An 86,271-nucleotide genomic window follows, 5' to 3' on the forward strand; every position below is an offset into this window, starting at 1 on the left:
TCGGCTCCGGCATCGGCCGCGAGGCGCTGCTCAAGGAGCTGGAGGCCTGCGAGGAGACCGGGCCGCGGGACGCCCCTGCCGACGAACGCGGCATGTGGGGCGTCCTACGGTACGTACCCGACCCGGCCGATCCCGGACCCGGGCCTGAATACGCGGATCCGGATTCAGACCCGGATTCGGCCCCGGCCGGGGCGTAACCCGTAACACCAGGTCAGTGCGCGTGCTTCAGCGCGCGTGCCTCAGTGCGCGGGTCCGGCCAGCGCCTCGACCTCCGCCGCGAACGGCGTACCCGAACCGTCCCGGCGCGGGTCCGGATCCGGCAGCGACACCGGCGCGCCGTTCTTCTGCGCCGCCCGTGCCGGGCTCGCGCCCGCCCAGGCCAGCACCAGCATGTCCTCGCCCTTCAGGAACCGCTGGCAGCGCACCCCGCCCGTGGCCCGCCCCTTGCGGGGGTACTGGTCGAACGGCGTGAGCTTCGCCGTACGCACCGAGTCGTCCAGCGTGCCGTGCGAGCCGGTGACCGTGAACACCACGGCGTCCGCGGCCGGATCGACCGCCGTGAACGAGATCACTTCCGCCCCCTCGGTCAGCTTGATCCCGGCCATCCCGCCCGCCGGCCGGCCCTGCGGCCGTACCTGCGAGGCCTGATACCGCAGCAGCTGTGCGTCGGAGGTGATGAAGACCAGGTCCTCCTCGCCCGTGCGCAGCTCCGCGCCGCCCACGATCCGGTCGCCCTCCTTGAGGGAGATGACCTCCAGCTCGTCCTTGTTGGCCGGATAGTCCGGCACCACCCGCTTGACCACGCCCTGGAGCGTGCCCAGCGCCAGCCCCGGGGACGACTCGTCGAGCGTGGTCAGACAGACCAGCGTCTCGTCGTCCTCCAGTGCCAGGAATTCCGAGACCGGTGCCCCGCCCGCGAGATTCGGGGCCGAGGCGGTGTCCGGGAGCTGCGGCAGATCGATCACCGCGATCCGCAGCAGCCGCCCCGTCGAGGTCACCGCGCCGATGTCGCCGCGCGCCGTCGCGGGCACCGCCGAGACGATCACATCGTGCTTGACGCGCTTGCCGTCGCCGCCCTCCAGCGGCTCGCCGTTGGCCGTACGGGCCAGCAGACCGGTCGAGGAGAGCAGCACCCGGCACGGATCGTCCGCCACCTCCAGCGGCACCGCGGCCACCGCCGAACCGGCCGACTCCAGCAGCACCGTGCGCCGCGGGGTGCCGAACTTCTTGGCCACCGCGGCCAGTTCGGAGGAGACCAGCTTGCGCAGCTCGGTGTCCGACTCCAGGATCCCGGTCAGCTCGTCGATCTCCCCGATGAGCCGGTCGCGCTCGCTCTCCAGCTCGATCCGGTCGAAGCGGGTGAGCCGGCGCAGCGGCGTGTCCAGGATGTACTGCGTCTGGACGTCGCTCAGCGAGAAGTGCTCGATCAGCCGCTCCTTGGCCTGCGCCGAATTGTCGCTGGACCGGATCAGCCGGATGACCTCGTCGATGTCGATGAGCGCCACGAGCAGGCCCTCGACGAGATGCAGCCGGTCGCGCCGCTTGGTCCTCCGGAACTCGCTCCTGCGGCGCACCACCGTGAACCGGTGGTCCAGATAGACCTCCAGCAGCTCCTTCAGCCCCAGCGTCAGCGGCTGCCCGTCCACCAGCGCCACATTGTTGATGCCGAAGGACTCCTCCATGGGCGTCAGCTTGTAGAGCTGCTCCAGCACCGCCTCGGGCACGAAGCCGTTCTTGATCTCGATGACCAGACGCAGTCCGTGCGAGCGGTCCGTGAGGTCCTTGACATCCGCGATGCCCAGCAGCTTCTTCGCGGAGACCAGGTCCTTGATCTTCGCGATGACCTTCTCGGGACCGACCGTGAAGGGCAGTTCGGTGACGACCAGGCCCTTGCGGCGCGCGGTGACGTCCTCCACCGTCGCGGTCGCCCGGATCTTGAACGTACCGCGGCCGTTCTCGTACGCGTCCTTGATGCCCGTCAGCCCGACGACCCGGCCGCCGGTCGGCAGATCGGGGCCGGGGACGAACCGCATCAGCGTCTCCAGGTCAGCGCCCGGGTGCTTGATGAGATGGCGTGCGGCCGCCACGACTTCGCCCAGATTGTGCGGCGGCATGTTCGTCGCCATACCGACCGCGATACCGGAGGCGCCATTGACGAGGAGATTGGGATAAGCGGCCGGAAGCGTGGCCGGTTCTCGCTCCTGGCCATCGTAATTCGGCTCGAAATCGACGGTGTCCTCGTCGATCGATTCCGTCATCAATGACGTGGCGTCGGCCATCCGGCACTCGGTGTAGCGCATCGCGGCCGGCGGATCGTCATTGCCGAGCGAGCCGAAGTTGCCATGTCCGTCGACGAGGGGCAGCCTCATCGAGAAGGGCTGTGCCATTCGGACCAGGGCGTCATAGATCGACGCGTCGCCGTGCGGGTGCAGCTTGCCCATCACCTCGCCGACGACGCGGGCGCACTTCACATACCCGCGGTCGGGGCGCAGGCCCATCTCGTTCATCTGGTACACGATGCGGCGGTGCACCGGCTTCATACCGTCCCGGGCGTCGGGCAGGGCCCGGGAGTAGATCACCGAGTACGCGTACTCGAGGAAGGAGCCCTGCATTTCATCGACCACGTCGATGTCGAGGATCTTCTCCTCGAAGTCCTCCGGCGGCGGGGTCTTCGTGCTGCGGCGGGCCATCGCTGCTGCGGCTCCTTCACAGGTCCTTGTACGGCAACTTCTCTAGCTGACGCGGACCATTGTGGACCGAGCCGCCGACAACGCGGACACCGAGCCACCGACAACCCGGACCTCGACCCGTCACGGGCATACGGCAGGGGGGTACGCCGGGAGCGGAGCGGAGGTACGGCGGAGGTGGTGCGCGGGGCGCGTGGCGAGCGTCTGCCACGCCGGAACTTCGCCAGGTGTCAGCACGCTTGCATACAGTGGCAGGACTTCTCCATACCGCGATCGAAGGGACGTACATGCCCATGGGTCACACGGCCACAGCGCAGGCCGGTTCCGGCGGCCTGACAGCGACTGAGCACCGACTGGCCAACGGCCTGCGCGTGGTGCTCTCCGAGGACCACCTGACCCCGGTCGCCGCTGTCTGCCTCTGGTACGACGTCGGGTCACGCCATGAAGTCAAGGGCCGTACGGGCCTCGCCCACCTCTTCGAGCACCTGATGTTCCAGGGCTCGGCCCAGGTGACGGGGAACGGCCACTTCGAGCTGGTGCAGGGGGCCGGCGGTTCGCTGAACGGCACCACCAGCTTCGAGCGCACCAACTATTTCGAGACCATGCCCACCCACCAGCTCGAACTGGCGCTCTGGCTGGAAGCCGACCGGATGGGCTCGCTGCTCGCCGCGCTCGACGAGGAGTCCATGGAGAACCAGCGGGACGTCGTCAAGAACGAGCGCCGCCAGCGGTACGACAATGTGCCGTACGGTACGGCGTTCGAGCGGCTCACCGCGCTCGCCTACCCCGAGGGCCACCCGTACCACCACACCCCGATCGGCTCGATGGCCGACCTGGACGCGGCGACCCTGGAGGACGCCCGCGCGTTCTTCCGTACGAACTACGCGCCGAACAACGCGGTGCTGTCGGTCGTCGGCGACATCGACCCCGAGCAGACGCTCGCCTGGGTCGAGAAGTACTTCGGCTCCATCCCGTCCCACGACGGCAAGCAGCCGCCCCGCGACGGCACCCTGCCCGACATCATCGGCGAGGAGCTGCGCGAGGAGATCCACGAAGAGGTCCCGGCGCGTGCCCTGATGGCCGCCTACCGGCTGCCGCACGACGGCACCCGCGAGTGCGACGCCGCGGATCTGGCGCTCACCGTCCTCGGCGGCGGCGAGTCCTCGCGGCTGCACAACAGGCTGGTGCGCAGGGACCAGAGCGCGGTCGCCGCGGGCTTCGGGCTGCTGCGGCTGGCCGGCGCCCCCTCGCTGGGCTGGCTGGATGTGAAGACCTCCGGCGGGGTCGAGGTCCCGCAGATCGAGGCCGCCGTCGACGAGGAGCTGGCCAGGCTCGCCGCCGAGGGCCCGACGGCCGAGGAGATGGAGCGGGCCCAGGCCCAGCTCGAACGCGAATGGCTGGACCGGCTCGGCACGGTCGCGGGCCGCGCCGACGAACTGTGCAGGTTCGCCGTGCTCTTCGGCGACCCGCAGCTCGCGCTGACCGCCGTCACCCGCGTGCTGGACATCACCGCCGAGGAGGTACGGGCCGTCGCCGCGGCCCGGCTGCGCCCCGACAACAGGGCGGTGCTGGTGTACGAACCGCTGGCCTCCGAGGACACCGCCGACGCGGCGGGGACGGCCGCCGACGAGACCGACGAGCACGAAGGGGCGGACCAGTGAGCGACGCTGCCGTGACCATGGACTTCCACCCGCAGCCGACCGCCGGCGAGGCCCGGCCCTGGGCCTTCCCCGCCCCCGGGCGCGGTGCGCTCGGCAACGGGCTGACGGTGCTGCGCTGCGACCGCCCGGGACAGCAGGTGGTGGCCGTCGAGATCAATCTCGACGCCCCGCTGGAGGCCGAGCCGGAAGGGCTCGACGGGGTCGCCACGATCATGGCGCGGGCGTTCTCCGAGGGCACCGACAAGCACAGCGCCGAGGAGTTCGCCGCCGAGCTGGAGCGCTGCGGCGCCACCCTCGACGCGCACGCCGACCACCCGGGCGTACGGATCTCCCTGGAGGTCCCCGTCTCCCGGCTGCCCAAGGCCCTCGGCCTGCTCGCCGAGGCGCTGCGCGCGCCCGCCTTCGCGGACAGCGAGGTCGAGCGGCTGGTGCGGAACCGGCTGGACGAGATCCCGCACGAGACCGCCAACCCGGGCCGCCGCGCCGCCAAGCAGCTCTCCAAGGAGCTGTTCCCCGCCTCCTCCCGGATGTCCCGGCCGCGCCAGGGCACCGAGGAGACGGTGGCCCGTATCGACGCCTCGGGTGTGCGTGCCTTCTACGAAGCGCATGTACGGCCCGCCACGGCCACCGCGGTGATCGTCGGCGATCTCACCGGGGTCGACCTGGACGAGGTGCTCGCGGACACCCTCGGCACCTGGACCGGTGACACCGCCAGGCCCCGCCCCGTACCGCCCATCACCGCCGACGACACGGGCCGGGTGGTGATCGTGGACCGGCCGGGCGCCGTCCAGACCCAGCTTCTGATCGGCCGGATCGGCGCCGACCGGCACGACCGGGTCTGGCCCGCCCAGGTGCTCGGCACGTACTGCCTGGGCGGCACGCTCACCTCCAGGCTCGACCGGGTGCTGCGCGAGGAGAAGGGCTACACCTACGGAGTGCGGGCCTTCGGGCAGGTGCTGCGCTCCTCGGCCCCCTCGGAGCCGGGTGGTGCGACGGGCGCCGCGATGCTCGCCATCAGCGGCTCCGTGGACACCGCCTCCACGGGCCCCGCGCTGGACGACCTCTGGAAGGTGCTGCGCACCCTCGCGGCGGAGGGCCTCACCGACGCCGAGCGCGATGTGGCCGTGCAGAACCTGGTCGGGGTGGCACCGCTCAAGTACGAGACGGCCGCGTCCGTCGCGGCGACCCTGGCCGACCAGGTCGAGCAGCATCTCCCCGACGACTTCCAGGCCCAGCTCTACGCGCGCCTGGCCGAGACCGGCACGGTGGAGGCGACGGCCGCGGCCGTCAGCGCCTTCCCGGTGGACCGGCTCGTCACCGTGCTCGTCGGGGACGCCGAGCAGATCAAGGAGCCGGTCACGGCGCTCGGTATCGGCGACGTCACGGTCGTCAGCGGCTGACGAAACCGACTCCGCGATAAACCCCGGCGACAACTGTCGCCGGGGTTTCTTATATGTCCGCTTTCGTTGGCAGGTTTGCCCGTCTGCCCCGCCGCGGGCCCGCTCCGTCCTGGCCAAAAGATATCCATTGATTCCTGGCACCCATCGGAAATCCGCGTTGATTGCAATAGAGTCACGGAACAGGCGTCGATCGGCAGCGTTTCGCGCGGATTAAGGCGGAGGTTCGGACATGCGCATTCCCGCGCACTCGGTGTGCACGGCGATCCGCGACGACATTGTCTCCGGTGTATTCGAACGGGGGAGCCGACTCACCGAGGAGCAGCTCGCGCGGCGCTACGGTGTCTCCCGCGTCCCGGTGCGCGAAGCCCTGCGCACCCTGGAGTCGGAGGGCTTTGTGACCACCCGCCGCCATGTCGGCGCGTGTGTGGCCGAGCCCACGGACCAGGAGGCGGCCGATCTGCTGGAGGTACGGCAGCTCCTGGAGCCGCTGGGCGCGGCGCGCGCGGCCCAGCGCCGTACGGAAGCCCATCTCAAGGTGCTCCGCGGCCTGGTCAGACTGGGGCAGGAGCGGGCCAGGCGGGGCCAGGGCGAGGATCTGCGCTCGCTCGGCGCCTGGTTCCACGAGACCCTCGCCCAGGCGTCCGGAAGCCCGGCGCTCACCGCCCCGCTCACCCAGCTCCGGCACAAGATTGCCTGGATGTATGTGGTCGACCAGCCCGCGCACCCGGTGGAGTCCTGGGCCGAGCACGGCGCGATCGTGGACGCGGTGGCGCGCGGCGACGCGGAGCGCGCGCGGTCGCTGACCGCTCTGCACGCGGAGCGTACGGCGGCGGTGCACCGGCTGCGACGGACCGAGCGCGACCGGGAAAAGGTGAGGGTTTCGCAACATGTTGTAAACACCGCGAGTGCCCGCACTTAACAATCCCGCCGTATACAAAGAATTGAAAAAGCGCGGCCTATTCTTCGCTGCCCGCACGAAAACACGGAGCCGCGGTGCGCTGAATTCGCGCATCGCGGCTCCGTCGTGCGTAATTCCGGCCGGGCGCCGGACCGGGACCTCCCGCCTGACCGGATCCCTCCGCCCCGACTGCTCCCGTTCAGACCGTCTCGGGCAGCTCGTCCAGGCCCTCGGCGACCAGCTTCGCCAGCCGGTCCAGAGCGGCCTCCGCGCCGTCCGCGTCGGAGGCCAGCACGATCTCCTCGCCGCCCTGCGCACCCAGCCCGAGCACCGCGAGCATCGACCCGGCGTTGACGGGGGCGCCACCGGCCTTCGCGATCGTCAGGGGGACTCCGGCGGCCGTGGCGGCACGGACGAAGATGGAAGCGGGACGGGCGTGCAGCCCCTCGGCCCAGCCGACATTGACGCGGCGCTCAGCCATGGTGTTGCCCTTCAAGTCTCAAAAGTCTGAAAAACGATGTCCGGCCCAGAATCTCATGTGCCGGGCAATGAACCTTTCCCGGCCCCCGAGGGCCCCCTCGGGTCCGCCGCCCGCCGTAGGCTTTCGGCATGGAGACGCCGCCGGACCATGCGTACCCCGATCACTGGGAAGCGGACGTGGTGCTGCGTGACGGAGCCACCGCCCGTATCAGGCCCATCACCACCGACGACGCCGGGCGGCTGGTCAGCTTCTACGAACAGGTCTCCGACGAGTCGAAGTACTACCGCTTCTTCGCGCCCTACCCGCGCCTCTCCGCGAAGGACGTCCACCGGTTCACCCACCACGACTATGTGGACCGGGTGGGCCTCGCGGTCACGGTGGGCGGGGAGTTCATCGCGACCGTACGGTACGACCGCGTCGACGAGCAGGGGCGGTCCGCGTCCGTGCCTGCCGACGAGGCCGAGGTCGCGTTCCTCGTCCAGGACGCGCACCAGGGCCGCGGAGTCGCCTCCGCCCTGCTCGAACACATCGCTGCGGTCGCCCGCGAGCGCGGCATCCGGCGCTTCACCGCCGAGGTGCTGCCCGCCAACAGCAAGATGATCAAGGTGTTCCGGGACGCCGGGTACACGCAGAAGCGCAGCTTCGAAGACGGTTCCGTACGCCTCACACTCGACCTCGAACCGACCGCGGAGTCCCTGGCGGTCCAGCGCGGGCGGGAACAGCGGGCCGAGGCGCGTTCGGTGCAGCGCCTGCTCGCGCCGGGCTCGGTCGCCGTCGTCGGCACCGGCCGGACACCCGGCGGGGTCGGCAGAACGGTCCTGCGCAATCTGCTCGACGCCGGGTTCACCGGACGTACGTACGCGGTGAACCGGGCCTTCGACGAGGACCGCACCGAGATCGACGGCGTCCCGGCCGTCCGCTCGGTCGCCCTGATCAACGAGCCCGTCGACCTCGCGATCGTCGCCGTACCGGCCGGCCGCGTACCCGAAGCGGTCGCCGACTGCGGCGGGCACGGAGTCCGGGGGCTGGTGGTCCTCTCCGCCGGCTACGCGGAGAGCGGCCCGGACGGCAGGGAACGGCAGCGCACACTGGTGCGGCAGGCCCGTTCGTACGGAATGCGGATCATCGGACCGAACGCCTTTGGGATCATCAACACCGCCGATGCCGTCCGGCTGAACGCCTCGCTCGCCCCCGAGCCGCCCGCCCGCGGGCGTATCGGCCTGTTCACCCAGTCCGGCGCCATCGGCATCGCGCTGCTCTCCGGACTCCACCGGCGCGGCGCGGGCCTCTCGTCGTTCATCTCCGCCGGCAATCGCGCGGACGTCTCGGGCAACGACATCCTCCAGTACTGGTACGAGGACCCGGACACCGATGTCGCCCTGCTCTACCTCGAATCGATCGGCAACCCACGGAAGTTCACCCGGCTCGCCCGGCGTACGGCGGCGGTGAAGCCGGTCGTGGTGGTCAAGGGCGCGCGCCACAGCGGCAGTACGCCCCCGGGCCACGCGGTCCCGGTCACCGCAATCCCGGACGCGACGGTCTCGGCGCTGATGCGGCAGGCCGGGGTGATCCGCGTCGACACGGTCACCGAACTGGTCGACGCGGGCCTGCTGCTCGCCTCGCAGCCCCTCCCCGCCGGGCCGCGCGTCGCGATCCTCGGCAACTCCGAGTCCCTCGGTCTGCTCGCCTACGACGCCTGCCTCACCGAGGGACTGCGCCCGCTGCGGCCCCGCGACCTCACGACCGCCGCGACCCCGGCGGACTTCCGTACGGCGCTCGGCGAGGCCCTGTCCGACCAGGCCTGCGACGCCGTCGTGGTGACCGCGATCCCGCACGTCGGCGAGGCCGACACGGCTCCCACCGGCCCCGGTACCGCACTGGCCACCGCGCTCCGCGAGGCGCTCACCACGGCCCCGCCCAAGCCGGTCGCCGTGGTGCATGTCGAGATCGCGGGCCTGACCGAAGCGCTGGCGACGCCACAGCCCGCCGGACCCGCCGCGCGCATCCCCGCCTACCCCGCCGCCGAGCGGGCCGTACGGGCACTCGCCGAAGCAGTCCGGTACGCCCAGTGGCGGCGCGAGTCCGGCGAGCCCGGCAAGGTGCCCGAGTCCATCGACGACACCATCGACGAGAGCGCCGCCGCCGCACTGATCGCCCGGCTCCTCGCCGAGCACACCGATCCGCGCGGGGTACGGCTCGCTCCTGCCGACGCGCACGCGCTGCTCGCGCTGTACGGCATCCCCGTACGCCCGACCCTCCCCGCGCCCGACCCGGCCGCGGCCGTCACCGCCGCCGCCCGGCTCGGATACCCCGTCGCGCTCAAGACGACCGCGCCGCATCTCCGCCACCGCGCCGACCTCGGGGGCGTACGGCTCGATCTCGCCGACGAGGCCCAACTGCGGCTCGCCTACCGCGAGCTGACCGAAACACTCGGCGGCCCCGACGAACTGCGGCCCGTCGTCCAGGCCATGGTCCCGCGCGGTGTGGACACCGTCGTACGGGCCGCCATCGACGCGGCCGCCGGGGCCGTGCTCTCCTTCGGTCTCGCGGGCCCGCCCTCCGAGCTGCTCGGCGACCTCGCCCACCGGCTCGTACCCGCCACCGACCGCGATGTCGCCGGGCAGATCAGGTCCATCAGAACGGCCCCTCTCCTGTTCGGCTGGCGCGGCTCCGCGCCCGTCGACACCCCCGCCCTGGAGGAGCTGCTCCTCCGGGTGTCCCGGCTGGTCGACGACCACCCCGAGATCGTCTCCGTCACCCTCGAACCGGTCGTCGTCGCCACCCACGGCCTCTCCGTCCTCGACGCGGGCGTACGGCTCGCACCACCGCCCGCCCGCGACGATCTGGGCCCGCGCCGGCTCCCCAGTTACTGACGGGTCACCGGGACGGGCGAGCCCTCCGCGGCGTCCTCGGCAGCCATCCGGCCACCGTAGGATGGAGCCCATGGCGAAGACCGGTACGACGACCCAGGGGCTGCGCACGGCGATCGAGCGCAGCGGCTACTACCCGGCTCTCGTGGCCGAAGCGGTGGAGGCCGCTGTCGGCGGTGAGCAGATCGCGTCGTACGTGGTGCACCAGGAGACCACCTTCGACGCCAACGAGGTGCGCCGGCATGTCACCGTCCTCGTCCTGACCGCCCACCGCTTCATCGTCAGCCACACCGACGAGCAGAACGCCGATACCAGCTCCCCGACCCCGTACGCCACCACCTCCACCGAGTCGGTCAAGCTCGACCGGATCTCGTCCGTCGTGGTCAGCAGGGTCGTCGCCAACCCGGAGTCGTACACCCCCGGCACCCTGCCGCGCGAGGTCGTCCTGACCATCGGCTGGGGCGCCGTCTCCCGGATCGATCTGGAGCCCGCCGCCTGCGGCGACCCCAACTGCGAGGCGGACCACGGCTACACCGGCAGCTCCACCGCCGACGATCTGAGCCTCAGGGTCAGCGAGGCGGGCGACGGCCCCGACACCGTCCGCCAGACGCTCGCCTTCGCCCAGGCACTCTCCGAGGCCACGGCAGCCACCGGGGCCCCCGCCGCCACCCCCGCCCCCTCGGGCTCCGGCCGCTGATGGCCGCCGAGGCACTCTGGCAGGACCCCGTCCCGCTCGCCCCGGACTCCGCTCCGCTGCCCGAGTACGGCGCCGGCTCGCTCGCCGACCTGCTGCCCACACTCGCGGCAGGCCAGGGCGTACCGGATCTGACCGCGGCGATTCCCGAACTGACCCCCGCCGACCGGAATTGTGTCTTTCTGATCGACGGCCTCGGCTGGGAGCAGCTCAGGGCCCACCCGGACGAGGCGCCGTATCTGAACTCCCTGCTCGATACCTCGCGCGGCGGCACCGGCCGCCCCCTCACCACCTGCTTCCCCGCCACCACCGCGACCTCCCTCGCCTCCTTCGGTACGGGACTGGCGCCGGCCGCGCACGGACTGCCCGGCTACACCGTCCGCGACCCCGCGACCGGCGCGCTGATGAACCAGCTCCGCTGGAAGCCCTGGACCGAGCCGAAGGTCTGGCAGCCGTACCCCACGGTCTTCCAGCTCGCCGCCGAAGCCGGGGTCCATACCGCCCAGGTGTCCTCGCCGACCTTCGAGACCACCCCGCTCACCAAGATCGCACTGAGCGGCGGCAGCTTCCACGGCCGCCTGACCGGCGAGGAGCGGATGGACCTCGCCGCCGAGCAGCTCGCCGCGGGCGACCGCTCGCTCGTCTACACGTACTACAGCGAGGTCGACGGCAAGGGCCATCGCTTCGGTGTCGACTCCGACGCCTGGCGCGGCCAGCTCATGTATGTCGACCGGCTCGCACAGCGCCTCGCCGAGCGGCTGCCGCCCCGTACCGCGCTCTATGTGACCGCCGACCACGGCATGATCGACATCCCCTTCGACGAGGAGTCGCGGATCGACTTCGACGAGGACTGGGAGCTGCGCGCCGGGGTCGCCCTGCTCGGCGGCGAGGGCCGGGCCCGCCATGTCTACGCCGTACCGGGCGCCGAGGCCGATGTCCTCGCCGTCTGGCGCGAGGTGCTCGGCGAGCGGTTCTGGGTGGCGAGCCGCGAGGAGGCGATCGCCGGGGGCTGGTTCGGACGGCCCGGCGCGATGGACGAGCGGGTGTACGGGCGGATCGGCGATGTCGTCGCGGCGGCCCACGACGAAGTGGTGATCACCGCCTCCGTCCAGGAGCCGCACGAGTCCGCGATGGTCGGGATGCACGGCTCGATGACCCCCGTCGAACAGCTCGTCCCGCTCCTCGAAGTACGCTCCTAGGCCGTGTCTGACAAATCCCGTCTGGCGCGCGACGCCTGGCACGCACGCTCGCAGCGTTGTCGGGATCATCCAAGTACGTCCAGTACGAGGATGACCCTCCGCCTTGCGATCGCACGCACCAGACGCCGCGCGCCCGCCCTGCGGGCGGACGACGCTATTTGTCAGACACGGCCTAGCCGTGGCCCACAAGCCTCAGTGACCCCGGACGCCCCTGAAGCCCCAGGGCTCACCGAAGCAACGCACGCCGAGAACCGAAAGGCCGTCACTCCCTCATGCCAGAGCTGGTGTTCTTCTCCGGAACGATGGACTGCGGAAAGAGCACCCTCGCTCTTCAGATCGAGCACAACCGCTCGGCGCGCGGACTCCAGGGCATGATCTTCACCCGCGACGACCGCGCGGGCGAGGGCAAGCTGTCCTCCCGGCTCGGTCTGGTCACCGACGCCGTCGAGGCCGCCGAGGGCTTCGACTTCTACGCGTATCTGGTCAACCGGCTCTCCCAGGGCGGCCGTTGCGACTACGTCATCGCCGACGAGGCACAGTTCCTGTCCCCGGAGCAGGTCGACCAGCTCGCCCGGGTGGTGGACGATCTGGAGCTGGACGTCTTCACCTTCGGCATCACCACCGACTTCCGCTCCAAGCTCTTCCCCGGCTCGCAGCGGCTGGTGGAACTGGCCGACCGGATCGAGGTCCTCCAGGTCGAGGCGCTCTGCTGGTGCGGCGCGCGGGCCACGCACAACGCGCGGACCGTCGGCGGCGCCATGGTCGTCGAGGGAGCCCAGGTCGTGGTCGGCGATGTGCACCAGTCCGGCGACGAGATCGGGTACGAGGTGCTGTGCCGGCGCCATCACCGGCGGCGGATGACCGCGGCGACCGCGCGGGCGGCCACGCTCTCCCCGGACGTCCTGCCGGTCGGGAACGGCGAAGTGCCCCTGGACGGCGGGCCGTTGACCGACGGGCACGCGGCACTCCGCTGAGCCCTGAACCCTGGCGGGTCGGCGCTTCATGGCCGGCGCCGGACAGGGCCTGGTGCTTCTCGGCCGGCGCCGCGCGGTCAGAGGTCCGCGAGCTGCCGGTGCCCGGCCGACCGTACGATCGAGAAGACCGCGCCCTCCGGGTCCGCGACCGTCGCCAGCCTGCCGTGCGTGCCCTCGTGCGGCGGCTTGATCACCCGCCCGCCCAGCTCCGTCACCAGCCGCGCGGCGGCGTCGGTGTCGTCCACCTCGAAATACGTCATCCAGTGCGAGCCCAGATCCCGGGCGAGCGCGCGCCCCACCCCGTGCAGGGAGGCCACCGGACGCCCCTCCAGACGCAGGGTCAGGAAGTCAAAGTCGGTCGACTCGACCGACTCCACGTCATAGTTGAAGAGCGCTTCGTAGAACTTTCCGACCGTCGACGTCTCGCGTGTGATCAATTCGTTCCAGACCGGGGTGCCATGGGCCCCGGCCACCGCCGTCCCGATGTGCGCCGCCGCCTGCCAGATCCCGAAGACCGAGCCCGCCGGGTCCGACGCTATGGCCATCCGGCCTGCCTCCGCCGCGTCCAGCGGACCGACACCGACCGTTCCGCCGCAGCTTCTGATCGTGTCGGCCGTCAGATCCGCGTCGTCCGTCGCCAGATAGGTCATCCATGAGATGGGCAACTGCCGGTCGGGCGGCAACTGGCCGATGCCCGCGATCGCCTTGCCGTCCAGCATGCCGCGGACGTACGGCCCGAGCTGCTGCGGTCCCGGCCGGAACTCCCAGCCGAACAACTCCCGGTAGAACTCCTCGGTCGCGGCAAGGCCGTGCACCATCAGACTCACCCAGCAGGGTGTGCCGGGTGTGCGCCGGATCGCTGCCTCGGTCATCGTCACTCTCTCCTCGGACCATCGTGGCCGTGCGGGGACCGGTCGCGGGCCGGTCTCCGGCCGCCGTACGGGAACGGCCGTACGCCCGTGCAGATGCTCGCACCTGTCACCGCGTGCCGCTTCCCGACCGCGCCGACCTTGGCGGGATCTCGATGGGGTGTTTACCGGCCGTTTCTCCGCCGTTTCCGGGCAGGGCCGCCCGTGCGCGAGGATGGCTCCATGACAGCCATCATCACCGCGGCGGAACTCCAGGGCGAGTCGGCCGGACCGCGTCCGCCCGTCCTGCTCGACGTCCGCTGGCAACTCGGCGGACCTCCCGGCCGTCCCGCCTATGAGGCGGGGCATCTGCCGGGCGCCGTCTATGTCGACCTCGATACGGAGCTGGCGGGCCCGCCCGGGGCCGGCGGCCGGCATCCGCTGCCCGAGGTGGCGGACTTCGGCGCGGTGATGCGCCAGGCCGGAGTGTCGCAGGACAGGCCGGTGGTGGTGTACGACGGCGGCCAGGGCTGGGCGGCGGCACGCGCCTGGTGGCTGCTGCGCTGGACGGGCCACTCCGACGTACGGGTACTGGACGGCGGGCTCGCCGCGTGGACCGGGCCGCTCTCCACCGAGGTCCCGCACCCCGCCGAGGGCGACTTCAGCCCGGTACCTGGCTCGCTCCCGCTGCTGGACGCGGACGGCGCGGCCGCCCTGGCGCGCAGCGGGCTGTTGCTGGACGCGCGGGCCGCCGAGCGCTACCGCGGCGATGTCGAACCCGTCGACCGGATCGGCGGCCATATTCCCGGCGCGCTGTCGGCGCCCACGATGGTGAATGTGGCCGAAAATGGCACCTTCCTGCCTGCGGCGGATCTGGCCACTCGATTCACGGCACTCGGTGCCACGGCCGGGACCGAGGTGGGTGTCTACTGCGGGTCCGGTGTCTCGGGGGCCCATGAGGTGCTGGCGCTGGAGATCGCGGGCATTCCGGCGGCGCTGTACGCGGGCTCGTGGTCCGAGTGGTCGGCGGACGAGACCCGTCCGGTCGCCAAGGGCCCCGACCCCCAGTAGCCCGAGCCCGCGGCTCGCCGTACCTGCCGTACATGTCGTACACGCATACGAAGGGGGCCCGTACACGCACACCGTGTACGGGCCCCTTCGTATGCCTCTTCCGTGACTTGCCGTAGCCGTAGCCGTAGCCAGCGCAGCCGTAGCCGCGCTACTCCTGCTTCTTGCGGCGCGTGCCGAACACGATCTCGTCCCAGCTCGGCACCGCGGCCCTGCGGCCCGGACGGACCCCGTCCGCTTCCGCCTGGCGGTCCGTCGTCCCCGTGAGCCGGTCCCGGTGCCCGGACACCGAGCGCGGCATCAGCACATCCGCGTACGCCGAACCGGCCGAGGCCGCGGGCGCCGGCGGCTCCTCGGCCTCCGGCTCCTCCTCCGGATCCGTGGCCGGCGGCTCCGGGGCGGGCCGCTCGGGCACCACCATGTCGCCGCGGAAGCTCGGCACCGCCTCCAGCAGGCTGGTCAGCGAGTCGCGTTCGCTCATCTCGTCCGGCTCCGGCGCCCCGGGCCGCTCCGACTGCCGGTCGAGCGCGCGGTCCATCGGCCGGTCGCGGTCGCGCGGCAGCCGCGCGATCCGCGGTACGAACGGGAAGCTCGGCTCCTGCGCGGTCACCGTGTCGTCGGTGTCGCCGATCAGGGCGCGCGCCTCGTCGTCCACCGCCTGGACGAGCCGCCTGGGCGGGTCGTACGTCCAGCTCGCCGAATGCGGCTCACCCGCGACCCGGTAGACGAGCAGCACCTCCCAGGTGCCGTCGTCACGCCGCCAGGAGTCCCACTGCACGGTGTCCTTCTCGGCGCCACGCAGCGTCAGCCGCTCCTGCACCGCCTCGCCGAGCTGGGGTCCCGTGTTCTCGCCGGGGCGGCGCACGGCCGTCTTCCTGGCCCGCTCGGCCATGAAGGCGCGCTCGGCCAGCACAGGACCCTCGAACCGGCGGACCCGGTCCACGGGGATACCCGCGTGGTGGGCGACCTCCTCGGCGGAGGCGCCGGCCCGTATACGCGCCTGGATGTCACGCGGTCTGAGGTGGCTCTCGACCTCGATCTCGATCTGACCGAGGCGGGCGCGGTCATTGCGCACGGCGGCGCGGAGGCGCTCATCAATCGGAAGCGTGTATTCCGTGCTGTCCGCAGCCTTGAGCACCAGTCGTGTGCCGTCGTTGGAGACGGCCACGACACGCAGTTCGGGCATGGGGACCTCCCGGGTGGTGCCTGCCGACGTCACGTGCGTCGCTGCTTCCGCTAGTCGAGTGTGGCCTGCCCGGGTGCAGCCTGCCACAACCTTGCCGTGCTGCCCGGCGTGTCGGGCAGTGGCCCTGGATCGCCGTTATGGCACGGTTACCTCTTTGCGACGCAGAGTGACAGACCCGGTCACTCTGTGCAGCAGGCGCCCGTGCGGTGCCGCGGCGCCGCCGGATCGAGTGCCACGTTCGGCCCCCTTCCCGTAGGTCCCGGACGCCCATGAGGGAGTCCGGCCCCAGGGCTCGCCACAGTACTCCATTCGGGCCATCCGGGTGGACCGGCACGCCGCCCAAGTTCTCGGCGGGGTGCGGAGTTGAGGGCCGGCAACACCCCTGACCAGGCCCGCTGCTTCACGGAATCCGCTACATCGGAACGATCTGTTTCGCTCAGCCGTCCTTTCCCGGTACGAGGTGGGGCAGATGGGTGAGCGGGGGCGGAAGACCGGGCATCACCCCTCAGCCCGCCCCGGTCGCCAAGATTCAGTCCCCGTCAGCTCCCGTAAGTGCCCGTCAGCTCCTGTCAGTTCCCGAGAATCCGCCGCAGATAGTCATTGCCGAACAGCCGGTCCGGATCCAGCCGGTCCCTGAGCGCCGTGAACTCGCCGAAGCGCGGATACGCCGCCGAGAGATACTCCGCGTCCCTGGTGTGGATCTTGCCCCAGTGCGGCCGGCCGCCGTGCGCGGTCATGATCCGCTCCACCGCGGTGAAGTACGCGTGGTACGGCGTGCCCCGGTACAGATGCACCGCGATGTACGCGCTGTCCCGGCCCGAGGCGGTCGAGAGCGTGATGTCGTCCGCGGGCGCCGTGCGTATCTCCACCGGAAAACTCACCCGCAGCGGTGAGTGCTCGACCATCGCCTTGACCTCGCGCAGCGCCCCTACCGCCGCCTCACGGGGCAGCGCGTACTCCATCTCGACAAAGCGCACCCGGCGCGGGGAGGTGAAGACCTTGTAAGGGATGTCCGTGTAGGTGCGTGCGGAGAGGGCGCGGCTGGAGATCCTTGCGATGGCGGGGATGGTCGCGGGCACGGCACGGCCGACCGAACAGGCCACCTGGAACAGCCCGTTGGAGAGGAACTCGTCATCGATCCAGCCGCCGAACCGGCCGGGCGGGGCCGCCGGACCCGCGCTGCGGTTGTTGCGCTTGGTGGTGCAGTTGCCGGTGTGCGGGAACCAGTAGAACTCGAAGTGCTCATTCTCGGCCACGAGCTGATCGAACTCGGCCGTGACCCGGTCGAAGGCCATGGGCTCCTCACGGGCCGTCAGCAGAAAGACCGGCTCCACCGCGAGGGTCACCGAAGCGATCACGCCCAGCGCGCCCAGCCCGATCCTGGCGGCGGCGAAGATCTCCGGATTCTCCTCCGCGGAGCAGCGCAGCAGCGAGCCGTCCGCGGTGACCAGTTCCAGGGCGCGGATCTGGGCGGCTATGGAGGCCGAGTCACGGCCGGTGCCATGGGTGCCGGTCGAGACGGCGCCCGCGACGGTCTGCTCCATGATGTCGCCCATATTGGTCAGCGACAGCCCCTCCCGCGCCAGTGCCGCGTTGAGCCGCTTCAGCGGGGTGCCGGCCGCCACGGTCACGGTGCCCGCCGCCCGGTCGATGTCCCGGATGCCGGTGAGCAGATCGGGCCGTACGAGCAGCCCGTCGGTGGCGGCGGTGGCGGTGAAGGAGTGGCCCGTACCGACGGCCTTGACCTTCAGCCCGTCCTCGGCGGCCCTTCGTACCGCCTCGGTCAGTTCCTCGACGGAGGCGGGGGAGACCGCGCGGGCCGGGCGGGCGGTGACATTTCCCGCCCAGTTGCGCCACGCGTCCACGGTCGGCCCGTTCGTGTGCGTCCTGGTCATACGCCCCGTGCCCTCCCCGTATCGGTACCGGCTCGCCTGGCCGACGGCACCCCGTACCCACGCCAGTTGGAGGGGGATCATACTCACGGCCGCCCCACTGGACATCCGCCGCCCGCCGGCCACCGCCGCCGTACATGCCGGGCGGGGCGGATGGCAGGATCGAAACATGCCCCAACAGCTTGAGACTTCCCCCTACGACGCGCTGCTCCTGCTGTCCTTCGGCGGTCCCGAGGGCCCGGACGATGTGATTCCGTTCCTGGCGAATGTCACCAGGGGCCGCGGGATCCCCGAGGAGCGGCTCAAGGAAGTGGGTCAGCACTACTTCCTGTTCGGCGGGGTCAGCCCGATCAACGAACAGAACCGCGCGCTGCTGGACGCGCTGCGCAAGGACTTCGCCGAGCACGGCGTCGATCTGCCCGTCTACTGGGGCAACCGCAACTGGGCGCCGTATCTGACGGACACCCTGCGCCGGATGACCCTGGACGGCCGGCGCCGGATCGCCGTCCTCGCGACCAGCGCGTACGCCTCGTACTCGGGCTGCCGCCAGTACCGCGAGAACCTCGCAGAGGCGCTCGCCACGCTGGCCGCCGAGGGGCTCGAACCGCCGCGCGTGGACAAGCTGCGGCACTACTTCAACCACCCCGGTTTTCTGCGCCCCATGATCGACGGCGTGCTGGCCTCGCTCGCCGATCTGCCGGAGCCGGTACGGGCGGGCGCCCACCTCGCCTTCACCACCCACTCCATCCCGGTCGCGTCGGCCGACACCTCAGGGCCGGTCGAGGGCCACGGCGAGGGCGGCGCGTATGTGGCCGAGCACCTCGACACGGCCCGGCTGATCGTCGAGGCGGTACGGGAGGAGACGGGCGTCGAGCACCCCTGGCGGCTGGTCTACCAGTCCCGCAGCGGCGCCCCGCACATCCCCTGGCTGGAGCCGGACATCTGCGACCACCTGGAGACACTGCATGGCGAGGGCGTCCCGGCGGTCGTGATGGCCCCCATCGGCTTTGTCTCGGACCATATGGAAGTCCTGTACGACCTCGACACCGAGGCCACCGCCAAGGCCGCGGAGCTGGGGCTGCCCGTCCGCCGCTCGCCCACGGTGGGCGCCGACCCGCGCTTCGCCGCCGCCGTCCGCGACCTGGTGCTGGAGCGCGCCGCCACCGAGCGGGGTCAGCCGGTGGAGCGCTGCGCGCTGGGCGCGCTCGGCCCGAGCCATGACCTCTGCCCGGCCGGCTGCTGCCCGGCCCGTGCCCCCAGGCCCGCCGCCGCGGGCGCCGACAGCCCGTACGCCTGAAGGAGCCCCGCCGTGACCGACGCCCGACCCGATGCCACCGACCGGCCCGATGAGGCTCTGCTCGCCGAGCTGCTTTCCCTCGCCCTGGAAGCCGCACGCCGCGCGGGCGAGCTGCTGCGCGACGGCCGCCCCGACGATCTGGCCGTCGCCGCCACCAAGTCCAGCCCCATCGACGTCGTCACCGAGATGGACATCGCCGCCGAGAAGCTGATCACCTGCCATCTCTCCGAGCACCGCCCCGACGACGGCTTCCTCGGCGAGGAGGGCGCCAGCTCGGCGGGCAGCAGCGGAATCCGCTGGGTCATCGACCCGCTGGACGGCACCGTCAACTATCTGTACGGACTGCCCACCTGGGCCGTCTCCATCGCCGCCGAACGCGACGGCGAGACCCTTGCCGGAGTCGTCGCCATCCCGATGCGCGGCGAGACCTTCCGCGCCGTGCGCGGCGGCGGCGCCTTCCTCAACGACCGGCCGGTCCACTGCCGCCCCGCGCCCCCGCTGGAGCGCGCTCTCGTCTCGACCGGTTTCAACTACGTCACCGCCGTCCGTGCCCACCAGGCCGGGATCGCCCAGCGGCTGATCCCGCAGTTGCGCGACATCCGGCGCGGCGGCTCCGCGGCCACCGACCTCTGCGATGTGGCGGCGGGCCGGCTGGACGGCTACTACGAGCGCGGGCTGCACCCCTGGGACCTCGCGGCCGGCGATCTCATCGCCCGCGAGGCGGGCGCGCTCACCGGCGGCCGCCCCGGCACCCGCCCCGGTTTCGACCTCACGGTGGCGGCCACCCCGGGTGTCTTCGAGCCCCTCCAGGGCCTGCTGGACGAGTACGGCGCCTGGCACGACTAGTGCGGGCCTCCCGGCGGCGCGGCCGGACGTACGGAAGGGCCCCGGCGCCGTCCCCTCGGCGCCGGGGCCCTTCTCACTAGGTCGTTGTCACGGCTCTGATATTTGAATAGGGCCAAGGCATGCGGTCAGGCGCTCGCCGCGCCGACCTCCACGCCGTGCTCGGCCGCAAGCCGGCGAAGGTCTTCCAGCTCTTCCTGATCGACATCCACGAGGAAGTCGTCGCCCGTCTCCCGGGCTCGGTTGAGATCCGTTTCCGTGGCCTTTATACGCTGCAGAAGCCCGGCGGTGAACGCGTCCATTGCGCCCCCTCGTCGTGGGTCAGTGGCACGGGGGTGTGCCGACGGCGGGTAGATCACGCACCCACTGCCTCTGGATGACAGAAAGGGTGTGGCATGCCACAAACAGGGCGTGATCTCGGGTGTGAAGTCGTCTTCCCCAGGGTCCGTCTTCGAGAAACCTCAACGCGTCAAACAATCCGTTCCATTCCCGGATGTCCCAGGTCACCCGGCATCGTCTTACCGCCGGTTTATGGCCGTAACCGGCAGGATGGGGCCGCACAGCCAGTGCTACAACCTGCCCCGCTCACGGGTGACGGGCCCAGAGGAAGGACAGCGACGTGCGTGTACTCGTCGTCGAGGACGAGCAACTGCTCGCCGATGCGGTGGCCACCGGACTGCGCCGGGAGGCCATGGCCGTCGACGTGGTGTACGACGGCGCCGCCGCCCTGGAACGGGTCGGGGTCAACGACTACGACGTGGTGGTGCTCGACCGGGACCTTCCCCTCGTCCACGGCGACGACGTCTGCCGCAGGATCGTCGAGCTGGGGATGCCCACCCGGGTCCTGATGCTCACCGCCTCGGGCGATGTCAGCGACCGGGTCGAGGGCCTTGAGCTGGGCGCGGACGACTATCTGCCCAAGCCCTTCGCGTTCACCGAGCTGATCGCCAGGGTGCGCGCCCTGGGCCGGCGTACGACCGTACCGCTGCCGCCCGTCCTGGAGCGGTCGGGCATCAAGCTCGACCCCAACCGCCGCGAGGTCGTCCGCGAGGGCCGGGAGATCCAGCTCGCGCCCAAGGAGTTCGCGGTGCTGGAGGTCCTGATGCGCAGCGAGGGCGCGGTCGTCTCGGCCGAGCAGCTCCTGGAGAAGGCCTGGGACGAGAACACCGACCCGTTCACCAATGTCGTACGGGTCACGGTGATGACCCTGCGCCGGAAGCTCGGCGAGCCGCCCGTGATCGTCACGGTGCCCGGCTCCGGGTACCGGATCTGATGCCCGTGGCCGCGACCCCGATGCCGCCCGCGGCACCGCCCAAACCCACCTGGGACCCCAGAAGGCCCGACCAGGCACTGCCCTGGGTGCGCCCCACCATCCGGATACGGCTCACGCTGCTGTACGGCGGGATGTTCCTGATCGCCGGTATCCTGCTGCTCTCGATCATCTATCTGCTGGCCGCGCAGGCCCTGCATGTGGGCAGTGAGCTGCCCTTCAAGATCGTGACCGGCAAGGTGAGCAGCGATGTCTGCAACTTCCCGGACCAGGCACCGCCCGAGCAGTTCAACGCGGCCATGAACAGTTGTGTCAACCACCAGCGCAAGCAGGCGCTCGACGATCTGCTCAGCCGCTCGCTGTTCGCCCTGGTCGGCCTGAGCGTCATCGCCTTCGCCTTCGGTTACGCGATGGCCGGGCGGGTGCTGTCGCCGCTGGGCCGGATCACCCGTACCGCGCGCCGGGTCGTCGGCTCCGACCTGTCGCGCCGGATCGAGCTGGACGGCCCCGACGACGAGCTGAAGGAGCTGGCGGACACCTTCGACGAGATGCTGGACCGGCTGGAGCGGGCCTTCAGCGCGCAGCAGCGGTTCGTCGCGAACGCCTCGCACGAGCTGCGTACACCGCTCGCGATCAACCGCACCCTGCTGGAGGTCCATCTCTCCGATCCGGGGGCGCCCGCGGAACTCCAACAGCTCGGCAGAACGCTGCTGGCCACCAACGAGCGCAGCGAGCAGCTCGTGGAGGGCCTGCTGCTGCTCGCCCGCAGCGACAACCAGATCGTGGAGCGAAAACCGGTCGACCTCGCCGAGGTCGCCACCCGCGGCGTGGACCAGTGCCTCGGCGAGGCGGAGGCGAAGGGCGTCGAGATCCGTACGGAGTGCGCGCCCGCGGTCGTCCAGGGGAACGGGGTGCTGCTGGAGCGGATCGCGCTGAACCTGGTGCAGAACGCCGTGCGGTACAACATCCCCGAGGGCGGCTGGGTGGAGGTCTCCACGGAGGTCCAGCAGGGCCAGGCGGTCCTGGTGGTCTCCAATACGGGCCCGGTGGTCCCGGCGTACGAGATCGACAACCTCTTCGAGCCGTTCCGGCGGCTGCGTACGGAGCGTACGGGCAGCGACAAGGGCGTCGGGCTCGGCCTCTCCATCGCGCGGTCCGTGGCGCGTGCTCACGGCGGCAGGATCTTCGCGGAACCCCGTGAGGGCGGGGGACTGGTGATGCGTGTCACCCTCCCGGTCTGAGATGCTGCGCGCGGTATCCGGGGAGCATCTGCCTTTGTTCGCTTTGCGCGGAATTTCCGGGAGGGATTTCCGGCGAATCCGTGTGTGATCGATCACAGGGGCGAATTCACGCCTATCCACTCTGCGTGATCAGGCCTTCATCGGAAAGCCGGTATCGTCCGGGTTTCCGGGGGCCGGGATCACGGGAAGTACACGGGGTGGCGCCCGTGAGGCACAACAGCAGGACCGTGTACGGTCCCCTTCGCCACCCGAAGCCGATCACTCCTCAGGGGTCCGGTTGGGTGTCGATTGAGTAACAGACCTTGATGTGAGGCAAAATCTCCGCCTCAGGTCGGGCACAAGTCCGGCCTCTCACGCGTTACGTGCGCTGGAGACACCACAGACACCCAGAGGGGGAGAGCGACATGGCAACGGATTACGACACCCCACGCAAGACCGATGACGACGTCGATCAGGACAGCCTTGAGGAACTGAAGGCCCGTCGGAACGACAAGTCGACTTCGGCGGTCGACGTCGACGAGTTCGAGCAGGCCGAAGGGCTCGAACTGCCCGGCGCGGATCTCTCCAACGAGGAGCTGTCCGTCCGGGTGCTGCCCCGGCAGGCCGATGAGTTCACCTGCATGAGCTGCTTCCTGGTGCACCACAGGAGCCAGCTCGCCAGGGAGAAGAACGGTCAGCCGATCTGCCGCGACTGCGACTGAGGTCAGGTCGGCCGTGGCAGGCGACACACCGTTTCGGAAACGACGCTTCCGGCGCGAGAGCGCACCGGAGGTGTATCAGGGCGGCCCGGGCCCGGCAGAAGGCGTTCAGCCCGCTGCCGAGCACTCCGCCCTCCTGCCCCAGCACGGCGCACGTGACGACGAGCGAGGCCTCGCGGCCTCGCTCGAAGCGGCCCAGGAGGACCGCGGCGGCCCCATGACCGGGGGCCGGCGGCTGGACGCCGTCAAACGGGGTGTGCGGAAGGGCGGCGCGGGTGCCAAGGCGGCGCTGGGATTTGTCGCCGACCGGATCATCGAGAACGCCCCCCGGATCCCCGTCCGCGACCTCGCGACCCTGCGCGGCCAGTTCCCCGGCCTCGGCCCCGAGGAACTGGCCGACAAACTGGTCGCCGGCGCGGCGAACAGCAGCGCGACGGTCGGCGCGGGTATCGGCGCGGCCGCGATGCTGCCCGTACCGCCCGCGATGCCCGCCGAGCTGGCGGCCGAGATCACGGCGGTCGCCGCGATCGAGCTGAAGCTCATCGCCGAGCTGCACGAGGTCTACGGACTCCGCCCGCCCGGCACGCTCAAGCAGCGCAGCGCCGCCTATCTGACCTCCTGGACGGAGGAGCGCGGGGTCGATGTCACCAAGCCGTCGACCTTCAACGGCGCGCTGAGCGGGCGCATGAAGCGCGAGCTGCGGCAGCAGATCATGAAGCGCACGGTCCGCAGCCTGCCCAACCTGGTCCCCTTCATGATCGGGGCGGCTGTCGGCGCGATGATGAACCGGCGGGACACCAAGAAGGTCGCCGAGCACGTCCGCAAGGACCTGCGGGCGCGCCAGATCCCCTGGGACGCGCTCCCGGAACTGCCCGCGCTGGAGCAGCCCGGTGAACTGCCCGCGGGGCTGCCGAAGGAGCTGGAGAACTAAGCCTTCGAAGAGGCCAGGGCCTCCGAAGAGGCGGGATCCCCGTGCTCAGCCTGTCCGTACCGCCCTCAGCCCGTCCGTACCGCGTGCAGCGCCGCCGCCAGACCCTGCGGGTTCCTGGTCGAGAGATAGACGTACGGAGTCGGGTCCTCGGGATCCGTGACCTCCACCCGCAGCGCCGTCGGCACATAGCTGCGCAGCAGCATGAACGCCCGGGGATCGGCCTTGTGCAGCCGCCAGGCCCGCGCCTCCTCGGCGTCGAGCACCTCGGCCTCGCCCAGCGCCGAGACCGGGATCCGGGCATCGCCCGCGACCAGCGAGTCCGCCACCACCCTGATCCGCGCCGAGCCGTAGGAACTGACCCCGGCCGCCGCCAGCGCCCCCGCGCCGATCACCCCGCCGAGCAGCGGCAACGGCCCCAGCGGCAGAGTGATCAGGCCCCCCGCCACAGCGATGAGAGCGGCAATGGCCCACCAGGAAGGAGGGGCGGTGAGGCGCTCGTCGTAGCGCGCGGCGGAAGGCTCCATGGGGCCAAGCTTGGCATGGTGCGGAAGCCGGGCGACCGCGCGGGTAAGGTCTGCGCCTGTGAGCAGCGCGCCACCCCCGGGGACGCCTCCCGGACCAGGCCGGGCGCGCCCGCGCCGTCGAGGTGAACCCATGAGCCGTACCCCCGCCGCCCCCCTGGACGTACTGATCCGCCGCCTTGATCCGGAGGTTCCGCTTCCGGGGTATGCGCATCCGGGCGACGCCGGGGCCGATCTGGTCACCACCGAGGCCGCCGAACTGGCCCCCGGGGAGCGGGCCGTACTGCCCACGGGAGTGTCCGTCGCACTGCCCGACGGGTACGCCGCCTTCGTGCACCCGCGCTCCGGGCTGGCGGCCCGCTGCGGCGTCGCCATGGTGAATGCCCCGGGGACGGTGGATGCCGGGTACCGTGGAGAGATCAAAGTGATCGTGGTCAATCTGGACCCGCGCGAGAGCGTGCGGTTCGAGCGGTTCGACCGGATTGCCCAGTTGGTCGTCCAGCAGGTCGAGAAGGTCCGCTTCCACGAGGTGGCGGAGCTTCCCGGGTCGGCGCGGGGCGACGGGGGCTTCGGGTCCACCGGCGGTCATGCCGCCGTGGGCGGCGTACAGGGCGGGAATCGATACGCTTCGGTCGTATCCGACCGGGAAGGACAGTGACGTGTTCGGACGTCGCAAGAAGAGTGGTTCCGCAGCGGACGCGGCGGACGCAGCGGGCGAGGCCGAGCAGTTCACCGACGATGCCGGTGACGCCGGTGCCGACACGGCTGCCGACGGGGTGGCCACGCCCCGCAGGGTGAACCTTCCGCCGGCCCCCAGGCCGGACGGGCCTTGGGACATCTCCGAGGTCTCCAGGCCCGGGGAGGGCCGGGTCGATCTGGGCGGGATCTTCGTCCCCGGGGTCGAGGGCATGGAACTGCGCGTCGAGGTCGCCGGCGACGCGATCGTCGCCGCCACGGTCGTCGTGCGCGACAGCGCCGTACAGCTCCAGGCGTTCGCGGCGCCCAAGAAGGAAGGCATCTGGGGCGAGGTCCGCGAGGAGATCGCCTCCGGCATCACCCGGCAGGGCGGCATCATCGACGAGGTCGAGGGGCCGCTGGGCTGGGAGCTGCGCGCCCAGGTCCCCGTACAGCTTCCGGACGGCACCGGCGGCGTACAGCTCGTGCGCTTCATCGGTGTCGACGGGCCGCGCTGGTTCCTGCGCGGTGTGATCTCCGGGCAGGGCGCGGTGCAGCCCGCGGCCGCGGGGCTGCTGGAGCAGATCTTCCGGGACACCGTGGTCGTGCGGGGCGAGGGGCCGATGGCGCCCAGGGACCCGATCGTCCTCAAGCTGCCGGACGACGCGCAGATGGTGGCCGAGGGCGTTCAGCAGGACGAGCAGGAGGGCTCGCGCTTCTCCGGCGGCATGGGACAGCTTCAGCGCGGTCCCGAGATCACCGAGGTGCGCTGAGCCTCCGTCGGCGCTCCTGCCGTACGCAGAACTGCCGTACGCAGACCGGACCGGCACAGACCGGACTGGCACAGACCTGACCGACAAGGCCGGTGGGCCGTATCCCTGGACGGGGACGCGGCCCACCGGCCTTTCGCTTGCCCAACCGGCCTTTCCTTTGCCCGAAGGCCGTGGCGCCTGCGAGCCATGGTGGATGCCTTGCCGTATGGGGCACATCACAAGGCGCGGCGTCGGCCATATGAAGTCCGTCAAGCCCGTGGCACCGGCCGTATGGGACCCGTCAACGCGAGCCGGACCCGCCGGATCAGCGGGTTTCCTCAGGGAGTCAGATTTTCCCGACTCTTCTAGGAGTGCGCGGTGGCCGATATGGCCTTCGTTGTCACCACGATCGCGGTGTTCGCGCTGGTGGCCCTGATCGCCAGGGGGGTGGCGAAGCTATGACGGCCGAGAATGTGATCGGGCTGTTGGTGGCGGTCGCCCTGCTGGGTTATCTCGTCCTGGCGCTGTTCTTCCCGGAGAGGTTCTGAGTGATGAGCTCCGTCCTCGCCGGTGTGCTCCAGCTGCTCGCGCTCGTCGTCGCGCTGGGTCTCGCGTACCGCCCGCTGGGTGACTACATGGCCCGGGTCTACAGCTCACCGCGGCATCTGCGGGCCGAGAAGTGGATCTACCGGGCCATCGGCGCGAACCCCGCGACCGAGATGCGCTGGCCGGCGTATCTGCGCGGTGTGCTGGCGTTCTCCGCGGTGAGTGTGCTGTTCCTGTATCTGCTCCAGCGGGTGCAGGGGGTTCTTCCCGGATCGCTGGGCTTCTCGTCGATCGATCCGGACCAGGCGTTCAACACCGCCGCGTCGTTTGTGTCGAACACGAACTGGCAGTCGTACTACGGCGAGCAGGCCATGGGCCACGTCGTACAGACCGGCGGCCTGGCCGTGCAGAACTTCGTGTCCGCCGCAGTCGGCATGGCTGTCGCGGTGGCGCTGGTACGGGGCTTCGCCCGCTCGCGTACCGGGGAGCTGGGCAACTTCTGGGCGGATCTGGTGCGCGGCACCGTCCGTATCCTGCTGCCCGTTTCCGTCATCGCCGCGATCGTCCTGGTCGCGTGTGGCGCGATCCAGAACTTCGCGGGGATCCATGAGGTCGGCCAGTTCATGGGCGGCTCGCAGCAGTGGAACGGCGGCGCGGTGGCCTCGCAGGAGGCGATCAAGGAGCTGGGCACCAACGGCGGCGGTTACTTCAACGCCAACTCCGCCCACCCCTTCGAGAACCCCACCCCGCTCTCGAACCTCTTCGAGATCTTCCTGATTCTCGTCATCCCGTTCGCGCTGACGCGGACCTTCGGGACGATGGTCGGCAGTGTGAAGCAGGGGTACGCGATCCTCGCCACGATGGCCACCATCTGGCTGGGCTTCACGGCGCTGATGATGTGGACCGAGTTCGCCCACCACGGCCCGGCCTTCGATATCGCCGGTGGTGCGACGGAGGGCAAGGAGACCCGGTTCGGGGTCGGCGCGTCGTCGATCTTCGCGGTGGCCACCACGCTCACCTCGACCGGTGCGGTCAACTCGTTCCACTCCTCCTTCACCGGCTTCGGCGGCGGTATCACCATGCTGGGGATGCAGCTCGGCGAGATCGCGCCCGGCGGGGTCGGCTCCGGGCTGTACGGGATGCTGATCATGGCGATCATCGCGGTGTTCATCGCCGGTCTGATGGTCGGCCGTACGCCCGAGTATCTGGGCAAGAAGATCGGCAGCCGCGAGATCAAGCTGGCCGCGAGCTACATCCTGGTCACCCCGGCGCTGGTGCTCTGTTTCACCGCCGCCGCGATGGCCCTGCCCACACCGGGCAACTCGATGACCAACTCGGGGCCGCACGGCTTCTCGGAGATCCTGTACGCGTACACCTCGGGCGGCAACAACAACGGTTCGGCCTTCGCCGGGCTGAACGCGGACACGCAGTGGTTCAACACCACGATCGGTCTGGCGATGCTGCTGGGCCGCTTCGTGCCGATGGTGTTCGTGCTGGCGCTGGCCGGTGCGCTGGCCGCGCAGCGGCCCGTACCCGAGACCGCGGGCACGCTCCGTACCCACAAGCCGCTGTTCACCGGGCTGCTGGTCGGCACGATCCTGATCGTCACCGGTCTGACCTACTTCCCGGCGCTGGCGCTGGGGCCGCTGGCCGAGGGGCTGGCGTCATGAGCACTCGTCTGAAGCAAGAGGACACGATGTCCACAGTCACTCCGTCCCGTGCGCCGCACCCGCCGGTATCGCCCGGACACAGCCCGGGCGGGAAGGCGCGGGTGGGCGGGGGCATGTTCGATCCCCGTCTGCTGATCACGTCCTTCCCGCAGGCGGTCAGGAAGCTCGATCCACGGGTGATGGTCAAGTCGCCCGTGATGTTCGTGGTCGAGGTCGGCTCGGTGCTGTCCACGGTCTTCGCCGCGGTCCACCCGGGCGACTGGTTCGGCTGGGCGATCGCCGCCTGGCTGTGGCTGACCACGGTCTTCGCGAATCTCGCGGAGGCGGTGGCCGAGGGCCGGGGCAAGGCGCAGGCGGACACCCTGCGCAGGGCCAGGACCGACACCGTCGCCCGCCGTATCAGCGGCCCGCACGAGGAGCGCATACCCGGCACCGATCTGCGGGTCGGCGATCTGGTCGTCTGCGAGGCCGGGGACATCATTCCCGGCGACGGCGATGTGGTCGAAGGCGTCGCCTCCGTCGACGAGTCGGCCATCACCGGCGAATCGGCACCCGTGATCCGGGAGTCGGGCGGTGACCGCTCGGCCGTGACCGGCGGTACGAAGGTCCTCTCGGACCGGATCGTCATCAGGATCACGACAAAGCCGGGCGAGACCTTCATCGACCGGATGATCAAGCTGGTCGAGGGCGCGGCCCGGCAGAAGACGCCCAACGAGATCGCGCTGAACATCCTGCTCGCTTCGTTGACCATCGTCTTCCTGCTCGCGGTGGTCACGCTCCAGCCGTTCGCGATCTACGCGGGTCAGCGGCAGTCGATGATCGTGCTGATCGCGCTGCTGGTGTGTCTGATACCGACGACGATCGGGGCGCTGCTGTCGGCGATCGGGATCGCGGGCATGGACCGGCTGGTCCAGCGCAATGTGCTCGCCATGTCCGGGCGCGCGGTCGAGGCCGCCGGGGATGTGTCGACGCTGCTGCTCGACAAGACCGGCACGATCACCCTCGGCAACCGCCAGGCCGCCGAATTCCTCCCCGTCCCGGGCGTGACCGAGGCCGAACTGGCCGATGCGGCACAGCTCTCGTCGCTCGCCGACGAGACCCCCGAGGGCCGCTCCATAGTCGTCCTGGCGAAGGAGAGGTACGGGCTGCGGGAGCGCCACCAGGGGCAGTTGGCCGGAGCCGAGTGGGTGGCCTTCACCGCCCAGACCCGGATGTCGGGTGTCGACCTCACCGAGGACGGGACGCGGCGCCAGGTCCGTAAGGGAGCCGCGGGCGCGGTGGCCGCCTGGGTCGCCGAGCGCGGTGGCAGGGTGTCCCAGGACTGCCGGGCCCTGACCGACCGGATCTCGGAGGCCGGCGGTACGCCCCTGGTGGTGGCCGTCGAGGACGAGAGGGGCGCCCGCGCCCTGGGTGTCATCCATCTCAAGGACGTGGTCAAGGAGGGGATGCGGGAGCGGTTCGACGAGCTGCGCCGCATGGGCATCAAGACTGTCATGATCACCGGTGACAACCCCCTGACCGCGAAGGCCATCGCGCAGGAGGCGGGCGTGGACGACTTCCTCGCAGAGGCCACCCCCGAGGACAAGATGGCCCTCATCAAGCGTGAGCAGGCCGGCGGGAAGCTGGTCGCGATGACGGGGGACGGTACGAACGACGCCCCCGCCCTCGCGCAGGCGGATGTCGGCGTGGCCATGAACACCGGTACCTCGGCCGCCAAGGAGGCCGGGAACATGGTGGACCTGGACTCCAACCCCACCAAGCTGATCGAGATCGTCGAGATCGGGAAACAGCTCCTCATCACGAGGGGCGCCCTGACGACGTTCTCCATCGCCAACGATGTGGCGAAGTACTTCGCGATCATCCCCGCCATGTTCGCCGTGGTCTATCCCAGCCTCGGCAGGCTCAACATCATGGACCTCTCCTCGCCCGAGTCCGCGATCCTCTCCGCGGTCGTCTTCAACGCGCTGATCATCGTCGCGCTCGTACCGCTCGCCCTGAAGGGTGTGCGCTACCGGCCCGCCAGCGCCGACAGGATGCTCCGCAGAAACCTCGGGATCTACGGTCTCGGCGGGCTGATCGCCCCGTTCATCGGCATCAAGATCATCGACCTGGTCATCTCCCTCATCCCCGGAATCGGCTGAACGCCATGAACAACTCCGTAGGAAACACCGCACGGCTGCTCGGCGCCGGGCTGCGCGCCCTGCTGGTCCTGACCGTCCTCTGCGGCGTCCTCTACCCGCTCGCCGTCACCGGTGTCGCGCAGGGGCTCTTCCCCGGCAAGGCCAACGGCTCCGAGGTCACCGCGAACGGCAAGGTGGTCGGGTCCTCGCTCATCGGGCAGCGGTACGACCTGCCGCTCAAGGACGGCCAGGACACCCCGGAGCCGGACCTGAAGTGGTTCCAGCCCCGTCCGTCCAACGGTCTCGGCACCAACGGCGTCAACACCCAGTACAAGCTCATACTCTCCGGAGCCACCAACCGCTCCGGCGACAACGAGGATCTGATCAAGTGGGTCAAGGACGCCAAGGCCGCCGTGGTGAAGGACAACTCAACCCCCGGTTACCGGGTCAGGCCCCAGGACGTGCCCCCGGACGCGGTCACCTCCTCCGGCTCGGGACTCGACCCGGACATCTCCCCGGCGTACGCCCGGCTCCAGGTCCACCGGGTTGCCGAGAAGAACAACCTGGACGTCCAGGAGGTGGAGAAGCTCGTCGCCGACCACACCCAGGACCGGACCCTCGGCTTCATGGGCGAGCCCCGCGTCAATGTCCTCCAGCTCAACATCGCGCTCAAGGAGCTGGTCGGCTGACCTTCGTACTCCGGTCCCGGTACGGACATGTCCGTACCGGGACCAAGGTCGTCACCGCGTCGGACGCGGTGGCTCTTCTGGAAGACAATGGGGCCATGGGACGCGGCAAGCTTCGTATCTATCTGGGCGCGGCACCGGGCGTCGGGAAGACGTACGCGATGCTCTCCGAGGCGCACCGCCGGGTGGAGCGGGGCACCGACTGCGTCGTCGCCTTCGTCGAGCACCACGACCGCCCCCGTACGGAGGTCATGCTGCACGGCCTCGAAGAGGTGCCCCGCCGCTCCATCGAGTACCGCGGCACCACCTTCACCGAGATGGATGTCGACGCGGTGCTGGAGCGCCGCCCGGCCGTCGCCCTCGTCGACGAGCTGGCGCACACCAATGTGCCGGGCTCGCGCAACGCCAAGCGCTGGCAGGACGTCGAGGAACTGCTCAAGGCGGGCATCGAGGTCGTCTCCAGCGTCAACATCCAGCACCTGGAATCACTCGGTGACGTCGTCGAATCCATAACGGGTGTACGGCAGCAGGAGACCGTCCCCGACGAGATCGTCCGGCGGGCCGACCAGATCGAGCTGGTCGACATGTCGCCCCAGGCCCTGCGCCGACGGCTGGCGCACGGCAACGTCTACAAACCCGACAAGGTGGACGCCGCGCTCTCTCACTACTTCAGGCCGGGCAACCTCACCGCGCTGCGCGAACTGGCCCTGCTCTGGGTCGCCGACCGGGTCGACGAGTACCTCCAGCAGTACCGGGGCGAGCACAACATCCGCACCACCTGGTCGGCCCGCGAACGCATCGTCGTCGGCCTCACCGGCGGCCCGGAGGGGCGTACGCTCATCCGCCGCGCCGCCAGGATGGCCGCCAAGGGCTCCGGCAGCGAGATCCTCGCCGTCTACATAGCCCGCAGCGACGGCCTCACCGCCGCCTCGCCCAAGGAACTGGCCGTCCAGCGCACCCTGGTCGAGGATCTCGGCGGCACCTTCCACCATGTCATCGGCGACGACGTCCCCTCCGCACTGCTGGAGTTCGCGCGCGGGGTCAACGCCACCCAGATCGTGCTGGGCTCCAGCCGCCGCAAGACCTGGCAGTACATCTTCGGGCCCGGCGTCGGCGCCACCGTCGCCCGGGAGTCAGGACCCGATCTGGACGTGCACATCGTCACGCACGAGGAGGCCGCCAAGGGCCGCGGACTGCCGGTGGCGCGCGGCGCCAGGCTCGGCCGCTCCCGGATCATCTGGGGCTGGCTGGCCGGGGTCGTCGCGCCCGTGCTGCTCTCGCTGCTGCTGTCGAAGGTGGGCAACTCCCCGGGGCTCGCCAACGATGTCCTGCTCTTCCTCTTCCTGACCGTGATGTCGGCGCTGCTGGGCGGGCTGCGGCCGGCGCTCGCCTCCGCCGCGGTGGGCTCGCTGCTGCTCAACTTCTACTTCACGCCGCCCACCCACACCCTGACCATCTCGGACCCCAAGAACCTGGTCGCCATCGTGATCTTCTTCGCGGTGGCCGTGGCGGTGGCGTCCGTGGTCGATCTGGCGGCACGCCGTACCCATCAGGCGGCCCGGCTCAGAGCCGAGTCCGAGATCCTGTCCTTCCTCGCGGGCAGTGTGCTGCGCGGCGAGACCACGCTGGACGCGCTGCTGGAGCGGGTCAGGGAGACCTTCTCCATGGAGTCCGTGGCCCTGCTCGAACGCAAGAGCGATGTCGACCCCTGGACCCGCGCGGGCAGTGTCGGACCGCGGCCCGTCGACCGTCCGGAGGCCGCCGATGTCGACATGCCGGTCGGCGACCACATGGCGCTGGCGCTCTCCGGCCGGGTCCTGCCCGCCGAGGACCGCCGGGTGCTCGCCGCCTTCGCCGCGCAGGCCGCCGTCGTACTGGACAGGCAGCGCCTGGTGGGCGAGGCCGCGCAGGCCCGCGAACTGGCCGAGGGGAACCGTATCCGTACGGCCCTGCTCGCGGCCGTCAGCCACGATCTGCGGACCCCGCTGGCCGGGATCAAGGCATCGGTCTCCTCGCTCCGCTCCGACGATGTCGAATGGTCGGAGGAGGACCGGGCGGAGCTGCTCGAAGGCATCGAGCACGGCGCCGACCGGCTCGACCATCTCGTCGGCAATCTCCTTGACATGTCCCGGTTGCAGACTGGCACCGTCACCCCGCTGATCCGGGAGATCGATCTCGATGAGGTGGTTCCGATGGCGCTCGGCGGCGTACCGGAGGACAGCGTGGAGCTGGACATCCCCGAGTCGCTGCCGATGGTGGCCGTCGACCCGGGCCTGCTGGAGCGCGCGGTCGCCAATATCGTCGAGAACGCCGTCAAGTACAGTCCCGACGCCCGGAAGGTCACCGTCGCAGCCAGCGCGCTGGGGGGCCGGGTCGAGGTACGGGTCGTCGACCGCGGCCCCGGCGTTCCCGAGGACGCCAAGGAACGGATCTTCGAGCCCTTCCAGCGCCACGGTGACGCCCCGCGCGGCGCCGGGGTCGGCCTCGGGCTCGCGGTCGCGCGCGGCTTCGTCGACGCGATGGGCGGCACCCTCACCGCCGAGGACACCCCCGGCGGCGGTCTGACCATGGTCCTCACCCTCACAGCGGCGGCCGGAATCGCCCCGGTACGCCGCCCCGAACCACCGGCCCGGATCAGCTCATGACCGGGACAGCAGAAAGGCGGACCGCTATGACGCGGGTGCTCGTGGTCGACGACGAGCCGCAGATCGTACGCGCCCTGGTGATCAACCTCAGGGCGCGGAAGTACGAGGTGGACGCGGCCTCCGACGGGGCGGGCGCGCTCGAACTCGCCGCCGCGCGCCACCCCGACGTCGTCGTGCTCGACCTCGGGCTGCCGGACATGGACGGGGTCGAGGTCATCAAGGGGCTGCGCGGCTGGACCCGCGTCCCGATTCTGGTGCTCTCCGCCCGCCACACCTCCGACGAGAAGGTCGAGGCGCTGGACGCCGGCGCCGACGACTATGTGACCAAGCCCTTCGGCATGGACGAGCTGCTGGCCCGGCTGCGTGCCGCGGTCCGGCGGGCCGAGCCGGTCGGCGGGGACGGCGACGACCTGACCGCGGTCGTCGAGACCGAGGGCTTCACCGTGGACCTGGCCGCCAAGAAGGTGCACCGCGAGGGCAGGGACGTACGGCTCACCCCGACCGAGTGGCACCTGCTGGAGGTCCTCGTACGCAACACGGGGCGGCTGGTCAGCCAGAAACAGCTCCTCCAGGAGGTCTGGGGGCCCTCGTACGGCACGGAGACCAACTACCTGCGGGTCTACATGGCCCAGCTCCGCCGGAAGCTGGAGACGGACCCCTCGCACCCCAGGCACTTCGTCACCGAGCCGGGCATGGGCTACCGCTTCGAGCGCTGATCCGGATTCCGCGCCCCTGGATCCGGCGGCTCCTCGCCCCGGTACGCTCTAACCATGAGTGCTGAGAAGCCGACCGGCCGCTTCCGCCGGATGCTCGACCGGCTGTCCAGCTCCCAGGAGGATCTGGAGTCCGAGGAGCTGCGGGAGGACGCGCAGGCGTCGGGGTGCACGAAGATCTCCGACTGCAACGACCGCCAGATCGTCCGGGTGACTGGTACGTTGCGGACGGTCACCCTGCGTCCGCGGGCCGGCGTGCCCGCGCTGGAGGCGGAGCTGTTCGACGGCACCGCGCCGCTGGACGTGGTGTGGCTGGGCCGGCGCTCCATCATGGGCATAGAGCCGGGCCGCAGACTGATCGCCTCCGGCCGGATCTCCCTGAGCCACGGCCGGCGGGTGCTGTTCAATCCCAAATACGAACTCCGACCGCTCGGACAGGAGTAGCCGGTGACGTCACCCGACAAGCCCGCCGCCTCGAACGTTTCCAGCGCCTCCGTCTCCGGTGCCTCACCCGAAGGTCCTGACGGCCCGGACAGCCCGGACGGTGACGCGAAAGCCGTCACCGAGGCGGCGCTGTTCGAGGCCTTCGGGGGCCTGCGCGGCATGGTGGAGACCGTACTGCCGGGCCTGCTCTTCGTCACGATCTTCACCATCAACCAGGACCTGCACACCTCGGCGATCGCCGCGCTCGTGGTCTCGCTGCTGCTCGTCGTGGTCCGGCTGATCCGCCGGGACACCGTCAAGCACGCGTTCAGCGGGGTCTTCGGGGTGGCCTTCGGCGTGGTCTTCGCGATGATGACCGGCAACGCGAAGGACTTCTATCTGCCGGGCATGCTCTACACGCTGGGGCTGGCGCTCGCGTACATCATCACGACGCTGGCGGGCGTGCCGCTGATCGGGCTGATCCTGGGCCCGGTCTTCAAGGAGAACCTCTCCTGGCGGAAGCGCAATCCCGGCCGCAAGAAGGCGTACGCCAAGGCGAGTTGGGCGTGGGGGCTGATCCTGCTCGCCAAGTGCGCGATCCTGTTCCCGCTCTACTGGTGGGCCGACACGACACAGCTCGGCTGGGTGCTGATCACGCTGAAGATCCCGCCGTTCCTGCTGGCGGTCTATCTGACCTGGGTGTTCCTGGCGAAGGCGCCGCCGCCGATCGATGTCTTCGCCGAGATGGAGGCGGAGGAGGAGGCGAAGAGGGCCCGCAAGGCAGCGGCCGTGACCACCCCGGACGGCCCGACCAGCCACCGCCGCGAGCGCTGATCGCGAGCGCTGATCCGGCATTGAGCCCCGGCATTCAGGACCGGCAAGGGCCCGGCACCGTTCTCAGGTGCCGGGCCCTTCCTGTACGCGACGTACGCCGGGCGTTGTCTTACGCGCGTACGCACGTGCGCCGGGTGTGGCCGGGGCCTCAGCCCGCCGCGTCCTCCCTGCGGACCGACAGCAGGTCCTCCAACTGCTCCTCACGGGCCTGCGCCGCCACGAACAGCAGCTCGTCGCCCGCCTCCAGCGTCTCCTCCGGATTCGGCGTCAGTACGCGCGTACCGCGGATGATCGTCACCAGCGAGGTGTCCTCGGGCCAGATCACATCGCCCACCAGCGTGCCCGTCACCGCCGACTCCGGCGGCAGCGTCAGCTCGACCAGGTTGGCGTCGCCATGGCTGAAGCGCAGCAGCCGCACCAGATCGCCGACGCTCACCGCCTCCTCCACCAGCGCCGACATCAGCCGTGGTGTGGACACCGCGACATCGACCCCCCAGGCCTCGTTGAACAGCCATTCGTTCTTGGGGTTGTTGACCCGGGCCACCACCCGCGGCACGCCGTACTCCGTCTTGGCGAGCAGCGAGACGACCAGATTGACCTTGTCGTCGCCGGTCGCGGCGATCACGACATTGCAGCGCTGCAGCGCCGCCTCGTCCAGCGAGGTGATCTCACAGGCATCGGCCAGCAGCCACTCGGCCAGCGGCACCCGCTCCACCGAGATCGCCGTCGGTGCCTTGTCGATCAGCAGCACCTCGTGTCCGTTCTCCAGCAGCTCGCCCGCGATGGAACGGCCCACCGCGCCTGCCCCGGCAATCGCGACCCGCATCAGTTCCCGCCTCCGTCCGGGCCCTCGGCGAACGCCGCCTCGACCTTCTCGATGTCGTCCGTACGCATCATCACGTGGACGAGATCGCCCTCCTGAAGCACGGTCTGGGACGTCGGCAGCATGGCCTCGCCGAGCCGGGTGAGGAACGCGACGCGCACCCCGGTCTCCTCCTGAAGCGTGCTGATCTTGTGGCCGATCCAGCTCGGTGCCGTATGCACCTCGGCCAGTTGCACCCCGCCGCTCGGGTCCCGCCACAGCGGCTCCGCACCCGACGGCAGCAGCCGTCGCAGCATCTGGTCGGCGGTCCAGCGGACCGTCGCCACGGTCGGGATGCCGAGGCGCTGATAGACCTCGGCCCGCCGCGGGTCATAGATCCGGGCGGCCACATTCTCTATGCCGAACATCTCACGGGCGACCCGCGCGGCGATGATGTTCGAGTTGTCCCCGCTGCTCACGGCGGCGAAGGCGCCGGCTTCCTCGATCCCGGCCTCGCGCAGGGTGTCCTGGTCGAACCCGACCCCGTTGACGCGGCGGCCGCCGAAACCCGAGCCGAGCCGGCGGAACGCGGTGGGGTCCTGGTCGATGACGGCGACGGTGTGCCCCTGTTGTTCCAGGGTCTGCGCGAGTGCGGCCCCCACCCGGCCGCAGCCCATGATCACGATGTGCACGTGGACTTACCCCGCACTCCTGGTCGCCTTGCTGACCTGCGAAAACACCCTGTTCACTCTTCCTTTTCGACCTGCCGGGCATCCAGCGGGACACCGTATACGACGATCCCCCGAGTCGAGCTTATGCGGCAGGGGTGACAATCCAGTCATCCACGTGGGGGCCCGGCTCGGCAAGAGGCCGGGTCCGGCCCGGTGGCGGAGCGCGGGGGACCCGGCCGGCGCACCGTGGGAGAAGGGCGCGAGAAGAGCGCGCGAAGAAGTGGGGGGAGCGGGAATAAGAAGGGGGGTGCTGCCCTCACGGGCCGCCGTACGAGCGCATAGCATCCTGTCGTGTCCAAACTGACCGACGTGCCCAAACGGATTCTCATCGGGCGGGCGCTCCGTAGCGACAGACTTGGGGAAACGCTCCTCCCCAAGCGCATCGCGCTGCCCGTCTTCGCCTCCGACCCGCTGTCCTCGGTGGCGTACGCGCCGGGAGAGGTCCTCCTCGTCCTGTCCATCGCGGGTGTGTCGGCCTACCACTTCAGCCCGTGGATCGCGGTGGCCGTCGTGGTCCTGATGTTCACGGTCGTGGCCTCGTACCGGCAGAACGTGCACGCGTACCCGAGCGGCGGCGGCGACTACGAGGTGGCGACCACCAACCTCGGCCCCAAGGCCGGGCTCACCGTCGCCAGCGCCCTGCTGGTCGACTATGTGCTGACCGTGGCCGTGTCGATCTCCTCCGGGGTGGAGAACCTCGGCTCCGCGATCCCCTTCGTCGTGGAGAACAAGGTCCTCTGCGCCGTTGCGATAATCGTGCTGCTGACGCTGATGAATCTGCGCGGCGTCCGCGAGTCCGGCAAGCTCTTCGCGATCCCGACGTATGTCTTCGTCGGCGCCGTGTTCATCATGATCGCCTGGGGGGCGGTCCGCGGACTCGCCTTCGGCGACACCATGAGGGCGCCGACGGCCGGCTTCCAGATCAAGCCCGAGGAACAGGGGCTGGCGGGCTTCGCGCTGGTCTTCCTGCTGCTACGGGCCTTCTCCTCCGGCTGTGCCGCACTGACCGGCGTCGAGGCGATCAGCAATGGCGTGCCCGCCTTCCGCAAGCCGAAGAGCAGGAACGCGGCGACGACGCTGGCCCTGATGGGCGGCCTCGCCGTCACCATGTTCTGCGGCATCATCGGCCTGGCCATGGCAACCGATGTGAAGATGGCGGAGTCCCCGGGGACGGATCTGCTGCGCAACGGTGTGCCGGTCGGCTCGGACTATGTGCAGAACCCGGTGATCTCCCAGGTCGCCGCCGCCGTCTTCGGAGACGGCACCTTCTTCTTCGTCCTGCTCGCCGCGGCCACCGCGCTCGTTCTGTTCCTGGCCGCGAACACCGCGTACAACGGCTTTCCGCTCCTCGGCTCGATCCTCGCCCAGGATCGTTATCTGCCACGGCAGTTGCACACCCGCGGCGACCGGCTGGCCTTCTCCAACGGCATCGTGCTGCTGGCCGGGGCCGCCGCCCTGCTGGTGGTGCTGTACGGCGCGGACTCCACGCGGCTGATCCAGCTCTACATCGTCGGTGTCTTCGTCTCGTTCACGCTCAGCCAGACCGGCATGGTCCGGCACTGGAACCGCCATCTCAAGACCGAGCGGAACGCGGCCAAGCGCCGCCACATGATCCGCTCCCGCGCGATCAACACCTTCGGCGCGTTCTTCACGGGTCTGGTGCTGATCGTCGTCCTCGCCACCAAGTTCACGCACGGCGCCTGGGTCGCGCTGCTCGGCATGGTGATCTTCTACGGGACGATGACCGCGATCCGTAAGCACTACGACCGGGTCTCCGACGAGATCGCCGCCGCCGAGGGCCCCTCCGACGACAGTGTCCGGCCGTCCCGGGTGCACTCCATCGTGCTGGTCTCCAAGGTCCACAAGCCCACGCTGCGCGCGCTCGCGTACGCCAAGCTGATGCGCTCGGACACGCTGGAGGCGCTGAGCATCAGCGTCGATCCGGCCGAGACGAAGGCGCTCAAGGACGAGTGGGAGCGGCGCGGTATCAATGTGCCGCTGAAGATCCTCGATTCGCCGTACCGCGAGATCACCCGGCCGGTCATCGAGTATGTACGCGGCCTGCGGACCGAGAATCCGCGCGACGCGATCAGCGTCTACATCCCGGAGTACGTGGTCGGCCGGTGGTACGAGCACCTGCTGCACAACCAGAGCGCGCTGCGGCTCAAGGGGCGGCTGCTCTTCACGCCGGGGGTCATGGTGACCTCGGTGCCGTACCAGCTCGAATCCTCGGAACTGGCGAAGCAGCGGGCGAAGAAGCGGCGCGTGTACGTGGCGCCGGGCGCGGTCCGGCGGGGACCTGTGGACGCGCGGCCGGGGGACGCGGGTGGCGGTGCCGGTACGGGTACGAGGTCGAAGGCGCCCGGTAAGAGCTCGGGGTCCGGCACCGGCTCGGGCAGTGGCTCCGCGTCCGGGACTGGCACGTCCGGGACTGGGAGCGGGACGAAGCGCTGAGCGGTCGGCGCGGCCCTGACACCCACGTAGACTGGTGGGCTGGCGTTCCGACGTGCCTCTTGACGCGCGTACCCGTAAACCTTTGACACCTTGAACCTTTGACACCTTGATCCTTTGGAGCCACCCCGTCATGCACACAGAACCGCAGGCTTCGCTGGTCGGGGAGGAGTACGAGGTCGAGGTCGGCCCCGTCGCACACGGCGGCCACTGCGTCGCCCGTACCGAAGAGGGGCGGGTGCTCTTCGTACGGCACGCCCTGCCCGGCGAGCGGGTCCGTGCCCGGGTGACGGAGGGCGGCCCGGACTCCCGCTATCTCCGCGCCGACGCGGTGGAGATCATCGACGCCTCCAAGGACCGGGTCGAGGCGCCGTGCCCGTACGCCGGTCCCGGCCGCTGCGGCGGCTGCGACTGGCAGCACGCCAAGCCGGGCGCGCAGCGGCGCTTCAAGGGCGAGGTCATCGCCGAGCAGCTCCACCGGCTCGCGGGCCTCACCCCGGAGGAAGCGGGCTGGGACGGTACGGTCGTGCCCGCGCCCGGCGACAAACTGCCGACGGGTGAGGTGCCCGCGTGGCGCTCCCGAGTGCAGTACGCGGTCGACGAGCAGGGGCGCGCCGGGCTCCGACGGCACCGCTCGCACGAGGTGGAGCCGGTCGAGCACTGCCTGATCGCCACTGAGGGCGTCAGCGAACTCGGCGTCGAGCGACGCGAATGGCCGGGGATCGCCACGGTCGAGGCGATCGCCGCGTCGGGCTCCGGCGACCGGCAGGTGATCCTCACCCCGCGCGAGGGCGCCCGGCTGCCGCTGGTCGAACTGGACCGGCCGGTGTCCGTACTGCGGGTCGAGGAGCGCGACGGGGGAGTGCACCGGGTGCACGGCCGCGACTTCGTCCGCGAGCGGGCCGACGGCCGTACGTACCGCGTCGGCATGGGCGGCTTCTGGCAGGTGCACCCGCAGGCCCCGCAGCTCCTCGTCGAGGCCGTGATGCAGGGGCTGATGCCGAGGAAGGGCGAGACCGCGCTCGATCTCTACTGCGGTGTCGGGCTGTTCGCCGGGGCGATCGCGGAACGGGTGGGGGAGACCGGCGCGGTGCTGGGCATCGAGTCCGGCAAGCGCGCGGTGGAAGACGCCCGGCACAACCTCCAGGACTTCCCCCGCGTCCGTATCGAACAGGGCAAGGTCGACCAGGTCCTCCCGCGCACCCGGATCACCGAGGCGGACCTGATCGTCCTCGACCCACCCCGCGCGGGCGCCGGCAAACAGACCGTCACCCACCTCTCCCGCCTAGGCGCCCGCCGCATCGCCTACGTAGCCTGCGACCCAGCGGCCCTGGCCCGAGACCTGTCCTACTTCCACGAATCGGGCTACCGCCCTCGTACTTTGCGCGCTTTCGACCTCTTTCCGATGACGCATCATGTGGAGTGCGTGGCGATTTTGGAGCCGGCGGGGAAGGGCGCCTGACCTGCGGTTTCGTCCGTGCGCATTATGTGCGGTGTGGGCGTTACGGGCGATATCTCGACGCTGAAATGACGCTCGTGACGCTCATTTGACGCTCGTTCTGATGGAGTGTCAGGTGACCTGTCGGGTAGGCCAGGCCCTGTGCGGCCGGTCCTGCCGTCGTATCGGTCGAACACGACGACCGCTGGCACGGGCTGCTTGCGTAGGGCGGCCGGCACGCTTGTCTTGATCGGTGTGGCGAGAGCCCCGTCGGGGCGGTTTGGCATGCGATGGACCATGTCCGTCGGGCAGTGCAATCGAAGGCGGTGATGCTCGGGAACCGAAATCCGTCGGCCGCAGGCCGGTTTACGAGTAAATTCGGGGATCGTGACCTACAAGTTCGGACCCAATGAGCAGTGTCTCAGGCGCTGTCGTGTAATCACCCCCCTGCTCCTGACCGCAGCCGACAAGGTTGTCGAGAACGGTGTGACCGTCGCAGTGCTCGACATGCCAATGATGCCGATGCTCATGGGGTGGTGGCAGTTCACCAATCGCACAGCGAAGGCCGTCGTAAGGCTCCACGACGATGGTTTCAGTGTGGAAGTCGCGCCTCTGATGAGGAACCTAATCGGTCACGCGTACGCGATGAACTGGCTGGTCGACAACGGATGGCCGGCGCTCCGAGCGATCCGCGCGTATTCCGACGTGCACCGCGTCAAGTTGGCGAACAACGTGAATGCGACGTGGAATCTTCCCGACCCCGTGACCGTCGACGCAGCACCAATCGAGTTCAAGGACGAGGCGGACGAGAAGCTCCACAAGCAGTTGCTCGGCGAACTGTCGAACTTCGACAATCTCGCGAAGGCGTACGGGACTCCGGAGATATACCCGGTCTACCGGCACCACTCGGCCCTGTCCCACACGACCGCGTACACGGCCAATCCGTTCGTCGTTGCGAGGGGCGATAACCTGTATTTCGCGACGGAGCCGCAGGATGCGGATCTGATCATCGAGCGACTATGGGTCCCGGTTGCGCTCCTCCAGGCCGCGAACGCGATCAGCCCCTTCATCGAAGGCAACCCGATGAAGAAGACCATTCAGAAGGCCATGAACGATCTCGGTCTTCCTGCGGAGATCCTCAACCTGAAGCGAGGCGCTGCCCCCGTCGCTACAGCGCCACAGTGAGGACAGTGTCCGGACGGCAGGGGGTGCGGATCTCAAGCCGGCGGCGCCAATTACCTCCGCGTACTTCATATGCTCCGGGCCGGGATGCCGACCGCGCATCCGGTTGGCGGTACACCGCATGGCTGTAGAACAGTGACTGCCGACCCCTCCGCGGATGGGTCGGCAGGGCCCGCTGCTGCGGGCGCGGGGCCCTGGCTGTCCCCTTTTGTCAGTGCCGTCGGGCATGATGCGTCGCATGGCGACCCTGTACGACCAGCCGCCGTACCGCCAGGCAAATCTGCTCTGGGACTATGCCCACTTCGGTGCCTGGGGCGTCGCGCAGATGGTGCGTGAGGCTCCGGGCAAGCCGTGTTTGGATCCGGCGGCGAGCTGGGCGAGGATGTCGTGCCAGCGCAAGTACGCCGTGCTGACCAGAGCACGCTGGTGCGGTGGGAGCTTGCAGCGACGGTCACCTTCGCGAGTGACGATGAGCGTGGTGACCCACTCGATCAAGGCGTGCGGCAGGTCGAGTGCGGCAGAATTCGGAACCAACGTGACTTCTGCACGTGTGGGTTGAGATTGCGAACTCTCTCCCAACGGAACGGGAGCCTCGTGCGTTGCAGACATCGAGCCCGTCACTCGAACAGAGTCAGCCTTGCTGGCATTGCCGGGAGCAGGCCCAGCGACCTCAGTATGCGCCCGGTGTCCGACCCGTCGATGATCATGTAGGAGCGGGGGCGCCGGGCGTCGTGGGCGTAGACTTCCATCATGCCAACCACGCTCGGCTTGATCTGATGACAGTGCTGCAGAACGAGTAGCTCCGCAGGCTCGGTGAACAGCCGGTCGATTTGGTCGCCGTTCTTGCCCAGGGCCCTAATATCCATGGCGCGAGGGTAACCGGGTCCCTTGAACAGCCACGCAGCTGACATCTGGTGCCCACGGGCGAACACTCGTGATGTGTAGAGATCGGAGCGCTCTCCACCCCAGTCCTTGGGAACGTACGACTCGCCGATCAGCCTGGCGAAGGCGTGTTTCACCGCGTCCTCCGGCACGCTCAGGACCGCTTCACGCTCAGCCTCTGTTAGGGGAGAAGCGAAGTCGATCCCGCTGAACTGGCCGATATCGCCGGGATACACCCGCGCTCCCGGTGCTGGGCCCCCGGCAGCAAGGTGGCCATCGACGAACGACCTGACTCCGATGAAGACCGGCCTGATCTCAATTTGCGCTGCGCTGAGATTGGTGACCGTTCCGATCAAGTAGGCCCGCCGATTCCCGGCGAGACTGCCGGTCGCGGACGAGCTGGCGGTTCTTGCCGAGTTGAATGTGCCGGTGACGTGCACCGGCTTGCCCGCGTCGAGCACCGACGTGAACCTGACCGGCTTGAAACCTGGGGCGTCGTGGTCTCGGTCCCGCTGGAACACAAATTCCAGCTCAGCGCCGACGATCTGCCCCGTGCGTAGGTCCTGTCCCAGTACGCACCTCGCCAGCTCGCTGACTCCCAGCGAGGAGAGCGCATCGGCCAGTTCTGTGGCGAGCACATAAGGCAACGCTGCCTCGGGATCGCTCCTGCGGGCAGCCCGCGCCTGTGCGGACTCCGTCCGCTGCTCGCCGAGGAGGGACTGGACCTGGTCCTGGTGCAGGAAGTACGGCTCTAGCGAGATGCGCGTCATCGACGACATGATCCTTTTAGCTGGGGCGGACCAGACTCAGTGCCTGGCAACGCTGGGACGGCGTGGCAACGGTCACGGGATGTCTATGAGTAGACGGAGGAACTCGTCCACGTCCTGGGGTCGGTCGGTCGGTTTGCGGCGGGTTGCCTCCGCTACTACGGCGCGCCATGGTCCGAGTGCGGGCAGCAGCGGGAGGTTCTGCTCCGGACGCTCCCCGGTCAGAATGGCTGCGATAAGCCGCCCGATGCTGTAAATGTCGGCAGTGGCCGCCACGTTATGGGGGTTTCCGGACGTCAGCTCCGGTGCCGCGAATCCCTCGGACCCGAAGCCGGTGCCGGTCCGAGTTCGGCGCGGAACGCTAGTCTCCCCTCGTGGCTGGCGCCCCAGCCCCCAGTCCGCTACGACCCACTTGCCGTTGAGGAGCAGGACGTTTGCTGGCTTGATGTCGCGGTGAATCCGGTCGTCGGCGTGCGGGCGGCGCAGTCCTTCACAAACCGCAGTGACGAGCCCACGGAGAGCTCCGGTCTCCCGCCGCAGCCGTTCTGCGTGGCTGGCGGCGCTACCGCTCGCGAGCGGCATGACGAACCACCGCCCGTCCGGGTCAGAGTCAAGCACCGGCATGACGTTCGGGTGCTCTCCGTAGAGGTGCCCGATGGAGATCTCGCGGCCCATGCGGTGTACAGAGTCCTCATCGCCGTAGCGGAGCTGCTTCAGAGCGACGGGGATGCGGGTGTACTTGTGCACGCCTCCGTAGACCGCTCCCTGGCCGCCCTCCGCAAGCGGCTCCTGATCCCTTTCGTAGTCCGATTTCGCTCCACGCTTGAGCCACCGCACAGCGGCCCACGGCGCGACCTCGCCTGCGCCCTTCATAGTCTCGTCAGTGAGAAAGTCTTGGGCGACCTTGATGACGTGGTCACGGAAGGCCCCGTCCCGTTGTGCTCCGAGGATGGCCACCAGTGGCCTGACCTCGGGATAGGGAGCGAGCTCGATGGTAAGACGGCGTGCCTCGTCACCTTGAGCAGCTCGTCGGGCGGCGCGCTGGTTGCTGTGCTCTTGCCGGGCCGCCTGCAGATCAGGATGCGGAGCCCAGCCACGGGGTGGCAGGACCACGCGGGCGTCGCGGAAGTCACATTCGAGGACGATGCACCCGTTGCGCGCAAGCTCGGTGGCTATGCCCTCGGCATGGTCACCGAATGTGGTCACGGCCGATTGCCACCTGCGGGGGCCGTTGGTGGCGAAGGCCCACTGACTGTCGGTCAGGCCGGGCGGGCGGTGCGGTGTCGGAAAGCCTTCCGGCTCCAGAGTGACGCGCGTGACCTTCGGATTCCCCTTGCGGTCGGTGCTGTAGTTGCCGTCGGGCAGAGGGACGGCGTACGTGGTCAAGCCCGGGTAGACGCTGAGGTGGCGCATCGCGAAGCCGCGCGGGCGGGAGCGGTCGGTCATGCCGGCTCACGGTACCCGTTGCCGGTCAGCCAGGCACGGAGCAGTTCGACACGCGGGGTGTGCTCGTCATAGCCGACAATGACGGGCTCCTCGTTGTACGGGCTGGAGTCAGAGCTGCGGCGCAGCTTGACGTACTCGCCGCAGGCGCCTATGGCATAGGATTCCATGTCGTCCTGCAGTGCCCCGATGACGGTGATACCGCTCTCCCTGCCGATCTGCCCGAGCAGGGCGACCGCTTCGCGGCGGTGCTGCTTGCCGAGGTTGCGGCCGAGCTCGTCGAGAACGAGTAGTAGTGGACGACCTGTGCCGCTCGCGGCTGCGGCGGCGCACACGAGCTTGATCGCCCGATCATCGATCTGTGCAGTGTTGGCCCGCCGGTTGTAGGGGATGTGCCGCCGCCCGTCGGCGCGTCGCCACATCGGCGTGACATTCCAATTCCAGTCCTCGGTGGGGTCGGCCGGCGGCGGAGGTTCGTCGTACTGGAGTGAGGCCCCGTACCCGCCGTGGGCCTTATCTAGCCGGTCGAACTCGGCTGCGACGTCGTCCAGCTTCTTCTTGATGGCGGAGGTGAGTGCTCCTCGGTGTGCTCGGCTGGCCTGGACCGCCTCACTGTGGCCGATCCGCGCGGCGTTGAGGCTCTCGTAGCGTTCTTTGCGATGAATGGCGATCTGCTGGCGCTCGTACTGGTCGGTGCCTTCGTGCTGGCGGAGGTAGACATGGAGAGCGTGGTGCAACTGGGCGAAGACGGCCTGTGCCCGTCGGCCGCTGCCGGGTCCGCGCTGGCGGAACTCTCCCAGCAGGCCAGTGATCTCCGTCGGCATGCTGTCAGAGGCGGCGGGAGGGAAGCACTCGGATATCGCAGTATTGATCAGGTGCCTGGCTTCCTCCCACCAGTCGTCGGCCGTCCAGGACTGCTGGTTGTCCGGCAGAGCGAGCAGGTGCTCGCTGGCAGAGTCGAGGGCGCCACCCCATTGGGCAGTCAGTTCCGGAAGGCCGAGCTGCGATCGTTCCTTCTCAAGGTTCTCGCGCTTCGCTCGTTGAGCCTTGTTTGTGCCGTCGAGGGTGGTCTTCTGATGCTGCAGAGACTGGATCTCCTTCTGGCGGACACCCTCCAGGCGAATCACCTCGTTCCGCTCGGCGACTGCAGCGTCGAGCATCGGAGTAAGTTTCGCGCGCTCCTCCCGGATGGTCTGATCCCTCTTCCGCAGGCTGCCAATCAGCACGTCCAGTTGGCTTGCCTCGACTGCGGCCCTCGCGCCCTTCTGCCGACGCTCAGCGGCGGTTACCTGCTGGCTGGCAGCCTTCCACCTTTTCTCAGCCTGCTGGCGGCTTTCGGACTCCTGGCGAACGCGCTCCCGAGCGGCGGCAATGCGGGCGGCACGACCAGTCACGGGGCTGGGAAACCCGCCGATGATCACGATGCCCGCGTCGTCGTGGACCCGGTCAGGGTTGGGGCGGGAAGTGACTCGCGCGTCAAGGGACGCGAGGAAGCCGCTCAGGTCGTACTGCGGGTTGGCATTGCCCGGGAGACCGACGTGCCCCGCACTGGTGGTGAGATTGGCGGCGATCAGGGTCGAACCGGGTATACCCGCCAAACGTACGCTGGCCCTGTCGAGATCTTCGGAGTCCACGACAGCCGCCTCACGGTACGGCCAGAGCGCGGGCTCCCACTTTGGCCTCTGTTGGGCGCTGAGGACAACTGCGTCGAGCAGGCAGATGCCGCTGATTCCCTCGGCTGCGAGGACATCGATCTGCTGCCGGGCCAGGTCCCTGCCGCTTTCCGCGTCATGCAGGCTTGCTTCGGCGTCGGAGAACGCCTTCTCCGCCACTCCGACTGCCTTGACCGCCACTTCCAGGTTAGTGTCCGCGTCGGCGCGTTCCCGATTGGCGGTTGGCTCGTCACGGCCGTCAGCGTCACGGGCCGCTTCCCTGGCCTCGCGCAGGCGACGATCGGTCTCCTCGATCCGGTGTTCCAGCGTTGCAATTTGATTGCCCAGCTCGCGGTCTTCGCCGTCGCGTTTGTTGAAAGTACTCATCGCGGCCTGCTGACGTTGTGTGAACGCCTTGTCATCGGCCAGCTCCGCCACCTGTCTGACCAGCTCTTGCACTGTGCGACTGGCCTTCTCGATCTCGGTATCGATCCCAGCAACCTCGACCTGGATTTCGGCGCTGCGCTGGAGGGCTTCGCACAGCAGGCGTGCCGTGCGCGACCGCCAGCGATCGGCTGCTTCCGTGACACGTCCGCGTGCCTGGTCCCGGGCGTCGATACCACCCTCGACGACCTGGGCGCTTTCCTCCCAGGTGGCAAGGTCGGACTTGACGGCGTTGGACTTCTGGAGAAGGTCGTACTCGTGGTGGCGTGCCTGGCGTTCCGTCTCCAGCTCGCGGTCGATGCCGGTGAGCGCAGCAATCGCCTCGAAGATCCGCCGCTTGGAGATCTCGTTCAGCGGTTGGGCGAGCAGGTTGGGGGCAGCGCTGGCCCGCACCGATGTCGACAAAAACGACACGCATCGCACGTGCTCCCCGTAGAGGGTGCGCGGAAGATCACGGGCCGCTATGTCCTGCCGCCTAGCCCGCGGGAGCAGGTCCTGCCAAACCGAGTCAGCGGCCTGTTCCCGTTCGTCCTCGCTGCCCCCGGCGGGTAGATGCAGCCCGTCCTGCCAGCGCAGCTTCAGTCGGGGCCCCTTTTGGCTGTTGCGGTCGATCCGGATCCACACGGTCAGAGCCCTGGCCTGAAGCTGATCAAGGGTCCCGGCGGCGGGAGCGAACACGCCGATGACGTACCCATGGTCGGCGTTACCCCAACGGTCTTCACCGCCAGCGTCCTCTGAGTTAAACAGCAGGTCGACTGCGGCGGGCGCACCGGAGCCGAATCGCCACTGCTCATCAGCATGCAGCAAGCTGATCTGGGCCAGCAGCGACGACTTCCCCGCCCCATTGGAGTCCTTCGGCCCCTGCCCGGCCACGGCGATGAGAGTGCCAGCGGCAATCGGGATGGGGTGCGTGGACAGCCGGGAGACTCGCACGCTCTGCAGGCCGACAAGGACACGGTCACCGACGATGTCCTCTTCTTGCGGTGTGCTGTCGCTCATGAACCGCTCCTTGGGGAAAATGTCACTTCCTGGGGGCGGCTCAAGCTCCGGCGGACCGTGATCGCTGTTGCGAGCGCGGTATCCGGGCCTACGGCCAGGATTAGGTTCTCTTGCAGGCGCTGGCGCGCCGCGGGAGTGAGCCGACGCAGCGCCGGCCCAGGGACGTACGAGGCGCCGGCGGTCTCGGGATCGGAGCCGCGCACTGCGCGGACCAACCCGGCTGCGCGCAGCCACTGCAAGGCATCGGACAAGCGTCGCTGCCCGTGAACCTGCGAAAGCTTCCGCAGGCGGGTCGGTGTGGTCGGATGGGGCGACTGCCATTCATCCCCGATCAGCTGCCCCTCTGCTCGGGGGATCGCGACCGAGTGGATCAGCACCAATATCAGAGCAGCCCGTTCCAGAGGTGCTAATATCCCCCAGCCCTTCGCCGCGAGTTCCGCGGTTATGTCGTCCCGGTACCCCGACGTCCACAGGTGGGCGCCCGCGTGGACGAGCGTGCGGCCGGTCCTTTGCAGCATCTGGTCAAGCAGGTGACGTAGCGTCGCGTCCCGAAGTGCCGGCAGCGCGGCCTCGCTGGCGGGTTCGCTACCGTATTCCAGTGCGGCCCAGGCCGAGACCAGCGCGTCGCGCTGCTTGTCGCCCAGTGGCTGGAGCAGATCATCGAACAAGCCGCTCATTGGTCCAGCTCACGGTCGGGTCGCGGCAGTGGCAGTGCCCGGCGCAGCTCCCGCAGCGCCGGGAGGTCCTGCTCCGGCCAGGTAGCCACCCGGGGGCCGAGGCAGACCCTCTGAGCCTCGGCATCGATGTCCAGCCACCGGCTGGTATGCAGGCGTCGGAGCGCCCCCGTTCCGAGGCGGTGCAGCACCTCTTCCCCGCGTCCGGGAATGAGCTGGTCCACTACATCCAGCACCTCGCGCGTCGTCGTCGGCTGCCCTGGCCACGGGCTTGTTTGGACATCGGGCCAGCAGCAGCGCAGCGCCGCGGCCAAGACCCGGCTGGTCTCGTTCGGAAACTCCACTGGGAGCACCTGCATCCGCAGCTCGCGCAGCACAGCTGGCGTCACGTCGTCGGGCGGGCGGGGCAGCAGCCAGCAGTGCTCACTATCCCGCTCTACTAGTCGCAGCATGCCTGTAGGGATTCTGGTCGCTGACGGTACGCGCAGCGGACCTTCGGCTCGAGCCCTCGCCCACCACAGCGCCGCCTCGGTACTACTCACGCGGGCCCCCGCTCTCGCTCGAACACGCCAGGGGTAAGCCAGGACGGCACGCTGCCCGCCTGTACCTGGACCGGACCAGACCATGCCAGCCGGTAGCCGAGCTGGTCGTTGTTACTCGCGGCGACTAGGTCGGCGAGCACGCGGCGCGCCGTCACCCAGTCCATGCCCGAAAGCAATTGCTCGACCGCAACAGAGTCCCCGCCGCTCAGTACCTCTTCGGCGACTCCCACCAGTCGCTCGGCCTCAGTGTCTGAGCGTTCCTGGGAGGGCGGCTCATCGCCATCGGGAACCCGGGAACGCGGCGGCGTGGAACGGCTGCCGGTCGGCTGCGGCCTGCTGGCGACGGCCTCCGCCAGGTCGGCGATATCGTGCCACGGGGCAGGCGCGTCGAAGACTTGATCAGCCAGGACCGCCGCGAGCTCATCCACCGTTGCCCGCCGCGCGAAGCGCCTCCACATCTCAGGCGGTAGCAGGTTCAGCGCCCTCGTGGTCCCCGCTGCGGTCATCAGGCGTGCCGACGCGTTTGTCGAAGCATCTTCGTAGGCGGCGATCGCCGATCGCAGCTCCCCACACTTGCGGCTGAGTTCCGGCCAGAACGTCAGCAAGATCTCATGTACCGCAGACGCCTGGTCAATGAGCGACTTCGCGTTCCAGAGCAGCGGAGCGCGCTCCCGCAGCGCCTCCACGGTGCCGCCGACGGTCAGCGCCACGAGCTCGGCGACGAGGAGCCGAAGCGCCGTGGTTACTCCTACGACTACCTCGAGGGCTTCCTCGGCTGTACCCTGCCCGCCCTCCAGCCTGATCTTCTCCATCGTCAGAAGATGGTGCAATTCAGACTGACCCCCGCGGGCCAGCATCCGCTGGACGAACAACATTGACACGTAGCTGGTGAACGAGGCCCGGAACTCGCGCTGGTAAGGCTTATCAAACGCGGGCTGGATCGCGCCGAGCTTCTTCAGGACGCTCAGGCGATTGTCGATCACCTCGTCCGGGAATGCGGCGCATGCCGCCCTGATCTGCTCCGCTGTCAGTCCGTCCTCGCCCGCGCGGGCAAACGCAGCAAACAGCGTGTTCGCCAGTCGGAAGAGGGCCGCGTCATCGATCGCCGCGTCCGCCCGGCGCGCAAGGACGGCGACAATCTGCTCGAACACAGAAGCGACGGCCTGCTCGGCTGCCACTGTATCCAGTCCAAACTGTTCGTCCACCACTGAACCGCTCCTGGTTGTTTCCTGACTCTCTGGGGTTGGCGTTCAGGCTGCGGTTTGCCTGGGTGAGGTGTGACTCTGATGCATTCGACGGGAGGTAGTCGTACATGAGAAGCTGGCCGCACCAGACTGATCCCGTCGCCCCCAGTCCCACCCTCAGCACGTAGGGTAGCTGATCTGATAGGAAGCTCGCGGGTAGATTGCGATCACGGTCATGCCCCAGGAGCGCGGTCAGCGTCGAGGCCGTGATGCTCAATCCAGGCGCGACCCGTTGGTCAGGCGGCGTCAGGGGCTGCGCTCGATACCAGAGTGGAAGTGCGGACTTCTATCAGTGTGGCCACTGGTAGGGTGACGGGCTCGATGCCGCAACGCACGAGGCTACCGTGTCGTTGGCGGAGGTGCCCGAAGTCTCAACCCGCAGGCACAGAAGACGTGTTGGCCAAGATTCTGCCGCGCTCGACCTGCTGCATGCCCTGGTCGAGTGGGTCACCATGCTGATCGTCACTCGTGAGGGTGGCCGTCGCTGCAAGCTCTCACCGCGCCAGCGTGCGCTGATCGGCCCGGAGTGCCTGTGTCGGCACGGGACACGCCTACCTGACAGCTATCGACCGGGCGGGGCCCGGCCGCCGAAGAACTTCTACGCCACCTACGAGCGGCACGATCGCCCCGTCTCGGTGACCTGCGAGGACCAGCTTGCCTTCCGCGCCTGGTGCCGCGCACAGCTGCCGGTGCACCGCACCGGGCAGGTCAACCTGCGGGGACTGCGGTCCTTGCTGCGGGCCGAGTTCCAGTGGGGCATGTATGCCCACGGCCTGCAACCCATCACCGTGTGGCACCTGACGTGGATGCAGTCCCTCGCGGACGAGTGCCAGCGCCACGACGTGGCGTCGCTGGCCGGCCTGGACCCGTCCGTCTTCCGATGCGCCTACCACCAGCGCATGGTCCAGGAGATGCAACAGGCCCTGCGGAAGATCTACTTCACCCCCTCCGACACCCGCAACGCGGGCTACATCGAGACCGAGCACTTCGGGGTGCGCTTCCCCCACCGCTCCAGCTACATCGACCTGACCTGCATCTCCCAGCGGTGGCTGCGCGACTTTTTGTGGGACCACATCACTGACGTGCTGCGCTCGCCCTCGTGCCCGCGCAGCGCCCAGCCGGTGGACTTCGTGCGCCGCGCCGGCGCCGAACTGTCCGCGTTTCTGGAGGCGGAGGCGTCCGGAGGCGGCCACGACCCCACCGAGCTGCGCGGCGAACACGCCCACCGCTTCATCGCGGACCTGCGCAACCGCGAACGCCGCGGCCTCGCCTTCCGCGGCCAGGCCCGCCTGGACGGCAGGAAGTCGAAGGTCACCGAGAGCATGCGCAAGGCTTGGTCGCAGGACGGGCCGAGAGCCCTGGCCTTCGAAAGGCCCGGCATCGCTGCCGCTGCTCAGCGATGAACTGTTCACCGTGCTGGAGCGTGAGCCGGCCAAGGGGCCGGTGGCACGTGGGCGGCCGGACCAGACGTGGACCCTGTCGCGGATCAGGACGCTGTTCGGGCGCCGCTTCCACAAGAGCTACACCGAGCAAGGGGTGGCCGCCCTGATCCGGACCGTCCGCCAGCAGCTAGGCCGCCCGATTGTGCTGGTCTGGGGCAACCTCAACACCTACATCACCGCCGGGATGCGCCGCTACATCGCCGACCACGACTGGCTCACCGTCATCCAATGGCGAGCCCTTCCTTCTCGGCCTGGCAGTCTTGGCTGTTCGTAACCGCGTCAAACGCTGACCGTGGTGAGCCACTCGAAACGTCTGTTCTCGTCTCAGCTCGGTTGACCATGCAATACGCGACTCGAAGGGCACTGTCGCTGCCGCCTGATATCTGCTGCTGTGTCAGAACGAAGAAGGCGCTGGTGAGTTCATCCCATACTGCTGAGGGTGGTGTTCGTCCGTTACCGGGGGGAGTGAAAGAGTATGTCGAGACGCAGGAAGATCACGGTCATGGTGATGGCGGGCGTGTTGACGGTGTCGACTCCGTTCTTCTGGCTGCTGAACAACCCCGATACCGGCCAACTGGTTGCCGCCTCTGTCCAGGGCGCTACTGGTGTCGCCGCTCTGGCGTGGGCACTGATGCAGTCGTCAGCCAACCCGCAGCCGGGGGTGGCGACGGTCGACACCGGCACGGCCAAGGCCACCGGTGGAGGCCGTGCGACTACCGGCGTGCGGCGCCCGCAAGGTACCGGGAGCGGACCCGTCCGAGCCGAGCGAACCGGGGACGCCACCGCAGACGGGCCCGGCAGCAGCGCAAGCACGGGCGTCGACTTTAGCTGACCGGGCCGGGACGGCCACAGTATGCGGGAGGATCTGCATCCGATGGTGAGATGGGCTAAACGCCGCCCCGATCAGGACGGTGACCCGAGCGCTGGTCCCAAGACCATAGGCGCAACTCCTGGGCCGTCGGTGGCCGCAGCGGACACCGGTGATGCCACCGCCCGCGACGGTGCCACGACGGTATCCGGCTACACCGGACCGGACCAAGAGCCCGCCCGCCCGGTACACGTGGGTGATACGGGGGCCGCCATCGCCAGCGGAGGCGGCCTGGCCAACACTGGGTATCAGGCGATCGGCAGCTTCACCCTGGTACAGCAGACGACCCCGCGCACACCCGCCGCCTGGCCCCACCAAGTCGGCGCGATCCCACCCCGCGCCTTTTCCTTCCAACACCGCTCCGAGGTTGACCAGTTGCGGGCAGCAGCTGACAGTGGGGGTACTGCGGTGCTCAGCCAGGTGCTGACCGGGACCGGAGGGGTAGGTAAAACCCAGTTGGCTGCCGACTATGCCCGCACCGCCTGGGACAGCGGCGAGATCGATGTACTGGTGTGGATCAGCGCGAGCAGCCGCATGACGACGGCACCAGTTTCTCCGGCAGGGCCAAGACCCAGGCGTGGCGCTGGAATCTCGACTACGTCGTGGACCCGCACGGCAACGTGATGACGTACTGGTACGAGAAGGAACTCAATTACTACGCCAAGAACGGGGCAACCGGGAACGGTACAGAGTACGCACGCGGCGGCTACCTCAAGCGGATCGACTACGGGCAGCGCACCGACACGATCTTCTCTACCACGCAGCCGGCCGCGGCCCGCGTGCAGTTCGATGTCAAGGAGCGCTGCCTGCCTGTCAGCGGGGGAGAGACTTGCGGTTCGCTGACCACGGCAAACCGCAATGCCTGGCCAGACGTGCCGTTCGACCAGATCTGCAAGAAAGACAGCCCCTGCACCGATCAGCCCACACCGTCATTCTTCTCCCGTAAACGTCTCGCTGCCATCACCACTCAGGTCTACAAGGGCACCGGCACGGGCGCGGATACCGACTACCGCGACGTCAATTCTTGGTCTCTGAAGCAGACCTTCCCGGATCCCGGTGATGGTTCCAACGCGGGTCTCTGGCTCGAATCCATTCAGCACACCGGGAAATCCGGATCGGCCATCAGCCTGCCGCCCGTCACTTTCGAGGGCGTCCAGTTGGACAACCGGGTCGACAAGATCGGCGACGACGTCGCCCCGTTCATCAAATGGCGTGTACGCAAGGTCACTTCCGAGACCGGATCCGTACTGACCGTCAACTACTCCGCTCCGGAGTGCATTGTCGGGACCAACATCCCTGCCGCACTCGACAAGAACACCAAGCGCTGTTACCCGGTCAAGTGGATCCCGCCGTCCAACCCCACCCCCGGCGAGAACCCCAACCCGCGTACCGACTGGTTTCACAAGTACCTCGTCACCCAGGTCAGCGAATCCGACCCGACCGGCGGGGCACCACTGAAACAAACCGACTACACCTACCACGGCGGCGGCGCCTGGGCATACGACGACCAGTCCCCGATCACCCAGGCCAAGTACCGTACCTGGGGCATCTGGCGCGGCTACCAGAAAGTCACCACCACCACGGGCGAAGCTGCGGGGACCCCCACCAGGAGTGTCAGTCTCTTCTACCGTGGCATGGACGGCGACAAGCAGTCCGACGACACCCCCCGTGAGGAGACGGTTACCGACTCCAAGGGCACTGCGGTGACGGACGCGGAGCAGTTCGCCGGACAGGCTCGCGAGGTGATCACCTACAACGGCAGCACGAATGAAGTGGTCTCCGGGACGATCACCACTCCCTGGTCCCGGACCACCGCCACAGCCACACACTCGTACGGCACCGTCAACGCCTACATGACCGGCACGGCGAAAGAGGTCCTGCGGACCCCGATCCCCGCAGGCGGGGAGCTCACGTCGACAACGAGCACCACCTACGACACGGTCAGCGGCCAGCCCCTGACCGTGGAAACCGAGAGCGGAGGCCAGAAGGACTGCACCCGCACCGAGTACGCCGAGAACAACGACGCCTGGATGCTGACCTACGTCAAGCGCGTCGAGAAGGTATCCGTCGCCTGCGCCGCCACCCCGAACCGCACCGGTGACCCCCGGACGACGGACGTCGTGTCCGACACCCGGACCTCCTACGACGGAAAGGCATGGGGCGCGGCCCCAGCCAAGGGCGACGCCACAGCCACCCAGCGTGTCACCGGATACACCGGCTCCACCGCTCAGTTGCAGACCGTGTCGACAGCGGCGTTCGACTCGCTGGGCCGCGTCACCGATGAGTGGGACACCAACGGCACCCGCACGAGCCACTCCGAGTACACCCCCGCCGCAGGAGGGCCGCTCGCCAGGACGAAGGAGACCAACGCACTGGGCCACTCCGTCACTACGGAGATCATCCCCGACTGGGGTGTTAACAAGGCCAGCATCGACCCGAACACCAACCGCACCGAGATGGCCTACGACGCACTCGGCCGGCTCACCGACGTCTGGCTCGCCGATCGAGCCGGATCGCCGACACCGAGCAACAAGTTCGAGTACAAAGTCCAGCGCGACAGCGCGTCCTGGGTCGCCACTAAATCCCTCAACAACGACGGCACCACCTACAACACTTCCTACACCCTCTACGACGCACTGCTCCGCCCCCGCCAGACGCAGGCGCCCGCAGCGGTCGGCGGCGGCCGCGTCATCTCGGAGACCAAGTACGACACCCGAGGACTCGCGGTCGAAACAGCCAGTGACCACATCGACACGACCGCTCCCTCCGGCAACCTGGCCACGCTCCTGACCGCGTCCCCGGCAGGCTCACGGACCACCTACGACGGCGCCGGCCGGCCCACCGCGGAAATCATCCTCGCGCTGGGCAAGGAGTTCTCCCGCACCACCACACGCTACGAAGGCCAAGCCACCATCGTGGAGCCCCCAGCCGGGGCCTCAGCGGTACGGGAAGAGGCGGACGGCCGCGGCCGGCTCGCGGAGAAGCGTGAATACGACGGCAACAAGGCGAGTGGTGACTACACCAGACTGACCTACTCCTACGGCCGCGCCGACCAGTTGACACAGGTCAAGGACAGCGACGGCAACACGTGGAGTGCCGAGTACGACTTTCTCGGCCGTAAGACCCTCACGAGTGATCCCGACTCCGGGTCGTCCACCACCGAGTACAACAACCTTGATCAGGTCTCGTACACCGAGGACGCCCGGGACAACGGGCTCAGTTACACCTACGACCTCATCGGGCGTCAGACCGGAAAGCTCACCGGCCGTATCCCCGTCGTCGGCGGCCAGCCCGCCATCGATGACTCCAAGTACCTGACGCGCTGGTCCTACGACTCCGTCGCCATCGGACAGCCGACCTCGGCCATCCGCTATGACGGAGGTAAGAACGGCAAGGTCTACGCCACCACCAACGCCTCGTACGACAAGCTCTACCGCACCCTGAAAGAGCAGTACACGGTCAGCACCAGCGAAGGAGCCCTAGCCGGCAGCGGTACCTACACCATCACCAACGCCTACAACCTCGACGGCACGCTCCAGAAGCGCACCATCCCCGCGATGGGAGGGCTGGCCCAGGAGGTCCTCACCTACGGCTACAACGCCCAGCGCATGCCAGAAACCCTGCAAGGGCTGACCGGCATCGTACGGAGCACGGCCTACCTGCCCGCCGGAGAACACATCCGCACCACACTCGGTGTCTCATCGACCGCCAAATGGACCGAGATCAACAAGTCGTACGAGGACGGCACCAAGCGGCTGGCCCGCCAGACCGTCCTCTCCGAGACCAACGCATCGAGTGACGCGGACACCCGCTACCGCTACGACCTCGCCGGCAACCCCCTCGAGATCGAGGACCGTGCAACAACACCCAGCGACAGGCAGTGCTTCAGCTACGACGGCCACCGACGCCTGAGCCGCGCTTGGACGGCCACCGCCGACTGCGCCGCCACGCCCAGCGCCAGCAACGTCGGCGGGATCGCGCCCTACTGGCAGTCGTTCACCTACGACAGCGCGGGCAACCGCAAGACCGCGACCAATCACCTCGCGGTTGGCGGAGCGGCCACCACCTCGTACACGTACGACCTGAAGCAGGGCACCACCGCACGCCCCCACTTGCTGTCATCCACTTCCACTACACCACCGAGCGCTTCCTCACCCGCAACCAGCTACACGTACGACGACGCAGGCAACACCACCAGCCGCACAACCGGGACCAAGACACAGACCCTCGACTGGGGGCCCGAGAACGACCTCTCAAAAGTCACTGAGGCCGACAACACGGAAACGACATTCCTCAACGACGCCGGCGGGAACCGTCTGATCCGGCGCGACGCCACCGGCACAACCCTCTACCTCGGCGAAACCGAACTGCGCCTCGACAAAACCACCGGCAAAGTCGAAGCCACCCGCTACTACTCCCACGCGGGCCAGACAGTCGCCATGCGCACACCCAAGGCACTCACCTGGATGAGCGCCGACCACAACGGCACCGGAAACCTTCAGATAGATGCCGCGACGCAAGCAGTAACACGCCGTCACACGCAGCCCTTCGGCGAACAACGCGGACAGAACCCGGCAGCCTGGGCGGGCGAGAAGGGCTTCGTCGGCGGAACCCAGGACCCCACCGGCCTCACACACCTGGGCGCCAGGGACTACGACACCTCCACCGGCCGCTTTATCAGCGTCGACCCCATCGCCGACTTCAAAGACCCACAGCAGATAAACGGCTACGCCTACAGCAGTAACAACCCCGTCACCTTCGCAGACCCCGACGGAAAGTTCTGGCTCTCGCTCGTCAAAATCGTCCGAGCGGTCGTCCGAGCGGTCACCGCAGTGGTCCATGCCGTCAGCCGGTCAAGAGCCAGACCCCCCGTGAACCGGCGCATCGGCATCTCCCCGATAGGGACCTCAGGATGGCTCGGCCCGCCCCTGGGCATCAAGCCATGGAACGCCCCCGTCGACCTCGGATACGCCGCTGAACCGGGAGATCCACAGGCCCAGGGCGGCTTCCTGGACTTCCTCGGCGGCATCGGCCACAACATAGCCGCGGGCGCAGAAGCAGTCACCAGCGTGACGCCCTACTGCTGGATCGAAGATTGCAGCGGAGGAACCAAACAATACGATGACTTCGTCACGAGAAAGGGCCTCAACAGCGACACCAAAGCGTGGGATTCCGGCGACACAGCCGCAGAAATAGCGGGCCTCTTCTCTTCCGTGGGTGCGATTCGCTCTCTGGTGAAAAAGCTACTCAAGGGTGGCAGCGAGAAAGCTTCCAAACGTGGTACGAGGGAGGCCGCGACAAAATGCGCCAAGTGCTTCCTCGCTGGCACTGGCGTGCTGATGGCCGACGGAACCACCAAGGACATCGACGAAATCAAAGTCGGCGAAAAGGTGCAGGCCACAGATCCCGAAACCGGAGAGTCAGGACCTCGTCAGGTAACCCGGCTCATCATCACCGAGGACGACAAGCATTTCAACGCGCTCTCCATCGTCACGGAAGAAAGTACGGAGGAGCTGACGGCCACACACGAACACCCCTTCTGGTCCCCCTCAGAAAATAAATGGGTCGAAGCCGCCAACCTCAGACCGGCGATGACACTGCTGACCGACGACGGCAGCACAGTCATCGTCACCGCGAACCGCCCCTTTACCGAGCACGCAAGGACCTACAACCTCACGGTTGACGACATCCACACGTACTACGTGCTGGCGGGGGAGACGCCAGTACTCGTCCACAACAGCAACTGCACGTTGGATGTTGATTTCGCGTCGAAGTCCGGAGCGAAGCCCGATCCGGCAGATAGCCGTGGCCAGTACTCGATGGCAGGGAGGGCTCTTCAGAAGCATGCGGGGAGGAACGGGAACCCGAATGGATGGCCTATGCCGGCCGGAAAGCAGAACCCCGAGGGGTGGAACTCGGCGGGACAGGATATGCTGGATGACCTCCTCACTCATCCCGGTTCTGTTGAGACGCGCGGGCGCGGGCGAATCGGTGGACAGTGGCAAGACGTTGTTGATGTCCGGCTACCTAACGGCCTGGGGGCCAGATTCACTCCCGACGGTAGCTTCTCGGGTTTCTTGGACTGATTGGAGGCGCTTGAGGTGCGAGTAGTGAAGTTTGGCACGGCAGAGATCGAAGTGACCGATTTTGGTGACGTCACGGTCGGGGAGAGGGTGCTTGAATTCCGCTACCGAGGTGGTGCTCAGGCCCAGAGAGCATTTGCTGCTGTTGTCGTACCTGACGGTGGAGCCTGGGCTCAGGCCAGCCTAAGCATTGATCCTCAGGTGGGCGATGTACCTGCAGCTTTGATGGCGAAGCTCATCGAAATGGCGCGAGTACTGGTCGAAGAAGGCTGACGCCAGCTGCAAGATCTGAAGCCCCGCCAGGTGCGTTCTGGCGGGGCTTCTGGGTGTCCTGACGGCCTTAGACGGTGTCCTATGTGGTGAGTCGGGTGAGTCGTTTGTAGCAGCAGAGGGCCGCGGCAAGGCCGAGGAATGCGAGGTAGTTGCGGGGGTGGCGTTCGTAGCGGTGGTTGAGTCTGCGGTAGCCGGTCAGCCATGACATCGTGCGTTCGATGACCCACCTTCGGCGGCCTAATCGTTCGCTGGATTCGATGCCTTTGCGGGCGATGCGGACTCCGATGCGTTTACCGCGGAGCCATTTCCGCAGGTCAGGCACATCGTATGCTTTGTCCGCGTGCAGCTTGCCGGGCTTGTAGTGCCAGCCGTTTTCGGGGTCGTGTCTCGTTTGGAGGCCGGCGACCATGGGCTTCAGGCCGAGGCTGTCGTGGGTGTTGGCGGCGGAGACGCCGACGACCAGGGGCAGTCCGTTCGCATCCGACAGGACGTGCATCTTCGAACCCGGTTTGCCCCGGTCCACGGGGCTCGGGCCTGTGAGTTCGCCCCTTTTTTGGCCCGGACGTGGGCGGAGTCGAGGACCACGCGGGAGAGGTCGAGCAGACCGCACTCATCGACACGGTCGATGACGGCCTCGTGCAGCCGCCCCCACACCCCGGCCCTGGACCAGATCACGAACCGCCGGTGAGCGGTCGACTTCGAGATCCCGAAGCAGGGCGGCAGAGCCCGCCAGGCACAACCGCTCACCAGCACATAGACGATCGCGGCGAACAGCGTCTCATCAGGCGTGTCCTGTGTCCCGCCGCCCTGCGGCCGCACCTTCGACGGAGGGATCAACGGCTCCGCGATCTCCCACAATCCGTCCGGAACAATCCAACTCCACGTACCCCGCCCCATGTCGAACTCAACGAGCGATCTCCACATAGGACACCGTCTTAGTTGACGGCAACATCAACGGATCAGAGCGGTGCAGGGTGGTGATTCGTTGCCGTCGGACTCAGTAGCTGTTGTCGTTCCGATCTTGAGGGGTGTGCGTCGAACGGGAGTCTCGATCGGGTGGTTGGCGCCGGTTGCGGGCATGAAGGCAGGGCCTCTTGGTAGCTCGGGGTTGCGAAGCCAACCGAGATCCAGGAGACCCTGTTGCCGCAGTTGTACGTGCTCGCGCCGGTGAAGTTCAACTCGGCTGCACCGTCGTGTGATTGTGTCGCTCACCGGTTCGGAAACGCGGCCGATCACTCGAAACGTGTTCGGCGGTATCCCTCGGACATGACGGACTCGGAGTGGGCCGTGGTCCGGCCGCTGCTGCCGGTGCCGGGCTGGCTGCGGGGCAGGGGCGGGCAGCCGGAGGCATACTGCCACCGGGCGATACTCGACGTGATCCGCTACCTCGTCGACAACGGCATCAAGTGGCGGGCGATGCCCGGCGACTTCCCGCCGTGGGACCGGGGCTACGCGTTCTTCCGCCGCTGGCGCGACCACCTGCTGGTCAAGGAGTTCCACGACCGGCTGCGCGCCAGGATCCGCGAGAGAGAGGGGCGCGACACCGGGCCGACGGCCGGCGTGATCGACTCGCCGTCCGTCAAGGCGGACGCCGTCGTCGGCGCGGACAGCCGTGGCTTCGACGGCGGCAAACTGGTCAACGGGCGCAAGCGGCATGTTGTGGTCGACACGCTCGGCCTGCTGCCGGGGGTGATGGTCACCGCCGCGAACACCGGCCGACGTGCAACACTGGCTGGAGCTGGTCTGGGCCGACGGCGGCTACACCGGCAACCTCGTCGCCCACTGCCTCACCGTGCTCGCCCTGGTTCTCGCGATCGTCAAGCGCAGCGACGACATGCGCGGCTTCGTGGTCCTGCCCAAGCGGTGGATCGTCGAGCGTCTCTTCGCCCACCTGATGCGCACCCGCCGCCTGGCACGCGACGACGAGCGCCGCACCACCAGCGCCGAGGCGATGATCTACTGGTCGATGACCCTGCTCATGACCCGCCGCTTCGCCCGGCCACACTCGCAGCGAGCGTGAACCGGCCCGGCTGTCGCTCGGCCAGCCAGCCCTGCGCGACCAGACGTTTCGCCTTCGACCGCAGCGCCTCCACCTTCGCCGGCACCGCGTCCATGCCGAACAGCACGACCAACTCCTGGCAAATCAGGGGACCTTGATGGAGCCGGTCCCGGTCGCCGAGCGCGGTGAGGATGCGCTGATGGTCCACCGACAGCACCGACCAGGCCAGCCCCTCACGCCACACCGGCACCTGCGACCTCGACCTCGCCGCGGTCGGCACTGACGATGTCCCCTCGGCCTGGACTTGGCTTTGCCCGGGCTCGTCCACGGGGGCCAGTACCTCACCGACCCGCGAGCGGGCGATGGCCCATTCCCGCCATTCCCGCTCGGCCACGGCCAACTCGGCCTGGACACGGTCGGCTTCTTCCCTCAGCCCATCCACGCGACGGCGGGCGGCGACCTCGCGCAGTTCCAGCAACCCCACAACCGACGGCATCCACGACCTCCACCGGAGCGACGACACGACACGCCACCACTCCCACCGAACCACCGGATCTACGCCTGACCAGCGAAAAAGCAGTCCTCAAGTCCGAAAAGACAACAGCTTCTCAGCGGTATCCGACGCTCCGGACCCGGGCGGTTGCCCTGGATGAGCGGCGGGTCCACATCATCGGCGGTGCGGGCAGGTAGCTGAGTTGTTCAGGGTTTCGCTACTAGGGCGTGTATCGAAAATGGATCTCGGCCCGTAGGGGCATCGGGTCTGATCGGGTTCGCGTTGCCGCCAACTCCCCTATCGCACAGGTTCATTGGACGTTCCAACCATCAGTCGTCGGATGATCGGCGGACGACATTTCAGCGTCGGGGTGGGTGGGGGTGGACGAGGCCGGTCTGGTAGGCGATGACGACGAGCTGGGCTCGGTCGCGGGCGTGGAGTTTTGCCATGGCGTGGTGGATGTGGGTGCGCACGGTCAGGGGGCTGAGGTGGAGTTGGCCGGCGATTTCGGTGTTGGTGAGCCCTTCGGCGGCCAGTGCCATGGCTTCGCGTTCGCGGGTGGTGAGGGTGGCCAGGCTCGTTCGGGCTGCGGGGTGGGTGCCGGGCTGGGGGGCGGCGAGGAAGCGGGTGATGAGGTTGCGGGTCGCTTGGGGGGAGAGCAGTGCTTCGCCGGCGACGACGGTGCGGATGCCGTGGAGGAGTCCTTCGGCGCCGACGTCCTTGCCTAGGAAGCCGCCGGCTCCGGCGTGCAGGGCGCGGGCGACGTGTTCTTCGGTGTCGAAGGTGGTGAGGATGAGGATGTGGGTGGCGGCGAGGTCGGGGTCGGCGCTGATGGCGCTGGTTGCGTCGAGGCCGTCGGTGCCCGGCATGCGGATGTCCATGACGACGATGTCGGGGCGGTGTCTGCGGGCCTGTGCGACGGCCTCGTCGCCGTCGGCGGCTTCGGCGACGACTTCCATGTCGGGCCGGGAGTTGATGAGGATGCGGAAGGTTTCCCGTAGCAGGGCCTGGTCGTCGGCGAGCAGGACGCGGATGGTCATGGGGTGCTGTCCTCGCGGGAGGGGCTGGGGTACAGGGGAAGTTCGGCGGTCACTTCGAAGCCGCCGGTCGGGCGGGGTCCGGCGTGCAGAGTTCCGCCCAGGGACAGGGCGCGTTCCCGCATCCCGATGAGACCGTAGCCCTCGCCCGGGGCGGGCCCGGTACCCGTCCCGTGGTCGGTGACGCTGATGGTGAGCCGGTCGTGGGTGTAGGTGAGGGTGACGCCGGCGGTGTTGGTGCGGGCGTGTTTGGCGATGTTGGTGAGCGCTTCTTGCACGATGCGGTAGGCGGTGAGGTCCACTCCGGGCGTCAGTGGCCGGGATTCTCCGTGGGTGGTGAGCGTGACGGTGAGCCCGGCGGAGGCGTGGGTGTCGAGGAGTGCGTGGAGCCGTGCGATGCCGGGGGCGGGCTGGAGGGGGTCGTCGAGCGTGTCGCCCTGCTGGCGCAGGAGTCCGACGGTGGCTTTCATCTCGCGCAGGGCGGTGCCGGTGGTCTCGCCGAGGGCGGTGACCAGCTTCTCGGCCTGTTCGGGGTGGCTGCGGATGAGGAGGGCGGCGGTGGTGGCTTGGGCGTTGGCCAGAGCGAGGTGGTGTGCGGAGACGTCGTGGAGTTCGCGGGCGATACGCATACGTTCTTCGGCGACGCGGTGGCGGGCTTCTTCCTCGCGGGTGCGTTCGGCGTGTTCGGCGCGGGCGCGTACCGAGTCGAGGTAGGCGGTGCGGAAGCGGGCGGTCGAGCCGAGGGCGGCCGGCAGGAGAAGGTAGGCGATCGGGCCGATCACCATGAGTGCCAGGGATTCCCCGGCGGGACCACCGATGACGCAGGCTCCGGCGACCAGGACGACGGCCGCGAGCGTAAGATTGCGGGCCGTCGTCCGGTCCGTGCGTGCGGCCAGGGAGTAGAGCGCCGCCATCAGCGGGGCGAGCAGCAGGACCGTCATCACGTAGCCGGTCAGGGCCATGGCGGTCGCGCACAGGACGGCGAGGACGGTGACGGTCCTGGGCCGGGAGCGGTGCCAGAGCAGGGCGATGCAGGAGATGCCGGCCAGGAGGACGCCGAGCCAGCGGTGGGCGGGGGCGGCCAAGTGGTCGACGTCGGCGAAGCTTCCGGGAAAGGCCACGAGGAACAGCACCAGCGCCACCGCGGTGTCGACTCCGCGGGGGTGACGGCTCAGGTAGCGCTGCCAGGTCGTGATCATGGTGCCTTCCACCTGTAAGGGGTTGGTGGTCCGTGCGGGACGGCGGAACGTCGCGGAGGGGGTCGGCCGCCCCGTTTCCGGGTGGCCGGCCCCCTCCAGGTTGTCACTGGTGGACAGGCAGTTCCGGCTGCTCGGCCTCGTGCCGTGCGGGTGTGGCGTCCTCATCGCGGTTCAGGGCGTGGCCCTCGACGTCGACGCGGGGCACGATGCGCTCCAGCCAGCGGGGCATCGTCCAGGCGTGCTTGCCCAGCAGGGCCAGGACGGCGGGCACGATCGTCATCCGCACGACGAGCGCGTCGAACAGCACGGCGCTCGCGAGTCCGAACCCGATCATTTTGATCATGGGTTCGCTGACGCCGATGAAGCCGGAGAACACCGAGATCATGATGACGGCCGCAGCGGCGACCACCCGGGCGCTGTGCCGGAAGCCGGAGACGATGGCCTGGCCGGGACGTTCGCCCTTGAGGTGAGCTTCGCGGATCCGGGTGACGAGAAAGACCTCGTAGTCCATGGCGAGGCCGAAGACGATGCCGACCATGACGATCGGCATGGTGTTCATGATGGGGCCGGTCTGGTGCACGCCGAGCAGGCCGGCGAGCCACCCCCACTGGAACACGGCGACGACCGCGCCGAGGGCGGCCAGGACCGACAGCAGGAAGCCGAGGGCCGCCTTGAGCGGAACCAGCACGGAGCGGAAGACGACCAGCAGCAGGAGGAAAGCCAGGCCCACCACCAGGGCGAGGTAGGGCACGAGAGCGCCTTGGACCTTCTGGTCGCTGTCGATGTTCGCGGCGGTGCTGCCGCTGACCATGAACGTGGCGCCGGTGCTCTCCTCGATCCCCGGGCGGTCGTCCCGCAGGGTGTGGATCAGGGTGCTGGTCCGCTCGTCCTGCGGGTCGGTGGCGGGAGTGACGGAGAGGACCGCGGTGTTGCCCGCGGTGTTGAAGCGCGCCGGTGACACGGACACGACCCCGTCGACGGACCCGATCTCCCGGGCGCTCTCGGCCACGGCGGCCTTGGGGTCCTGCGCGTCCTTGGCGTCCACGACGACGGTCAGCGGGCCGTTGAAGCCCGGACCGAAGCCGTCGGCGAGGGCGTCGTAGGCGCGGCGTTCGGTGGTCGAGGTCGGCTTGGCCCCGTCACCCGCCGTGCCGAGGTCCAGCTGGGCGGCGGGGAGGGCGATCACGCCCAGTGCCGCGACCGCCACCAGCAGTATCGGCAGCGGCCGTCGTACCACCAGGCGGGCCCAGCGGCTGCCCAGATTCGGCTTCCCCTCGCCCCCGTCCGCCACTGCGTTCCGAACGCCACGGCGGGCGGAACGGCGCGTCGAGCGCGCCAGGACGGCGCGCGGGAAGATCCCGAGCAGGGCCGGGACCAGCGTGACGGCGACCAGGACGGACAGCGCCACGGTGCCGGCCGCCGCCAGCCCCATCTGGGTCAGCGTGGGGATGCCAACCACGGACAGCCCGGCCAGGCCGATCACCACGGTCAGACCCGCGAACACCACCGACGACCCGGCCGTCCCCACGGCCACTCCGGCCGCGTCCTGTGGCGCGAGCTCTCGGGCCCGCTCCTCCCGGAAGCGGGAGACGATGAACATCGCGTAGTCGATCCCGACGGCCAAGCCCAGCATCATCGCCAGCGTGCTGGTGGCACTGGACAGGCCCAGTGCACTGCTGAGCGCCATGATCGTCGCGGCGCCGATCCCCACGCCGATCAGCGCGGTCAACAGCGGCAGCCCCGCCGCGGCCAGGGAGGCGAACGTGATCAGCAGGACGACGGCCGCCACCACGACGCCGACCAGTTCGGTCGCCCCGCCCGATGGCTGGGTGGCCAGGACCGAACCGCCGACCTCGACCGTCAGCCCGGCCTCCCGGCCCTCCTCGGCGGCCTGCTCCAGGTCCTGCTTGACCTGGTCGTCGACATCCTTCGCCTTCACCTCGAAGGTGACCGACGCGTACGCCGTAGTGCCGTCCTCGCTCACCGCGCCCGCGCCGTACGGGTCGGCCGCCCGGATCACCTGATCGAGACCGCCGACCCTGCCCACGATCCTGTCGACGGCCGACCGGTTCTCCCGGTCGGTGAGCTTTTGGCCCTCCGGGGCCACGAACACGAGCTTCGCGCTCGCCCCCTCGGACGCAGCACTGCCTGTGCTACCTGCGGGAAAGCGCTCCTCGATGAGGTCGAAGGCACGCTGCGACTCCGTCCCCGGCATCGAGTAGGAGCCGTCAGGAGCGGCCGGCGCCAGCGCCGACGCCATGCCCGCGGCGACCAGCGCCAGTACCCACAGCACCAGGACGCGCCAGCGCCGCCGGAAGGCCGATCGGCCCAGTTGGTCAAGAAAAGCAGCCACAGAAGGATCTCCACATCCGAAACGAGGGGACCCTTCCACCCTGTCCGGCCAGGCATTTCCCGTCTTCGTGCGGCTGCCGACAGTTCACTACTGCGTCCGCAGTAGGCCCTGCGCGGACGGCCGCCACCCATCGCCGTCCGCATAGACCGGACTGGCGCTGCCGCCCGCTCGGCCTGACCACCACCACCTTCGAGCAGTGGGCAGCGCAGCAGGCCGGTCGCCTGAATCCAGCGGCCCTCCAGCCACATGGGCTCAGCAGTGAAGCTGGAACCGTCCTCGCGCGGGAACACCGATCCCCCGCGCGAGGACGACCGTGTCCCTACCGGTCGCGCAACCCACTGCGTGACCTCGGAACCCGCACCCTGCGGGCGAGGGCGGCGGTGGGTCACAGCCACTCATTGATCGAAGCGACGAGGACAGTTGCCTCGTAGCGGACCGAGAGCTTGTCGTACCGTGTCGCGACCGCGCGGTTCCTCTTGAGGCGGTTAATCCCGCACTCGACCGCGTGACGCTCACGGTAGTCGGCCGGATCGAAAAGCGGAGGCCGACCGCCACGGGAACCGAGCTTTCGACGATTGCGTGCCTGATCGGCCTTGTCCGGGATGGTGCACCTGATCCTGCGGCGACGCAGGTAGGCACGGTTCCTGCGGGAGGCGTACGCCCTGTCGGCCCGCACCCGGCTCGGTCGGACGCGCGGTCTGCCCGGCCCGACTCGGGGCACGCGGACCTTCTCCAATACGACTTCGAACTGCGGCGAGTCCCCACGTTGCCCTGCGGTCACCACCATCGACATGGGCTTCTGGCACTGCTCGATGGCAAGGTGCAGCTTGGTGGTGAACCCGCCCCGCGATCGTCCCAGTCCGTGATCAGCGGGCTCGGTGAAGATGCCGCCCGGTGGTTCCTTCTGCAGGTCACCCTGCCTGCGGGCCCCGGCCGCGTGCTGGTGGGCGCGGCAGACCGTGGAGTCGACGCTCAGGTCCCAGACGATCGCCCCCTTCGCGTCGGCCAGGGATTGGAGCCGAGTGAGGACCTGATGCCAGGTGCCATTCCGCTGCCACCGACGGAAGAGGTCGTAGATCCGGCCCCACGGTCCGTACTCAACGGGCACGTCCCGCCACGGCACACCGGTCCGGACTCGGAACCGTATGCCGTCGATCAACTGCCGCCGAGGCCAGACGGGTGGCCGTCCCACCCTGGCACCATTCGGTAACAACGGCTCCAGCACCGCCCACTGCTTGTCCGTGAGATCTCCCCGCCCCATGAACCATGATCATTCACCGCCCGAGAGCCATTTTCGATACACGCCCTAGGGGCGCCCGGTCCCCGGGCCGTCCCCCTCGGACTCGCCCGGTGCTGGCCCACCTGCTCCCCGTGCTCCTGCTCTCAGGCCGTCCATCACCAGGTCCAGTAGTCGCGTTGCGCGGGGTTGCCAGTTGGGGGTGTGGGGGTCGATTTGCCAGAGGCCGGCGATGGCGAGGAGGAAGTCGTCGGGGGTGAGGTCCGGGCGGATGGTGCCGGCTTCTTTGTTTGCGGTCAGCAGGAGCGTGACTGCCTCGCTCACCGGGGTGTAGCCGATCTGGGCCAGGCTGCCGTGGGTGCTGGTGGTTTTGCGCAGGGCGTCGGCCAGGCCGGCTTTGGCCATGGCGTACTGGGCCAGGCGGTCCATCCACTCCCGCAGGGCCCGGTCCGGTGGGCGGGTGCGGAGCAGGCGGGCGGCGGTGTCGGCGACCTGCTGCATCTCGTAGCGGTAGACCTCCAGGACGAGGGCCTCGCGGTTGGGGAAGTTGCGGTAGAAGGTTCCCTGCCCGACGCCCGCCTTCTTCGCGATCATGCTCAGCGGGGCGTCCGCGGCGCGGGTGAGTTCATCCAGCGCGACTTCCAGGATCCGTTCGCGATTCCGTTGCGCGTCGGAGCGCAGCGCCGCGCCCTTTTCTTCCTGCACTCGTCCTCCTTCCGGAATCACGTCCCAGCCCGGCCTTGCTAACCGGACAGCTGTCCGCTAGGTTCGACAGCAACCGGACAGCTATCCGCTTAAGTCCACCATAGCGGCGGATCCGGCCAGTGCGGCCGACCGGTACCCATTGTCGCTGTTCCCACGCCCCCTGCCTCCCCCCACCCCCTCCATCCCGTGCCGTCTGCCGGGATCTTGTTCGAGACGCATCGACACGCGTCAGCAATGCACGCATCAGCAATGCGAAAGAAGGCTGATCATGGCCCCAGCCCCCTCGACCACGCACAGCGCCATCACCCTGAACATCAATGGCGAGAAGCACACGCTGCCCGTCGACCACCGCACCACCCTGCTCGACGCCCTGCGTGAGCGTCTTGATCTGACCGGTACCAAAAAGGGCTGTGACCAGGGCCAGTGCGGTGCCTGTACGGTGCTGCTCGACGGGCGTCGGGCCGTTTCCTGTCTTCAGCTCGCGGTCGCGGCCGAGGGGCGCGAGATCACCACCATCGAAGGTGTGGCCGACGGCGAGCGGCTGCACGCGGTGCAGCAGGCCTTTGTCGATCTCGACGGCTATCAGTGCGGTTACTGCACTCCGGGGCAGATCTGTTCGGCCATCGCTGTGATCGAGGAACACGCCGCGGGCTGGCCGAGCGCCGTGACCGACGATGTACGGCCCGAAGCGGGAGCGCCCGCCCTCACCGCCGAAGAGATACGCGAGCGGATGAGCGGAAACCTGTGCCGCTGTGGCGCCTACGTGTCGATCGTGCAGGCGGTCGCACGGGCGGCCGAGGCAACGGCCGAAGCGGTGGAGGCAACGGCCGGGCCCGCCGCAGTCGGACCCGCCGAGGCCGACATCAAGGAGGTCGCCGCATGAGGGAATTCGGCTATGAACGCGCCCTCGACGTCCCCGGAGCGGTCGCCCTGCTCGGCGCCGCCCCCGACGCCCGTTTCCTCGGCGGCGGCACCAATCTCGTCGACCTGATGAAGGCGGGTGTGGAAAGGCCCTCGTTGCTCATCGACCTGCGCGAACTTCCCCTCGGCGAAGTCGAGTTCAGCCACGACACCGGGCTTCGCATCGGTGCGACCGTCACCAACAGCGATCTAGCGGCCCATCCCGAAGTACGGCGCCACTACCCGGCGTTGGCGCAGGCCGTCCTGGCCGGCGCCTCGGGGCAGCTCCGCAACATGGCCACGGTCGGAGGGAATCTGCTCCAGCGGACCCGCTGCGGGTACTTCACCGACCTGAGCAAGCCGTGCAACAAGCGTTCCCCCGGCAGCGGTTGCCCCGCCCTCACGGGCGAGCACCGCAACCACGCCATCCTCGGCGCCTCCGGGCACTGCGTCGCCACCCATCCCTCGGACATGGCCGTCGCGCTCGCCGCCTTCGACGCCGTCATCTCGTACGAAACGGCCGACGGCCCCGGCGAGTTGACGATGGACGAGTTCTACCGGCCCGTGGGTGACACCCCGCACATCGAGACCGCCCTCCCGCCCGGCGCGCTGATCACCGGCGTCACACTGCCGCCGGCCCCGGTCGCCGCCCACTCGCGGTACCGGAAGGTGCGCGAGCGCGCCTCGTACGCCTTCGCGATCGGCTCGCTGGCCGCCGCGCTCGACGTCCAGGACGGTGTCGTACGGGAAGTGCGCCTCGCGTTCGGGGCGGTCGCGTCCCGGCCGTGGCGGGCCCGTACCGCCGAGCGGGCGCTGACCGGCGGCCCGGCGAGCGCGGAGGCCTTCGCCGCCGCGGCGGATGCCGAGCTGGCGGCCGCCGAGGCGCTTCCCCAGAACGGATACAAGGTGCCGTTGACCCGCAATCTCATCGTGGCCGTGCTGACCGGACTCACCGAGGAGGCCGCCCGATGACCCCGCCGACGCCGACCACGTCGACCACGCGGACGACGCCGGCCACCACGGCCCGGACCGCCGCCGTGACAGGCGCCCTCGGTACCGCCCGTACCCGGGTGGAGGGCCGCGCCAAGGTCACCGGGGCGGCTCGCTACGCCGGGGAGATCCCCTTCGCCGAACTCGCCCACGGCTGGCTGGTGTTGTCGACCGTGGCCCGCGGCCGTATCCGCTCCGTGGAGGACACCCCCGTCCTGGCCATGCCGGGCGTTCTCACCGTGCTGCACCACGGCAATGCGCCGCGCGTCGACACCGACTACATCGGCATGGTGGGGCGGCCGAACCCGGTCCTCGGGATCTTCCAGCACGACCGGGTGCCCTTTGTGGGCTGGCCCGTGGCGCTGGTCGTGGCCGAGACGTCCGAGCAGGCCAGGGAGGCCGCCGAGGCGCTCGTGGTCCGGTACGACGAGGAGCCGCACGACGCCGCGTTCTTCGCCGGACACCCCGGTGCGTACACACCGGAGAACAACCCGCTGGTCCGTGCCGAGACGGAGAAGGGCGACCTGGAGGCACAACTCGGCCTGTCCTCCGTCGTCCTGGACGAGGAGTACACCACACCCGAGGAGCACCACAACGCGATGGAGCCCCATGCGGCGACGGCCCGCTGGGACGGCGGCCGGCTCGACGTCGTGGACTCCAACCAGGGCAGCACGTGGGTGGCGACCGAACTAGCGCAGCTCTTCTCCCTCGACCCGGCCTCTGTACGCGTACGGTCCGAACACGTCGGCGGCGGCTTCGGATCGAAGGGTCTGAGCCCGCACCAAGTGGCCGCCGTGATGGCCACGACCGTCCTCCACCGCCCGGTCCGTGTCGTACTGACGCGCCGTCAGATGTTCTCCCTCGTCGGGTACCGCAGCCCCACGGCACAGCGGGTCAGGCTCGGCGCCGACGCCGACGGCCGGCTGCGCGCGTTCGACCACCGGTCGACGAGCCTTACGTCAACGCTGCACGAATTCATCGAGTCGAGCGCCGTGCTGGGGCGCGTGATGTACGACGCCGACGCGCACCGCACCCTGCACCGGCTCGTACGGCTCGATGTGCCGACCCCGTCCTGGATGCGCGCGCCGGGCGAGGCACCGGGGTCCTTCGCGCTCGAATCCGCCCTCGACGAACTCGCCGAGAAGTGCGGCATCGACCCGATCGAGCTGCGCGTACGCAACGAACCCGGGTCGGGTCCGGTGTCCGGGCTGCCGTTCAGCAGCCGCAATGTGCTCGCCTGCTTCGAGGAGGGCGCCCGCAGATTCGGCTGGGCGGACCGGGACCCGCGTCCCGGACTGCGCCGCGAGGGGCGCTGGCTGCTCGGGACCGGGACGGCGGCGGCCACCTATCCGTCGGGAGCCGGCCCGTCCACCGCGGCCGTGACCGCGGAGGCGGACGGCACCTTCACCGTACGGATCAACGCGACGGACATAGGGACCGGCGCACGGACCGCGATGACCCTGGTCGCCGCGCAGGCGCTGGCCGTCGATCCGGACCGTATCCGGGTGCGCATGGCGGACAGCGACCTCGGCCCCGCGATGTTCGCCGGCGGCTCGATGGGCACGCGCTCCTGGGCATGGGCGGTGACGGTCGCGGCGAAGGAACTCAGGGAGCGGCTGGCCCTGGGAGGCGGCATTCCGCCGGAGGGGATCACCGCGCGGTCCAACACCGCCGAGGCCATCGCCGCCCTCGCGAAGAAGGAACGGCACTCGTTCGGAGCGCAGTTCGCCGAGGTCGCGGTGGATGTCACCACCGGTGAGGTACGGGTACGACGACTGCTCGGCATCTACGCCGCCGGGACCATCGTCAACCCGCTCACCGCCCGCAGCCAGTTGATCGGCGGAATGACATGGGGGCTGTCCATGGCCCTCCACGAGGAGGCGGTCAGGGACGTGGCCTCCGGCGGCCATGTCGGCGCCGACCTCGCCGGCTATCACTTCGCCGCGCACGCCGATGTGCCGCTCATCGAGGCGGACTGGGTGGACGATCCGGACCCGGACGACCCGGTCGGGATCAAGGGCATCGGCGAGATCGGTGTCGTGGGTGTCGCTGCGGCGATCGCCAACGCGGTGTGGCACGCGACCGGCGTACGCCACCGTGACCTGCCGATCCGCCCGGACCGGGTCCTGCACGCGGCGGACGAGGCCCGGAACCGCGCGGCGGACGAAGCTCGTCGCGAAACGTCGGGAGCCGGAAGCCGGGCCGCGGAAGGAGCCGGAAGCCGGGCCGCGGAAGGAACCGGAAGCCGGGCAGCGGAGGAGACCGGGAGCCACACGACGGAGGAGGCCGGGAGTGCTTGATCTCGCCGACCAACTGAACCGCTGGTTCGAGGAGGGCCGGGACTTCGCCGTCGCGACAGTCGTGGCCGTCGACGGCAGCGCTCCGCGCGAACCCGGCGCCGCCCTCGCCGTCGACAGCCACGGCACCGCCATCGGTTCCGTCTCCGGCGGGTGCGTCGAAGGAGCGGTGTACGAGCTGTGCGTCCAGGCGCTCCAGGACGGCCGGACCGTGCGCGAACGGTTCGGATACAGCGACGAGGACGCCTTCGCGGTGGGACTCACCTGCGGCGGTGTCATCGACGTCCTGGTCACGCCGGTGCACGCGGACACCCCGGTGTTCCGGGCAGGGGTGTCGGCCGCGGACCGGGGCGAGGCGGCGGCACTGGCCCGGGTGGCACGGGGCCCGGCCGGACTGCTCGGCGGCGCGCTGCTCGTACACCCCGACGGATCGTACGAGGGCGGTCTCGGCGGACATCCGGAACTGGACCGGACAGCGGCCGCGCAGGCCCGCGCGATGCTGGACACCGGCCGCACCGGCACCGTCGAGATCGCGGAGGACGGGTCGGGCTGCCCGGGTGGTGTGACGCTGTTCGTGGAGTCGAAGGTGCCGCCGCCCCGGATGATCGTCTTCGGTGCCGTGGACTTCGCGACGGCACTGGTACGGGTGGGCAAGTTCCTCGGCTACCACGTGACCGTCTGCGACGCCCGGCCCGTCTTCGCCACCCGCGTCCGCTTCCCCGAGGCCGACGACCTCGTGGTCGACTGGCCGCACCGCTACCTCCGGCGCACTCCGACCGACGAGCGGACCGTCCTGTGTGTGCTCACTCATGACGCCAAGTTCGACGTTCCTCTGCTGGAGACGGCGCTGCGGCTGCCGGTCGCGTTCGTCGGCGCGATGGGCTCGCGCCGTACCCACGAGGACCGCGACCGCCGTCTGCGCGAAGTCGGCCTCACGGACGGCGATCTGGCCAGGCTGCGCTCCCCGATCGGCCTCGACCTTGGCGGCCGTACGCCCGAGGAGACCGCCCTGTCCATCGCGGCGGAGATCGTCGCGGCGCGCCGGGGCGGTACGGGAGTCCCGCTGACCGGTTCGGGAACGTTCATTCACCATGACGTCGACGGGAGGCAGCAGGACGGGGCCCGCCCACGAGCGGCAGCCTGACCCGGCTCGGGGCCTGAGCGCGCGCCGTCAGGGCCGGACCTTGTCCCCCGGGACCTTGGGCACATGGAATACGAGCAGCCGCACCGGATGCGCCACGGGAAGTGCGCCGTGCACGTCGCCGGGCTCCAGAACCAGCAGGTCGCCCGCGCCCAGTCGTACGGTCTGCTCGCCCACCGAGTAGTCGGCCGGGTCGAGGAAGTAGAAGATCTCGTAGAGGTGCTGGTGGTAGTGGCGCTCCTCGGTGAAGTCGGCGGGGTGCTCGACCAGGAGCACCCCGGTCCGGTCGACGGGGATGTCCACGGGCAGATCGAGGAGCGACAGCACCGTCCGCCCGTCGGGACGGTGGTCCGGGGTCAGAGCATCGGAGTGCACAACACGCATGGGATCGGTTCCCCGTCTCGCTCAGACACCCGGGACGAGCCGGGCGGTGGTTTCGGCCATGACGTCCTCGTAGAGGCTGTTGATCAGTTCGAGGCCGCGGGCGTAGCAGGCGATCGCGACCGTCTCCGGTCTGCCGCGGACGATGTGGAAGGGCATGACACTGCACATGTGCGCGGCCTCGGCCAGCCGCACCTTGAGGAACCAGTGCGGGTCGCCCTGCGACCAGTCGCTCGCCACGAGCCAGTCGCGGAGCCGCTCCCGTACGCCGTGGTAGAAGGCGACCAGACGCGGGGAGGTGAAGGCGTAGTCGATCCTGTCGTCGCCCGCCTCGACCTCGACATGGCCGTCATGGATCAGGTCGTACAGCGAGTTGACGGAGTGCCAGATCTTGCCGAGGTCGTACGCGATGTCGTAGCCGGAGTTGCCCCGCGGATCGATCAGGAAGAAGCGGTGGTTGTGCCGGTCGATCAGGATGTTGTCGAAGTGCGGGTCGCCATGGGTACGGACGAGCCGGTCCGGGGCCAGCAGCTCCAGGGCCGCCCGGTCGTCCGCCAGGGCGTCGGCCACCTGCTGGATTCCGCGTAACGGAACGCCGTTCACCCGGACTTCGGCCGCGTTCCAGAGCCGCCACCGCGCGGGAACGGCCGCCGCGGTCTCCACGAGCCTGCTGCGGATACGGTCGAGATGCGTACGGCGCACATAGTCGTCCGGCGCCGGTACCGGGCCCACCGGATACAGGTCGCGCCGCAGGGTCGCCAGCGTCCGGCGCGCCCATCGGGCGGCCTCCTCCTCGTCGATCTCGCCCGACAGGATGAGCCGGCGCAGGGTCGGGAGGTGGTGGTAGGCGAGGTCCATGGACACGCCGTACGGCTCGATCCTGGACTCGATCACATCGGGAAAGTGCCTGCCCGCGGCCGTCTCCAGGCCATGGAGCCAGACGATCTCGTCGGTCAGCTTCTCGCGGCCGGCCCCGACAGCCTCCTTGCGTACGGTCCGCCGCCCGGAGGCGGGGTCGAACCTGATGTACGTACGGGCATGGGAGCCGCCGGCCAGCGCGCCGCCCACCACGACGTCCTTGCCGTGGATGTCCCGGGACTGGGCCGCGCACTGCACATGGATCCGCGCGGCCAGCCGGCAGACGGTCCCCGGCCAGGAGAGCCGGAAGCCGTCCTCGGCGAGGATGTCGCGGAGCAGCGCCCTGTCCGCGCCGGTGAGGAACAGCGTGCCCAGATAGGCGAGTTCGCCCTCGGGCCCCAGCCCGTCCAGCGCCAGCGCGAGCCGGCCCACCTGATGGGCCGTGGCGCGTACGCGCCGGTGCTGTACGAGATGTGCGCGGTCGGACACCAGCACGGTGGCGGTGACCAGATTGGCGAACGCGGAGAGGATGCCGGGGCGTATCTCGCACGAGCAGTCCAGGATGAGAACGCTGCCGCTTCCGTGCCGTAACTTGTCGGCCAGCGCTTCGGTACGGTCCGCCGGGTCGTCCTGTACGACGTACTTCACCGCGGCGGACCAGGGCGAGGGGTCCGGTACGGGAGTGTCCGGCTCATGAACGGGCTTGGTGGGCAGGGTGCCGGTGATGACGGTGACTTCGCCGAGTGTGCCGTCCAGGACCGCGGCTCGCAGCCGGGCCGGTATGTCCACGGGCTCGTCCGGATGGTGCGGGCATAAGGTGTCGCGCACGATGATTTCCACCGGATGTCTCCTCTTGCGGGACGAGAGTTGACGCGTACGGACTTCCAGGAACTCGGGCGGAGCGGGGCACGGCTCTCGGGTGAGCGCGGTACGGCCTTCGGGCGGCGGAGCGGGACGGGCGTACCCGTCCCATGACCACCGGCTCGGACTACCGGCGCGCGGGCGTCGCCCCGACCGCTCCCATCGACCGCAGATAAGGAAGGACCCGCTCGGACACCCCGGCCGGCGGCTGGATCCCCAGCCGTTCCAGCCGGGACGTCCGCAGCCAGGGCCGCGTCGGCCTGGGCGCGCCGGACTCCGTCCGCGGTCCCCGCGACGGCCGGAGCAGGGAGAGGGGAAGCCCCGCCGCTTCCGCGATCCTCCTGCCCCAGGCGTACTTGGTCACGCCTTCCTGGGCGGCCACGTGGAGGATGCCGCCGAGATCCGCCGCGAGGGCCCGCTCCAGCGTGCGGGCCACATCGCTCGTCCAGGTCGGCTGGCGTTCGAGCCGGTCGTCCAGTTCGATGGAGACTTCGTTCCGCAGTGCCCGCAGGACGGACTCTGTCCAGGTCGGGCCGCGCCCCGGCACCCGCTGCCCGTAGAGCACGGGAAGACGGACGATCAGATGACCGGGGACCCGGGTCGCATGGAGTTCACCGCCGCGCTTTGTCTCCCCGTACACCTGGATCGGCGACGGGGCGGCCTTCTCCTCGTATCCGTCGGGGGCGGTGCCGTCGAAGACGTACTCCGTGGAGATGTACACGAGCTTCACTCCGCGGCAGGCACACTGCTCCGCCACGATCCTGGTGGTTTCGGCGTTCACCCGGCGGGCCATCTCCGGGTCGTCCTCGCACTGCTGCACATCCGCGTTCGCCACACAGTGGACACATACGTCCAGGGACTGTTCCGCGAAGAACGCCTCCACTTCCCGGCGCGAACCGGCTTCCATACGGAGGCAGTTCGGGCGGTCCTGGGAGTGGGACCAGCCGAGCACGTCGTTGCCGACGGCGGACAGGGTGGTCATCAGCTCGGCCCCCAGCATGCCGCCGGCGCCGGTCACGAGAATTCTTCGAGGCATGTCGTCTCTTCTCCGCCGCTTCGGGGTGCCAGCGGCATCGTCGGGGCGTCAAGGCGCGCGACATGGCGCGGCTTCGGTGGTGAAGCGTGTGAATCCGGGGCGGTGGGGGTGAATCCGGAGTGCTTCGAAGTGCTTCGGAGCGCACCGGGGCGACCGGGGGTGGTCATGAGGGACCGCGGACGGAGGAGGGGGAAAGAAATGGGGGGAGGGGTCTCCACACGAGTCGACGCTGGCTCGCGCGCTCATGGAAGCGCTCCCACGCCGCCATGATTGCCACCGCGGCTGATCACTGTCAACAGCCCCCTTGCGCCCTGCCCCGCCACGGTGCCGACTTCGCCACCCCGCATAGCTCCATTCGCGTTTATCCCTGAATGAGGCATATCTGGTGGCAACTCGGCGCTTTCGTGCGGTCACTTTCCGCCATCGTGAATATGTCGGAGCGGTAACACGGGCGCTAACCCGCCCCTGATTGCTGACATCGTTGTCCGATCTGTGCTGATGAAACGACCCATAGATCGTCTACGATCCCGGCCCGGCTCTCCGCGTCCCGCTGGCCTGTTACCGACACCCGGCGGCCTTCCCGTGCAAGTGCCCCCTGGGCACGCCCTGCTGAACATGTCATGGTTCTCCGCGGCATGGCTCACCTGGGCCGATGCCTCGAACACAGCCGGCCGTCGGCCCGGTGCGAGGGCTCCGTCCGTGGATTCGAAGGCGAACCGCGGCGCCCTTTTCACCGGCTCGACTCCCCTGCGCCGCCATCTGTTCCACGGCGGCGGGCACAAGGAACGAGGACCCGAATGAAACGTTGCAATTGCATGGCCCCGGGCGCTGCACACCCAGGCCGTCGGACCGCCGCTCCTCCGGCCCGGAAGGTGAACACGTGCTTAACCGCGTCGTAGTGACGGGTAGTAACGGCATGCTCGGGACCGCTCTGGTGGAGCGGCTGGCGGCCGACGGATGCGAGGTGACCGGCCTCGACATCGTGCACCGGCCGGACTCCGCGGCCTCCCGAGTGGTCCACGCGGACATACGCGACGCCGCCGCGGTACGGGAAGCGGTCCGCGGGGCCGATCTCGTGGTGCACAGCGCCTCGGCCCTGCCGAGCTATCCGGCCGAGCAGATCGACTCCATCGTCGTCGAGGGCACGAGAACGGTGCTCGCCGAGTCCGGACGGATGGACGTGCCCCGGGTCGTGTATCTCTCGACCGGTTCCGTTTACGGACTGCCCACCCAGGTACCCACACCGGAGACCCTTCCCCGGCGGCCCATCGACCCGTACGGCAGAGCGAAGGCCAGAGCCGAGGAACTGGTCGAGAAGGCCCGCGCCGACGGCATGGTCGTACCGGTACTGCGTCCGAAGACCTTTCTGGGGCCGGGACGGCTCGGGATCTTCGCGATGCTCTTCGAATGGGCCGAGGAGGGCCATCACTTCCCCGTCCTGGGCTCCGGACGGGTACGCAGCCAGATGCTCGACGTCGAGGATCTCATCGACGCCATCCTGCTGGCGGCCAACGGCCCCGCGGAGACCGTCAACACCGAATTCAACGTGGGCGCGGCCGAGTTCGGGACGCTTCGCGACGACTTCCAGACCGTGCTGGACGCGGCCGGCCACGGCAAACGGGTCATCGGTCTGCCGATGCGCCCGGCCGTCGCCACCCTGGGGCTGCTCGCCCGGGCGGGCCTCTCACCGGTCTATATGCGTCTGATCCACAAGCTCCGCGCTGATTCGTACATGGACATCACCCGGATCCGGAAGGAACTCGGCTTCGCACCCCGCCACTCCAACCGTGAGGCGATCCTGCGCAGCTTCGAGTGGTGGCGCGGCCGGTCCCGTCACCAGGGATTCGGCACCGGGCGCACCAGCAGGGACCCCTGGCGTCAGGGCGCGCTCTCGCTGGCCAAAGCGGTCTTCTGACACCTGCCCGAGAGCCCGCCGGGGGTCCAGGACCCCTCCGAGGCTCGCGCGACAGCGCCCGGGGCGCTTCCCCCCGGCGGCGCTTCCTCCGACTCTTCCCTTAGGAGAGCCATGTCCGGTGTCGAATCCACTGTGCCCAGAACCACCCCCGCCGCCCCCGCCGTGCCCGGCGCCGCCCCGCCGACGACCGTCGACCGGCGGGCGGGCCCGCTGCGCCGCGCCCTGCGCGTCCCCGGCGCGCTGCTGCGGCTGTCCCGGCCCTACCAGTGGGCCAAGAACCCCGTCGTCATCGCCCTGCCCGCGGTCTTTCTGCACCGCTGGACGCCGGGCGCGCTCGGCTCTGTGCTCTGGGCCACCGCACTCTTCACGCTCGCCTCGGTCGCCGTCTACACGCTGAACGACATCGTCGACCGGGAGCGCGACCGGCTCAATCCCACCAAGCGGCACCGGCCCCTGGCGTCGGGCGAACTGCCGGTCGCCGTCGCCTGGACGTATCTCGCGGTGGTCTGCGCGGCTCTGGTCGCGGGGATCGTCGTGGCCTCGCCGGAGCGCGCCTGGCCGGTCCCGGCCTATCTCGTACTCAATCTCGCCTACAGCTACCGGCTCAAGCATCTTGCGCTGGTGGACGCCTTCGCGGTCGCCGGGGGCTTTGTCCTGCGTGCCGTCCAGGGCTATCTGGCGCTCGGCGCGCGCCCCTCGCCGTGGCTGCTGCTCTCGGTGCTGACGATGTGTCTGCTGTTCGCCTTCGGCAAGCGTCGCAGGGAACTGCTCGATGTCTCCCGGGACCACCGGCCGGCCCTGGCCGGCTACTCCGTACAGTTCATCGACTACCTGATCATGGTGAGCGCGGCGCTGTCCGCGATGGCGTTCGGGATCTTCCTGATGGCCGATCCGAACCACAACGGAGCGGCGACCGCCCTGGTCTTCCTCACCCTGGGCGTCTCCCTGTTCGCCCTCTTCCGTTACCTCCAGCTCCTGGTCGTGGGCAACGGCGGCGCGGATCCCGTACGGACGCTCTTCCGCGACCGGCTGCTGATCGGATCCGGAGTGCTGTGGATAGGGATCTTCGTCACCCTGTCCTGACCACCGGTGCCCCAACTCCCTTTTGTGCCACCGAACATGAACGTGAACGACAGAGAAGGAAGATCTCGTGGAAGACCCCATGGTGTCGGTGATCATCCCCAACTACAACTACGCCAGGTCCCTGGGCCTGTCCATCCGCTCCGCCCAGGAGCAGGACTACCCGAACATGGAGATCATCGTTGTCGACGACTGCAGCACGGACGGTTCCGAGGCGATCGCCCGGTCCCTCGGTGTCACCGTGCTGAGTACGGGCACCAACAGCGGTGTCGCCGTCGCCCGTAACACCGGAGCCGCCCACGCTTCCGGCCAGATCCTGTTCTTCCTCGACTCGGACGTGGCGTTACGGCCCGGCGCCGTGGCGGCGGCGGTCGAGCTGCTGCGGGACGAGCCCGGCATCGGCGCCGTGTGCGGCATGTACGAGCCGGAGCCGCTGATCCGCGACAGCCTGGTCGAGGAGTGCCGCTGCCTCCAGGCGTACTACTGGCGGACCAGCTCCGAGGGCACGGTCAGCTTCCTGATCTCCGCGATGTGCGCCATGCGGGTCGAGGTCTTCGAGGCGGTCGGCCCGTTCAACCCCAATCTGCGGCAGACCGAGGAGGTCGACTACGGGCAGCGGCTCACCCAGAAGTACGACCTGCTGCTCACCCCCGCCATCCGCGGCTCGCACGACGACGACTCCGAACTGGTGCCGCTGATACGGAAGATATTCACCCGGGGACGTCTGCGGGTCCCGCTGTACGCGCAGCGGCGCAAGTTCGCCAAGGGATTCGAGACCGCCTCCCGGTCCTGGGCGAGTCTCGCCTCGCTGCTGGGTGTGGTGTCGCTGGCGGCGCCCGCCGTTCTGGGGCCGGTGGCCTGGGCGGTGCCGGTGCTGCTGTTCGCCGCCGTGATCGGTCTCGACTTCGGCATGTACCGCTTTGTCGCCGGCCGGCGCGGGCCGCTGTTCCTGCTGGGCTTCATCGGCGTACAGCTCGTCTTCAACCTCACGGTCGCGGTGGGGGTGGCGTTCGGAGCGGCGCACTGGCTGCTGTCACCCGCCTTCCGGCGCCTGTACGTGCGCGAGTCCGCGCCCTCCTCACCGGCGGCGGCACTGTGAGCGCCACCCGCCCGCCGGCTTCGCCGCCCTCCATTCAGGCGGGGGCGGAACCGGGCACGGCATCCGGGCTCTCCGCCACGACACCACCGGCCTCTGCGGCACGTCCCCAATGGAGCCGACCCGCCCGCGCGCTGGTGGCCCTGGCCGTCCTGTGGGCGTGCTTCACCGTCCTGCAACGGCTACTCAGCGGCGAGTGGTGGGTCATGCTCGTCCCCGATCTGATGCCGCCCGTGGTCTTCCTGGCGGCGCCGGTACTGCTGGCGGGGACGGCGTGTGCGGCGGGCGCGTGGAGATCCCGTACGGGCAGCTCGTCGCGGACAGGGGTCGGCTCGCGGACAGGGACCGGCCGGGCGGGCTCCCGCCGTACCGCCGTCGTCCTGGTGTGCTGCCTCGCCCTGTTCTCCGCCGTGGTGAGCTGGCCGCGCAACGGTGTACAGCTCTCCGCGCTGACCCAGGGCGCCCCCGCCGCCACGGCAGGGGATCTCCGTATCGTCTCCTGGAACACCACCTGGTGGGGACAGGACGTCGACACCGACCGCTTCTGGGAGGTGCTCAAGGCCCAGCGCGCCGATGTCTATCTCCTCCAGGAGTATCTGCACGGGGTCGACTACAAGCAGGAGAACCTCCGCCCGGTCGACGATCTCGCCAGGATCCGCCGCGAGTTCCCCGGCTATCACGTCGTCTCGCGCGGCGAACTGATCACCCTGTCCCGCTATCCCGTGACCGGCTCGAAGCTGGTCGGTCCCGGCGCCGCCGTCGCCGGCCGGCCCGACGCGCCCTGGCTGGAGGTCTACCGGGCGGTCAAGACCCTCCGCGTCGACATCCGGGTGGGCGGCCGGCCCCTCTCCCTGTACAACGTGCACATTCCAGTACAGATCGATCCGGGTCCACACCTCCTCTCACCCTCCGTCTTCGGGATGCTCCAGGACCGGCAGCGCAGCCGCAGCGCCCAGTTCGAGGGGCTGGAGGACGAACTGCGCGAACAGCGCGAGCGCGGTACGGCCCTGGTGGTCGCCGGGGACTTCAACAGCAGCCCGGCCATGGGCGAGCTGACCGAGCTGCGGAGCACCCTGCGCGACGCGGCGGACAGCGGCGGGGGCGTCTACCCCCGTACCTGGAACGAACTCGTACCCGTACTGGGGCTGTGGCGGCTCGACTGGGCCTTCACCACCGAGCCGGTCACCGTCGACCGGTACGCCCTCGACCGCATGGACGGCCTGTCCGACCACCGTGCCCAGATCCTGGAGGTGTCGCTGTGACCGGAACCGCCGCCGCACCGGACGCCGACGGCTCCCGCCCCACGGCGCGGGTCTCCGTCGTCATCCCCAACTACAACTACGCCAGGACGCTGGAGCTGTGCCTCAACTCGCTTGCGGCCCAGACCCTCCCGCCGTACGAGGTGATCGTCTCCGACGACGCGAGCACCGACGACTCCGTGGAGGTGGCGCGCCGCTTCGACTGCCGGGTGCTGCGCGCCGAACGCAACGGCGGCGTCTCCGCGGCGCGCAACGCCGGTGCCGCCGCCGCGCGCGGCGACATCCTCTTCTTCCTCGACTCGGACCAGGCCCTGACCCCCGACTCCCTGGAGAACGCGGTCCGGCTGCTCTCGGCGGACCCGGAGCTGGGCTGTGTCCACGGCATCATCGCCGCCGAACCGCTCGTGGACGACGGCCCGGTGGAGTGGTACCGGACCCTGCACGCGCACCACTGGCGGCTCAAGGGCGTCGGGCCGACGCCGACCGCGTTCTTCGCCGCGGCGGCGATGCCCCGCAGGGTCTTCGAGGAAGTGGGCGGATTCGAACCGGCGTTGCGTGACAGCGAGGACGTGGAGTACAGCGAACGGCTGTCCGCCCGTTACGCCATCGTGCTCACCGACCGGATCGTCGCGGCACATGACGAGGAGTACCGGCTCGGTCCGATGCTGCGCGAGCAGTTCCGCCGGGCCCAGTACCTCCTTCCGTTCGCCGCCGCGCACCGCCGCCGCCCCGGGGCGCTGCGCGCCAACAGCGCGCTGGGGGTGGCCGCCGCGCTTCTCACCGCGGTCTCCGCGCCGGCGGCCGTCGTTTTCCCCGTGCTGGCGCCGGTTCCGGTGCTGGGGGTGGCCGCGTTCGCCGCCGCGGATCCGGCGCTGCTGGGGTTCGTCCGCCGCAAGCGGGGCGCGGGGTTCCTGCCGCTGTTCGTCGGCCTGCATCTCCTGGTCAACGTACAGATCGCGCTCGGTGCGGCGACCGGCTGGGTGCGCAGCCGGTTCGACCGTGACTTCGGTACGAGTACGGGGCGCCCGCCCCGCCCGGCGCCCCTGGACGGGAGGACGGGATGAGCCGGGAGGACGGGAAAAGCGGAGAGGACAGGGTGAGCGGGGAGGACGGCATGAGCGGGGAGGACGGGAAGAGCGAAGCCGTTCGCACCGGCCGCCGCCGGTGGACCGCCGTGCTCCGTCCGGTGCTGGCACTCGTCCTGGTGGGCGGCGCCGGGTACGGGATGTGGAGCGCCCTGAAGGGCAGCGGCTCCACCATTCAGGAACTGCTCTCGCGCGAGGGCGCGGCCCCCTGGCTGATCGGCTCCCTGCTGATCAACACCGCGGGACTGGCCCTCAGCATGGGCTCTTGGCGCGCCACCCTGACCAGCTTGGGGTCGCCGCTCCCCTGGGGACCCACCTTCCGGATCTTCGGAGGGACGGTTCTGGGCAAATATCTGCCGGGGCCGTTCTGGAGCGCCCTGGCCGGGGTGCATCTGGGGCGTCGCAGCGGTGTGGCGGCGAAGCGCATGATCGCCGCGTACGTACTCAACTCCGTGGTGGTGCTGCTGACCGCCGCGGTCGTGGGGGCCCTGGCCGGGCCCCGGGTCATGGGCACGGGAGCCCTGTGGCTGCTGCCGGTGGCGGGAGTACTGGCCGTACTGCTCCGGCGGCCGGGGATCATCGTACGGGCCGCCGCCTTCGCGGCCCGGATCCTGCGTCGGCCCGCGCCCGAACTGAGTGTGGCGGAGGGGCCGTTGCGTACGGCGGTCGTTCTGGAGGTCCTGTCGTGGCTGGTCGGCGGCGCGCATCTGTGGATGATCGCGGTGGTACTCGGGGCGCCGGCTGGCGGTTCGCTGGCGCTGTGCGTGGGCGGATTCGCGCTGGCCGCGGCGGCCGGGGCGGGGGCCCTTGTGGTGCCCGGGGGCGCCGGGGTCCGGGAGATCGTGCTGATGGTGGTTCTGACGGTGGACCTGCCCTGGTCGCAGGCGGGCGCGGCGGCTCTGGCGAGCCGGATCTGCTGCACGGTGACGGAGGTCGTCGGCGCCGGGTTCGCTCTGCTGCTGGCGCGCTGGACACCTGGCGGGCAGTCCCCCGCCCCCGCCGCCCAGGTCGGGGAGGTGCCGAGCGGTGTCTGACCGGATACGCGCCCATGCCGCGCAGGCGGCCTGGAGCCTGGTACGCAGGACCGAGGCCTTGCGGCTGCGGACCGGCGGCGGGGGACGACGGCTGCTGGCGGGCGGCCCGCTCTTCGGTGTCCCCGCCGCCGGGCCGGCTCCGGCCACGCCGCTCCCGGTGGCGCTGACCGTGGACGACGGCCCCCATCCCGAGTGGACGCCCCGGCTGCTCGATGTCCTCGATGCCCATGAGGTGCGGGCGACGTTCTTTGTGATCGGTGCGGAGGCCGCGCGCTATCCGGAGCTGCTGCGGCGCGTCCTGGCCGCGGGGCACACGATCGGCAACCACACCTTCCGCCACCCCCAGCCCTTCGCGGCCCTCCCTCCGGAGACGATCACCCAGGAGATCCGGAGCACCCAGCGGGTGGTGTCGGACGAGACCGGGTTCACCCCGGTCCTCTTCCGTGCCCCGGCCGGCGGATGGTCCCGTACGGTGCTGAGCGCGGCGCGCGATCAAGGGCTGGCGCCCGTGGACTGGACGGTGGACCCCAAGGACTGGCGTTCACCGCCGGCGGCCCGTATCGCGCGGACCGTACGACGGGCGCGTGGCGGCGACATCGTCCTGTGCCACGACGGGGGAGGCGACCGGTCGGGGACGGTGGCCGCGCTCGACACCGCGCTGGCCGGACTGCGGTCGCGCGGGGTCGAGTTCACGCCGCTGTGACCGACGCACACCCGGCCGGGCGACCCGCACCATTGTGGCGATTTGTCTGTTTTCTCCGAATGGTGCATTTGTGTGGCATTGCAACAACTTGTAACTATCTGGACGGTGTTGTGACGTAAGGAAATCCATCGCCATCATGATGTGCGTCACATCGGGAATATAACCCGGCACCCGCCTTCTTCCCCATTTCGCTCGCGGGCAAAGAGAGTTGAGTTCCCGGACGGCCTCCGGGCGACCGGCTCATTCCCGTACGGATTGGTTTCCCGGGGCGAGTTGTGAATTCAGGCCTTGTTTTCCTCCGGATGTTCAGCCTACGTTCACGTCAATCCGGACGGACCGCCGAATCCTGCCGTCGTCCGGAAACCGAACCCACTCATCCACGGCAGGAGCGGGGGACCCAGGTAAGTCGCCGGTCCGCAATCCGGACCGGCTAGGGGTGAAGCCGTGTGCACAGCGCGGCCGGGCATCTCCAGCCCGAACCCGACAGCTCACCTCGCAGGCGACGGAGAGGAATTCGTCATGCCCGCAAAGGCCAAGCACCGTCGTCCCCGAAGCAGTCCGTTCGCCCGTGGTCTTGCCGCAGTCGGCACAGGTGGTGCCATGCTCGCGCTCCCGTTCGTGGCCGCGACCGCCGCCCAGGCGGCACCCGCGCACAGCACCGCCGAGGCCCCCCAGCCGCTCACCGGCACGCTCTCCGGAACGTCGGAGAAGGGGAGCCCGGAGACCTACTCCGTGGTCGCGGGGGACTCGCTTTCCGGTATCGCGGCCGGGTATTCGGTGAGCGGCGGCTGGAAGAAGCTGTACGAGGACAACCGGGAGGTCATCGGCGGAAATTCGGCGCTGATCCGCCCCGGCATGAAGCTCACCCTCGGCACGAAGACCGGCTCGCAGGAACCGGCCGGGTCCACCACCACCGGAGAAGCCGTCCCCGCGGCCGCCGAGAACGCGTCGGCAGAGAACGCGACCACCGAG

At 69.3% G+C, this 86,271-nt stretch carries 69 protein-coding genes, 3 pseudogenes and 1 riboswitch (1 of these 73 cut by a window edge); of the genes and pseudogenes, 46 read left to right on the top strand and 26 right to left on the bottom strand.

The window, feature by feature from the left end; translation table 11 throughout:
- Window positions 1-197, top strand: partial view of a CobW family GTP-binding protein gene (locus ACFU9P_RS29485; protein ID WP_384086594.1) — the final stretch only. The gene continues 940 nt to the left of window position 1, outside the view; only the last 197 of its 1,137 coding nucleotides appear in the window; the start codon falls outside the window, past its left edge; the stop codon is at window positions 195-197.
- 42 nt (window positions 198-239) lie between these two features.
- On the opposite strand, the gene ACFU9P_RS29490 is transcribed toward ACFU9P_RS29485, so the two are convergent.
- Window positions 240-2,690 carry a DNA topoisomerase (ATP-hydrolyzing) subunit A gene (locus tag ACFU9P_RS29490; protein WP_376379672.1) on the bottom strand — a complete coding sequence of 817 codons (2,451 nt, stop codon included), beginning with the start codon at window positions 2,688-2,690 and terminating at the stop codon, window positions 240-242.
- Window positions 2,691-2,974: 284 nt separating this feature from the next.
- Here ACFU9P_RS29490 and ACFU9P_RS29495 point away from each other — a divergent pair, with 284 nt between their 5' ends.
- The 3 genes from ACFU9P_RS29495 (at window position 2,975) to ACFU9P_RS29505 (ending at window position 6,667) form a co-directional block, all read left to right on the top strand.
- Window positions 2,975-4,348 carry a M16 family metallopeptidase gene (locus ACFU9P_RS29495; RefSeq protein ID WP_376379669.1) on the top strand — a complete coding sequence of 458 codons (1,374 nt, stop codon included), beginning with the start codon at window positions 2,975-2,977 and terminating at the stop codon, window positions 4,346-4,348.
- A gap of 17 nt (window positions 4,349-4,365) precedes the next feature.
- Window positions 4,366-5,748 carry a M16 family metallopeptidase gene (locus ACFU9P_RS29500; RefSeq protein WP_376379813.1) on the top strand — a complete coding sequence of 461 codons (1,383 nt, stop codon included), beginning with the start codon at window positions 4,366-4,368 and terminating at the stop codon, window positions 5,746-5,748.
- A 229-nt stretch (window positions 5,749-5,977) separates the two neighbouring features.
- The gene (locus tag ACFU9P_RS29505; RefSeq protein WP_384086598.1) at window positions 5,978-6,667 is read left to right on the top strand and encodes a GntR family transcriptional regulator; all 690 of its coding nucleotides are present in this window, start codon (window positions 5,978-5,980) and stop codon (window positions 6,665-6,667) included.
- Between the two features lie 178 nt (window positions 6,668-6,845).
- On the opposite strand, the gene ACFU9P_RS29510 is transcribed toward ACFU9P_RS29505, so the two are convergent.
- Window positions 6,846-7,127: an HPr family phosphocarrier protein gene (locus ACFU9P_RS29510; protein WP_376379663.1), complete on the bottom strand. Its 282-nt coding sequence runs from the start codon at window positions 7,125-7,127 to the stop codon at window positions 6,846-6,848.
- A 128-nt stretch (window positions 7,128-7,255) separates the two neighbouring features.
- On the opposite strand from ACFU9P_RS29510, the gene ACFU9P_RS29515 reads away from it, so the two are divergent.
- The 4 genes from ACFU9P_RS29515 (at window position 7,256) to ACFU9P_RS29530 (ending at window position 12,864) form a co-directional block, all read left to right on the top strand.
- Entirely contained in the window at window positions 7,256-10,000 is a 2,745-nt protein-coding gene (locus ACFU9P_RS29515) for a GNAT family N-acetyltransferase (protein WP_384086601.1), read from the top strand.
- A 70-nt stretch (window positions 10,001-10,070) separates the two neighbouring features.
- Window positions 10,071-10,694, top strand: a complete 624-nt coding sequence (locus ACFU9P_RS29520; RefSeq protein WP_384086604.1) for a DUF5998 family protein — start codon at window positions 10,071-10,073, stop codon at window positions 10,692-10,694.
- Window positions 10,694-11,890, top strand: a complete 1,197-nt coding sequence (locus ACFU9P_RS29525) for an alkaline phosphatase family protein (protein WP_384086607.1) — start codon at window positions 10,694-10,696, stop codon at window positions 11,888-11,890. Before ACFU9P_RS29520 ends, ACFU9P_RS29525 begins: the two co-directional genes overlap by 1 nt.
- A gap of 272 nt (window positions 11,891-12,162) precedes the next feature.
- Window positions 12,163-12,864 (top strand): thymidine kinase, encoded by a 702-nt coding sequence (locus ACFU9P_RS29530; protein WP_376379651.1) that lies wholly within the window; start codon window positions 12,163-12,165, stop codon window positions 12,862-12,864.
- Between the two features lie 77 nt (window positions 12,865-12,941).
- Here ACFU9P_RS29530 and ACFU9P_RS29535 read toward each other — a convergent pair whose 3' ends face one another.
- Complete coding sequence (locus tag ACFU9P_RS29535) at window positions 12,942-13,736, bottom strand: VOC family protein (protein WP_376379648.1); 795 nt, start codon at window positions 13,734-13,736, stop codon at window positions 12,942-12,944.
- 219 nt (window positions 13,737-13,955) lie between these two features.
- Between ACFU9P_RS29535 and ACFU9P_RS29540 the strand changes: the two genes are divergently transcribed.
- Entirely contained in the window at window positions 13,956-14,783 is an 828-nt protein-coding gene (locus tag ACFU9P_RS29540) for a sulfurtransferase (protein ID WP_384086611.1), read from the top strand.
- 148 nt (window positions 14,784-14,931) lie between these two features.
- On the opposite strand, the gene sepH is transcribed toward ACFU9P_RS29540, so the two are convergent.
- Window positions 14,932-15,966 carry a septation protein SepH gene (gene sepH, locus ACFU9P_RS29545; protein ID WP_376379642.1) on the bottom strand — a complete coding sequence of 345 codons (1,035 nt, stop codon included), beginning with the start codon at window positions 15,964-15,966 and terminating at the stop codon, window positions 14,932-14,934.
- 569 nt (window positions 15,967-16,535) lie between these two features.
- Window positions 16,536-17,861 carry a D-arabinono-1,4-lactone oxidase gene (locus ACFU9P_RS29550; protein WP_384086614.1) on the bottom strand — a complete coding sequence of 442 codons (1,326 nt, stop codon included), beginning with the start codon at window positions 17,859-17,861 and terminating at the stop codon, window positions 16,536-16,538.
- 166 nt (window positions 17,862-18,027) lie between these two features.
- Here ACFU9P_RS29550 and ACFU9P_RS29555 point away from each other — a divergent pair, with 166 nt between their 5' ends.
- Both ACFU9P_RS29555 and ACFU9P_RS29560 read left to right on the top strand, forming a co-directional pair.
- Window positions 18,028-19,155 (top strand): ferrochelatase, encoded by a 1,128-nt coding sequence (locus ACFU9P_RS29555; protein WP_384086617.1) that lies wholly within the window; start codon window positions 18,028-18,030, stop codon window positions 19,153-19,155.
- A gap of 12 nt (window positions 19,156-19,167) precedes the next feature.
- The gene (locus ACFU9P_RS29560; RefSeq protein WP_384086620.1) at window positions 19,168-20,001 is read left to right on the top strand and encodes an inositol monophosphatase family protein; all 834 of its coding nucleotides are present in this window, start codon (window positions 19,168-19,170) and stop codon (window positions 19,999-20,001) included.
- 125 nt (window positions 20,002-20,126) lie between these two features.
- Here the strand turns inward: ACFU9P_RS29560 and ACFU9P_RS29565 are convergent, their stop codons facing one another.
- Window positions 20,127-20,300, bottom strand: a complete 174-nt coding sequence (locus ACFU9P_RS29565; protein WP_169922638.1) for a hypothetical protein — start codon at window positions 20,298-20,300, stop codon at window positions 20,127-20,129.
- A gap of 317 nt (window positions 20,301-20,617) precedes the next feature.
- Between ACFU9P_RS29565 and ACFU9P_RS29570 the strand changes: the two genes are divergently transcribed.
- The 4 genes from ACFU9P_RS29570 (at window position 20,618) to ACFU9P_RS29585 (ending at window position 24,138) form a co-directional block, all read left to right on the top strand.
- Window positions 20,618-21,271 (top strand): response regulator transcription factor, encoded by a 654-nt coding sequence (locus tag ACFU9P_RS29570; RefSeq protein ID WP_046494423.1) that lies wholly within the window; start codon window positions 20,618-20,620, stop codon window positions 21,269-21,271.
- A gap of 5 nt (window positions 21,272-21,276) precedes the next feature.
- Window positions 21,277-22,509, top strand: a complete 1,233-nt coding sequence (locus ACFU9P_RS29575) for a sensor histidine kinase (RefSeq protein ID WP_376379631.1) — start codon at window positions 21,277-21,279, stop codon at window positions 22,507-22,509.
- Between the two features lie 404 nt (window positions 22,510-22,913).
- Entirely contained in the window at window positions 22,914-23,210 is a 297-nt protein-coding gene (locus tag ACFU9P_RS29580) for a DUF4193 domain-containing protein (RefSeq protein WP_030350183.1), read from the top strand.
- A gap of 13 nt (window positions 23,211-23,223) precedes the next feature.
- Window positions 23,224-24,138 carry a hypothetical protein gene (locus tag ACFU9P_RS29585; RefSeq protein ID WP_376379627.1) on the top strand — a complete coding sequence of 305 codons (915 nt, stop codon included), beginning with the start codon at window positions 23,224-23,226 and terminating at the stop codon, window positions 24,136-24,138.
- A 65-nt stretch (window positions 24,139-24,203) separates the two neighbouring features.
- On the opposite strand, the gene ACFU9P_RS29590 is transcribed toward ACFU9P_RS29585, so the two are convergent.
- Complete coding sequence (locus ACFU9P_RS29590) at window positions 24,204-24,662, bottom strand: DUF3093 domain-containing protein (RefSeq protein ID WP_384086625.1); 459 nt, start codon at window positions 24,660-24,662, stop codon at window positions 24,204-24,206.
- Window positions 24,663-24,792: 130 nt separating this feature from the next.
- Between ACFU9P_RS29590 and dut the strand changes: the two genes are divergently transcribed.
- The 10 genes from dut (at window position 24,793) to ACFU9P_RS29640 (ending at window position 35,723) form a co-directional block, all read left to right on the top strand.
- Window positions 24,793-25,317 (top strand): dUTP diphosphatase, encoded by a 525-nt coding sequence (gene dut / locus ACFU9P_RS29595; RefSeq protein WP_376379623.1) that lies wholly within the window; start codon window positions 24,793-24,795, stop codon window positions 25,315-25,317.
- A 1-nt stretch (window position 25,318) separates the two neighbouring features.
- Window positions 25,319-26,107: a DUF3710 domain-containing protein gene (locus ACFU9P_RS29600; protein ID WP_376379620.1), complete on the top strand. Its 789-nt coding sequence runs from the start codon at window positions 25,319-25,321 to the stop codon at window positions 26,105-26,107.
- A gap of 437 nt (window positions 26,108-26,544) precedes the next feature.
- Window positions 26,545-26,634, top strand: coding sequence for a K(+)-transporting ATPase subunit F (kdpF, locus tag ACFU9P_RS29605; protein ID WP_376379617.1), 90 nt, complete (start codon window positions 26,545-26,547; stop codon window positions 26,632-26,634).
- Between the two features lie 3 nt (window positions 26,635-26,637).
- Window positions 26,638-28,302 carry a potassium-transporting ATPase subunit KdpA gene (kdpA, locus tag ACFU9P_RS29610; RefSeq protein WP_384086630.1) on the top strand — a complete coding sequence of 555 codons (1,665 nt, stop codon included), beginning with the start codon at window positions 26,638-26,640 and terminating at the stop codon, window positions 28,300-28,302.
- Window positions 28,303-28,328: 26 nt separating this feature from the next.
- Window positions 28,329-30,443, top strand: a complete 2,115-nt coding sequence (gene kdpB, locus ACFU9P_RS29615; protein ID WP_384086741.1) for a potassium-transporting ATPase subunit KdpB — start codon at window positions 28,329-28,331, stop codon at window positions 30,441-30,443.
- A gap of 5 nt (window positions 30,444-30,448) precedes the next feature.
- Window positions 30,449-31,111: a potassium-transporting ATPase subunit C gene (locus ACFU9P_RS29620; protein WP_384086633.1), complete on the top strand. Its 663-nt coding sequence runs from the start codon at window positions 30,449-30,451 to the stop codon at window positions 31,109-31,111.
- 95 nt (window positions 31,112-31,206) lie between these two features.
- On the top strand, window positions 31,207-33,753 hold the full coding sequence (locus ACFU9P_RS29625; RefSeq protein WP_376379608.1) for an ATP-binding protein: 2,547 nt from the start codon (window positions 31,207-31,209) through the stop codon (window positions 33,751-33,753).
- A 26-nt stretch (window positions 33,754-33,779) separates the two neighbouring features.
- Window positions 33,780-34,469 carry a response regulator gene (locus ACFU9P_RS29630; RefSeq protein ID WP_046494406.1) on the top strand — a complete coding sequence of 230 codons (690 nt, stop codon included), beginning with the start codon at window positions 33,780-33,782 and terminating at the stop codon, window positions 34,467-34,469.
- 54 nt (window positions 34,470-34,523) lie between these two features.
- Window positions 34,524-34,910, top strand: a complete 387-nt coding sequence (locus ACFU9P_RS29635; protein ID WP_217306239.1) for an OB-fold nucleic acid binding domain-containing protein — start codon at window positions 34,524-34,526, stop codon at window positions 34,908-34,910.
- A 3-nt stretch (window positions 34,911-34,913) separates the two neighbouring features.
- Complete coding sequence (locus ACFU9P_RS29640) at window positions 34,914-35,723, top strand: DUF3159 domain-containing protein (RefSeq protein ID WP_384086638.1); 810 nt, start codon at window positions 34,914-34,916, stop codon at window positions 35,721-35,723.
- 148 nt (window positions 35,724-35,871) lie between these two features.
- Here the strand turns inward: ACFU9P_RS29640 and ACFU9P_RS29645 are convergent, their stop codons facing one another.
- Entirely contained in the window at window positions 35,872-36,549 is a 678-nt protein-coding gene (locus ACFU9P_RS29645; RefSeq protein ID WP_066953540.1) for a TrkA family potassium uptake protein, read from the bottom strand.
- Window positions 36,549-37,217, bottom strand: a complete 669-nt coding sequence (locus tag ACFU9P_RS29650; RefSeq protein WP_046494400.1) for a TrkA family potassium uptake protein — start codon at window positions 37,215-37,217, stop codon at window positions 36,549-36,551. The genes ACFU9P_RS29645 and ACFU9P_RS29650 overlap by 1 nt, the downstream gene beginning before the upstream one ends.
- Window positions 37,218-37,547: 330 nt before the next feature.
- On the opposite strand from ACFU9P_RS29650, the gene ACFU9P_RS29655 reads away from it, so the two are divergent.
- The 3 genes from ACFU9P_RS29655 to ACFU9P_RS29665 all read left to right on the top strand — a co-directional run bounded on the left by ACFU9P_RS29655 (window position 37,548) and on the right by ACFU9P_RS29665 (window position 42,330).
- Window positions 37,548-39,710, top strand: coding sequence for an APC family permease (locus ACFU9P_RS29655; RefSeq protein ID WP_384086642.1), 2,163 nt, complete (start codon window positions 37,548-37,550; stop codon window positions 39,708-39,710).
- A gap of 130 nt (window positions 39,711-39,840) precedes the next feature.
- Window positions 39,841-41,169, top strand: a complete 1,329-nt coding sequence (locus ACFU9P_RS29660) for a class I SAM-dependent RNA methyltransferase (RefSeq protein ID WP_384086645.1) — start codon at window positions 39,841-39,843, stop codon at window positions 41,167-41,169.
- A 363-nt stretch (window positions 41,170-41,532) separates the two neighbouring features.
- The gene (locus ACFU9P_RS29665; protein WP_384086648.1) at window positions 41,533-42,330 is read left to right on the top strand and encodes a DUF5677 domain-containing protein; all 798 of its coding nucleotides are present in this window, start codon (window positions 41,533-41,535) and stop codon (window positions 42,328-42,330) included.
- A 357-nt stretch (window positions 42,331-42,687) separates the two neighbouring features.
- Here the strand turns inward: ACFU9P_RS29665 and ACFU9P_RS29670 are convergent.
- From ACFU9P_RS29670 to ACFU9P_RS29700, 7 genes and pseudogenes are all read right to left on the bottom strand, one after another.
- Window positions 42,688-42,861, bottom strand: a pseudogene (locus tag ACFU9P_RS29670) (IS5/IS1182 family transposase); the annotation flags it as partial.
- An 83-nt stretch (window positions 42,862-42,944) separates the two neighbouring features.
- The gene (locus ACFU9P_RS29675; protein ID WP_384086651.1) at window positions 42,945-43,979 is read right to left on the bottom strand and encodes a hypothetical protein; all 1,035 of its coding nucleotides are present in this window, start codon (window positions 43,977-43,979) and stop codon (window positions 42,945-42,947) included.
- 72 nt (window positions 43,980-44,051) lie between these two features.
- On the bottom strand, window positions 44,052-45,422 hold the full coding sequence (locus ACFU9P_RS29680; RefSeq protein ID WP_384086654.1) for a serine/threonine-protein kinase: 1,371 nt from the start codon (window positions 45,420-45,422) through the stop codon (window positions 44,052-44,054).
- The gene (locus ACFU9P_RS29685; RefSeq protein WP_384086657.1) at window positions 45,419-48,514 is read right to left on the bottom strand and encodes a hypothetical protein; all 3,096 of its coding nucleotides are present in this window, start codon (window positions 48,512-48,514) and stop codon (window positions 45,419-45,421) included. The genes ACFU9P_RS29680 and ACFU9P_RS29685 overlap by 4 nt, the downstream gene beginning before the upstream one ends.
- The gene (locus ACFU9P_RS29690; RefSeq protein WP_384086660.1) at window positions 48,511-49,191 is read right to left on the bottom strand and encodes a hypothetical protein; all 681 of its coding nucleotides are present in this window, start codon (window positions 49,189-49,191) and stop codon (window positions 48,511-48,513) included. The genes ACFU9P_RS29685 and ACFU9P_RS29690 overlap by 4 nt, the downstream gene beginning before the upstream one ends.
- Window positions 49,188-49,640 (bottom strand): hypothetical protein, encoded by a 453-nt coding sequence (locus ACFU9P_RS29695; RefSeq protein ID WP_384086663.1) that lies wholly within the window; start codon window positions 49,638-49,640, stop codon window positions 49,188-49,190. The genes ACFU9P_RS29690 and ACFU9P_RS29695 overlap by 4 nt, the downstream gene beginning before the upstream one ends.
- A gap of 86 nt (window positions 49,641-49,726) precedes the next feature.
- Entirely contained in the window at window positions 49,727-50,938 is a 1,212-nt protein-coding gene (locus ACFU9P_RS29700; RefSeq protein WP_384086666.1) for a hypothetical protein, read from the bottom strand.
- A gap of 488 nt (window positions 50,939-51,426) precedes the next feature.
- Here ACFU9P_RS29700 and ACFU9P_RS29705 point away from each other — a divergent pair.
- The 5 genes and pseudogenes from ACFU9P_RS29705 to ACFU9P_RS29725 all read left to right on the top strand — a co-directional run.
- A pseudogene (locus ACFU9P_RS29705) lies at window positions 51,427-51,522 on the top strand (IS5/IS1182 family transposase); the annotation flags it as partial.
- A gap of 865 nt (window positions 51,523-52,387) precedes the next feature.
- Complete coding sequence (locus tag ACFU9P_RS29710) at window positions 52,388-52,690, top strand: hypothetical protein (RefSeq protein ID WP_384086669.1); 303 nt, start codon at window positions 52,388-52,390, stop codon at window positions 52,688-52,690.
- A 201-nt stretch (window positions 52,691-52,891) separates the two neighbouring features.
- Complete coding sequence (locus ACFU9P_RS29715; RefSeq protein ID WP_384086672.1) at window positions 52,892-53,248, top strand: hypothetical protein; 357 nt, start codon at window positions 52,892-52,894, stop codon at window positions 53,246-53,248.
- Window positions 53,249-53,796: 548 nt separating this feature from the next.
- Complete coding sequence (locus tag ACFU9P_RS29720; RefSeq protein WP_384086674.1) at window positions 53,797-59,370, top strand: polymorphic toxin-type HINT domain-containing protein; 5,574 nt, start codon at window positions 53,797-53,799, stop codon at window positions 59,368-59,370.
- Between the two features lie 24 nt (window positions 59,371-59,394).
- Complete coding sequence (locus ACFU9P_RS29725) at window positions 59,395-59,640, top strand: hypothetical protein (protein ID WP_384086677.1); 246 nt, start codon at window positions 59,395-59,397, stop codon at window positions 59,638-59,640.
- Between the two features lie 79 nt (window positions 59,641-59,719).
- Here the strand turns inward: ACFU9P_RS29725 and ACFU9P_RS29730 are convergent.
- Window positions 59,720-60,537, bottom strand: a protein-coding gene (locus tag ACFU9P_RS29730; RefSeq protein WP_384086680.1) for an IS5 family transposase whose coding sequence is annotated in 2 segments (ribosomal slippage) — window positions 59,720-60,189 and window positions 60,189-60,537 — 819 coding nt in all. Because the reading frame shifts where the segments join, the coding sequence is not laid out codon by codon here.
- A gap of 369 nt (window positions 60,538-60,906) precedes the next feature.
- Here ACFU9P_RS29730 and ACFU9P_RS29735 point away from each other — a divergent pair.
- Window positions 60,907-61,660 (top strand): annotated as a pseudogene (locus ACFU9P_RS29735) (IS5 family transposase).
- Here ACFU9P_RS29735 and ACFU9P_RS29740 read toward each other — a convergent pair.
- The 6 genes from ACFU9P_RS29740 to ACFU9P_RS29765 all read right to left on the bottom strand — a co-directional run bounded on the left by ACFU9P_RS29740 (window position 61,617) and on the right by ACFU9P_RS29765 (window position 68,663).
- Window positions 61,617-62,135, bottom strand: a complete 519-nt coding sequence (locus ACFU9P_RS29740; RefSeq protein ID WP_384086683.1) for a hypothetical protein — start codon at window positions 62,133-62,135, stop codon at window positions 61,617-61,619. The pseudogene ACFU9P_RS29735 and the gene ACFU9P_RS29740 overlap by 44 nt on opposite strands.
- Before the next feature lie 356 nt (window positions 62,136-62,491).
- Entirely contained in the window at window positions 62,492-63,172 is a 681-nt protein-coding gene (locus ACFU9P_RS29745; RefSeq protein ID WP_384086686.1) for a response regulator, read from the bottom strand.
- Entirely contained in the window at window positions 63,169-64,368 is a 1,200-nt protein-coding gene (locus ACFU9P_RS29750; RefSeq protein ID WP_384086689.1) for a sensor histidine kinase, read from the bottom strand. The genes ACFU9P_RS29745 and ACFU9P_RS29750 overlap by 4 nt, the downstream gene beginning before the upstream one ends.
- A gap of 103 nt (window positions 64,369-64,471) precedes the next feature.
- Window positions 64,472-66,721: an MMPL family transporter gene (locus ACFU9P_RS29755; RefSeq protein WP_384086692.1), complete on the bottom strand. Its 2,250-nt coding sequence runs from the start codon at window positions 66,719-66,721 to the stop codon at window positions 64,472-64,474.
- Between the two features lie 385 nt (window positions 66,722-67,106).
- A complete protein-coding gene (locus ACFU9P_RS29760; protein WP_384086695.1) occupies window positions 67,107-67,982 on the bottom strand; it encodes an IS5 family transposase in 876 nt (291 codons plus the stop codon).
- Window positions 67,983-68,027: 45 nt separating this feature from the next.
- The gene (locus ACFU9P_RS29765) at window positions 68,028-68,663 is read right to left on the bottom strand and encodes a TetR/AcrR family transcriptional regulator (RefSeq protein ID WP_384086698.1); all 636 of its coding nucleotides are present in this window, start codon (window positions 68,661-68,663) and stop codon (window positions 68,028-68,030) included.
- Window positions 68,664-68,931: 268 nt separating this feature from the next.
- Between ACFU9P_RS29765 and ACFU9P_RS29770 the strand changes: the two genes are divergently transcribed.
- From ACFU9P_RS29770 to ACFU9P_RS29785, 4 genes are read left to right on the top strand one after another with little or no spacing between them, the layout of a single operon-like run.
- On the top strand, window positions 68,932-69,546 hold the full coding sequence (locus ACFU9P_RS29770; protein WP_376379562.1) for a (2Fe-2S)-binding protein: 615 nt from the start codon (window positions 68,932-68,934) through the stop codon (window positions 69,544-69,546).
- Window positions 69,543-70,535: an FAD binding domain-containing protein gene (locus tag ACFU9P_RS29775; protein ID WP_384086701.1), complete on the top strand. Its 993-nt coding sequence runs from the start codon at window positions 69,543-69,545 to the stop codon at window positions 70,533-70,535. Before ACFU9P_RS29770 ends, ACFU9P_RS29775 begins: the two co-directional genes overlap by 4 nt.
- Window positions 70,532-72,853 carry a xanthine dehydrogenase family protein molybdopterin-binding subunit gene (locus ACFU9P_RS29780; RefSeq protein ID WP_384086704.1) on the top strand — a complete coding sequence of 774 codons (2,322 nt, stop codon included), beginning with the start codon at window positions 70,532-70,534 and terminating at the stop codon, window positions 72,851-72,853. Before ACFU9P_RS29775 ends, ACFU9P_RS29780 begins: the two co-directional genes overlap by 4 nt.
- A complete protein-coding gene (locus tag ACFU9P_RS29785) occupies window positions 72,846-73,994 on the top strand; it encodes an XdhC family protein (protein WP_384086707.1) in 1,149 nt (382 codons plus the stop codon). Before ACFU9P_RS29780 ends, ACFU9P_RS29785 begins: the two co-directional genes overlap by 8 nt.
- A 27-nt stretch (window positions 73,995-74,021) precedes the next feature.
- Here ACFU9P_RS29785 and ACFU9P_RS29790 read toward each other — a convergent pair whose 3' ends face one another.
- The 3 genes from ACFU9P_RS29790 to ACFU9P_RS29800 all read right to left on the bottom strand — a co-directional run bounded on the left by ACFU9P_RS29790 (window position 74,022) and on the right by ACFU9P_RS29800 (window position 77,127).
- Window positions 74,022-74,375 (bottom strand): cupin domain-containing protein, encoded by a 354-nt coding sequence (locus ACFU9P_RS29790; protein WP_384086710.1) that lies wholly within the window; start codon window positions 74,373-74,375, stop codon window positions 74,022-74,024.
- Window positions 74,376-74,396: 21 nt separating this feature from the next.
- Window positions 74,397-76,070 carry a phosphotransferase gene (locus ACFU9P_RS29795; protein ID WP_384086713.1) on the bottom strand — a complete coding sequence of 558 codons (1,674 nt, stop codon included), beginning with the start codon at window positions 76,068-76,070 and terminating at the stop codon, window positions 74,397-74,399.
- Window positions 76,071-76,218: 148 nt separating this feature from the next.
- Entirely contained in the window at window positions 76,219-77,127 is a 909-nt protein-coding gene (locus ACFU9P_RS29800) for an SDR family oxidoreductase (protein WP_384086716.1), read from the bottom strand.
- An 880-nt stretch (window positions 77,128-78,007) separates the two neighbouring features.
- Between ACFU9P_RS29800 and ACFU9P_RS29805 the strand changes: the two genes are divergently transcribed.
- The 8 genes from ACFU9P_RS29805 to ACFU9P_RS29840 form a co-directional block, all read left to right on the top strand.
- On the top strand, window positions 78,008-79,042 hold the full coding sequence (locus ACFU9P_RS29805) for an NAD-dependent epimerase/dehydratase family protein (protein ID WP_376379541.1): 1,035 nt from the start codon (window positions 78,008-78,010) through the stop codon (window positions 79,040-79,042).
- A 111-nt stretch (window positions 79,043-79,153) separates the two neighbouring features.
- Complete coding sequence (locus ACFU9P_RS29810; protein WP_384086719.1) at window positions 79,154-80,125, top strand: UbiA prenyltransferase family protein; 972 nt, start codon at window positions 79,154-79,156, stop codon at window positions 80,123-80,125.
- 67 nt (window positions 80,126-80,192) lie between these two features.
- Window positions 80,193-81,221: a glycosyltransferase family 2 protein gene (locus ACFU9P_RS29815; protein WP_384086722.1), complete on the top strand. Its 1,029-nt coding sequence runs from the start codon at window positions 80,193-80,195 to the stop codon at window positions 81,219-81,221.
- Between the two features lie 134 nt (window positions 81,222-81,355).
- Window positions 81,356-82,480 (top strand): endonuclease/exonuclease/phosphatase family protein, encoded by a 1,125-nt coding sequence (locus tag ACFU9P_RS29820; RefSeq protein WP_376379532.1) that lies wholly within the window; start codon window positions 81,356-81,358, stop codon window positions 82,478-82,480.
- Entirely contained in the window at window positions 82,477-83,541 is a 1,065-nt protein-coding gene (locus tag ACFU9P_RS29825) for a glycosyltransferase family 2 protein (protein ID WP_384086725.1), read from the top strand. The genes ACFU9P_RS29820 and ACFU9P_RS29825 overlap by 4 nt, the downstream gene beginning before the upstream one ends.
- 50 nt (window positions 83,542-83,591) lie before the next feature.
- Entirely contained in the window at window positions 83,592-84,596 is a 1,005-nt protein-coding gene (locus ACFU9P_RS29830) for a lysylphosphatidylglycerol synthase domain-containing protein (protein ID WP_384086728.1), read from the top strand.
- Window positions 84,589-85,299, top strand: coding sequence for a polysaccharide deacetylase family protein (locus ACFU9P_RS29835; protein WP_384086730.1), 711 nt, complete (start codon window positions 84,589-84,591; stop codon window positions 85,297-85,299). Before ACFU9P_RS29830 ends, ACFU9P_RS29835 begins: the two co-directional genes overlap by 8 nt.
- Window positions 85,300-85,659: 360 nt before the next feature.
- A riboswitch (cyclic di-AMP (ydaO/yuaA leader) is annotated at window positions 85,660-85,814 on the top strand.
- Window positions 85,815-85,899: 85 nt separating this feature from the next.
- Window positions 85,900-86,271 (top strand): LysM peptidoglycan-binding domain-containing protein (locus ACFU9P_RS29840; protein WP_384086733.1); only part of this gene is annotated, 372 nt, incomplete at its 3' end.

The sequence above is a fragment of the Streptomyces sp. NPDC057617 genome (assembly GCF_042800555.1).
In the GTDB taxonomy this organism is placed as follows: Bacteria; Actinomycetota; Actinomycetes; order Streptomycetales; family Streptomycetaceae; genus Streptomyces.

What these genes read in the sequence shown, in the direction of transcription:
- ACFU9P_RS29550 (WP_384086614.1), bottom strand. Translation starts at nt 17,861, where the DNA reads ATGACCAGGACGCACACGAACGGGCCGACCGTGGACGCGTGGCGCAAC.
- ACFU9P_RS29775 (WP_384086701.1), top strand. Translation starts at nt 69,543, where the DNA reads ATGAGGGAATTCGGCTATGAACGCGCCCTCGACGTCCCCGGAGCGGTC.
- ACFU9P_RS29590 (WP_384086625.1), bottom strand. Translation starts at nt 24,662, where the DNA reads ATGGAGCCTTCCGCCGCGCGCTACGACGAGCGCCTCACCGCCCCTCCT.
- ACFU9P_RS29750 (WP_384086689.1), bottom strand. Translation starts at nt 64,368, where the DNA reads ATGATCACGACCTGGCAGCGCTACCTGAGCCGTCACCCCCGCGGAGTC.
- ACFU9P_RS29680 (WP_384086654.1), bottom strand. Translation starts at nt 45,422, where the DNA reads ATGACCGACCGCTCCCGCCCGCGCGGCTTCGCGATGCGCCACCTCAGC.
- ACFU9P_RS29645 (WP_066953540.1), bottom strand. Translation starts at nt 36,549, where the DNA reads ATGCGGGTCGCGATTGCCGGGGCAGGCGCGGTGGGCCGTTCCATCGCG.
- ACFU9P_RS29675 (WP_384086651.1), bottom strand. Translation starts at nt 43,979, where the DNA reads ATGACGCGCATCTCGCTAGAGCCGTACTTCCTGCACCAGGACCAGGTC.
- ACFU9P_RS29810 (WP_384086719.1), top strand. Translation starts at nt 79,154, where the DNA reads ATGTCCGGTGTCGAATCCACTGTGCCCAGAACCACCCCCGCCGCCCCC.
- ACFU9P_RS29490 (WP_376379672.1), bottom strand. Translation starts at nt 2,690, where the DNA reads ATGGCCCGCCGCAGCACGAAGACCCCGCCGCCGGAGGACTTCGAGGAG.
- ACFU9P_RS29800 (WP_384086716.1), bottom strand. Translation starts at nt 77,127, where the DNA reads ATGCCTCGAAGAATTCTCGTGACCGGCGCCGGCGGCATGCTGGGGGCC.
- ACFU9P_RS29690 (WP_384086660.1), bottom strand. Translation starts at nt 49,191, where the DNA reads ATGAGCGGCTTGTTCGATGATCTGCTCCAGCCACTGGGCGACAAGCAG.
- ACFU9P_RS29770 (WP_376379562.1), top strand. Translation starts at nt 68,932, where the DNA reads ATGGCCCCAGCCCCCTCGACCACGCACAGCGCCATCACCCTGAACATC.
- ACFU9P_RS29540 (WP_384086611.1), top strand. Translation starts at nt 13,956, where the DNA reads ATGACAGCCATCATCACCGCGGCGGAACTCCAGGGCGAGTCGGCCGGA.
- ACFU9P_RS29740 (WP_384086683.1), bottom strand. Translation starts at nt 62,135, where the DNA reads ATGCCGTCGGTTGTGGGGTTGCTGGAACTGCGCGAGGTCGCCGCCCGC.
- ACFU9P_RS29530 (WP_376379651.1), top strand. Translation starts at nt 12,163, where the DNA reads ATGCCAGAGCTGGTGTTCTTCTCCGGAACGATGGACTGCGGAAAGAGC.
- kdpB (WP_384086741.1), top strand. Translation starts at nt 28,329, where the DNA reads ATGTCCACAGTCACTCCGTCCCGTGCGCCGCACCCGCCGGTATCGCCC.
- ACFU9P_RS29515 (WP_384086601.1), top strand. Translation starts at nt 7,256, where the DNA reads ATGGAGACGCCGCCGGACCATGCGTACCCCGATCACTGGGAAGCGGAC.
- kdpA (WP_384086630.1), top strand. Translation starts at nt 26,638, where the DNA reads ATGAGCTCCGTCCTCGCCGGTGTGCTCCAGCTGCTCGCGCTCGTCGTC.
- ACFU9P_RS29630 (WP_046494406.1), top strand. Translation starts at nt 33,780, where the DNA reads ATGACGCGGGTGCTCGTGGTCGACGACGAGCCGCAGATCGTACGCGCC.
- ACFU9P_RS29830 (WP_384086728.1), top strand. Translation starts at nt 83,592, where the DNA reads ATGAGCGGGGAGGACGGGAAGAGCGAAGCCGTTCGCACCGGCCGCCGC.
- ACFU9P_RS29715 (WP_384086672.1), top strand. Translation starts at nt 52,892, where the DNA reads ATGTCGAGACGCAGGAAGATCACGGTCATGGTGATGGCGGGCGTGTTG.
- ACFU9P_RS29500 (WP_376379813.1), top strand. Translation starts at nt 4,366, where the DNA reads ATGGACTTCCACCCGCAGCCGACCGCCGGCGAGGCCCGGCCCTGGGCC.
- ACFU9P_RS29520 (WP_384086604.1), top strand. Translation starts at nt 10,071, where the DNA reads ATGGCGAAGACCGGTACGACGACCCAGGGGCTGCGCACGGCGATCGAG.
- ACFU9P_RS29635 (WP_217306239.1), top strand. Translation starts at nt 34,524, where the DNA reads ATGAGTGCTGAGAAGCCGACCGGCCGCTTCCGCCGGATGCTCGACCGG.
- ACFU9P_RS29565 (WP_169922638.1), bottom strand. Translation starts at nt 20,300, where the DNA reads ATGGACGCGTTCACCGCCGGGCTTCTGCAGCGTATAAAGGCCACGGAA.
- ACFU9P_RS29790 (WP_384086710.1), bottom strand. Translation starts at nt 74,375, where the DNA reads ATGCGTGTTGTGCACTCCGATGCTCTGACCCCGGACCACCGTCCCGAC.
- ACFU9P_RS29685 (WP_384086657.1), bottom strand. Translation starts at nt 48,514, where the DNA reads ATGAGCGACAGCACACCGCAAGAAGAGGACATCGTCGGTGACCGTGTC.
- ACFU9P_RS29505 (WP_384086598.1), top strand. Translation starts at nt 5,978, where the DNA reads ATGCGCATTCCCGCGCACTCGGTGTGCACGGCGATCCGCGACGACATT.
- ACFU9P_RS29660 (WP_384086645.1), top strand. Translation starts at nt 39,841, where the DNA reads ATGCACACAGAACCGCAGGCTTCGCTGGTCGGGGAGGAGTACGAGGTC.
- kdpF (WP_376379617.1), top strand. Translation starts at nt 26,545, where the DNA reads ATGACGGCCGAGAATGTGATCGGGCTGTTGGTGGCGGTCGCCCTGCTG.
- ACFU9P_RS29745 (WP_384086686.1), bottom strand. Translation starts at nt 63,172, where the DNA reads ATGACCATCCGCGTCCTGCTCGCCGACGACCAGGCCCTGCTACGGGAA.
- dut (WP_376379623.1), top strand. Translation starts at nt 24,793, where the DNA reads ATGAGCCGTACCCCCGCCGCCCCCCTGGACGTACTGATCCGCCGCCTT.
- ACFU9P_RS29780 (WP_384086704.1), top strand. Translation starts at nt 70,532, where the DNA reads ATGACCCCGCCGACGCCGACCACGTCGACCACGCGGACGACGCCGGCC.
- sepH (WP_376379642.1), bottom strand. Translation starts at nt 15,966, where the DNA reads ATGCCCGAACTGCGTGTCGTGGCCGTCTCCAACGACGGCACACGACTG.
- ACFU9P_RS29555 (WP_384086617.1), top strand. Translation starts at nt 18,028, where the DNA reads ATGCCCCAACAGCTTGAGACTTCCCCCTACGACGCGCTGCTCCTGCTG.
- ACFU9P_RS29495 (WP_376379669.1), top strand. Translation starts at nt 2,975, where the DNA reads ATGCCCATGGGTCACACGGCCACAGCGCAGGCCGGTTCCGGCGGCCTG.
- ACFU9P_RS29510 (WP_376379663.1), bottom strand. Translation starts at nt 7,127, where the DNA reads ATGGCTGAGCGCCGCGTCAATGTCGGCTGGGCCGAGGGGCTGCACGCC.
- ACFU9P_RS29625 (WP_376379608.1), top strand. Translation starts at nt 31,207, where the DNA reads ATGGGACGCGGCAAGCTTCGTATCTATCTGGGCGCGGCACCGGGCGTC.
- ACFU9P_RS29760 (WP_384086695.1), bottom strand. Translation starts at nt 67,982, where the DNA reads ATGGGGCGGGGAGATCTCACGGACAAGCAGTGGGCGGTGCTGGAGCCG.
- ACFU9P_RS29525 (WP_384086607.1), top strand. Translation starts at nt 10,694, where the DNA reads ATGGCCGCCGAGGCACTCTGGCAGGACCCCGTCCCGCTCGCCCCGGAC.
- ACFU9P_RS29580 (WP_030350183.1), top strand. Translation starts at nt 22,914, where the DNA reads ATGGCAACGGATTACGACACCCCACGCAAGACCGATGACGACGTCGAT.
- ACFU9P_RS29695 (WP_384086663.1), bottom strand. Translation starts at nt 49,640, where the DNA reads ATGCTGCGACTAGTAGAGCGGGATAGTGAGCACTGCTGGCTGCTGCCC.
- ACFU9P_RS29535 (WP_376379648.1), bottom strand. Translation starts at nt 13,736, where the DNA reads ATGACCGAGGCAGCGATCCGGCGCACACCCGGCACACCCTGCTGGGTG.
- ACFU9P_RS29620 (WP_384086633.1), top strand. Translation starts at nt 30,449, where the DNA reads ATGAACAACTCCGTAGGAAACACCGCACGGCTGCTCGGCGCCGGGCTG.